We start from the raw sequence: 115,343 nt of genomic DNA, 5'->3' as shown, positions 1-115,343 counted from the left end.
ATCTAGCGGCAGCACTCGGTTAGGATTTTCATTTGCATAAGCCGGATCGTAACCACCATGTGCCGTTTCATAAGTTTCCTCGGTTAATGTTTTGACGTCCGAAATATCATATGAACCATACTTAGACGCACTACTTGATTCAATATGATCAGGATTTCCTTTAGGAACAATACCGCCGGAAGTGACTAAAGCAATTTTTGCCTTAGATAGATCTTTCAGGGCTGGTGCCGGTTCAACATTGTCAAACGCTGGCATCGGGTATTCCGTTTTAAAGTCTTCGCCTTTTAATTTCTTAACGAGCATATCCACAGCCCTTGCGGAGCCGCGTTTTTCTGCAGTAAAGTTTTTACGGTGTCTCACAAAATAGTGATCCGCATCTGGAGAGACCTCTTCGCCATGTAACAGTTTCAACGCTAATTTCGCCATTACCGGAACGGCTTTACGCATTCCGATCGCGCTGTTACGCGTCGCGACGATGTACGCGTCTTTTCTGTACATATCAAGGCCAGGGTTCTCTTCATACATCCCTGTGACAGCCGGAATGTGCAACTGTGCCATCACTTCAGTGGCAACCGCACCGCACGCCATCCCGTACCGTCCTGCATTAAACGCTGGGCCCGCAATGACTAAGTCTGGTTCATATTGTTTGATCATCGCGAGAACTTCTTTTTGAGCTGACTCTAAATTTTCATTAAAGTACGTGTCCCCGCAGACCACGGTCCCGACAATTTCACTGTCGTCGCCTAGGGCATTTTTAAACGCCATACCGGGGCCGACCACGCCGTCCTTGGCAAAAGGCTTAACGTCTGCCTTATCTTCACCGCCAATGCCGGCATAGAATTGGTTAATATAGTGAACCAATCTAAATTTCTTGGTCATATTGCGCCTCCTTACCTTAAATACTTGAAAAAACGATTAGTATTTGGAATATTGATCGCGGATGTCTTTCATTTCGCTAATGATGTCATCCACATCTAAAATCATTTCCATCATACCAATTTGTTCTTCGTACACCTTCTCATCGACGAGCGCTTTAAATTCTGGCTCTACTGCATGGTATACAGCTAAACCTAGCTGTACATTGGTCAATGGACCCGCGTAGGTTGGGTCACCATTGGTAACAGTTTCGGCAGCTAATCCAGCTGCTTCACCTTCTGCTGCACCAATTAGTACCACAACATTTTCTGGACCGTAATTATCGGCCGCTTCTTTTACTCTACGTTGGTTTTCTAAGTCCATTGCCCCTGCGGCCGTTCAAACGAAGCATTCGGTTGAAGAAAAGATCACTTCAGCTCCTGTATTCTCTAGACAAGTTTCAATGGCTTGTCCAGGAATACCATCGCGGTCGCCGATGACTAAGACTTTTTTGCCTTTAACATCTAACGCCATTAGGAATTCCTCCTTATTAAAATTTTATTTGGGGTTTAAACTTCTTGAGCAGACATTTTATTAAACCCTAATTCATTTGTTGCTCCGGTAATGGCTTGAATTTCAACTTTAATCGTGCCATCTTCACGGAGACTGCCGTCAAAACCACCCGCAATATCATCTACATAATCTAATTGCCCGATGACTTTGTCTAACTTCGGCAAGGTAATCACTTCGTTGGCATTACCACCAGTAACTGCAGCATCAGCGCGCTTGTCCGCGTCGGCTAATGACTGGCTGGCACCATCGCGGCCAGCGTACTCGTCGGTAACCACCACGGTTTTGATGCCCTTTTCTTCGATTTTCTTACAGTTCATAATCAAATCGGTGTCTGGGTTACCAAAACCTTCTTGCGAAATAATGACGCCATCTAAGCCCATATATTCCGCTAATTTTGCGACAAAATCACTGGAACGCACTTTATCTTGCAAGTAAACCGTTTCGTTTGTAATGATGACGCCGACAAAATTAATTTCTTTACCGTGTTGCTTATACAAATCCGAAATTACCGGATTATTCAAATGATGGTAAGTGGTGTTTTTATCACAAGCAGAAACACAATTCCCACTGATAATCGCACCATCCATCATTTCCGTTGGGTACATGGTCGTCGGCACAAGGTGCTTGGCATCAGCCCCATAAACATAGGAATCATGCAACAATCCTTGTGACTGCAACATATAAACGTAACCAACTTTTGGCAGGTGTGGATACTTACCAATTTGTTCTAATAACGGTAACGTTTCAAAAGTTTCGACTTCGTCTGGTTCCACCTTTTCGCCAAGTTTGCCGATATAATCAGCGGACTTCAATCCGGCTAAGCGGGCCGCTTCTTCATATTGGTGGGGATCTAAACCATCTTTTGGCTTTAGTTTCAAGCAGATTTCAATCAATTTCGAAAACGGTGTTAGCTCGGCACCTGGGCCTTGCATATCCACAATTCCTTCTTGGAAACCGACAATTTTACCCACAGTCATCACGCCACAGCCTTTTAAAACGTGGGTCCGACCGCTGCCGACAAGGTTAACTTTATTAATCACACCGGGGAAAATCCCGCTTTCAGAATCCACCTTGCACCGCGGTTCAATCACGTCTTTAACCGGCGTAATTCGGGTACTGTCACCTGGTTTAGCAATTTCAATATCACAATCCGCCAAACGATCATCGGCTAAAACCAAGTCAATAATGTTTTGTTTGTTGATGTGAAGGGTTGATCCTTCAATCTTTTCTTCATCATCCAAAACAACAGCTTTAATATTGATTTTTCCAACTACCAGCTTCATTGGCTCACCTCAATTCAATGCTAATTTGAAAACTGTTGACACACAGCTTGTCAGCGATTTATAAACCAACAGCTGCGCTGATACACCGGAGCTTCTGCGCTACTGTCATGAACCACCTCCTTTAGTGAGTCTGGTTGCATCTTGCCCCATCCGTTGTAGGGTGCTTTGGGCAATGTCAAAGTCGATAAACGCAAAATCAGCTAACACTTTGGCTGGCCATTGCGGACGGGGTTTATCACGCATGAATTTATCATAAACGCGGATGGCCGCCTCAATGTATTCTAAACTTTGCATATCGATGTACTGCAAGTGGGTGTTATCTAAGAAAACTGTGCGGTAGTAAGTTTCATTAGGCTTTAAACTACCGCTTAATGGGTGAGTCAATAAAGTCCAGTGCTTATCGATAACTGCCTTTTTCACGCTAGCTAGCACATCTGCATAAGCACCATCAATAAACAACGTGTCGAATTTGTCCCTGACCATCGGATTATTCGTTATAATCACCATCAAAATGGCCTTCCTTCAGAGCTTATTTGTTCAAATATTCACAAGAAAGTGACGCTAGGCAGCAATTTTTTATGCGTCATACACTTGTTAGGCTGAGTGCAAACAAAAAAGAGGATACCAAATAATCATTACAGTATCCTCTGTCACACTAACCTGAGAGATTCCCCTTAAATAAGAGTTGCTCCTTCGGTGCTTACTGCTCTCCAGAGTTTTGTCAGACTGCGGTATTGGACCTGAGATCTTCGTTACCAGCCGTCTGCACAACTGGCACTTATTCCTTCGGTGGTGAATTTTTCACACTCTCCCACAGTCATCATCCAGTATTCAATTAACTTAATTTCCTTACGGTATAGCTAGTATACAATAAAATTTGCGCTAAAGAAAGCGGTTGCGGTAATAATTTAGTTAAAATTTTTTCATTTAAGTTGCCGCTTTTTATTGAATTGAAAGAGCGCTAATAACCCTAAAAACCACACTGGCGCAAACAATAGCGCATCCCGAGTTGTCTTAGAAAACGCTAAGATCACAATCACCATGGTGAAAAACAAGACAACAAAATATGAGGAATAAGGGTAAAACGGCATTTTGAAATTACTTGCAGCCGCTTTTTGTGGATTTAATTGGCGGTAACGCCAGTGGGTAATCACAATAATCACCCAAACGAACACAAAACAGATCGTCGCTAACGATGACGCAATGGTAAACACTTTACTAGGAATAAAGTAATTCATAATCACCGTAATAAAAATCACTAACGTAGAAAAAATTAGCGCGTTACCCGGTACTTTATGTGAGGTTAACTTTTTAAACGAATGCGGCGCATTGCCTTCTTGCGCTAGTGAACGCACCATCCGGCTAGTACTGTAAATCGCACTGTTACAAGCTGAAACTGCCGCACTGAGCACCACGAAGTTGACAATCGATGCTGCAGCGACAATGCCCACATCGGCAAACACCGACACAAATGGGCTTTCGTTAGCCGACACACTGGTCCACGGGTAAATGCACATAATGGCAAATAAGGAACCGATGTAAAACAGGACCACCCGCAATGGAATACTATTAATCGCCTTTGGAATCACTTTTTTCGGATTTGACGTTTCGCCGCCGACTAAACCGACAACCTCAACCCCGGTAAATGCAAAAGTCGCCATTTGAAATGACATGATGAACCCTAATGCACCATTGGGGAAAAAGCCGCCGTGCCGCCAAAGATTGCTGACGGACACCCGACCAGCATCGGTTTTAAATCCAACGATAATCATAAAAATCCCGACTGCGATCAATGCGATAATCGCCACCACTTTAATCAACGCAAGCCAGAATTCCAATTCCCCGTACAAACTGACTGCCACTAAATTTAAACCTAACAAAATGCACAGCGCGATGACTTCTGGTAGCCATTGGGGAAGATTTGGAAACCAATAACAAATGTACATCCCGGTCGCCGTCAAGTCCGCCATGGCTAACGAAATCCAGCAAAACCAATAGGTCCAACCGGTGACAAATGCCATTCTAACGCCTAAGTAATCTGCCACAAAATCTAAAAAAGAATGATAATTCAAGTTCGATAACATTAATTCGCCTAACGCACGCATCATCAACATGATGACCATGCCCGTAATGGCATAAGTTAATAATATTGACGGGCCGGCTAATTGAATTGCTTTGCCGGCACCTAAAAAGAGCCCGGTACCAATGGCGCCGCCGATGGCAATCAGCTGAACGTGGCGGTTATTCAAACCACGGGCCAATTCCTGCGGTTTTTGCTTCTTTTTTGTTTTATCCATGCTTTAGCCTCCACCTTAATGGGCTACCCTAAAATAGCCCCGGTATTATTCGTTTTTATAACGCCTAGGCCAGTTTGCTCATTCGACTTTATCAGTAGAATGCTGCCGGCAAAGCTAGCCCAAAGCTGTTTTAGTTTAAAAACAAAGTGATCCATAAATCAAGCCAGCGCTACTGCCTAATTGGCAAAATCACCGTTTTCCCCGTCCGCTAAAGCATTGTTCATCTGCCTACGCTGTTTACCGCTCGATTTAATGGTACTGCATTCCGGCAAAAATAAAGCCGGATGCTTGTTTATTTATTCACAATAAATTATCGCCCCCTTTAATTCGTTTTTCACTAACAGCTTACAAGAAGTTATTTATTTAGGCAAGCGCTTTCAATACTGCCTGCAAACAAAAACCGGGACTAAAATCCTAAAATAGCCCAACGTTAAAGGATTTTGTCCCGGATAAAAAAATGTTTTAATTCAGTTAATTTGTGAAATCATTTTCAATCAAAATTTAATCTGTTGAAGATTATCAATCACCGAATCAAGTTCAGCAGTAGCCACCGTCCGCATATCTAACAACACTTGATCATGGTTCACCCGTGGAATTAGCGGAAAAGGCGCGTAATTTAACGCACGGGTCAACGCTGCAGTCGATAGCGGTGCCTGCAACCCCACTAACATGGTGGGCAACGCGACGTCTGGCAGTGAACCGCCGCCAACCGCGGTGGTCCCTGACTGCACAGTGGCAGTAAACGTCGTTTTCGCTTCAATTTGCGCTTTGAGCTGCTGCGCTTTTTGGCTAAGGTCGGCTTGACTGGCTGTCAGCGCCCGCAAAACGGGGATTTTTTCTAGCGGATTGCCCTGCTGATACAGTTTTAACGTTGCTGTTAAAGCTGCTAGCGTCGCTTTATCCACCCGTAATGCGCGCAACAATTGATTGTGTTTAAGCTGCTGAATTAACTTGCGTTTACCAGCAATAATGCCGGCTTGCGGGCCGCCCAGTAGTTTATCACCCGAAAACATCACCAAATCAGAGGCTTTTAGTTCCTGCATCACGGTGGGCTCAGCTAAACCATAAGCGCTTAAATCTACTAATAAGCCACTACCTAAATCATTCACCAATGGCAGTTGGTGCTGTTTTGCCAATTGCGCTAAATTTTTAGCCGCTGGTGTTTCGGTAAACCCAATTAACTTGTAGTTACTGGTATGCACCAGTAAAATCCCACCAGTATTTTCGTTAATGGCTTGCTGGTAGTCTTTGACGTGAGTTTTATTGGTGGTGCCCACTTCTTTTAAAATCCCGCCAGTGGCCGTGATAATTTCAGGAATCCGAAAAGATCCACCAATTTCTACCATCTGACCGCGGGAAATAATCACTTCTTTATTTTGGAACAAGGTGCTTAAAACCAGCATTACCGCCGCAGCATTATTATTCACCACCAACGCATCTTCTGCACCGGTTAAATCACTGATGACTTGGCTGATTGCCCGGTAGCGATCTCCCCGCTGTTCTTGGGGGATGTCGTATTCCAAATTAGTTGCGTGCTGGTTCACTGCCAATAAGGCTTGCTGGGCTTCTGGTGCAAGCTTTGCCCGGCCTAAATTAGTGTGCAAAATCACACCGGTTGCGTTAATGACCGGCTGCAACGCGCGCACACGATTATCCGCAATTTGCTGGTCAATTTGCGCGGTAAAATACGCTAGATCCGGCACTTGCTGTAACTGACCGCGAATAATCTTTTGCCGCGTCGCTGCCAGCACGTGATTGATAATCCGCTTAAGCGCAGTACTGCCTAGTGCTTGTTCCCACACTGCAGCTTTATCCAAGTGCAATAAATCATTCATTGCTGGCAAATTTTTTAATTGCTGTTTTGGCTCCATCAAAATCCCCCTCCGTCAGCCTGTGGCATCAACGTTCCTGACGATAAGCTGCAATAAGTTGCGCAATCGCCGTTAAAAAGGTAGCCACTTGCTCAGCCGTATTAAAGCTAGACAAAGAAACCCGCACAATTCCTTGTTGTTTAACGCCATAACCAATTAAAACGCGCGGGGCACAGTGAGCCCCCGTCCGCGTGGCAATTTGGGCAGTATCCCACAACCACTGGCCGACTTCAGCAGAGTTGATGGTACCCACATTAAAGGCCACTGCACCAGTTTTCATTGCTGCTTTCGGTGTGTAAATGGTAATTTCTGGATACTGCGCTAAACCGGTTAATAGCTGATCAACTAAAGTTAAAACATGTTTGCGTAAGGGCTGTAATCCTGTTTGCGTTAAATAATCAATGCCGGCACCCAACCCGGCAATACCAGGAACGTTCAATGTTCCTGCTTCTAGGCGGGTAGGCAACTCAGCTGGCATCGCCGGATTGAAAGAGTCGACACCAGTCCCCCCACTTTTTAGCGGCGTAACAGGTAAATCTGTTTTAAGGCAAATTCCGCCGATACCTTGGGGACCGTACAGTGATTTGTGCCCCGTGAAACATAACGCATCAATTCCTTGTTGCTGCACATCAATGTCTAAAAAGCCTGCGGTCTGGGCAGCGTCTACAATCAACCACAAGCCCTGTTCCTGGCAAAATTGGCTGATTGCTGCTAATGGCAAGACATAGCCCGTCACATTAGAGGCGTGGGTACAGACCACCGCTTTGGTCGCTGGTGTCAGCATTTGCGGCAGTTGCTTAATTTGTAGTTGTCCAGTTTCCGGTGCAAACGGTAAGTAAGACACTTGCACTCCCTGCTGCTTTAATTGGGCTAGCGGTCGTAAAACTGAATTATGCTCATAATCTGTGGTAATCACGTGGTCGCCAGCGTGCAATAGTCCCTTTAACACCACGTTAAGACTGTCAGTCGCATTATTGGTGAACATCACATTATCGCTAGAAGGGATGTGAAATAAGCGGGCCACCTTTTCCCGGGTCTGTTGTACCAATAACCCGCTATTTAGGCTGTATTTAGACGCATCCCGGCCTGGATTACCGTACTGACCGCTAGTCAGCACTTTGGCCACCGCTTGACCGACACCGGCCGGCTTTACCGCCGTAGTAGCGGCATTATCAAAGTAAATCATGGTTATCCCTTCTTTTTAACGTTTTAACACGCGCTGATTTTGCTGGCGCTGAGTGATGCCTTGTTTATCCATGTATTCTAAAATCAGCACACCATATTTACGGCTAGCGCCAGTTAAGTCCCGAAATTGGGCTAGCGTCATGGTCTGATGTGCCTGCAAATACGTCGTCACTTGCTCAACCACAGCTTGATAAGCAGTTGCCAGCATCACATTTTGCTCACTTAAACGAATGACTTCACTACCTTCTAACGCTTTTAATACCGCTGCTTTAGTGTTGTCATGGTCAATTAAATCCGCTTGGTTAGGCGGCATCAACGGTTTAGCTTTCAAAGCCGCTATCAGTTGCTGGTAAGCCTGCTTTTGCTGGGAATTATACTGCACTTTAAAGTCACCTGCCGCCACCACTGCACCAGCTAACCGGATTTTCCCCGCAGCTTGCATGTGCTGGAAAATCGCTTCCAGCACTTTCAGCGGCACTAAGTTTTGGTAATGGCCGCTGATTTCACTTTTAGGCATTCCCGGTTGCAGCGGATTTTGCTGGTGGTATTGATTCAGCAGTTGCAACAGTGCCATTTCAAACTGTTCAAGGCGCTGCTGTTCAATGGCTGTTCCTGCACTTAAACTGATTTTTTGCTGTTGCTGCAGTTGTTGCAACAACTGTTTAACCTTAGCAGGCGCTAAATTAAGCTGATCGGCAATGGTAGCCGGCGGCGCGCCTAACTGCGGATAGTTGGCCAAAAAGTTGACCACCATCGCGGCTGGATCCCCTGATGCCTGCACCGTTAGCTGCTTTAAAACTGTTTCATCAAACCGCCGGTGCTTAGCTGGATTGGGATTCAATACTTTGCCGCCGCCTAACAGTGGCATCGGCGAATAAGCGCGCAAAATGTAGCGGTCATTTTTCTTCACCGCCACCGGTTCTTCCAACCGTAGTTGCAAATAATTTTTCTGGCCCACTTGCGGTTGCGATTCTCCTAATGGCACCACCCGGGCAATGATTTCCCGCGCGCCTAAATACACCCGCACCCGGCGCCATAATTTAACTAAATCTGTATCGGCTTGTGGTAGTAAATCAAACGCCACGTCTAGCATCCAAGTAGGCTGGATGTTATCTGGTACCGTCAGCACGTCACCGCGCTTGATTTCATTAGGTTTTAAATTGGCCAAATTCAGCGCGGTCCGCGTGCCAGGCAATGCTTCAGCCATATTTTCATCATGGACTTGAATGTTGCGGATTTTGGTTTTTTTACCGCTGGGAAAGACTTCCAGCGTCATCCCGTTGGTAACTTTGCCTTCTAAAAGCGTTCCGGTCACAATGGTGCCGAAACCTTTAATCGAAAAGGCACGGTCCACATTTAGCCGTGGCTGACCGCGATCTGGCGCCTTTTTAAGCGCGCTGACTTTTTCATCCATCACCTGAATCAATTGCGGCAAACCTTTGCCGCTAACCGCGTCGACGCCGATAATCGGTGCGCTAACGTGATGCTCCGCTAAAAAGCTGCGTACATCGTCTTCAGCTAAAGCACGGAATTCCGCGTCCACTGTATCAATTTTGCTGAGGACCACAATGTAATTATCAATTCCCAGTAACGACATAATCGCCAAATGCTCCCGCGTTTGCGGCATTACGCCTTCTGCTGCGTCGATCACCAGCAACACTAAATCAACGCCGCTTAAACCGGCGATCATATTTTTTAAGAACTTTGCGTGTCCGGGCACGTCGACAATGCCCACTTGTTGGTGGTGGGGCAGGTCAAAAAAAGCGAAGCCTAAATTAATGGTTAGCCCGCGCTTCTTTTCCAAGGCGGTGGTGTCAGTTTCAATTCCCGTCAACGCTTTAATCAATGTGGTTTTACCGTGATCCACATGGCCGGCTGTGGCAATGATAATTTGATCTTGTCCGACTTTTTCCATCCTATCACCTAATCATCTACTTGATAGCTGCTTTGTACCCCAATTGAGCGCTGACCGTGGTAAATGTGCTGGTAGTCATATTCTTTTGCCGCCAACAATTTTTTTAATGCTGCCTTTTGCTCGTACTTAAAACGCACACTCATGCCACAACCTGCAGAAATCTGGCCGGGCGTGGCGATAATGTCCGCGTTGTAGTCAGGATAATGTTCCAGCAGCTCATGAGTTTTAATCGCTTGGTGCGTATTCTTAAAGGTCATCAACCCAAATTCACTTGTCATGCTAATCCCTCTAATCTGGCCGCACAATCCGGTTTTGCTGCGTCATTACTTGCACAATTTCATAGATATTGGTAATGGACCCGACGGCTAATTTATCTTTGATGCCGAAGTAGTCTAAGCAAGCACCACAACCCATAATTTCAACGCCAGCATCCTGCAGCGCACGTAAATCGTCTAAATAGTCAGAGCCTTCAACTAATAATTTGACCCCACCGTTGTAGCACATAATTTTATCTGGTAAAACATCTTGTTCGGCTAATGAAGCGACAAACATGTGTAAAAGGTTGCGCCCTAATTTTTCGTCACCGTGGCCCATAGTATCTGTATTGATGATCACCACATAGTCGTCTCCTTGGTCGTTGACGCTGCCCAGCTGTTTTTGTGGATTTTGGTTTGGATTATTCTTTAAATAAACGTCAAACGTGCCATCATGGTGGTCATCGACTTTATAATCATAGCCTTTTTGGTCCGCTAATTTTTTTAAGTTTTGCGGTGCCATGTCGTCATCGACTTTAATCATGACTTCATCTGTGGTTTTCAACGCTTTGCGAGACATAATAATCGGTGTTGGACAAACTTTACCAATTGCATCTAATTTTTTCATGGTTAAAACTCCCTTTTTTAAATTTAATTTCCATTAATTAATGATGATTTCAGCAGTTTCTTGGGGCATTACCCGGCCAATTTTGGCGCTAGGCAAGGTCAGCTGGTTTAATTGCGCCAGCATTTTTTCCGTATATTGCGGCGGCACACTAAATAACAGGCCCCCGGACGTTTGCGGATCATAGAGTACTTCCGCCAAAGCTTCATCTTCAAAGGTGAAATGGACTTTATCCGCTAAAAAGTTCCGGTTGCGCTGACCGCCAGCCGTAACCAGCAAATCAGCCGCACAATCATAAGCTGCCGGTAAAATCGGAATCGCCGCTGCATCCAATTCAGCAGCCAAGCCGTGCGGTAAAAATTCGTTTAAATGCCCTAACAACCCAAAACCGGTCACATCCGTGCAAGCCGTCACCGGATACTGGCGAATAATTTCCGAAGCGTACTTATTCAAAGTGGTCATGGCCTTAACTGCTGCGTCAAAAGGTTCTTTGCCAATTTGCTGAGTGCTGTACGCACCGGTGATGATGCCCACACCTAAAGGCTTGGTTAAAATCAAATCATCACCGGGTTGGCAAGTGTTGTTGCGTAAAATCTTTTGGGGATTCACAATCCCATTGACAGATAACCCGTATTTAGGTTTTTGATCTTGAATCGAATGCCCACCGGCCAAAAAACCGCCGGCTTCAACCACTTTATCCAAACCGCCTTGCAAAATTTTCTGTAAAATATGTTGGTCTAACTCTTGTGGGAAACATACGATGTTCAGCGCGGAAACCACGGTGCCGCCCATGGCCCAAACGTCACTTAATGCATTGGTTGCCGCAATTTGGCCGAATAAATACGGGTCGTTGACCATTGACGGGAAAAAATCAATGGTCTGAATGATCGCCGTGTCATCGTTGATTTTTAAGATTGCTGCATCATCTGTGGTTTCAAAATCAACCATCACATTGGGCTGTTTTTCCTGATGTAAATCTTTTAAAATATTTTCTAACTTGCCTGGGCCTAGCTTCGCATTGCAGCCGCCACAGACAATTAAACTTTCAGTTGCATCCATAATGCCTTCCCTCTTTACGTTGAATTGAGTCACCGCAAATTTAGTTAGTCACTGTGCTGCCAATCACAATTAATAATAGCGCTTCCATTTTAAGGTGCATAAACTGATTTAATCAGTTCAAAGTGACAAGATTGAAAGCGATTGCGCTAACTACTGAAATAGTGACATGATTTCCTGTCACTGTCAACTATCGGTTATGTGCCACCAGTGCCAGTTTTAACAGCCACTTGAAACTTTAACAACGTCCTTGGTTTCCTCTTTAAAAATATTACTGCCTACAAGTGAATTTAATCACAAAAAGCGACAAAAATCAATCCGTCATGCTAGTTAGCAAATTCACATGTTGACTTCTTTTTTAAATTATGCTACTTTATTTTGTGGGAGTGGATAGGTTCTGGTGTTCCTTCTAGTCTTCAAAACTAGTATGAGGAGTTAATAGCTTCTTGGGTGGGTTCGATTCCCACACATTCCCGCCAGCAAATAACCTTGAATTGTAATTCAAGCTGAAATAGTACGAAAAAAGCCAGCAGCTATGCCGCTGGCTTTTTCTTTGGCTAACTTTTTCAATGGCTTAAGCAGGTCGTTTTTTAAATCGCAGCTGCATCACTAATAGCGCCAAAATAATCAGTGCGCCACCGATGAGCAAGTGGGCTGTCAACGGTTCAAACCCTAACAACACGGAAAACAAACTGCCAAATAAAGACTCTGTCATCAAAATCAAGCCAGCTGGCGTCGGTGCGGTAAAACGCTGACCCACTATCTGCATGGTTTGCGCGCCAAAGGAAGCCAGTACGCCTAACGTAATTACCGGCCCGATAGCAGCAGGCCAGTTAATCGCCGCGTAAGTCTGGTGCTCAAATAATAAGGACCACACCAACCCGCCGACACCTTGGCAAACGCCTAACATAAACGCGATGATCCACGGATTAGCGCTGGTGGCTGTATAACTGAAGTAAACAATCCCCAGCGCAAAGAAAAAGGCGGAAATCGTGGTCAACAGATCGCCTAAATGCAGTTGAAACCCATTGCCGAAAACATTGGTGAGAAACATCATCCCTAAAATGCACAATCCAATTGCCGGATAACTTTTAGCTGCGGGTTTACGTTTAGACAACGCCCACGCAATAAAGGGCACTAAGGCTACATAAATGGCGGTTAAAAAGGCATTATTGGCTGGCGTGGTGTATTTCAGCCCCACCGTTTGAATTTGATAGGCAATAAAATTGATGATGCCAGCCGTTAACCCGATTCGTAAATCCAGCTTGTTCATTTTATTGATGGCCCGGTGAAAAAATAAATAAGCCAGCCCCGCAAAAATCAGCCCGCGCAGCGCATTGATCAACCCAGCAGGTAGCTGCGCATTCGTCGCCATTTTAACAATCGGGTAACTGAAGCCCCATAAAATTGCGGTGGCTAACAACACCAAATTGGCTTGTCCTTTTGATAACTTCATGCCTCCACCTCGCTTGTCTTTTATTAGCTCAATCATACTCTGTTTTAAGGGAAAAGCGAAGTCAAGAAGCGTATACGAAGTTTTTAAAATGACCATTTCATGACAAAAGTCAGCACAACGTTTCTGTGCTTAATCATAAACTAAATTAAGGCAAATTAAGTTGATGAAGGAGAAGCAAGATGTCTGAAAAAATTAATCCCCAAACACGTTTGATCGTCTCAATTATTTTATTTATCGCGACATTTATTAGTCTAACCAGTCAAACGATGATGACCACCGCAATTCCGGTGATTCAAACCACCATGCACCAGCCGTTGGCTTTAGTTCAGTGGCTAACCACGGGTTACACATTGATTATTGGTATTATCACGCCTTTAACGTCAAACTTATACGAAAAATACAGTAATCGCTCACTTTTTCTAAGTACCATCGGTATTTTTATTATCGGAACTGCCATTGGCAGCTTAGCACCTAATTTTTGGTTGTTATTGCTAGGACGTTTGATTCAAGCTTGTGCCGGCGGTATTTTAATGTCATTTCAAATGACAGCGATGATTACCATCTACCCAGCAGAAAAACGGGGAACCATCATTGGTCTCTCCAGTTTAATCTTAGCTTTTGGCCCAGCAATTGGACCAACATTGGCCGGCTTCATTTTGGCCACTTTAGGCTGGCGCTACTTATTTATTTTAGTGTTGCCATTTATGATCGTGGTTTGGCTAATTGGCTACCGCACCTTCCCGAATTTCACTACGCCAAAAGCCATTAAAATTGAAACGATCTCTGTGATTTTATCCTTACTCGGCACCGGATTGGCGTTATCTAGCCTATCTTTCATCCAAACACAACCGCTGGAAGGCTCCGCAATGTTGATAGTAGGGTTAATTCTGATTTATTTATTTGCCAAACGTCAGCTGCGGCTCAAACAACCGATGTTAAAAATCACCATCTTCAAAAGCCGGGCGTTTCGGATGATGACCATTATTGGTATTTTAGCGTTTATGATTTTATTAGGAACTGAACAGATGGTGTCCATTTATGTACAAGATGCCATGCACATGAGCAGTATGACCGCCGGGTTAGTCTTACTGCCCGGTGCGGCATCAAATGCGATCACCGCCGCATTTGTCGGTCGCGCTTATGATAATTACGGTCCTAAATGGCTGATTACTTCTGGTGCCATTTTAATGCTCATCGCCACCATCCCACTAGTTACGATGACGGCCCACACGGCATTATGGGTGGTGACGCTAGCCTATGCACTCCGGATGATCGGCAACGCCTTGGTCTTTTCACCTGCCATGTCCGAAGCGTTCATTGAACTTAAACCCGATGAAATCGACCATGCAACGGCGCTTTTCAATGCTATCCGTCAAATGTTTGCGGCAGTTTCCATCACCATGTTGGTATTGATCAGTTCAGTACCAGCCTCACTAGTCCGTGGCATGCACTGGGCAATGTGGTTAACCGCAATTTTTATCATCAGTTTGTTAATTGTTTTTCTCCTTTACATCACCAAAGGCCGCTCAGCAAAAGTTTAGCGCGCTAGAAAATGATTGGTCTAGGTTATTGGATTGCTTTTGGCACCGAATTTGCGTAAGATGAATAGTATATTGGTCTTGTTAACTAATCAACAGGACAAATAAACTCATTCAATAAGGAGAAACAACTCGATAACATTGAAAATTCATTTAACTAGTAAACAACGAATTATGCTGGTTCTTGTGATGGGGACTTTTCTGGCCTTTTTGAATCAAACATTGATGAACGTCGCGTTGCCTAGTATTATGCGCTCGTTTAACATCACCGCTGCACAAGGGCAGTGGCTGTCAAACGGGTACATGCTAGTCAACGGCATTATGGTGCCGCTCACTGCTTTTTTAATTCAGCGGTTTACCACTCGCCAGTTATACTTAACGGCGATGTCCGTGTTTGCTGGTGGTACACTGTTAGCTGGAATCGCACCAAATTATTTAACGCTGATTACGGGCCGGATGATTCAAGCTGGCGGTGCTGGGGTAATCGCGCCACTGATGAACGTGTCCATCATGAACATGTACGCCGCCAACAAACGGGGCAGCGCCATGGGCTGGGTCGGCTTGGCACTTAACTTTGCCCCGGCACTAGGCCCCACCATCTCAGGTTACCTAGTGGAACAGTATAGTTGGCGCTGGCTATTTTTCATGGTGGCCCCGTTAATTATTTTAGACATTATCTTTGCCTCTTTTATGCTGCACAACTTAGGCACCAATAAAAAGTTGAAGCTGAACTGGCAAGGTGTCATCCTCTCCAGCATCGGTTTAGGCGCATTGCTACTAGGTTTTAGCAACGCTGGGGACGCGCCGTTATTTTCTATTAAAGTGTTAGGTTTTTGCCTATTAGGGTTTATCGTAGTGACAATTTTCATTTACCAACAGACTCACACCAAAGTAAAGTTGCTCAATTTTAACGTTTTTCAAAGTCACAACTTTATCGTCGCGGTCACCGTCAACGTTTTCCTGATGCTGGCGCTGTATGGTGGGATGTTGCTATTACCGTTATACATGCAAAACATCATGCATTATAGCGCGCTATACTCTGGATTAGCGATGCTGCCAGGAGCGGTGGTCATCGCGTTGATGTCGCCGATTAGCGGGCGGATGTACGATCGTTGGGGCGTGAAGTACCTTGCATTTAGCGGCCTAGGGATTTTATTAATCGGCACGTTGATGCTCAGTGCCGTCAGTTTAAATTCCAGCTTTGCTTGGATCGCCACTGCTCAAGCCGTCCGGCAATTAGGATTGTCGGTGGTCACCGTGCCGATTCAAACCGAAGCGCTAAATTCACTGCCAAAACCCATCATTCCCGATGGTTCAGCCATGTTTACCACCATCCGTCAAGTAGCTGGCTCCTTTGGGACCGCCCTATTGATTGGGATTATGAGCATTCTAGAAAAAAATAACATTGCCCAACTTGCCACCAGTCATTCCGCAAAAGTAGCGACTCAACTAGGCTCACTACAGGCGATTAAAAGTACCTATTTAGTGGCGGCTGTCTGCGTAGTTATCAGTGGCTTGATTACGTTGAAATTTCACCAGCGCAAAGAAGCATTAGTTTAAAGATTTAAACACCAACAAGCCACCAAAAATAACCAGTAGCAAATAAATGTATTTAACTAAGGTGGCTTGCGGAATCCGGGAACTAAGCCAGTTACCAAAAGGAATCACAACGGCTAACAGTGGGATGATGATCAATAATAACTGCACGACCTCCCCATTCCAAAAACCGGCAGCGACTTGACTGCTCACCACAATGACACCCACACAAACAAAGTGTGCTTGTAAAATGCCGCGCAGTTGGTTAACCGGCCACCGCTTCAACGTCCCGTAAATCACCACCGGCACACCATGGCTGTTATACGCACTGCCTAGTGCACCAGAAATCAATCCGGCCAAATAATCCCAGCGCGCTGCTTGCAAGCGCGCTTTTTTTGGTTTTCCCCGCCAAAGCTGCCACAACTGATAACTGCCGTAACTGATTAAAAATAACCCAAATAACTGTAGAATCAAGCGGGTCGGAACCAATTTCAACAATAAAATGCCAATTGGTACACCGATCAATGAACCCAGCACCAAGCGCCGCACCACGGCAAAATCAATGTGCGCCCGGGAGCGAATAGTTGCTGGCAGCGCCACCAACAACCCTAACGCGCCAATTAAAGCAGTAGCGCTGGAAAGCTTAAACCCCACTAAAGCTAGTAGCGGCATCGTAACCAGCGCTTCACCAAATCCGAATACCGTTCGGACAAAAGCCCCAAATAACGCAATTAAAATAATTACAACAACTAACATCTTTTTCCCCGTTTCTAACGTTTAACGTCCATTGTAACAAAGAAGCTGAACATGTAACATCGAATACATCGCGGCGCAAAGTATTTAGCTAGCGACGCGAAACGCCTAGTAGCACATTGTCACCTAAAAGCGGAACGTTTGCATATTTCTTTTGCAGCGGCTAACCTTCCCTTAAACTAGAATTACTAACTTTAAAGGAGGCCTGCCTATGCCTTGGAACATGCGAGATTATCCCCGCTCAATGAAAAATTTACCGGAACTAGAACGAAAAAAAGCCATCGAGATTGGTAATGCGCTGCTGGCGGACGGTTACCCGGATCACCGGGCCATCCCCATCGCGTTGAGCCAAGCAAAAAAGTGGTTCCAAGATGCCACGGCTAAAGAAAAACAACACTTACGCCAAGACGCTAACCCCAGTAAGCGCGACCGCCACCCACAAAAAAGCAACCCCCAACTCATTGACGCCAATGAATGCGTCAAATGGCAAGCGGATGGCTGGGCCGTATTAGCGGAAGGCAGTAAGCGCGCTAGCCATGTCTTTGCGAAAAAAGCGGATGCCATCGCCCGCGCGCGGCAAATTGTGCAGCATAAAAATTCCCACGTGAAAATTTACCGGAAAGATGGCCAGCTGCAAAAGGAGCTGCGACCGCGGGGGTAAGGTGAAAAGCGGCAGTGTCATGATACTTGGTCCTGCCGCTTTTTAAATGTGCCATAAATTAGTTAAGTTGTGCTTAGCAACATTTAGTGAATGCTTGACGTAGCAAAACACTCACTGGTTTAAACTACCGTATACTCATTAAAAGCCTGCTACCTGCTTACTTTTATAAGTCTAATTTAATTCAACTGCCGTAGCCAGCGAAGCAATATGGTCGCCGTGCGCTGTTGCTGCGCCTGCGAACTGATAGTAGCCACATGGTCACCCTTTTGCGCACCGTAACTGCCAAAACCAGCGTGGTTGCCACCTTTAATTTGCTGATAACTGGTGTGATGAGGCAAATATTGTTTGGCTTGTCGGTAAGCCGACCAATCCAAAACGCCATCCCGACTAGCCGTGACAGATAGCACCGGCTGGTCCAGCTGACGCAAACTCCCTTTTTTATCCGGATAGCTCGCCAAAAAGAAAACACCTTTCAAGCGCGCTTGATGTTGCTGTGCAAAGCGGCTAGCCATCACGCCACCTAATGAATGCCCACCGATCACATAGGCACGCTGATGTTTTGCTAAGACTTGATGTGCCCGTTGCGGTGCCAAAACAGCTAAATCCAGTGGAAAGCGGACAATGGATACTTGGTAACCTGCGGCAGCCAATTTTTCTGCCCAAACGCTATAACTTTCTGGCGCCACTAGCGCTCCCGGGTAAAAGATGATTTGCGGCCCCTTTACTAAATCGGCTTTAAAAGAAAGTACCGGTTGTGTTGTCTGTGCACGAGTGGCAGCCTGTCGGGCTTGCTCACTTGGTTGGTGGATTTGACTACGCAGATAAAGCCACCCACCAGCACTGAACACTATTAAAATCGTTAGTGTTACCAACATGCCCTTAACAATTTTTTTCATCGTTCCATCCCTTAAATTAAAAATTAATTGCCCACTAAGTTTACCATAATCATTGTTAACTAAAAGTTAAGCGCGCTATCAAGCGCGCTTAACTTTTTTACTACCTATATAACAGTCTGCCAGCTAGTTAGACAAAAAAATAAAATAGTAAGAAAATCCATAATGGACATTCGAAGTCATTGACAAATTGCTGAAAATGAGTAAAATGTTTTCATATAACCCTTGGTAAAGGTGAGCTTTCAGTGCTTTATTTTCATAATTAAATGAGGAAAAGAGGAATTCACTTGAGACACTTTTTAGAGCGGCACGTGGGCGCACTTGTGGCTTGGTTAGTGGTGATTATCGTGGCAATCATTGCCATGCCTAACACAACCCGGCTAGTGCGTGAATACGGCCAAACTAAAATTCCTGCATCTGCGCAAAGCCAAGTTGCCAACGTGATGCAGAATCAATGGGGCCGTGGTCAGGGGAATACCCGGCAAGTTGTCGTGGTCTTTAACAACGGCAAACAACCACTGTCCAGCACACAAAAAGATAATATTGCGCAAACCGTGCGCAATTTCCGTGATAATAAAAAACATTACCACATTAAATCGGTCACTGCTGCTAAAGATAACGCGGCAACCCGCAAACAGCTGGTTTCAAAAGACAAATCAACTCAGTTAGTTCAGCTAATGGTGGGCAAAAAAGATACCGCTCGCAAAATGAACAAAGATATCAGCCACGCCGCCAAAACAGTGGGGGTTAAAACCTACGTCACTGGCAGTGACATTTTAAATGATGATTTCAGTCAAGCTACTGAAGAAGGGATTAAAAAAACTGAAGTGATCGCGGCGATTTTCATTTTTATTGTGTTAATCATCGTCTTCCGTTCGCCGATTGTCCCGCTGATTTCATTATTTACTGTCGGCGTTTCAGTTCTAACTTCGTTAAGCGTTGTGATGAACTTAGTGGATTACTTTAATTTTCCACTGTCGTCGTTTACCCAAGTGTTCATGGTGGTGGTACTGTTTGGCATTGGGACCGACTACAACATTTTACTGTATGATCAGTTCAAAAATGAGCTGAGCAACACAGATGATGCGGTGGCGGCCACGCGAACCGCCCGTAAAATTGCTGGACGCACCATTTTATATAGTGGTTCCTCAATTTTAATCGGGTTTACGGCCTTAGCACTAGCTAAATTCTCCATTTACCGTTCTGCTGTGGGTGTCGCTGTTGGCGTTGCCATTTTGTTATTAGTGTTACTCACATTAAACCCATTTTTCATGGCAACTTTAGGCCGGCGGATGTTTTGGCCGATTAAAACCTTTGAAACTAAAAGTGACAGTAAGTTATGGCACGGTTTATCCAAAAATTCTGTCCTACACCCATTTATCGCTTTAGGCTTAGTTTTGTTGGTCACCATTCCGTTCCTATTCACCTATAGTAGCCAACTTAACTATGATACAGTTGATGAACTCAGCGACAGCCTACCTGCTAAGCAAGGATTTCAAGTGGTTCAGCGCCACTTTTCTAAAGGCACTGCGGAGCCATCAACGTTGTACATTCAAAACAATAAGAAACTCAATCATGAAAAATATTTGAAAGTTATCGATCAAGTTACTCGGAAACTGCAAAAAGAAAACGGCGTTAAGACTGTCGCTTCCGTCACCCAGCCTGGGGGTAGCAAAGTCAACGAACTTTACGTTAACCGGCAGTTAGGCACGGTTACCGGCGGTATGAAATCTGCTGGTAAAGGCCTGAAAACCATCAATAAAGGGTTGAACAAAGCCAGCACCAAGTTAGACCAAAGTAACATGCAAGGCGGTCTCAGCAGCGTCCAACAATTAATCGATGGCACTGGTCAATTAGTCGACGGTAGTCAGCAACTAACCAGTGGTACCGGTCAATTAGCTGATGGTGCAAACACGTTGAGCAACGGTTTAGGTACGCTAAATAGTTCAACAGGTACATTAGCTAGTGGCGTTAACCAACTGACTAGCGGCGCGTACGTGCTGCAAAATGGCGTGGGCCAATATACAACCGGTGTGGGCCAACTTAACACCGGCTTGTCCCAATTAGCTGGTAATTCTGGTCAAGTCACTAGCGGCGTCCAACAATTAGTCAGTCAAAGCAGTCAATTGCCTTTAGCAGTAGCCGGGTTAACCGCCTATAACAATGGTATTGCTAGCGGCGTTAATCAGATTAATAGCGCGTTGAGTGCTAATCAATCGAAGTTAGCTCAGTTAAGCCAAGCGCAATCACAATTACAAGGTCTCAGCAGTCAAAGTGCCGCTTTGAAAAAACAGGTTAAACAAGCGAAAGCTATGCAGCCACAGTTAACCAAAATGTTAACCTTACTGAATAGTTTGCAAACTGCTAAAACACAAATTGATCAACTGCAATCTAAAGCAGACGCATTAGCAACAACGCAAAAAACCTTACAGTCTGCGTTAAAACAAATCGGTGCGCATGACAGCGCTGCTGCAGACGCAGATAAAGCCGTCATCGCCGCCGCAGAAAAGATTGTTGCTGACGATAATGCCAGTGAAGCGTCTAAAGCACAAGCACAAACCATTATTAAAACGGCTTCTGCCAGCTTGAAGAACAATTTACAAGCTAACGGCAATACGCTAACGCAATTGCAAAAACAAGCTGAACAAACACAGTTACCTGATTTATCTGGTTTGACCGCTTTGGCTGATAAATTGCCAAGCGACAATGAGATCAGCAGTTTGAAGTCACAATTGAGCAACATGAACGCAATGTTAGACAATGCAGACAAATTGTTAGGTCAAACGGATCAATTGGCTGCTGCAACTAGTGGCTTAAGTGATTTACAAAATCAAATGGGCACCTTAACCCAATCCTTAGCACAATTACAGACTGCTTCTAACCAAGCAGCTGGTGTGGCACAACAACTTAACGCTGGTGTCAATGGTAGTGGCGTTAACGTGACTAACCAAAACACCATCCAAGCAACCATTGGTCAATCACAGCTATTAAGCCAGGTTAACCAATTAGCTGCTGGCTTACAGCAATATACTGGTGGTGTCGATCAAGCCGCAAATGGTGCGCAACAATTAACGGCTAACTCCGCTGCTTTAAATGGTGGTGCAGGTCAATTAGCTAATGGGTTAGGCACCTTAAATGGTCAAGTCCCTGCCTTAACTAGCGGCGTCAGTCAACTTGCTACTGGTGCTAACCAATTAGCAAGTGGCGCTAACCAATTAAACGCCAAAGCACCGCAATTAACAGCTGGCTTGATTCAAGTCAACAATGGGCAAAAGACCATGTACACCACATTGCAAGGTTTAGTTGGTCAAATGCAAACTTTGAAGAATGGTTTAGTCGATGCACAAGGTGGCATTACCAAAATCAATAAAGGTGTTGCCAGCGCAGATGATTATCTTGGCGGTTTGAAAGGTTCTGCTGCTGCTAAGAACTTCTACATTCCAAGCAGCGTCTTACATGGTAAGACCTTTGGCACTGCAATTAAGACTTACATGTCTGCGAATAAGAAGATCACCAAGATGACCATTGTCTTAGACTCCAACCCAAGTTCTGCAAAATCCATGGCGCAGATTGATGCCTTACAATCAGAAGTTCAAAACGAACTCAAAGGTACGCCGTTGTCTGGTGCAAAAGTTGCCATCGGTGGTCAGACTGCAACAATCTCTGACACACACCACATCGCCAGTGGGGACTTCTTGCGGACCGCTGCGATTATGTTAGTCGGCATCCTGTTTGCATTAATGTTCATCACCCGGTCAGTTCTACAGCCGTTCTACATTTTAGGAACCTTGTTGCTAGCTTACATCACGTCACTCAGCTTGACGCGTTGGCTCAGCACTGCTGTATTAGACCAAAATATGTTAACTTGGAACACACCGTTCTTCTCTTTTGTCATGTTAGTGGCATTAGGCGTTGACTACAGTATTTTCCTAATGATGAAGTACCGTGAATTCGGTCTGAGCGATGGTACACCAAGTACACGAATCATCGCCGCTTCAGGTGTTATCGGTGCCGTGGTCATCTCTGCCGCAATTATCTTGAGTGGAACTTTTGCCGCATTGATTCCATCAGGCGTCTTAACCTTGATTCAAGTTGCACTGGCCGTGATCATCGGCTTAGTAATCTTAGTCTTCATTTTGCCAGTGGTCATTTCCAGTTTAATCCGCCTGACCTACCCGATCGACGATACACTCAATGACAACATTAAAAAACGGAAGCACTAAGCTTTAACAAACTAAAAGCACCAACGCTGAAAAAAGCGTTGGTGCTTTTTTTATTTTAACGTCAATCTGTCAGTAATTGTCGCACTTGCTTTTGTAAATCAGGCACGACATCAGCTTCAAACCAAGGATTACGGTGCAGCCAACCATAATTTAGCGGTGAGGGGTGGACTAACGGGAAATAACGGGGTAAGTATGTTCGGTAATGCTGTACAGTGGCAGTGAGCGTTTTTTCCCGCGCAGCACCTAAATAGTAGCGCTGTGCGTACTGACCGATAAGCAAGGTCAATTGAATGTGGGGCATCAACGCTAATAAAGGCGGGTGCCACTTTTGCGCAAAACCTTTCCGCGGCGGTAAATCACCGTGTTTCCCTTTACCTGGATAATAAAAATCTAACGGTAAAACGGCAATCTTACCAGCATGGTAAAATTCAGCCGCACTGACACCCATCCAGCGCCGTAAACGGTCACCACTAGGATCATGCCAGAAAATCATCGCTTGCTGAGCCTTTTTACTAGGTGCTTGACTGACAATTAAAATCCGCGCTTGCGGCAGCACCTGATAAAGTGGCTGAATCCCTTGCCGTGTAAACACGCTATTTTGTTGGTCGCGTTGAATTGCATTAAAAACAGCTTGTGCACGTTGCATGGCTGGTCTGCACCTCCTTTATTTATGGTAAGGCCGCCCCGCATTGATCATAAACCCGCGGTAAATTTGTTCAATCAACACTAAACGCATCAATTGGTGGGGCAAAGTTAATTTGCCAAAGCTTAGCTGGGTGTCGCTGCGTTGCAACACTGCTGGTGACAGCCCTAAAGAGCCACCGATAACAAAGGTGATGACCGAATGCCCATAAGTCGGTAATTGATCTAACTCGGCCGCAAAAGCTTCTGAACTACGCTGCTGCCCTTCAATAGCCAGTGCATAAACGTAATCCCGGGGGCCAATTTTAGCTAATACCCGCTGGCCTTCTTTTGCCTTAACGTCAGTCATTTCAGCGGCGCTTAAGTTCTCTGGCGCCTTTTCGTCCGCCACTTGGATGACTTTTAATTTACAAAAAGTGTCTAAGCGCTTGGCGTACTCCGCCATTCCTTGGCGTAAGTACTTTTCTTTTAATTTTCCAACACCGATAATTTTTACCGTCAGCATGTGTTCCTCCTACTCAGCGCGCTAAAAATTGCGCAAGCTAAATTTATTTTATTCACGTCTATACACAAGTTGTCCACAAGAGTTATCAACATGTTAACAACCTGCAGCCTAAATATAGGGGCAAACCTTTTTTCGCGTACTAAATCCAGTAAGCCAAAAAAAGCTACTTTTTTTATTTTAAATGTTATCCACAGTTGATTTAACGTTCGGTATAGCGCGCTTTGTTGTCCATAAATGCTATTATATCAGACTTTTTAACATAAAAACAGGTAGCTACGTTTTTAGTTATCCACAAGCGGTCAGCTTACCTGTTGAAAACTTTTAATCCTAAATTTGCTTGTTTATCGCCTTTTTGAGTTATCCACAGTTGTGCAAAAACCTGTTCACAACTTTTATTCACATTGACATTGACATTTCTTAACATTCCCAAATTGAATTGGTCAGGCGTTTAGTTTAGCTAATCCTAATAAATTCACAGGTTATCCGGTTACTTAAAATAAACCAGTTTTTAAATTACCGAACATTATGCCGCTTGTAGCGCGCTACTCACTTTTTTTCAAGTCAATCGCGCTAACCTAGGTTTGGTAATCATTAACAAAAAAGCACGTAACCAACAGACAGTTGCTGTAGTACATCGTTTGGTGAACGGCTGCTTTATTTATATCTAGGTCAGGGTAAGTCAAAAAAAGCGGCTGTAACAGAAAGAAACGAGCTTTCTGCCACAGCCACTTTTTGATTGCATAAATTATCCTAAACCTGTGCCAGCTGCCCAAACGATCCGTTCCACGAACCATTCGTTCAGCTAGGCTACTACATGGCGGTTAACCGTCTGATGCTACACGCGCAACTATTCTGTAATGTTTAATTGGGAAGAAGATTTACTTAGCTTAATGGTACCTGTTTTTTCTTGACCATTATGGTAGTACTTCACAGAGACCTTGTCACCCACGGCATGGTTGTAAAGCTCTGTTCGTAAATCAACGCTGCTGGTAACTTTTTTACCACCGATAGCCGTGATCACATCGTACTTTTGTAAACCAGCATTGCTTGCTGGCGCACCGCTTTTAACGGACATCAGCACAACCCCGCCAGTGACATCGCTAGGTAATTTCAAAATTGATTTTTGTTGATTAGCTGAAATGTTCGCCAAATCTGTCATGGTAACCCCTAAGGCAGGCCGGGTAATTTTACCATTCGTCACTAACTGGTCAATAATTTTAACCACTTCGTTACTAGGAATCGCAAAGCCCATCCCTTCAATCGAGGTATCACTACCTGATGAGCTGCCTGTACTACTTAACTTCATGGAATTAATTCCAATAATCTGTCCTTGAATGTTCAATAGTGGTCCGCCAGAATTACCGGGGTTGATGGCGGCATCGGTTTGAATAACCGTTGCTTCACCAGTTGCCTGGCCACTTTCATTAGAAACCGTCACATTCCGCTTTTTAGCGGAGATAATCCCTTGGGTAACTGACGTGGCATATTCCGAGCCTAATGGTGAGCCAATGGCAATGGCCGGTTCACCGACTTTGATGTTATCCGAATTGCCAAAACTAGCGACTTGGGTAACTTTATCCGGATCAATGCTCAATACCGCTAGGTCGGTAACCGAATCAGCACCCACTTTTTTTGCGGTTAATTTTGTCCCATCACTTAAAATGACTTCAATTTTTTGTGAGCCGGAAACCACGTGGTTGTTGGTGACAATGTAGGCTTTATCGTTGGCCTTTTTATAGATCACCCCTGAACCTTCGCTGTATTCCTGTAATTCATCACTATTGGATTTATCATTTGTTGAACTAGAACCCCCAAAAAATTCACTTAAACCTGTCTCAGACTGGTTTTGTTTTTGTAGGTTCACCACGGAAACGACTGCATTTTTAGTGTGGTTGAATACTTTTGATACTTGTGAGTTAGTGGTTACTTTAACGTTACTGACTTTAGTGGAACCCGATTTATTACTAGTGTTAACGACACTGCCATTGGGACTGCTGCCACTATTTAACCAGTTGGTACCGCCATAAACGACACCCCCACCCACAACGGCTGCGACAAGCGCTACTATTGCCGTTTTCACTAAACCATTTTGCTTCATGACAAACCTCCATTTTTAGTAACGTGATTTAATATCATTAGCATAACGTAATTTTTTGAAAAAATAATGAATAAGTTGCGACAATTTTACAATTTTTACAGTGCCAAAAGTGCAGAGGCATCGTCTGGCTCTGTATCATAGAGCTTAAAATCATGATCCACACCAAAATCATGCTGCTTTAACGTGGAAGCCACGGTTAAATGACAGATTTCTTTCATATTATTATTTAAACTCCGGTGCCCTAAAAAAATGTCCTTAGTTTTGTTGCCAATAACATCCATTAGCCCGTCGGCCCCGTCTTCGTTGCTCAAATGTCCCTTATCACTTAAAATCCGCTGCTTTAACGGCCAAGGGTACTTGCCCATCCGCAACATTTCCACATCGTGGTTGCATTCAAATAAGTATGCGGTCGCGTCACTGATTTGCGCACTTAACCGTTCTGAAACGTAGCCAGTATCCGTTAAAATGACAAAAGTTTTGTCATGGTGTTGAAATTGGTAAAATTGGGGCGCGATGGCATCGTGGGACACGCCAAAGCTTTGAACATCTAAATCCGCAAAACTTTTCAACGCACCGGTTTCAAAAATATGTTGCTGCGCCAGTGGTACTTTACCAATTTTTGGCAACATTGCCTGCCATGTTAGCTGGTTCGCGTAAACATTTAACTGTGGGTAACGCCGCGCCAAAATACCTACGCTTTTAACGTGGTCGGTATGTTCATGCGTCACAAATAAATCGTTGACAGTACTGAGATCGCGGCCAATTGATTGCATGAGCCGCTCAATTTTACGGCCGCTTAACCCGGCATCAACTAGGACTTGGCGCCGCGGTGTTTCGATATACGTGACGTTGCCTGTACTACCGCTGCTTAACACACTGATCTTCATTTGATCGTCCTTTTGTTCCATGGTTGATCTCCATTCCTGACTAAACTTTCATTAAATTCCATTATACCGACTTTCCACAACAATGCACGCTAATTTAACTGCTGGTGCTGGTCGCATTAGCCAAATTCTCATCGTCGCTAGTCTTCATCAACACGCTGGAAAAGCCGTTAATCCGCTTGATTTGAATATTGCCACTATTTTTATTTTCCACTGCGATGAACCAAGTGGGGATGTAAACCGAACTATTATTGGCGTCCAATAAACGCGAATAACCTAATTTAGTCCACTTAATAGTGGCCCCATTTGCGATGGCATTATTACTATACAATGCTAAAACTGCTTGTTTTTCACTGATAGTCGGTTCTTTTTCTCGTAAAGTCGTTACGTGATCGACATAAGTCTGTTGATAACCGACAATTTGTTTATTGGAAATGTGAAAAATAATTTCGCCCCGCTCATCGTACAAGGCGCCTTCCGCTAATTTTTGCGTGTAAACAAGTCGATCCTTGCTAGAAAAACGTTTTGAATATTGATAGTGCTTGCCAAACGTAATCATATGTGCATCAGCCAAAAGTGGCTTTAACGCAGCAGTATAACTACCATCCTTAGGATTTAATGGTCGGTTAAAACTGCTGTACAACCGGTTATCGTCAAAATTGGTCCGCTGACTTTGCAAATGTTTGCTGGCTGCTTGGAGCGCGTTAGTCGGGCGGCTGGATAAATAATAGCCCATTTTTGCTTTAGTAGCCAGTTTCGGCGTACTGATTTGATCTTCGTGCATCTCACGCAAAATCAATGTTTCTTGGCTGACACTTTCATTTTTTACCGTTTCAACATGCTGGTTTTGTTTGTATGCATTAAACAAGAAAATATTCAAGCACGTAAACACCACTAAAAAGATGATTTCGATGCGTTTAAAATCCATTATTCAGCACGCTCCTCACTGGTCGTTGCCGCGTCACTAGTGGGATTTAACAACTGGTCAAAGCTGACCCATTTACCATTATAGTGATAATAATAAGTTGGCGTTAAATCGATCACCGAAGACGAACTGGCGTTGACGCCCCAATGGTAGCCCAGCTTGATGCCAGTAATTTTAGTTAAGTCATAGCCAGCTGCTGATAGTCGATCCAACGCAGTTTGTGTGGTGGGCAGCGGGGTTGCCGCTTTATCCGCTGGTAACGGAACTTGCAACGCATAAAGGGAAAAGTTCAGTTTAACGCCATTTTTCAGCAACTGTACTTTAACGGCGCCAAAATCAGTTTGATTAAAAACCGGTAGTCCTTCAACATAACTGCGATAAACCATGGTATGTGTTTTAGTCTCATAATCAAAGTAGCGCATGTTTCCGGGTGTATTACCGATTTTATTCAACATTTGGTGCCCGTTTGTCAAAGCGACAGTAGGTGTTTTCCGCGCAATATCTTTTGAATAGTCTTCAAAGTCAACGGTACCTTTACGATGATCGACGGCCAAATTTTTATAAGTGCCATCACTATAGGTAGTTAAATCTTTTTGCTCTTTAGTTTCAAGCGCGCTAGGATCGCCGCCTAACAATGAAGTCACAAAGGTGGTGGGACTTTGCTTAGTCACTAGATAACTGTATTGCGTCACTTTAACATTGCGTAAAAAGTACATCTGCAACCGATTATTAAACCATTTTTCCGTCACTGGTAAACGCATGGTGGTTTTTTTCAAGCGCGCTTGAATTGCCGCTTGATCCGCATGGCGTAAGGTGACCTTAAACCCAGTTTTATGTTGGTCATTTAAAAAGTAGGCCGTATCCGCATGAGCTGCCGGTAAAATAATCCGGTTAAACAGACGCTGCTGGTTCACCCGAGCTACTTTTTGCTTAAAAGCTTTGCCAAATACGCCATAACTGATGTTGTGCGGGTAAACCAAACTGACTGCATCAGCTTGGTTTACTGCTGCTAAGTAGCTTTTACTGGTAAAATTCATTTTTTGCGGCCGAGCAAAACGCCACTTAGTCATTTTCTTATGCAAAGCATCAATTAAATTTTCTTTATTGTTATAAACTAAATATTTAGCGCCAGTTTCATTGCTGGTTAGCAACTGCGTCGGTAAGTACACTTCATTAACGTTTTTAGACGTGGTCTGCGTTTTTGGTGTGGCAACATCAGTGGTATCCCGTTGAAACCGCGCATTATTGGTCCAAATCAGCCAAGACAGCACTAAACTGATGATCACCATGATCACCAAACTGAGTTTGAGTAATAGATGTCTAATTTTCATCCCAAAGATCATCCTCCTCGTAGGTGCCTTGGTACGGTAAGGAAATATAGAAGGTGGACCCTTTGCCTTCCTTACTGTCAACCCAGATCCGCCCGTTGAGTTTTTCAATGACTTCTTTAGAAATCGCCAAGCCTAATCCGGTGCCACCTTGTGCCCGAGAACGTGCTTTATCCACCCGGTAGAAGCGGTCAAAGACGTGACTTAGTGCTTTCTTGGGAATACCTAAACCTTGGTCGGAAATACTGAGAATCACGTGATTATTAGTTTCCAGCAGCCGGCAAGTGATGGTCCCCCCATCAGGCGAGTACTTAATCGCATTATTGATGATGTTGTCGATCACTTCCATAAATTTATCTGTGTCAATTTCCACCCACAAATCTTGTTTCGTGATCTCGCGCTTAATTTTATACTGTTTTCGCGGCTTGCTGGCAGTTCGATTATTTTCTTGGCCACTAGGTGAATCTGACTTAATCATCATGTCAAAGCGGTCCAAAATATAATTGAACAATTCGTTGATGTTCACCAGTTCCATTTCAATTTTAGCCGTACCCGAATCCATCCGCGACAAGCTGAGCAAATCGTTGATCATCCGAATCATCCGCTCAGTCTCTTCTTGAGTAACGTGCAAGAAGTTCGGCGCCACGTCGGGATCTTTCCACGCACCGTCTTCCAAAGCCTCTAAATAGCTGTGCATGGACGTCAGCGGTGTCCGTAATTCATGGGAAACGTTGGAAACAAATTGCCGCCGCTCGCGCTCATTTTTCTGCTGTTCCGTCACATCGTGCAGTACGCAGACAATCCCACTGATAAAGCCTGTTTCCCGTTGAATTAGCGAAAATTCGACGTGTAAGATTAGACTGTGTCCGGGAACGGAAAAGTCCAGCATCAGTTCTGACTGTTTTTTCAATAAATCGCGAATGGTGTATTGGTCATCAACTTTTAACAATTTTAAAAGTGATTGCCCAATCACTTGATCTGCATCTAAATTCAATAATTCTGCAGCGGCTTCGTTAATAATCATTACGTTGCCCCGCCGGTCTGATGAAATCACACCGTCTGTCATGTGGGACAGCACGCTATCCAACCGCCGCCGTTCTGCTTCGGAAGCTTCCTGAGCTTCTTCAACCCGCACCGACAAATTATTTACGGCAATGGCCAATTGACCTAATTCATCTTGGCCGTAAACCCGGACCTGCCCAGAATAATCGCCGCGGGACATCCGAATGGCTTGTTTTTTCATCTCATCGATGGGCCGGGTAATCGCTCGGGAAATTACCACTGCGATGATTGAAGAAAACAACGCTGCCACTAGGGATGCCGTTAAGAAAATCAGCGTAATGTTGTTGATGTTACGGTAAACGCTTTGCATATTAGCTCGTACGTAAATGACACCCACCACGCTGCTGTTACTATCACTGTTAGGATTAACTAGTGGCACAATGCTGACGTAATAGCTAGCGTGAGTCTTCTCATCATAAGAGAGTGTTTCGTAAGAACGGTTGTTATACAGCACATTTTTCACGTTATCGTCCGTGGTTTTTTGCCCGATAATCCGTTGATCGTTGACGTCACTAGTGCCGCGAACCACACCTTTGCTATCCACTACCCGAATATCCGCGGAATTATCCAAATCAGTTAAGATGTTAGCAATCGCCTTATCTGCCGCTGTAGCATCACTTTTCAACAACTGACTGCTCAACTGATTATTGACGTAAACCGGGGTTTGGACTTGCTGTTTAAATGTTTCAATGTTTTGTTCTTCCAATTGTTTAACAAAATAAGCTCCGATAATCTCCAGCGTAATCATTAACAATAAAATGAAGACAATCGCGATTTTAAAATTAATCGATTGGAAAAAGCGGATCTTTTTATTCATACCCAGCGCCTCAACTCAAAGCAAACTTAATCGCATATGTAACGCGGCGCCATAAACGGCTGCCGTGTCCTACCATCAAAAGAAGGGACACAAAGTTTTGCCACCTTATGTCCCTTTTTTATCCTGCTTAACGCGTCACTTATTTTATTCACGTGACGTTAATCTTGATCTGGATTGCGTAAATAATACCCCACACCACGGCGGGTGACCAACCATTCCGGATGGCTCGGGTTATCTTCAATTTTTTCCCGTAGCCGCCGCACCGTTACGTCCACGGTCCGGACATCACCAAAGTAATCATAACCCCAAACGGTCTGCAATAAATGCTCTCGGGTCATGACTTGACCGATGTGTTGAGCTAAATAATGCAACAATTCAAACTCACGGTGGGTCAATTCAATCTTTTCCCCACGCTTTGACACGATGTACGCGTCAGGGTGAATGGTTAAATCACCAATTTCGATTTCACTATTTTCGTCTTCCTCATTTTGCGCATTGTTGATGGTTCCTTGCCGACGTAAATTAGCTTTCACCCGGGCAACCAACTCCCGGTTAGAAAATGGCTTAGTCACATAGTCGTCAGCTCCCATTTCCAAGCCCAAAACCTTATCAATTTCAGAATCCTTGGCAGTCAACATGATAATCGGCATGTCGTGACTTTTGCGCACTTCACGCGCTACCTCCAAGCCATCAATTTTAGGCAGCATTAAATCTAGCAAAATCAAATCTGGATTAACCTCATTGACTTTTGCCAGTGCCTCCTCACCATCATAGGCGGTGATGACATCGTAACCTTCTTTAGCTAGATTAAATTTTACAATATCAGATATTGGTTTTTCATCATCCACAACTAAAATCTTTTTTGCCATAAATTGGTCGTCCTCCCTCATGAAGTCATTGGGCAACTTCACTAATTCGTCCACATTAGCATATGAACGTTCGTACAGCTTGAACGCTTCCGCAGTGCTCTTTGAAACGGATCACTAGCACGCTGACTGGAGTAAAAGGATTCCTTTACTGCAGTCAGCCTGTGGCGATCCGTTGACGTTAAACTTACTTATTCATCATTGAATTTCAAAATGCGGTATGACGTTAATTGCTGCGCCAATAGCGCTGATCAATTTTGAAGCCGTTCTCAGGCATGATGCATCTCGCTTTAATTATACTCATTCTAATCAAAATTGGCAAAGACCAGTTTATGTTTCCTTGTCACTGTGCGCTTTTGCCGCAAACGATTCAATTTGAGACTCACACCACCACAAATCAATCCACATTCACTTACCGCTAAATTTTTCTCAGAAAAACATTGCACGCCTACCTGATTTTTGCTATACTATTATTCGTTGATGGCATGGAACGTTAGCTCAGCTGGCAGAGCAACGGACTCTTAATCCGTGGGTCCAGGGTTCGATCCCCTGACGTTCCATCAGATAAATGGCGTTATGACATCATTTGATGTGATAACGCCTTTTTTACACCCATCAAAGAGACAATTGTAACACAAAGACATCAAAATGTAACGAAAATGATAATCAACAGGTAATCTGATTAACTACCAAAGTCAATCTTGTTGAAGAACGAACAATTAAAAGCCAGTATCAATCATAAAAAACATAACCAATCATCATCTTGCGCAAAGATGGGCAAAAAGACATATCATCAACCTTCATGTTACAATCCTGTCGATTAAAACCAATTCGTCGTTAAACGAAATGATTTTCTTAATTATCTCTATCCACACTCGTTGACAGAGAACCCTTTTATTCTTGACTTTGCAGAGAACCCAAAAATGTGCTTCTATGGCAGTGACGAAATTTCAATTTGAGTTCTTGACATAGAAATCATATTAACGTTAAGGATTCGCATTATCATTTACTCTCTATAAAATAGCTTTTTAATACATTCCTGACAGTAAACAATTGAGTTTTCCTCTAGAAATTTTCTTATCTCTGTAAATGAACATGGTGGCAGGCTCATCTTAAAAAAGCTTTATCCCATGTTTTTATTTCTTTTCCACAAACATTGCACTTTATAATCCGCTTACTTTCTAAATATCACGAATGCACATACGAAAGCTATCAGTGAGCCAGCAGCTAATAATATAGCAAAAAGGGCAACTCCTGGCTTATGGATATTTAACAAAATAAAAATTAATCCAAACATATCAACTGAAATAATACCGATGCTAGCACTAAGTAATCCATGTTTAGTATAATCTTTTGCAATAATCATGCTCCTAATGCCAGAAAGAAACAATGTAAAAAATAATACACCAAGAGCGGGGTGTTGCATTACATAATTAGTGCCATGAGTTATATAATCGAAAATTACAATTAAAATTAAAATTGTAGTTTGAATATAAAAAAGATAAGAATTGTAACGGAATCTTGCGGCTTTTAATCTTTCATCAGTGAGTTTTTTCATTAATACCATCTCCCTTTATTAATTCGAAAAAAGCGAATTCAAATCCGATATTAAATGACGGCCCGATTAACCTAAAATATCATGATTTCCAGTGGTCACTAATAGTAAAATCAACTCATCTTGGTTTATTTTATAAACCACAATCCAATTATCAAAAGCTTTACCGTAATTGCCATATCTGGCTGGATGAAATTCACGGTAATCAGACCAAGAACCAGTTAAGGCATGATCTTTAATTTTAATTAAACTAGGCTTGTCTTGTTCAATAATCGCCTTCAAACAAGGAATTAAAACCTTAACAGGGAAATGCTTTTTGGCAAGCTTTTTTAGTTCGCGCTTAAATTTTTTTGTTTGTTTAATCTTCATTTATATGATTAAGCCATTTTTTAAAATCATTTAACGTGCCAATTGTTTCCACTTGACCAGTTTCAGCTTCGTGTTTAGCCACTTTAGCTTCAGGGGTGTCCAGAAAATTAACTAGCGACACTTCATTATTAGCTGCTTTGATTAAAGCTAAACGAACATATTCAGATATCGTGATGCCTTGTTTGGCAAGATTTGCTTTGGCCCGTTTACTAATATCCGGCGTAACGCGAGTTGTGATCGTTTTGTTTTTAATAACAGAATTAGCCATACTTTAATCACCTCATTGATTTTGTCATACACACGTGTTACATCTAACATATGATATTTTCCCGTAAATTGCAAGGCAATGCACTATTAAAATAGGGACCGCTTACTAATGTAAGTGGTCCCTGCGCTTATCATTCAATTTTTTGCTTAAGCTTCTTGCCAAATTGATTTCAAAACGTTGGTTTGCTTCCGGTCAGGTCCCACTGAGAAAGTGGCAATGTCTACGCCGACCAAAGCGGCTACCCGTTCAACGTAATGACGGGCATTTTCTGGTAAATCTGCCAACTTTTTGATGCCGGTAATGTCTTCTTGCCAGCCTGGCATTTCTTCATAAACTGGTTTGCACCGGGATAACTTAGCTAAGCTCGCTGGATAATGATAAATGGTTTGGCCATCCAATTCATATGCCGTGCAAATTTTAACCGTTTCTAAGCCAGTTAAAACGTCTAAGCAGTTCAGGCACAGATCCGTTAAACCAGAAACCCGTTTAGCATGGCGCATAACAACTGCGTCAAACCAGCCAATTCGCCGGGGCCGTTTAGTAACGGTGCCATATTCGTGACCCGCTTCCCGTAAAAAGTTGCCGGTTTCGTTAAACAGTTCCGTTGGGAATGGGCCGTCGCCGACACGGGATGTGTAAGCTTTCGCAACGCCAACCACCCGGTTAATCCGCGTTGGACCAACGCCACTACCTACAGTCACGCCACCAGCCACTGGGTTTGAAGACGTGACAAAAGGATAGGTTCCTTGGTCAATGTCTAACATAATCCCTTGTGCCCCTTCAAAAAGGACCTTTTTACCTTGATCCAGTGCTTGGTTCAAAATTACCGATGTATCAGTCACGTAGTCCTTTAACCGTTGGCCGTACTGGTAATATTTGTCAAAAATGTCATCGAAGGCCAATGCTTTACCGCCGTAAACTTGGGTGAATAATTTGTTCTTAAACGCTAAGTTCCGGCGTAATTTAGCCGCAAACGTGTCTTTATCGAGTAAATCAATCATCCGAATACCAGTCCGCGCCGCTTTATCCATGTAAGCTGGCCCGATACCCCGGTTAGTTGTCCCAATCTTCTGGTCGCCTTTACTAGCTTCTTCCAGCTGATCAAGTTCGATATGGTAGGGTAAGATAACATGGGCGCGGTCGGAAATCCGCAGATTGTCCGCCGTTACCCCTTGCTCAGCCAAGTAGTCTAATTCTGCTACCAATGACGCTGGATTGACCACCACACCATTTCCGATGATCGACAGCTTGTCAGGGTAGAGAATTCCGGATGGAATCAAGCGTAGCTTCAAGACTTTATTTTGCGCGTGGATGGTGTGCCCCGCGTTGTCCCCGCCTTGTGACCGGGCAATAATGTCTGCTTGCTCGCCAAGAAAATCAGTGATTTTCCCTTTTCCTTCATCGCCCCATTGGGATCCTACTACAACAACTGATGCCATATAATAACACCTCATTGAATTAGTGTATGTCCTGTTGCCTTGCAACAACACACCATGGCCTATTCTACCAGCAAAACCAGCCCACCACAACAAAAAATCCGAATGAAAATAATTATTTCATTTAATTTTGCAGTAAAATCCGAACATTAATTTCTAGTAACAAGTTTATTAAAACTAAACTATATTTTTAGGTAAAGCAAACTATTTTATTTATTTAAAATTAATATCCTGTATAATAGAGTTAGAGGCGGTATTTATTTAAATGCAGTGAGTTGACCTGACTGTGTTTAACTGAATACCAAATTAAATATGGAGGTATTCGATGCTCAAAGTAACTAATCTTACGGTCGTGTACGATGACTTACCTGTTTTCAAGCAACTGGCAGTGACATTTGCACCAGGTAAGATTACTGGCATCATTGGTCCCAATGGTGCAGGCAAATCCACCCTAATCAAAGGCATGCTCGGCTTAGTCAAACCGCAAAGCGGCAGTGCTAGCATTGCTGGTCAGCCGTTAAACAAACAATTAACGCGGGTGGCTTACGTTGAACAACGTAAGGATTTAGACCTTACTTTCCCCATCAATGTTTTCGACGTGGTGCTTTCTGGCACTTACGGTAAGCTAGGCTTGTTCCGCAGTCCCGGCAAAAACGAAAAAAAACAGGCTGCGGCTGCTTTAGAACAAGTTGGCTTATCTGACTATGCCAGCCGGCAAATCGGTAATCTTTCCGGCGGTCAGCTGCAACGCGTTTTTGTGGCTCGAGCTATCGCCCAAAAAGCGGACATCATCATTTTAGATGAGCCATTTGTGGGTATTGATTTGAAAAGTGAACACGAAATCATGCAGATTCTCAAGCAATGGCGCAGTGCTGGTAAAATTATCATTGTGATTCACCATGATTTAAACAAAGTCACCGCTTATTTTGATGATTTGGTGATTATGGATCATGGCATTGAAGCCGCTGGTCCTGTGGCCCAAGTGTACACGCCAGAAAACATCCGCCAAGTTTTCAGTGACGACCTTTCTTCGGTTTTATTTACCAGTCAGGCAGGTGAGCGCGGATGACCAGCATAGCGAATTTTATCACCGCCCTCAGCCGTTACGACTTTTTACAAAGTGCATTGGTCACCGCGATTATGGTGGGTGTAATGTCCGGTATTATTGGTAGTTTCATTATTTTACGCGGCATGTCGCTGATGGGCGATGCGATTTCCCACGCCGTGTTACCTGGCGTTGCCATCGCTTATATGCTAGGCATTAACATGCTATTTGGCGCGGCGGTCTTCGGTATTTTAGCCGCTGTTTTAATCGGCTACATCGCCACACGCAGTAAATTAAAAACCGACACATCCATTGGCGTGGTGTTCAGTGCTTTTTACGCCTTAGGGTTCATCTTAATTTCATTGGCGGAAAGCTCAACTAACTTACACCACATTTTATTTGGTAACGTTTTGGCCGTGAGCGATAACGATATGATTAGTACGGCTGTTGTATTAGCCTTAGTGATTATCTTTGTGATTTTTATGTACAAAGAACTGCTAATCACGTCGTTTGACCCTGTATTTGCCCAAAGTTACGGCTTAAATACACTGGTGATTCACTACAGTTTAATGCTAGTCCTCACCTTGGTCACCGTTTCTGCTTTACAGACAGTCGGAATTATTTTAGTGGTTGCTATGCTGATTACACCAGCAGCCACCGCCTTTTTATGGACCAACAAAATGCACGTGATGCTGATTCTCGCTGCGATTTTAGGCGTGTTAGCGTCAGTGATTGGCTTGTACTTCAGTTACACCTTTAACTGGGCATCTGGCCCTGCCATCGTGGTGGTCGCCGCTGTTGGCTTCGTCTTTTCCTTCCTGTTTTCGCCAAAACAAGGCCTGCTTTTCCAACACAGAAAGGAGCCTGCTAAACGCGATGCTTAAAAAGTTATTCGGTGCCTTAGCCAGTTTACTGCTCATCGGCGGCGGCCTTGCTGGCTTCATGTACCAGCGGGATCACCGGCAGCCGTCTGCACCAACGCGAACGCACCAACAAAAATTGCAGGTGGTCACTACCAACTCGATCTTAGCGGATATGGTGGCCAACGTCGGCGGAAATAAAGTGCAAGTGTACAGTATTGTTAACCGCGGCGTGGACCCCCATGAATACGACCCGCAACCTCAAGACATTCGTAAAACCGCTGAATCCGATCTGGTTTTTCATAACGGGTTAAATTTAGAAACCGGCGGCAACGGCTGGTTCAAAAAGCTGTTGCAAACCACGCATAAAGATCCGCAAGAAGACGTGTTTGCTGCCAGTAAAGGGGTCACACCCATGCATTTAACCACTAACAAAAACGAGCCGGACCCCCACGCTTGGTTAGATTTAAATAACGGCATTAAGTACGTGGAAACCATGACGGCGGCTTTAATTAAAAAGGATCCGGCAAACGCTAATTATTACCGCAAAAACAGCGCTGCTTACACGGCTAAATTAAGGCAGCTACACCAACGTGCTCAAACTAAATTCAGCCAACTCCCACGGGAAAACCGCTTATTAGTGACTTCAGAAGGTGCCTTTAAATACTTTGCCCAGGCTTACCAAGTCACGCCCACCTACATTTGGGAAGTGAACACAGAAGCCCAAGGAACACCGGAACAAATGCAGCGCGTACTTAAAAAAATTCGCCAGGCCAACGTACGACATTTATTTGTAGAAACTTCAGTCTCACCAAAATCGATGCAGCAAGTAGCCAAAGAAACTGATTTAAGTATTTACGCCACCATTTTCACCGACTCCCTCGCCCAAAAAGGCAAAACCGGCGACACCTACATCGACATGATGCGCTGGAATTTTGAAAAAATATACGGAGGAATGAAATAAAGAGTGCCCCTTCCGGCGCTTAGCTTCTGAGTACTAGCGTAACAAGGTGAATGATTCACGCAGTGAATGGTTTGCCTTGTCTAGCTAGACGGAAGAAGCTGCCGGAAGGGGCACGTTTCCGCCACTAAACCAAGCATCAAAAAACCCAGACAAGCTCACGAAAATGAGTTTGTCTGGGTTTTTGTTAGCCTCCGTTAGGCGCACCGCCATCAGGCATGTACGCAATTGAAGAAAATTTATTGTATTGTTTAACAAATAAGAGTTTCACCGTGCCACGAGCACCACTCCGGTTTTTTTCAATGATGACCTCGACTTCACCCACTTCAGGATCGGCGCCGCGTTCACCGCCGCCACCACCTTGGTTAAAGTCGCCGCCATCATCGTCATCGTCGCCTTCTTCGTCCCGGTAATAATCATCCCGGTACAAAAATGCTACGATATCCGCATCCTGTTCAATAGAACCTGATTCACGAATATCCGACAAAACTGGCCGCTTATCCTGTCGCTGTTCAACACTCCGGGACAGCTGTGACAAGGCAATTACCGGCACATGTAACTCTTTAGCTAATTTTTTTAGTTGGCGGGAAATCCCAGAAACTTCCTGCTGTCGGCTTTCTTTATTGCTGCCTTCGATTAACTGGAGGTAGTCCACCACGATGAGGCCAAGGTTGCCTTTTTCTTTGGCAAGACGCCGGCATTTTGCCCGGATTTCCGCCATTTTATTGCCTGGCGTATCATCAATGTAAATCGACGCTTTGGCTAAACTACCCATCGCCACGATTAAATTGTTCCATTCTTCTTCAGAAAGTTGGCCCGTTCGCAAATGCCCTGCGTCAATGCTGCCTTCTGCACACAACATTCGGTTAACCAAAGATTCTGCACCCATTTCCAAACTAAAAATCGCCACAGTTTTATCCGTTTTGGTACCCACATTTTGGGCAATATTTAACGCAAAGGCCGTTTTACCAACTGCAGGCCGAGCGGCGATAATCACGAGTTCGTCATCTTGCAACCCAGCAGTCATTTTATCTAAATCGCGGTATCCGGTGGGTAAACCGGTGATATCGTCATTGTTTTGGTACAACTGGTCGATTTGCTCGATCGTACTGGTTAGGACATCAGAAATCGATTTGAATCCAGTGGTGCTGCGCTGTTCAGAAACATTCATAATCGCCTGTTCAGCGTCATCTAAAATCGCTGTTACGTCTTCGCTTTGCGTATAACTTTGAGTGACGATCTTGGTGGCTGTTTTAATTAAACGGCGTAAAATTGCCTTTTCTTGAACAATTTTAGCGTAGTGCACCACGTTCGCAGCAGTGGGTACCGCCACTGCTAATTCACCTAAATACGCTAAACCACCGATGTCCTCTAGCTGATTTTGACTAGCTAAGCGATCCTTTAACGTGACCACATCAATTGCTTCTGAAGCATCATTTAAATCCACCATCGCTTGAAAAATCAGCTGGTGCGCCCGCCGGTAAAAATCTGCCGGGGCGACGAATTCCCTGGCTTCAACCACCGCTTCTGGATTCAGGAAAACGGCGCCTAAAACAGCTTGTTCCGCTTCAATATTTTGCGGTGGGGTTTGATCAAACTCATTCACGCCCAAAATCCTCCCTAAAAACGACTACCTCATTTACTGCCATTATTATACGGTGTTGCCTGCTAATCTGCAATTATACCGCCGTGAAAATGAAAAACAGGACAGCCGCTACTGACTGCACGCTTTTGCTGCCAGTCAGCCAAGGTTGCCCTGTTCTTGCCATTAAAATCACGCTTATTGTGCGGTAATGTGTACCCGGATTTTAGCTGCAACATCACCGTACAGCTTAACCGGCACATTCCGGTAACCTAACGCCCGGATAGGTTCTGGCAATTCAATTTTGCGCTTGTCAACGGTAATTTGGTACTGCTTCTCTAAAGCTTGTGCAATTTGCTTGCTAGGAACAGATCCGAATAAACGGCCATCCGTTCCTGCTTTTGATTTGATCGTCACTACCGTATCATCAGCTTCAATTTGCTTTTTAACTTGCTTAGCTTCGGCTAATTCTTCTTCTGCCCGCTTGGCTTCAGCTCGTTGTTGACCCTTTAACTGGCTAATGGCTTGTTTTGTCGCTGCTTTTGCTTTGCCCCGCTTAATTAAAAAATTTTGCGCATAACCTGCGGGTACATTTTTAATTTCGCCACGTTTACCTTTACCACGTACATCTTCTAAGAAAATTACTTTCATGTTTATTTCCTCCTCGCGTTGCGCTTACTCATCTGCGCTTGCTTCCTGTTTGTCCTTCTTGGTGAGGACTTGTGTTAACTGTTCCTTAGCTTCCGCTACTGAAACGTCCTTTAACTGCGTCGCCGCGTTGGATAAATGGCCGCCGCCGCCTAATTGTTCCATAATCACCTGAACGTTGACCTCGCCCAAACTACGGGCGGAAATGCCAATTTCTCCGCTAGGCCGCCGAATGATAACAAATGACGCGTCAATGCCAGACAGTGATAACAACGTATCTGCTGCCTGCGCAGCAATCACTGGATCATACGTTTTGTCTTCTTCACCAGCACATAGTGCCATGTTTGATTGAATGAATTCAATGCTTTCAATTAAATGATTCTTTTGAATGTAGTTGTCCACATTTTCTTTCAATAATCGTTGCACCATGACCGCATCGGCACCAACTGAACGTAAATAACTAGCCGCATCAAAGGTCCGCGTACCCGTCCGCAAAGAAAAGGACTTGGTATCCACGGTAATACCAGCCAGCATCGCCGTTGCTTCCAACTTGTTGATTGCTTCTGTTTCTTTAGGCTGGTACTCCAGCATTTCAGTAATCAACTCACAAGTGGAAGAGGCGTAGGGTTCAATGTAAACTAACATTGGATTTTCAGGAAATTCTTCACCCCGACGGTGATGATCGATGATAATGGTTCGGTTAGCCAGTCGTTGGTAAAGTGCTGCGCTAGTTGAAATCGATGGTTTCGAATGATCCACCATCACCAGCAAACTATGACCGGTGGCTTTTTCCAGTGCTTGATCAGGCGTGATAACGTCTGGCTTAGCCTTGGGATCCGCGTTAATTTCTTTAATTAAGCGCTGAATATCTGTGTGCAAATGTTCTTGATTAATCACTAGCGAACATTTTTTACCGTTCATTGCTGCAATCCGGCGAATCCCTAAACAAGCGCCAACAGAATCCATATCAGGCTGCGCGTGCCCCATCACGAAGACTTGATCCACTTGGTGCATCACTTCTTGCAATGCTTGGCTAATCATCCGAGCCCGTACCCGAGTCCGTTTTTCCATCGGGTTGGTCTTACCTCCGTAAAAGCGGGCCTGTTCATTTTCTGCTTTGACCACAACTTGGTCACCACCACGGCCCAATGCTAAATCGAGGTTGCTTTGAGATAACGTACTTAACTTAGCTAAATCAGTGTTGCCGTACGCAATTCCAACCGATAAGGTCAACGGGTAATTTTGTTTGGACGTTCGTTCCCGAATCCGATCCAAAATTTTAAACTTATCTGCTTCAATTTGTCGCAACGCCTTGGCATAGATTAAAACAAAGAAATGATCATCGTCAACCCGTTTTAAAAACATCCCGTAATGCCGGGCCCAATTACTCAGCTCATTGGTGACGTAATTGCTTAGATTAGAAATGCTTTTATCCGTCATAGTTTGGGTGATTTCATCATAATTATCCAAGAAAATCTGCCCAATGGCAAGTTGCTGGTCCTTATAACGTTGTTCAATTTTAGCATAGCGGGTAATGTCCAATAAATAAACTACCCGAATGCTAGATTGAATGATAATTTCAAACTGGTTGGCCCCCCAGCGAACAATTTTGGGTTCACTGGTCGATTTATTTTCTGAAATCAATTTCGCCAGTTGTGGATCCACTGCTTCAATCGATTCACCTAAAATTTCTTTTTTACCCAAATATTCTTGTAAATAGGGATTGGTCCACTCAATTTCATTATCTTCGCTAAATAGCAAAATCCCAATCGGCATTTTAATCAGCGCTTCTTGTTCACCCCGGTTAATCCGGTAAGATAAATCCGCAATGTAAGCGTTAGTGTCTTTAGTCACCTTTTCTAAGGCGTAAAAAACAGTCCCCACCAACGCGACGAACAAGATTAGCAGGAAAATGCCCAAAATAAAATTAATGAAAAAAGCTAGGATAATCCCAATTGCTGCGAAAACGATGAGCCCTAGTGCTGTCAACCGCAGCCGGCCATTTTGCAGAAACACCGGCAGTTGGTCTTTTGAAAACTTTTTTTTCATAATAACTCCTTTGACCAAATCCTAAAGCGATACTCCTATTTTAGCACACTTGATTTCTGGATACAGCTGATTCCCTGGCATGTTTCATATGGAACATTTTGGTTTTAGCAAAAGATGAATTGGTCTATTATGAATGAAAAATTCTGCACGCCGCGGACTTTTCACTGTAAATAAAAAAATCCGAGGATACACCCCGGATTTTTAATCACAAATTACATCGTATCTTCGGAAACAAATGGCAATAATGCCATGATGCGTGCCCGTTTGATTGCGATAGTTACACGCCGTTGGTTCTTAGCACTTGTGCCAGTTACTCGGCGTGGTAAGATTTTGCCACGTTCTGAAATAAAGCGGCGTAATAAATCAGTATCTTTATAATCAATGTGTTCAATATGATTGGCCGCAATAAAATCAACTTTACGCCGGCGCCGTCCACCTCTACGTTGTTGAGCCATAGCTTATTCCTCCCTCAAATTTTCAGTGTGCTAGAATGGCAGGTCATCATCGGAAATATCAATCGATTCCCCGTTGTTGGCAAAGGGATCATTAGGATTGTTATTTGCGCTGCTTGCTGGTCCATTGCTAGAAGCCGAATTTGTTGTTGATTGAGGAGCTTGGCTAAAGGGTTTATTATTCGCAAAGTTACCAGAATTATTGTTCTGGTAGCTACCACCAGCATTTTGGTTGTTATTTTGCCGCCGTTCATCAGCTGAACGCGGTTCTAACAAGGAAAAGTTTTCAACCACAACTTCAGTGACATAGACCCGCCGGCCCTCAGCGTTTTCATAGTTACGCGTCTGAACTCGGCCATCTAAACCAACTAATGAGCCTTTGTGGGTGAAATTGGTGAAGTTTTCGGCTGCTTTACGCCACATAACGCAGTTGATAAAATCAGCTTCCCGTTCACCATTACGGTTTGTAAACTGCCGGTTAACAGCTAAGGTAAAGGATGCCACTGCGGCGCCACCACTAGTGTAGCGCAATTCTGCATCCCGGGTCAGCCGGCCAGTTAAAACGACTCGATTAATCATCCCTAAGCGCTCCTCCTCTCAAAATTTTTATTGTCTACAGATTCATTCAATCAGCCATTACTAAAATGGCCGTTGCTAATTAGTCATCTTCGCGGGTAATCATGTAACGTAAAATATCGTCACTGTATTTTGCTAACCGGTCAAATTCGTTTAGTGGGGCATCGTTATCGGTGTTTACTTTGATCAAATGATATAAACCTTCGCGATACTTCTTGATTTCATACGCTAAGCGCCGTTTCGACCAGTCCTTTGATTCAACCACTTCTGCACCGTTATCACTTAAGATAGCGTCAAACCGTTTGATCAAAGCATCTTTGCTTGCTTCATCCAAATCAGGACGCACGATGTAAAGAATTTCATATTTTTTTGATTGAGCCATGACTGTTCACCTCCTTATGGACTTTAAGGTTCTTACTGTATGTAAGAACAAGGAGAATCTAAAAACTTAGATACTCACAAAGATGAATTATAGCATGCGCCGCCTGAACTTTCAACTTAATTTTCGGTATCCGCAGCTCCACAATCAACAACAGGTTTAAAAGGCCTTTTTTAACACCCTATAACTAACTTACGCAAAAGTACCAGCCCATTTTTTTATTTTTAAATTTTTTTATTATACTGCGGCTTTTTTTCAAACAAATAATCACAAAATAATTTTTTAAATGCTGGGATTTAACCAATTTATTTTTTTAAGCGAAAAAGATTTAGCTATCGCCCACTGCCTAAAAAGTTAATTGGTTGCTTGGCAGTTTTCTGCCACCGCCCATTTAAACGTGGTTGAACAAGCAGCTTCTTGCGTTTAGCTACGACAGCCAAAACATTTGCTGCGCAAATAACTTGTCTGCCTAGACTAAGACTCAGAAGCTAAGCGCCTTTTTAATCACTCTATCGTAAACGTGGTAACGCAAGCAATTGTTTGCGTTTAGCCACGCCTAGCAATCAATTTGCTGCGCAAATTTCCTGCTAGTCTGCGCTAATCCTCAACAATTACCCGCTTGCGCCACCACTCTCCACTTAAACGTGGTTGAACAAGCAGCTTCTTGCGTTTAGCTACAAAAAGACACAATTTGCTCCGCAAATCATGTCTTTCTTAGGCTAATCCTCAGAAGCTAACCGCTTGTTCAACCACTCTTTAGTCTTTATCTTCTTCTGCTCTGTGGACTAGTTCGTCTACTTGCGCGTTTCGTTTTGTTTCGTCTGTTGTGGGTTCTTTTGGCGTTGTAGTTTCTATTTCGGCTTCGTCAGTTTCGTCGTCTTCGGCTGCCACTTTGGTCATGGTAGCCACTTTAGCGTCATCATCGACTCGGATTAAGCGCACCCCTAAGGTTGCCCGGCCGGTTTGGGAGACGTCTTTGACGTGGAAACGAATGACAATGCCGGTATTGGTGATCAACATTAAATCTTCATCGCCAGCAACGGTGGTTAAGCCTGCCAACGGGCCGTTTTTAGCGGTGACGTTGACGGTTTTAATCCCTTTGCCGCCTCGGCCTTTGATTGGGTACTCAGTGGCTGGCGTTTGTTTGCCGTAGCCATTTTCAGAAATCACTAAGACATTGCTATCTGGTGCCAAAATTGCAGCCCCGACTACGTAATCGTGTTCCCGCAGGCGAATCCCGCGGACACCAGTTGCGGCACGGCCCATCGCTCGAACGGCGGTTTCCGCAAAGCTGACCGCGTAACCTAAATGAGTACCGATAATGATGTTTTGCTTGCCGTCGGTTTGGCAAACATTCATCAGTTCATCGCCGTCTTTTAAGGTGATGGCTTTCAGGCCGTTACTGCGAATATTGCGGAATTCCGCTACGGCTGTCCGTTTAGTGACCCCTTTACGGGTAGTGAACATCAAATAATGCTCAGCGCTATCTTCAGCTACGTTAATCACAGTTTGAATCCGTTCGCCAGCTTTGATTTCCAGCAAATTGATCACTGGAATTCCTTTAGCTGTCCGGCCGTATTCTGGAATCTCGTACCCTTTAGCACGGTAAACTTTTCCGGTGTTAGTGAAGAATAGCAGCATGTCATGGGTGGAGGTGAAGACCAGGTGTTCGATAAAGTCATCATCGTGCACACCCATGCCTTGAATCCCACGACCACCACGGTTTTGCGTCTTGAATTCACTAGCCGGCAAGCGTTTGATGTAGCCATTATGCGTCAGCGTAATCACCACATCTTCTTCTTCGATTAAGTCTTCGTCTTCTAAACTCAGGACTTCACCAACTAGCAATTCGGTCCGCCGTTTGTCGCCAAATTTCTTCTGAATTTCCAGCAATTCTTGATAAATAATCGCGTTAATCCGTTTTGGTTTCGCCAAAATGTCTTGGTAATCCGCAATTTTATGCATTAAATCACTGTATTCAGATTCCACTTTATCTCGCTCTAAACCAGTCAACCGCACTAACCGCATGTCCAAAATTGCCTGCGCTTGTTTGCTGTCTAACTCGTAGCGATCCATTAAAAGTGATTTTGCTACTTCACCAGTCTTTGACCCGCGGATAATTTGAATAATTGCATCAATGTGGTCCAAAGCTGTCCGCAACCCAGCTAAAATGTGAGCCCGGGCTTGGGCTTTCCGTAGTTCAAAAGCCGTCCGCCGCCGAATCACTTCTTCTTGGTGCTTCAAGTAATATTGCAAAATTTCTTTTAACGACAACAGGCGTGGCGTGTGGTCCACAATTGCCAGCATGTTAAAGCCAAAAGACGTCTGCATTGAAGTCAATTTATACAAATTGTTCAAAACAACTGACGCCGACATATCCCGGCGCACGTCGATCACAATCCGCATGCCTTCGCGGTCAGATTCATCGTTTAAATCCGTGATGCCTTCTAGGCGTTTATCCCGAACCAGTTCCGCAATCCGTTCAACTAATTTCGCTTTGTTAACCATGTAAGGAATTTCGGAAACGATAATCCGCTGCTTACCATTTTTTTCTTCCTGAATTTCTGTTTTAGCCCGTAAAATGATGGTGCCTTTCCCAGTCTCGTAAGCTTTACGAATCCCGGATTTGCCCATCACTAAGCCACCAGTAGGAAAATCAGGACCTGGAATAGCTTCCATCAATTCTGCTGTCGTGACATCTGGATTATCCATCAGCATGTGCAAGCCACGGATCACTTCCGCTAAATTGTGGGGCGGAATGTTAGTGGCCATCCCCACTGCAATCCCAGTTGCACCATTGACTAACAAGTTAGGGAAACGCGCTGGCAAGACTTCAGGCTCTTTTTCAGTCCCATCGTAATTATCTTGGTAATCGATGGTGTCTTTATTGATATCCCGCAACATTTCCAGCGCAATTTTGCTCATCCGCGCTTCGGTATACCGCATCGCTGCGGCACTGTCACCGTCTACAGAACCAAAGTTACCGTGGCCATCCACTAGCATGTAGCGATAACTAAAATCTTGTGCCATCCGCACCATAGCTTCATAAATCGCCGAGTCACCGTGAGGATGAAATTTCCCCATTACATCGCCGACGATCCGGGCGGATTTTTTATATGGTTTATCCGGCGTAACCCCTAATTCGCTCATGCCGTAGAGAATCCGCCGGTGCACTGGCTTTAACCCATCGCGGACATCCGGCAACGCCCGGGACACAATCACACTCATCGCATAGTCAAGAAATGAGGTGCGCATGGTTTTGGCCAAGTTGACGTCTTGGATCCGCTGATTTTGTGGTTCATCTGCCATTAACTTCATTACTCCCTTCAAAAAAGACTGCACAGCAAGTGTTTAGCTAAATGGCTAAACATCAAAGCTGGTGCCGATTAAACGTCCAAGTTTTCAACGTAGTGCGCGTTGTCTTCGATAAATTGCCGCCGTGGGTTAACCTTATCCCCCATCAACATGGAAAAGACTTGGTCAGCCTCTTGCGCGTCGGTTAAATCAATCCGCAATAAGCGCCGGTGGTCTGGATCCATGGTGGTTTCCCAAAGCTGAGAAGCATCCATTTCCCCTAACCCTTTGTACCGCTGAATCACTGGTTTTGGACTAGGTTGCAAAGTGCCTAGCAATTGGTCCAACTCTTCATCGGAATCCAAATAGCGCTGCATTTTGCCTTGGCGAACCTGATACAACGGTGGCTGCGCGATGTAAACGTATCCGGCTTCCACAACTGGCCGCATGTACCGGTAAAACAGTGTCAGTAATAATGCCCGAATGTGAGCGCCATCCACATCGGCATCGGTCATGATAATCAATTTGTGGTAACGAGCTTTGGACAAATCAAATTCTTCGCCAAAACCTGTGCCCATGGCCGTAAATAGCGTCCGAATTTCATCATTAGCTAAAATACGGTCCAATGAGGCTTTTTCCACGTTTAAAATTTTACCGCGAATTGGCAAAATCGCTTGGGTGAGCCGAGAGCGTCCTTGCTTAGCGGAACCGCCGGCAGAATCCCCTTCGACGATGAACAATTCGGAAATTTCTGGGTCTTTGCTAGTGTTGTCGGCTAATTTACCTGGCAGGTTGCTAATTTCTAGACCTGATTTCTTCCGCGTGACTTCACGAGCCCGCTTAGCTGCCAACCGTGCTTTTGATGCCAGCATTCCTTTGTCCACCACTTGTTTAGCAATTTTAGGATTTTCCATCAAATACCGGGAGAATGTCCGGGCAAAGGTGTGGTCTGTCACCGTCCGCGCATCCGAGTTCCCTAATTTGGTCTTAGTCTGACCTTCAAACTGAGGATCCGGGTGTTTAATGCTGACTACAGCCGTCATGCCTTCCCGGACATCTTCACCGGAAAGGTTATCGTCATCATCTTTCATCAACCCGTTCTTATGCGCGTAGTCGTTAATCACCCGGGTTAAGGCCGTTTTAAACCCGGCTTCGTGAGTCCCACCTTCATAAGTGTGAATGTTGTTGGTAAAGGTCATCAAATTGGTGTGGTAGTCTTCAGTGTATTGCAACGCCACTTCCACTGTGATTCCCTTTTCGACCCCTTCAACGTAAATCGGTTCTGGGAAAAGGTCTTGCTTACCTTTATCCAAAAATTCCACATAATGCTTAATTCCGCCGGCATAGTGGAATTCTTCGTGAGTTGGTTCTTCTGGGCGCATGTCAGAAATGGTAATCCGCAACCCTTTATTCAAGAAAGCCAGCTCGCGAATCCGGGTGGTTAAAATCTTAATGTCGAATTCGGTGGATTCTTGGAAAATATCTGGATCCGGCCAAAATTGCACGATGGTGCCGTGTTTATGTGCCGGCGCCGTTCCGATTTGTTTCAATGGCGTCGCCACTTTGCCCCGCTTAAAGTCCATGTAAAACCGTTTGCCTTCTTTAATCACTTCAACGGTTAATTTAGACGATAGCGCGTTGACCACAGAAGCGCCCACACCGTGCAGACCACCGGAGACTTTATAACCGCCACCGCCGAATTTACCGCCGGCATGCAAAATGGTAAAAATGGTCTCCACTGCAGGCCGGCCCGTTTTCTTTTGGGTGCCCACTGGAATGCCCCGGCCGTTATCCGTCACTTTAACAGAATTATCTTTTTCCACCGTCACGTTAATTTCGTTGGCAAAACCTGCCAATGCTTCATCAATGCCGTTGTCGACAATTTCCCAGACTAAATGGTGCAAGCCTTGAGAAGTCGTGGTCCCGATGTACATCCCAGGCCGCTTCCGGACGGCTTCTAAACCTTCTAAAACTTGAATTTGACTGGCATCATAAGACTTAGCCAGTTTTTCTAAACGTGCTTCTTTCTTCTCTTCGTTCGTCAAGTTTTTTCCTCCTACATTGATTGCCTTTAACCGTTCACTTTTGTCCGCCGTTTTAGGTGACCTCCCTGAATTTGAAACACCCGCGGCGCTTCAATCATGGTTTTGGCCACCCCGCTTAAACTGGTAGTGGTCAAAAATGTTTGCACTTTATGCTGCAATGCCTTTAGCAAATGCGTTTGCCGCGCGTCATCTAATTCTGACAACACATCATCCAACAATAAAATCGGGTACTCGCCGGTTTGAGCTTTCATCAAATCAATTTCCGCCAATTTAACGGCCAGCGCGGTGGTCCGTTGCTGCCCTTGCGAGCCGAACGTCTGCACATTTTTACCGTTCACTAAAAAGCGCACATCATCCCGGTGGGGCCCCACTAAAGTGGTCCCCAGCTCGATTTCATGGGCCGTATCGACTTGTAAGGCTTGCTTTAACGTTGCTTGCCCTTTTAAATGCTGCACGTAATCAAAGGTTAGCTTTTCTTTGCCTTTACTGATGTCTTGGTGCAACGTTTGCGCCCAGCCTTCCAGCTTAGTTAAAAAATCCAGCCGCTGCGTAATAATCGCGCTACCATACTGGGCCAACTGATCGGACAGCACGCCTAAAAAGGTTTGGTCGTCGGCTTGCCGGTATTTAAGCTGCTTTAAATACTGGTTACGTTGGCGCAGCACCTGTTTATACTGACTAACGTTATATAAATACCGTGGGCTCATCTGCCCAAATTCCATGTCAATGAAACGTCGCCGCACTGCTGGCGCGCCTTTAACCAACGACAAATCTTCTGGGGCAAACAAAATCACATTCAACTGACCAACATACTGAGAGAGTTTTGCCTGTTCTAAATGGTTGATTTTAGCGCTTTTGCCTTTTTTACCAATTAACAATTCTAGCGGTACCCGTCCGCTACTTTTTTGGACCGTACCGCTGATTTTTGCAAACGTTGCTTGCCAATTGATAAAGTCTTTTTCATTGTGGGTGCGGTGGCTTTTGGTCAAGGCCAACACATAAATGGCTTCCAGCAGGTTCGTTTTGCCCTGCGCATTAGCCCCCAACAAAACGTTGACCCCTGGGGAGAAGTCAACGTCTAAATGCTGATAATTCCGGTAATTGGTGAGTTGCAATTGTTCCAAATACATTAGCCATCGGCCTTATGCTGGGACGCAGCCCGTAAAAAGAAACTGCCACTGTCAGGAATTTCAACTTGATCGCCAGCAGTCAATTTACGTCCCCGCCGGTTTTCCGGCATGCCATTGACAAAAACGGTACGCTCCCGCAAAAACCATTTGGCCTGACCACCGGATTCAATCAGTGCCTGCTCTTTCAAAAGCTGACCCAACGTGATGTCGGCAGTTTCTAAATAGACAGTTTGCTTCAACAACATCCCCACACTTTCCTCATCAATTCATCAGCTTAACGTTTACGCCGTACGCGTCATTTTTGTATTCTGATTACTATCTATTATACCGCTTTATGAGCGGAAGTACAATTTTATTAGCCGATTTAAGCCGCTTTCGGCGCTTTCATTTCAATTCGGCAAAAGACACTAAAAAAGCAAAACTAGCTGAAAATAAAAAATAACCCGGGTTAATTCAATCCGGGCATTTTTCAGTTGATGTTTTCACAGTCGTCAATTCAATTGTAAAAAAAGCGCCAAACCTAAAACTGGTCTGGTGCTTTTTAGTGCAGTGAAGTTCGGCGGGTAACTTAGTTAGTCGTCTTTTTGGCAGTTACTTCGCCATCGCCCGCTTAAACGTGATTTAAAAGGTAGCTTCTTGCGGTTAGTCACGCCTAGCAATCAATTTGCTTCACAAATTTTCTGCTAGTCTGCGCTAATCCGCAACAATTACCCGTCTGCTTGACAGTTTTCTACCATCGCCCATTTAAACGTGGTTGAGCAGACAACTATTTCCGTCTAGCTACAAAAAGCAGACAATCCGCTCCGCGAATCATCTGCTTTTTTAGGCTAGTACTCAATAGTTACCCGTCTGCTCAACCACTCTTTAAAATGTTCTCACTGGGGTGATTAGTTGGACGAAGTGGTCTTGGTCTTCTGTTGGCACTAGGGTGAATGGTCTTAGTGCTGAGGTGAAGGCCACTTGGATTTCGGTTTGGCCAAAAGAGCGCAGCGCGTCTTTCATATAATCTGGGTTAAAGGAAATCTCCAATTGTTCACCGTCTAAATTGCTGTGGGTCAAGGTTTCTTGCACATTCCCGACATCTGGTGAATTGCCATAGATGGTAACGTCATCTTTTGCAGGATCCAACGTTAATTTAATTACGTTGTTATGACTGGCGTGTGATAACAGTGACGCCCGTTCGATGGCTGCCAGCAATTGCGGCGCGTTAAATTCAACTTGCGTAGTGGAACTGCTAGGAATTAAGCGGGACGTTTCAGGATAATTGCCTTCTAACAATCGGGAATAAAAGGAAATGGTACCCGCAACAAATAAGACTTGGTTTTCTGCAATCCGCATCTCCACAGTTTCTACATCGTCGCTCAGCGTACGGGATAATTCCAGTAAACTTTTTCCTGGGATAATCACATCATAATGAATGTCTTTGTCGATATCCAAATGTAATTTGCGCTGACTCAGGCGGTGACTGTCCGTTGCCACTGCTAATAATTCTTGATTATCCAACACTAAATGAACCCCGGTTAAAATCGGCCGGCTTTCTTGAGTCGATACCGCGATAACCGTTTGGGCGATCAATTGCTTCAAAACATTAGCATCGATGACCACCTGTTTTTCAGTATCAATTGATGGTAGGTGCGGGTAATTATTAGCATCTAGCCCGTTAATGGTAAAAGATGCAGAACCGGAACGTAATTCTGTTTGAAAATTATCCTTTACTTCCAAAGTCATGGTGTCTTCTGGTAATTTTTTGACAATTTCACTGAAAAAACGTGCTGGTAAAACGATTGCCCCAGTTGAGCCGATTTCTAGTTCGTTTTTTTCATCCGTTGCCGAAATGAACGCCTCAATTGAAATGTCGGCGTCACTACCGGTTAACATTAGTCCAGCATCAGTTAATGCTAGTTTTATCCCGGTTAAAATCGGAATGGTGGTTTTAGAAGAAATAGCACGTTGAACGTCATTAAGTTTTTTTACGAATAACGTTCGTTTAATCGAAAATTGCATGGGGTTAAAGAACCTCCTTTTTATTTTGTGTTTTAACGCGAAGTGTAGTTACATTATATAAAAGATTAGGTAGTAATAGTAGTAGGTCCTGTGGAGTTTGTGGAAAAGTTAGCTATCATCAAGGGCCAGTAGTTATCCACTTGTGGATAAGTTGTGCGTAATTTTGTGGTTATCTGTTGATTTATCCACAGCCTACTTTGTACGTAGATTATTTTTTAGCTCCCGGACATCATTTTGCAACCGCTCATCGGTGTTCATTTCTTGGGCAATTTTTTCATGAGCGTGAATGACAGTGGTATGGTCCTTACCGCCAAAGGATTTCCCAATTTTAGGCAGCGAATTATCGGTCATTTCCCGGGCCAGATACATCGCAATTTGGCGCGGCATCACAATGGTTTTCACCCGTTTTTTCCCTTTTAAATCTGCAATGGAAACTTGGTAATATTTGGCCACTTCATTTTGAATGTCCGCAATGGCTAAGCCACTATTTTTACCCGCTAATTTCAAATTCTTCAGCGCATCTGCTGCCAAGCTGGTGGTAATCGGCCGGTGCTGCATGGTGGCATAAGCCTGAACCCGCACTAAGGCACCTTCTAACTCACGAATGTTAGAGTCGATTTGCCCAGCGATGTAGCTTAGCGTTTCGTCAGGGATTTGTAATTGCTCTGCGTCGGCCTTATTGCGTAAAATCGCAATTCGCGTTTCTAAATCTGGGGGCGTGATGTCCACCGATAAGCCCCATTTAAAACGAGAAACCAGCCGTTCCTGTAATTTAGGAATTTCGTTAGGCAGCCGGTCGGAAGTCAACACAATTTGTTTTTTATTTTCGTATAGGGTATTAAAGGTATGGAAAAATTCTTCCTGAGTCCCTTCTTTATCCGCAAAAAATTGAATATCATCCACTAACAACAGGTCAACCGTGCGGTATTCTTGGCGGAACCGCTCCTGTTGCCGAGTTTGGATCGAGTTGATGAAATCATTGGCAAAAGCCTCAGAAGTCACATATTTTACCTTGGCACTAGGGTGTAAGGCCAGTAATTGATGCCCGATAGCGTGCATTAAATGGGTTTTGCCTAGCCCGACACCACTATAGAAAAATAGTGGATTATACATGGTACCAGGTTCTTCAGACACTACTAAAGCCGCTGCATGTGCCATCTGATTACCCTTTCCCGTGACAAAAGTATCAAAGGTGTAGCGGTCATTTAAATGGGTCGGTCGCATAAAAGTTGGTGTGACCGTTGCCTGATTCCGTTCCCCCACGGATTCTTTCGGCGATGTGGTAGTGGCTGTCGGGGTTTCATCAGCGTCAGCTTGCGCGGTTCGAATCACCGGCGTAATTTCGGTTTCGGTGTGCTGATAAACGTATTCAACCACTTTTGTAGCCAAGTTACGCTCCCAATAATCCTTTTGCAAATTACTGGGAACTTCGATAATGAGCTGATGGTCCGCAAGTGCCACTGGCTTGGCCGTGGACACCCAAGTTTTATACCCTACAGGGGTAAGCGAATCCTTGAATTCACTGCGGATATAAGCCCATAGATCTTTTAATTCAGGCACAAAAACGCCTCCTTTTCTAAAAAAGCATAGTTCCATTTTAGCATTCTCAAAAAAAGTTTTCCACAACTTTTAGCAGATCGTGCATAAGATTAAAATCAGCTAACAACCTGTTTAGAAAGTTTTCCACAAGCAGTTATTTTATGTTGATAACTTCCGGTAAAAAAGTGAGCTCCACAAAGCTATGTGTAAAACAGATGCTGCAGCAACAAGTGTTTCACAACTTATCCACAAGTAGCAAAGCAAATGTGTCCAGCTTTATCCCGCCCTGTTGATCTGTGGATAACTTGTGGAGCACTTTGGGGAAACAATCGGTTAGCACTGGATTTAACTAACAAGCTATCCACAGGAAAATAAGAATTTAAGCTCGGACTGTGGATAACTTTTTATTGGGAAAAGTTTTCTTTGTTGCGAAAATATGCTATTATATTCTGGTAATTGCTATTGACGTCAGTTACTGGCTTTGGTTATACTAAGCAATAACTGATTGAAATAGACTTGCGAGTTTAAATTATCAAGTGCAAGGAGGTTTGGTCCAGATGGCAATGAAGCGCACATACCAACCAAAGAAACGTCATCGTCAACGTGTCCATGGTTTCATGAAACGGATGAACACTAAAAACGGTCGTAATGTGTTACAACGTAGACGTCGTAAAGGTAGAAAAGTATTGTCTGCATAGACCACTGACCTTCAGTGGTCTTTTTTATTGTAAGGCTGTCAATTGATGAAAGTGGCGCTATCAGCTGTCTGATGGCACACGTTTAGGACAACGGTTGTCACAGCTTGGTCAATTGATCGCTTAGCTGCGTCACCACCAGGGATTATCAGCCAAATTTAGTTATTACCACTAAATAGGGTAAACTTGGTGTGGCGCAGCGATTCATTCGGCGGGTTGCCTAGCTGGGAATCCGCGTTACATAAAACTTGGAGCATCAATGCTATGAGAAAATCTTATCGCGTCAAAACAGAAGCGGATTTCCAGAAAGTCTTTCAAACCGGAAATTCTAAGGCTAACCGCAATTATGTGGTCTATCAACTAGAAAAACCGGGGCAAAAGCATTTTCGTGTCGGCATTTCTGTCGGCAAACGCGTGGGTAACGCCGTCCACCGTAATCAGGTTAAACGTCGGATCCGCCAAGGCCTGCAAGACTTAAAGCCGCGGTTACGGCCTGACGTTGATTTTTTAGTGATCGCTCGGCCGCGTGCGGATCGGCTGACCCAAGATCAGGCCAAAGCCAACTTGATTCACGTTTTAACGTTGGCTGGTTTACTAACCGATGAAGTGAGGGAATGAGCGTGCAAAAGAAAAAACGAATGCTGGGTTTGCTGGGATTATTTACCTTATTGGTCGTTTTCCTGTCCGGCTGCAGTACCAAACCTGTGACTGCTAATAGTACTGGTTTTTGGGACCATTACATCGTCTGGAATTTCTCCCGGGCCATTGTTTGGCTTTCTGACCTGTTCAATGGCAGTTATGGGGTCGGGATCATTATCTTTACCATCATCATCCGGGTGATTATTTTACCGTTAATGCAATACCAGATGAATAGTTCTCGCAAAATGATGGATATTCAGCCGCAGATGAAAGCTTTGCAAACAAAGTATTCTTCCCGGGATATCGATACTCAGCAAAAACTACAAGCAGAAATGTCAAAACTTTATAAAGATGCCGGGGTGCACCCGTTTGCTAGCATGTTGCCACTATTAGTGCAGATGCCGGTTCTAATCGCGTTGTACCAAGCGATTCAGAGAACTTCTGTTTTGCGTTCTGGGACGTTTTTGTGGATGGAATTGGGTCATTCAGACCCTTACTTCATCTTGCCAATTTTGGCGGCGCTGTTCACTTTTGCCACTTCAAAACTGACCATGATGGGTCAAGTGCAGCAAAGCGGCTTTCAAAGCGCCTTGATGGTGTGGGGGATGCCGATCATGATTTTATTCATGGCCATCAGCCTACCATCTGCGTTAGCCGTTTACTGGGTGGTTACTAACGCCTTTTCCGTCGGGCAGACGTTATTGCTGATGAATCCGTTCAAATTACGGGCCGAACGGGAAGCTAAGGAACGCAAGAAACGTAAGTTACAGCGGCAATTGGCTAAAGCCCGCCGTGGTAAAAAACGCAAACGTAAATAAAGCCGATTAAAAGCGTCGAAACCCGGTTTACGCCTTGGTTTAGACGCTTTTTTCGTCTGTGGACTGGCATTCTGGCAGTCGCATGTGTAAACTAAATTTGAACGCTTTTTGGCAAAGCTGCAGGTGAATTTTTGCGTTTAAGAACTTGAGAAAAAGGAGCTTTTTTAATTATGCCGACATTTGAAGGAAGTACCATTCAAGCTGCGATTCAAAAAGGCTTAACCCATTTAGATCTACCACGGGATGCGGTGAACGTAGAAGTGGTCGCAGAAGGGCGGAAAGGCTTTTTTGGCATTGGTCGTAAACCAGCGATTGTCTCATTGACGGCACTAGCGCAGCAAACCACTTCTGTTGCAGCGCAATCAGCGGCGCCTGCAAGTGCGCCAGCGGCTTCAGCAGCTGCCAAACCTGCAAAGCCTGCGCAACCGGCGCACCAAACCATGACGCCAGAACATCGGCGCGCTGATGCAGTGGCGCTTAAAACCGTGCAACGTTATTTATTAGCCATGGCTGCTGGGGTGCAGGCACCAGCCACGTTAACCATGAAACGAGCGGCTAAAAATCATCTTACCGTGCAACTACAAACTGCAAAGCCTGGCTTGTTAATCGGTCACCACGGCAAAACTATCAATGCTATGCAATATTTAGGTCAAGTTTATTTAAACCACCATGCGCATTCAAAATTCAATTTGTTATTGAACGTAGGGGAGTACCGCCAGCGGCGCAGTGGCATTCTAGCGCGCTTGGCCGAGCGGACTGCGCGGGAAGCCATCGCCACTGGGCAGCCGGCCATGTTAGAGCCGATGCCAGCTTTTGAACGGAAACAAATCCACGCGCATTTGGCCAATAGTCGCCATGTGGTCACTTATTCAGAAGGTGATGAACCACGGCGCTATGTTGTTGTCGCCCCAAAACCCCGAATAAGCTAAGCGCGCTTAATGTTAGCCAAGCGCAAATTCAAGCGCGCTGAATGTGGTCACGTGGTAGTCAGAAAAGAATTTTCGGTCGTAGCCGTTGACAAATTGCGGCAGACCTTTTATAGTAAGTTTAAATTTAGAATCGATAAAGTAGTCAAAGTGCTTTGTCACGCTGTGAATGTTGCGGCGTGGTGTAGGCACTTTTTTTGTTGTCAAATCAAGAAAGGAAGGGTCAATATGGCAAATACCACATCAGAATTTGACACGATTGCGGCAATTTCCACGCCGCCTGGTGAAGGGGCGATCGCCATTGTTCGTTTGTCTGGCGAGGACGCGCTACCGGTGGCTAACCGAATTTTTAAAGGCCGCGATTTACAAAAAGTGGCCTCCCACACCATCAATTACGGCCACATCGTGGATCCAGATAATGGTGAAGTGGTGGACGAAGTGATGGCGTCGGTAATGCGCGCGCCGAAGACTTACACCCGCGAAGACATTGTGGAAATTAACACCCATGGTGGCATCGTCGCCACTAACCATGTGCTGCAGTTATTGCTCAGTCATGGTGCCCGGTTAGCTGAACCCGGTGAATACACCAAGCGCGCCTTTTTAAACGGCCGGATTGATTTAACCCAAGCGGAATCTGTGATGGACCTCATTCGGGCCAAAACGGATCGGGCGATGCAAGTGGCGGTTAACCAGCTGGATGGTAATTTGTCCCATTTGATTAAAAATATCCGCCAAGAAATTTTAGATGCACTGGCGCAGGTTGAAGTGAACATCGACTACCCAGAATACGACGATGTGGAAACCATGACCAGTAAAATGCTGCGGGAAAAAGCGCTGGCCGTTAAAAATCGGATTGAGCAGTTGCTGGCCACGGCTAATCAAGGCAAAATCTTACGGGAAGGGTTGGCGACAGCGATTGTGGGCCGGCCTAACGTAGGTAAATCCAGCTTGTTGAATTATTTATTGCACGAAGATAAAGCGATCGTCACCGATGTGGCTGGGACTACGCGGGATGTGATTGAAGAATACGTCAATGTCCGCGACGTGCCGCTGAAGTTAATCGATACTGCCGGTATTCGGGAAACCCAAGATAAGGTGGAAAAAATTGGGGTAGAACGGTCCCGCAAAGCCATTCAACAGGCCGATTTGGTATTGTTGTTGCTCAACAATAGTGAACCGTTAACCCAAGAAGATCAGGCGCTGTTAGACGCTACTAAAGGGAAAAAGCGGTTGTTGATTTTAAATAAAACTGATTTGCCCGTGAAATTGGATTTAAGTCAAGTTAAAAAGACAGTGCCCCAGCAAGACATTGTGCCAATTTCGGCATTGACTGCTACCGGGGTGGATCAATTAGAGCAGCGGATCGCTGATTTATTTGCCGGCGGCATCGATAATAGTCAAAGCACCACTTTGGTCAGCAATGCCCGCCAAATTGGCCTGTTAAAGCAAGCTGACCAGGCATTGACAGACGTTTTGAACGGGTTGCAGGCAGACATGCCAGTGGATTTAGTTCAAATCGACATGACCCACTGCTGGGATTTGTTAGGTGAAATCACTGGCGAAGCTTACCAAGATGAGCTGTTAGACCAGTTGTTCAGCCAATTTTGTTTAGGTAAATAAGTTTAAGTCGCAACGTAACGCAATTTAATTTTAGCCGTGGCTTAGGTGACGGTAAATGGAGGCAATGGAATTTTGGAAGTACATGAATATGAAGCGCAAAGCTACGACGTGATCGTGGTGGGCGCGGGCCATGCCGGCTCCGAAGCAGCGTTGGCAGCCGCGCGGATGGGTAACCGCACCTTGTTGTTGACCATTAATTTAGAAATGGTAGCATTTATGCCTTGCAACCCGTCTTTAGGCGGTCCGGCAAAAGGCACTGTCGTGCGGGAAATCGATGCCTTAGGCGGTGAAATGGGCCACAATATTGATAAAACTTACATTCAAATGCGGATGCTCAATACTGGTAAAGGGCCAGCTGTTCGGGCGTTACGGGCACAAGCCGACAAGCATGCGTACCATCAAGCTATGAAAGACACCATGGAGCAACAGCCGAATTTAACCTTGCGCCAAGGAACCGCTGACCGCTTAATCGTGGAAAACGGCGCTTGTGTGGGGATTGTCACGGATACAGGTGCTCGCTACCGCGCTAAAAGTGTGGTCTTAGCAGCAGGGACTGCTTCACGCGGGCAAATTATCATCGGTGAACTTAAATATTCTTCTGGCCCGAATAATTCCAAGCCAGCAACCAAGCTATCTTTGGATTTACTGGCACATGGTTTTAAACTGGCGCGTTTTAAAACAGGGACTTCTCCACGAATCGATGGCACCACCATTGATTACAGTAAAACCCAGGAACAACCCGGCGATAAAGCCGTCCACCATTTTAGTTTTGACACACCTGATTCTCATTACTTAAAGGATCAGATTTCTTGCTGGTTGACTTACACTAATCCGACAACCCATCAGATTATCCGGGATAATTTGGACCGGGCGCCGATGTTTTCCGGTGAAATCAAAGGTGTCGGCCCCCGTTATTGCCCGTCAATTGAAGATAAAATTGTCCGGTTTTCAGATAAAGATCACCACCAACTATTTTTGGAACCTGAAGGCCGGCGTACAGAAGAATGGTACATTTCTGGCCTGTCTACCTCAATGCCAGAAGAAATTCAGCACAAAATGCTGCATTCCGTAGCTGGTTTAGAACACGCCCAGTTAATGCGGCCAGGCTATGCCATTGAATATGATGTGGTGGAGCCTTACCAATTGCGGCCAACGCTAGAAACTAAGCGAATTCGCAACTTGTTTACCGCTGGCCAGATGAACGGTACTTCTGGTTATGAAGAAGCCGCCGGCCAAGGCTTAGTTGCCGGTATTAACGCCAGTTTACGGGCTAAAGGCGACGACACGCCATTTGTTTTGAAGCGTAGCGATGCTTACATCGGCGTGCTAATCGATGATTTGGTCACCAAAGGTACCAATGAACCTTACCGCTTGCTGACTAGCCGTGCGGAATACCGGTTGTTATTGCGCCACGATAACGCCGATTTGCGCTTAACGGAAAAAGGCCACCAGTTAGGCTTGATTTCCGATGAACGCTATGCCCGCTTTTTAGCCAAGAAAGCGGCGCTGAATAAAGAATTAGCGCGCTTGAACAGTGTGCGGGTTAAGCCAAATGCTGAAGTGAATGCCTTTTTAGCTAAAAAGGGTGGTGCACCACTGAAAGACGGCATTTTAGCCAGCGAATTTCTCCGCCGGCCAGAAGTTAGTTACCAAGAATTATTACAATTCATCCCGGTACCGACAGAAAATTTGGACCACAACGTGGTGGAACAAGTAGAAATTCAAGTGAAGTACGCCGGTTACATTAAAAAAGAAGAGAAAAAAGTAGCGCGCTTGAAGCGGATGGAAGCTAAGCACATCCCCGACCGCATCGACTACGATGCCATCGATGGTTTAGCCACTGAAGCGCACCAAAAATTGAAGAAAATTCAGCCAGAAACTTTAGCGCAGGCCACCCGGATCAGCGGGGTCAACCCAGCTGACATCGCCATTTTAAGTGTCTATATCCAACAAGGCAAAATTGCTAAGGTGGATGATTAAGCGCGCTTGAAGCGGCGAATGCTAGGCAATAAACGTGTTTGTGATAAAAGCGGCAGCGACAAAATGATCATTTTTGTCACTGCCGTTTTTTTTAACGTAAGTAAAGTGAGTTTAGAAGTTGTAAAGCGATGATTGCTAGTAATGAGTTTAATTTTACTTTATGATTGACGTAGCAAAACAATTTAGAAAGTAGGGAGTAACTTAGATGAGTATGGGCAGTATTTTAAAAAGCCACCGGCGGCGTCATGGCATTTCCCAGCTACAATTGGCAGATAAGCTTCATATCAGTCGCCAATCGATATCAAGCTGGGAAAATGATCGTGCTTATCCCTCTTTAGATAATTTAATCGCATTATCAGAACTCTATCGGATCTCAATTGATGATTTATTAAAAGATAATGAAGCATTACGCGATAAAATTTTCCGTAACCAAAATCGGATCAAGCAATACCAAAAACAACTAAAGCATTTGGATCACGAATTAGAAAATAAAAAAGAAAAGCATGATGATTTTAATTTCAGCAAAAAAGATGAGTTTTTATTTACCATCACCTTAATTTTTATTGGCATTTTATTATTACCATTGGGGCCGATAATTCCCATCGGTTACTTTATTGTTAAAAAGAAGGACAAAACAAAGCATGCACCATAAAATTAACAGCAATTATATTTATTTAATAATATGTGCCAACATCCTGCTTTTTTACTTTTTATTTGCTAAAACACAGAAGAATATCTTCTTAATTCTTTTTTTAGTTGAATGGATTGGTTTTACGATCTACGGCTATGTTTTAATTCTTTATTATCTGATAAAAAAATAAGGTTATTAAAAAATTATCGCTTTACATAATTGAAGTGTCTGTGATACTTTGTAAAATAGTTACATATCAATCGGAGGGCCGCTAAAACGGTCATGTTTATTTTCTTTTAAATTGGGGGAAGTTTATGATGTTGAAATGGATTAAACAACATAGAGCAAACATCTTTTATGTCTATGCTTGTGTGCAGGCCATTCTCTACATCCTTTTTTGCACTGACCTCATTGGTTGTAACATTCAGTTATATGTATATGCCCATTGGCCACTTTGGACAGTTTTTTTATTGTTGGCCATTGATTTTGTCATTACCGTTTATCTCTGGCCTTCGTGGCCGCGCAAGAAGACCAAAACTAAAAGTTAAGCGCGCTTGAAGCGGTACGATAATCGAAATGAGCGGGTGTCAGCAGGTGGACAGTCATTTTAACCTAAACTTCACCATTAAAAAAAAGCTATGACAAAAGTAATCCTTTTATCACAGCTTCTTTTTGTTGTTAAAGCCACTTGATTGTGTTTTGCTGGCAATGGCAGATTTGACGTACCATTAGTTGTGACGGGCCAAGTCGTAGTTTAGGCAAATGTTTGGCGCTTAAATGCTGTAAGTGGTAGGGTGAACGTAACTTGATGGGAGGTTTTATCATGACAGCAACAATTAAAATCGGTCAATCAGACGTTCAGGCGACCCCGCTAGGCTTAGGTACCAATGCGGTGGGCGGTACGAATTTATTTCCAAATTTAAATGATGACACGGGTAAAGCTGTGGTTCAGGCAGGTTTAGATCATGGGATTAACTTACTGGACACTGCCTTTGCTTATGGGTTAGGCCATTCTGAGGAATTGATCGGCCAGGCAATTAAAGGCTACAACCGGCACAACATTGTGATTGCGTCAAAAGGTGCCCAGGATTTGAGCAGTGGCGAAGAAAAAATCAACAATGCACCACAATTTTTACGCCAAGCGGTGGATGATAGTTTACGGCGTCTGCAAACTGATTATTTGGACATTTTTTACATTCATTTTCCGGATGACAAAACGCCTAAAGACGAAGCGGTCTCGGCGCTGACTGATTTGAAAAAAGCCGGTAAAATCCGGGCGGTAGGCATTTCCAACTTTAGTTTAGCGCAAATCAAAGAGGCTAACCGGGACGGTGGCGTTGACGTGGTGGAAAACCAGTACAACCTTTTGCACCGGGAACCGGAAAAAGATTTATTACCTGCGTTGCAACAAGCACACATCAGTTTTGTGCCGTATTTTCCACTAGCTTCTGGGCTGCTAACTGGGAAATACGATCAGCAAGTGACTTTCCCAGCTGATGATATTCGCCACAGCGACCCGAATTTCCAAGGTGCACGTTTCGCCAGTATTTTGCAAAAAGTCGCGCAAATCCGAAAAATTGCTGCCGCACATCACGTTACTGTGGCGCAAGTGGTTTTGGCGTGGTACATTCAAAATCCGTTGGTCAGCGTGGTAATTCCAGGAGCAAAGCGGCCTGAACAAGTGGCTGCTAACGCGAAGGCGCTGGAATTACCGTTAAGTGCTGCGGAATACCAGCAAATCGATGGGTTGTTTAAGTAAAATTCACTGGCTGTGAGCTTATAGAAAAAGGTGTCGTCATTTAGACGGCACCTTTTTTAAGCGCTGGTTTAGTTTTCATTGCGCCAAAGGCTAATAAAAAACCACCCTGAATCATTTTCAGAGTGGTTTTGAGTTACCCAGCTTTACGGCTGATTTTGCCGTCCATTAGCTGGTAAACGCGGTCAGCGTACTGCCGCAGCCGTAAATCGTGGGTCACCACGATGATGGCTTTGTGTTGCGTTTTGGCTAAGTCAGCGAACAGGCGGCCGATTTCTTTCACCCGGTCACTGTCCAGTGCGGCGGTGGGTTCATCGGCTAAGACGATTTTGGGATCCGTATAAAGTGCCCGGGCGATGGCCACCCGCTGCTTTTGCCCACCGGAAAGTTGGTCGGGGTACTTTTGTTGCAGTTCACGGATACCTAAGCGCTGCAATAAATTTTGCAGCGCATCTGCAGAGAGATTGCCTTGCTTTTTCACCCGATCGGCTAGTTTAAACTGTTCGCGAACGGTCAGGTAAGGCACTAAATTATAAGCTTGTAAAATGAAGCCGATCTGGTTTAACCGCAATGCGTCCCGTTGTTTGGCGGTAAGTGCGGGAAGTGATTTTTGGTTGAGCAGCACCTGACCGCTATTTGGCGTCTGCAAACCGCCGGCAATGGTAAGAAAGGTACTTTTGCCTGAACCAGAAGGACCGATGACCAAACTGAGCTGGCCTGCCTGCGCCGTAAAATTAATGTCGCTGAGCACTTGTACCCGGCTGGTTTGCTGGCCAAAAGATTTATTGATGTGAGAAAGTTGTATTGTTGTCATAATTAACCTCCAATGACGCTGACAGGGTCAACGTGTAAAATCATGCGTGTCGGAATCAAAGCACCTAAAATACCAGTGGCGACTAAGCCTAAGGCAACAGCGCCTAAAATCGGTAGATCAAAACTCATCGGCACGCTGGTTGGAATTAATAAAGCAGTAGCAGCAGTCAACAGCGTACCAATGGCTAAACCACCGACCACTAAAATAATGGCTTGGGAAATTGTCGCGCTGACTAAGGTTTTGGCAGGGATGCCTTGAGCCCGCAAAACGGCGTAATTTTGTAACTTCTGCACGGTTAAAATGTACAAGAACACTGCGATAACAATTAAGGAAATCACCATTAAAAAGCCAATCATAAAAGTAAAGGTGGAATTTTGTGCTGAATAGCCCGGTAATTTATCGATAAATTGTTGGGTGGTGTAGGTTTGCAACTGACTGCCACGACCTTTAAAGTTTGCCCGTTGGGAAACTAGCGCGCTGGCAGCGAACTGCGGACCAACATTTTTAAGCGCGCGCCAAGCGGGTAATGTTCCGTAAAGCACCGGTGCCACGTTTAATTTAGCGTTTTTGGTGAAGCCGACAATTTTGTAGGGCGTTTTGCCGGAATTTAGCGTCACTTTATCGCCTAAATGGTAACCGGCATCCTGGAAAGCGGTGTCTGCGACGACTTCATGTTTGGCGTTTGCTTGCCGACCAGCGCTTAGTTTTAAATTTTGGGCGATGAATTGGTCAGCAGCCAAGCCTAAAAATTGGGCGGATGTTTTTTCTTGTCCTTTGGCTGTAGCAACCACTGGCGCTTGCCCTAAGTAGGCATCTTTAGCGCCTAAATCGGTCTTTTTCACTTGGTCTTTGGTAAGCAGTGATTGCGTTAAATTGGTGTTGGCGTCTTTGTTCAGCACCACTTGTTGCGTGTCCCAAGAGTCGATTGCTGCTGTGTTTTGTTGCGCTAACCCTAGTGCTAAACTAGTTAAGACAAAAATTAAATAACTGATTAAAACAATCATGGCAATGATTAAAGTGTAGCGTAGTTTTTCGCGCTTAATTTCTTTTAAAGCTAAAAACATCTAATCCCTCGTTTCTTTCAAGGCGTCAAGCGCGCTAGCTAGCCGCTTAAGCGCTGCTTTTTCAGTGTGTGGTGCGCAAAGTATTTGCTTGATCGTTTCGTGACTTAAAAGCGCCGCTGCCCAAATATTACTGGGTAATTTGTCATTTAACGTGGTTGCCGGTGGTGTCAGCAGCGCTTCGTTTTGCGTTAAATGATACTTAATAAGCTGATAATACGGACCATTGTTGGCTTGGTCAACAAATAAGCGTACTTCCTTTAAATAAATGTCCGGCGTGAATTCAGTAGTAGCAGTTTTTGCAAAATCCGCGTGGACTGCCGCCATCGCCTGGCGGTAAAGGTAGCGGTAAGCATCGGTTAAATCCGTGAAATATTTATAAAAGGCGCCCCGGGCAATTTGCGCCTGGGCTACAATCCGGGAAACTTGCGCTTCCGCCAAAGGATGGTGGGAAAATTCATGCAGTAAAGCCGCTTGAATTCGCGCTTGCTTAGCCGGGGTTAAATTCAAAAATGTTTTAGAAACCATAAGAACCTCCTTCAAAAGTGACATCGTGTCAACAAAAAAGAGTCTACCAGAAAAGTGACACAGTGTCAACAAAAAAAGAGTGCAACAGAAGCCGGTTAACTGTTGAGCATTAGTCTAGCCTAGTTGGTGATTCGCGCAGCGGATTGCCAACTAGGCGTAACTAAGCGGAAACAGTTGGCTTCTGTTGCACGTTTAAAAGGGCGATGGTAGTTGATTATAGAAAAGCCGGGAGCTTCTGAGTACTAGCCTAAGCAGGCAAGTTATTTGCGTAGCAAATGTTTTGACTGCTGTAGCTAGACGGAAGAAGCTGTTTTTTGTTGCACGTTTACTGCAGTGATGATGGACAAAAAATTGATGAGCCGGTTAACTGTTGCACGTTTAAAAGGGCGATGGTAGCTGATTACAGAAGAGCCGGGACTAGCCTAAGCAGGCAAGTTATTTGCGCAGCAAATGTTTTGACTGCTGTAGCTACTATTCCACAATTAAGGAAGATTTTCGTACCGAAAATCTCTGATGTTCCAGGCGTTGGCCATTCAACTACGGCGCAAACCGCCGAGTTGAAACATGGCAAGCGGAAACAGTTGGCTTCTGTTGCACGTTTACCGTGGCGATGGTAGTTGATTATAGAAGAGCCGGGAGCTTCTGAGTACTAGCCTAAGCAGGCAAGTTATTTGCGCAGCAAATGTTTTGACTGCTGTAGCTACTATTCCACAATCAAGGAAGATTTTCGTACCGAAAATCTCTGATGTTACAGGCGTTGGCCATTCAACTACGGCGCAAACCGCCGAGTTGAAACATGGCAGCCGGAAGAAGCTGTTTTCTGTTGCACGTTTAATTCAAGAGTGAGCCGGCAAACGGGTAGTTTTTGAGCATTAGCTCAGCTTAGCAGAAAATTTGCAAAGTAAATTGACAGCTAAGCGTGGCTACTATTCCACAATCAAGGAAGATTTTCGTACCGAAAATCTCTGATGTTCCAGGCGTTGACCATTCAACTATGGCAAAAACCGCCGAGTTGAAACATGGCAAGCGGAAACAACTGTTTGCTGGCTCGCGTTTACCGCAGTGATGGTGTAACGAGGACAAAAGGGCAGTTGCCTAAAAATAAAAAAACAGCGCACCGAAGCAAATTCGGTGCGCTACTTTAAAACTAAAACGTCTATTATTTCAATGATGCTTGTTGCAATTTTTGCAGTAACTGTTGTTGTGCTTGTGCTTTAGCGGCTGCGGTGAATTGTTTTTGCAGTGCTTGTTGTTGCGCGGCAGTTAACTGCGGATTCTGTTTTAATGCGGCTTGCATTTTGGCTTTAACCGCACTAGCTAATTGCTGTTTTAGCTGTGCTTGGCTGGCTTTTGCCGCCTTTTGCATTTTCTTAGCTTGCTTAGTGCTTAGCACAATCCAGTTTTGGCCGACTTTAAAATTGTGCTGCCGGGATTTAAAGGCGTTGTTATTGCCTAAACCGGCGTACAAAAAGCGGTAAAAGCCGTTGCGATAAACGTAACGCTGGGTTTTGGTCACTAACTGTGCTTGTTTTTCCTTGGTGCGGGTGACGTTGCTAGTGGTCCGCACATCCGCGCTAGTGGTTAACGATTTCTTTTGTTGCGTGCTAGTTTTGTAGATGAAAATCTTTTCGTGACCGTTGCCTAAAGGTTGGTACAACAACAAATTTGCACCAGGCAGGTCAGCGGTTGTGGTCAACGTTTGATGAGTTGTTGTGGTGCGAGTGGCCATGCCCCAATGGCCTTTGTCGTTACCGATTAGCAGGCCCACAGAACCGATCAAAAGCACTAGAAAAAGCAGATCTAACCAAGGCCGCAACCGGGCTTTGTGAAATTCGATGTTGACGATGGCAAACCCAAGCGCGCTTAAAATGATAAGTGTCAGTAACATTATTTGGCACCTCCTGTCATTTTAGCGCCAGCCGCATTTTTATCCTTTAATAGGAAGGTAATGGCTAAACCGACGACACAAAAGCCTGCAGCGACGATGAAAGCGGCGTGGTAGCCGGACACAACGGCGTCCATGGCTTGTGATTTGTACTGTAATGGTGAGTGGTGCAGCAAACTTTTAGCTGGCATGGTGTTGTTGGTGACATTGGTTAAAATACTGATTAAAATCGCCGTGCCGACGGAGCTGGCAACCTGACGCAATGTGTTGTTAACGGCAGTACCATGGCTGATTAAGTGCAGCGGCAACGCGTTCATGCCGGCAGTGGTGACCGGCATCATCACCATGGCAATCCCAAACATTCGAATCGCGTACAAAATTACCACGTTAATCATCGGCGTCGTTTTGGTCAAAAACGCAAATGGAATGGTGCCTAGCGTTAACAAAGTCATACCCGTAATCGCCAAGTGTTTAGCGCCTAAGCGGTCAAAAATCCGGCCTGTGATCGGACTCATAATCCCCATCATCACCGCGCCACCTAATAAGGTGAGCCCGGAATGAAAGGCAGATTCGCCGCGGACCGTTTGAATGTACAGCGGCAAAACCATTTCTGCGCCCACCATGGCCATGTTGACCACGGCACTTAAAATTGACGAAATGGTAAACGCTGGCGTTTGGAAAACGTGCAGTTCCAAAAATGGTTTTTCCAATTTTAATTGGCGCCAAGTGAACAGTGTGATAAAAATAACGCCGACGACGATGCCGACAATGACTGTCCGGTTGCTCCAGCCTTCACTGCCGACTTCGGAAAAGCCGTACAGCAAGCTGCCAAAACCGATGGTGGATAAAATCGCAGATAGCACATCTAAAGTGGGTTTAGACGTTTTCAACACTTTCCGCATGGTGAAAAAGGAAGCCAGGATGACTAACCCCGCAATGGGTAAAATCATACTGAACAACACCCGCCAAGAGTAGTTATCAATGACCCAGCCGGATAGTGTTGGGCCAATTGCAGGGGCTAAACCGATGGCTAACCCGGCAGCGCCCATGGCAGTGCCCCGCCGCTCCGGTGGAAAAATCGATAGAGTAATGGTCTGCATTAATGGCATGGACAAGCCAACACCGACGGCCTCTACTAACCGTCCTACCAGTAACATGGTAAAACTGGATGCTTGCCAACAGATCCAAGTTCCAATGAAAAAAGTGGTCATGGCTGTGATGTATAAGTACTTTGAATTATAGCGGTTGATCAGCCAAGCACTAATTGGGATCATAATCCCGTTAACCAGCAAAAAGCCGGTTGTCAGCCACTGAACGGTGGCAGTGGAGATATTAAACGTGTCCATCAAGGTCGGGTAAGCCGTAGCTAACAAAGTCTGTGTCAGCACAGTGGCGAACGTCCCAATGATGACCGTTGCTAACAGTAAACCACGATTATACGGTTTGCCGTAAGCATCTAAAGATTGCGTTTCAGCCATATAGTTGTCCTTCTTTCATGAAAATACTGTTGAAGACTATAGACCTGATCAGTATCATTGTCAAGCTATTTGACAACATTGGTCGTTAAGTTGACAATAAGGCGAATTGTGTAATAATAACGGGTAGTTAAACTGACACCAACAGGGGAGCTGCAGGGATTTATGCCTAGTAAGGGGTTGCGTTTAGTGAAACGACGTCACTTTTTACTGAAAGCAGCGTTGGTTTCAGTTGCTAGATGGAGGGGTTCGTCATGAGTTTTAAAGAACAATCAGGAATCGATATTGATCAATTAATTTTTGGTATTAGCCAAATTAGTCAGATGCTAAATGTGTCTCCGCGCCAGTTGCGGTATTGGGAAAAACGTGGCTATATCCGTTCGTTAGCGCAAAAAGATGGCCAAACGCGGCAGTATAATGCTAAAGCAGTTGTCCGGATTGTGGGGATCAAGCACTTCTTAGACGAAGGCTATACTTTGGCAGCAGCTGCGGATAAAGTCACAAAATTTGCCCAGCAACAAAAAATGCTGCACGATTTTGTCGGGCAACGTTTTCAAGGTGTGACTGAAATTGCTGGGCAGCCAGCGTTGGATTTTGGTCATTTGGCTGATCAGCACCTTTATGGCGTGATGCAACAGGGTCGCGCAGAATTTAAGTTGCGTCAAGACTAACTGGCGCCTGTTTCCCCAGTGCTTTTTTGGTATAATGGACTGATCGAGATAAAAGGGGATGACCGGCTTGGCCCAGCGAATTGGCATCCGGCAGTTAGTTGAATTTGTGCTGCGTTCAGGTGATTTAAACCAGCGTCAAGGTAGTCAGAACACTGCTTTAGATGGTGCACGAATTCATCGCCGGCTGCAAAAGCAGCGGGATGACGCGTACCAAAAAGAAGTCTATTTAAAACAGCCAGTAACCATGAACGGCCATGACTACGTGATTGACGGCCGGGCCGATGGCATCGAGCAAACAACAACCGGCTATTTAATTGAAGAAATTAAAACGTCGGATGTGCCATTTGACCAGTTAAGCGCAAATACCTTGCAGTTGTACTGGGGCCAAGTGCAAGTTTACGGCTACATTTTAGCGCAACAACAGGATTTAGCGCAGGTGACGTTAAAGCTAACTTATTTTCAGCGCACCACTAAAGTTGAAACACCCACGCAAAAGTCATTTACCCGCGAACAACTCACCGCCTTTTTTACTGATTTGATTCAGCAATACGAAGAATGGCTGGTATTACGGGATCAATGGCGTGCGGAGCGCAACCGTACCGTCAAACAGACTGATTTTCCGTTTCCGGCTTACCGGCAAGGCCAGCGGGAACTGGCAGTGGCGGTGTACAAAACGATTTTACTGCATAAACGGCTATTTGTTGAAGCGCCGACCGGAACCGGCAAAACGATTTCCACGTTATTTCCAGCGATTAAAGCGCTGGGTGAAGATCAGATTCAGCGGGTGTTTTATTTAACTGCCAAGCAAAGTACCCGCCAAGTTGCGGAACAAGCGGTCGCTTTACTCAGCCAGCAAGGATTACGTTTAAAAAGTATCACGCTGACTGCCAAAGATAAGCTGATGTTTGCAGAAGAAGTGGATGTGCCACCGGAGCAAAATCCTTACATGATCGGTTACTATGATCGGATTAAGCCGGCGCTAAAGGATATGCTCAGTCATGAATACCAACTGACACGTCCGGTGATTGAGCGCTATGCACGACGGCACCAGGTGGATCCGTTTGAATTTTCGTTGGATGCTAGTTTATTCGCGGATGTGATCATTTGCGATTATAATTATTTGTTCGATCCGCAAGTTTATCTGCAACGTTTTTTTAGTCAGGCTGATCCAGATAATTTCTTTTTAGTTGATGAGGCGCATAATTTAGTCAGCCGCTCGCGAGCAATGTATTCCGCAGAAATTGGCACGCAAACGTTTCAACCATTGAGTCAAGCGTTAAAAGGTGAGTCAAGCGCCACTATCAGCGCGCTTAAAACACCGCTGAACAAAGTCAAGCGTGCGCTGACTAAAATGAGCAAGCCATTGCGGGAACAGCAAGTAGCCGAGTTGACCAACCAAGCGCCGTTGACAACTTTGAATCAAGCGCTGGCGGATTGGGTATTGAAAGTCCACGATTGGCTAGGCGAAAATCCGGATGACCCGCAAACAGAGTTAGTACTGGATGCTTATTTTAGTAGTTTAAGCTATTTGAAAATTTCTGAATTGTACGATGCCACTTATCAAACCTTAGTGCGTTACCAAGCTAAAACGCACCAAACCCAGGTGTCGCAACTTTGTTTAGATCCCAGCGCTTTTTTAGACCGCGCACTCGCGTTAGGCAGCGGGGCGGTGTTGTTTTCTGCCACGTTATCGCCGTTAACTTATTATCAGCAAGTGCTGGGCAGCAGTCCTGATAGCCTGCCGTTTCAATTGGCGACGCCGTTTTCCCAGCAACATCAAGCGTTGTTAGTGACGACTTACATTCAAACCACTTACCGCCAGCGGCAACGGAATTTGACTAAAATTGTGGCCAGCTTAGGTGCTTTGGTGCAGGGGAAGCCGGGTAATTATCTGGTGTTTTTGCCGTCTTATCAGTATTTAGAAACGGTTGCCGCCGCTTTTCAACAAGCTTATCCAGACATTGAAACGGTGAGTCAGGCGAGTCAGATGACTGAAGAACAGCGGCAAGCCTTTTTAGCCCGTTTTAAGCCGCAGACAGCGCACACACTAGTCGGTTTTTGCGTACTAGGCGGGATTTTCGCGGAAGGCATCGATTTAAAAGGGGAACGTTTAATTGGTGTGGCAATCGTCGGTGTCGGGTTACCCGGATTGTCAACGGCGCGCAATTTAGTCCGGGATTATTTTGATGGCCAGCAGGGAACTGGTTTCCAGTATGCTTACCAATTACCCGGGATGAATCATGTGCTGCAAGCCGCAGGGCGCTTGATTCGTGGTAGTCAGGATGTTGGTGTCATTTTACTGTTAGATCAGCGTTTTGCTAGTTCTCGCTACACTAAATTATTTCCGGCGCACTGGCAACATTTTCAGCGTAGTGCTTCAGTACAGCAATTAACGCAGCAAATTCAACACTTTTGGCGCGCTCATGACGCTTAAGCGCCGCTGAACAAGCTGAAAGCATAGATTTTATAAAAATGTGACGCCAATGGCTTGTTTTTTAGCCTGACATTTGCCAAGATGAACCACAGGAGGTGGCCGTGATGACAACCGTATTTCAACAATTACAACAAGCACGAAAACAGCACGCTTTGGTCAACCTGTATCAGGCAAGTCAAGAAATTATCTATACTGGGTACGTGGTTGCGTTGGACCAAACGGCAGTGGTGTTAGACACTTATGATGATGGCGGCCTCCGGGACGGTGCGGTGCTGGTAACATTACCAGTCATCAGTGCGGTGACGCTATCTGGGCAGGATTTAACCAACATGGCGTTTCGGATTAAAAACGCGCAGTTAGAGCAGTTTATCAAATTAACGCCGCAACCCTTATTTTTTTCACCACAACAGCTGTTATTGCCCCAACTATTACGTCAAGCCTTGCGCCAGCAATATTTTATTTTGCTCAATGTCACCACTGCCGCCGGCTTTTTAGAAGGTGTGGTCCAAAAAATTGAGCAAGAGCAGTTCACTTTTAAAGTGTTTGACAAATTTGATTTCAGCCAGCAACGGGTGGTCACATTGCCGTTTAGTGCGTTGCAGATCGTGGAGTTGCAAGGTAAAGAATTGTCGCTAGCCGGTAAATTTGTCCGGGAGGTGCCTTCCCGACAGCACTGTACAGAAATTGCGTACACTGTACCGGATGCGATTACCCGGCAATTGCAACTGGCACAGCAAAAACAGCAGCTAGTGATGTTTTACACGTTAAATGATCAAGATAGCTTTTATGTCGGTAAGGTTAACACATTGAACAAAACCAGTGTGGTGTTTAATTTGTTGGACATGAACGGGCAGTTTGGCGGCTACATTTTGTTACGCTTAGCGGAAATTCAAACGTTATTCACCCAAGCGGATTATTTGCAAATGATGGCTTATTTTGCCGCAGTAAACCGGGAACGTCACTTTACCAAGCAGCCAGTTTTAAATGATGAACGTTTGTTCGATGGCAGCACTGATTTGTTTGCAGCGTTGATTCAGCAAGCACGGGTGTTGGCACGGGTGCTGCGGGTGCGTTTACGCCAGTCAACGGACACGTTTATCGGGATTCCGCTACAATTTGACGGCAACTTGGTCACTTTACAGGATTTGACCATTCCAGAAGCAGCGGAAGATCTGAGTGCCCAAGAACCAGTTAGCTTCAGCGTGGCGGACGTCGGTGAATTGGCCTTTGACTATTTGGATGCCTACTTAACTGAACGGCAGCTAAAAGAAAATGGTGCGCTGTAAGTCGCTGTGGTATAATGTTTTATTGCATTGTGCTGGCGAACTGGGTTGCACCTGGTTTGCCAACGTAGCGGCGCTTGCACCAAACAGCGCGACATTTTTTGAAATGAGGTATTGCGGTTGTTAAATATGATTAAAGCGGTGATTCTTGGGATTGTTGAAGGCATCACCGAATTTCTGCCGATCAGTTCCACCGGCCACATTGTGCTAGTGAATGAATTTATCAAGCTGAATGAAACCAAAGCGTTTACAGATATGTTTAACGTGGTGATTCAGTTAGGCGCGATTTTGGCAGTGGTGGTGCTGTATTTTCACAAACTGAATCCTTTTTCACCACGAAAATCCCATCGGGAACGTAGCCATACTTGGACGCTATGGTGGAAAGTCTTGCTGGCCATCGTGCCGTCTGTGATTGTGGGGCTGCCGTTAAATGATTGGATGGATGCCCATTTAATGAATTGGGCGGTGGTTTCCGCAACGTTAATTATTTACGGGATTTTGTTCATCGTCATCGAAAATCACAATCGCGGGCTGACACCAAAATTTAGCGATTTGAACACCTTACCTTACCAAACGGCGCTGTTTATTGGGCTTTTCCAACTATTATCGTTAGTGCCTGGGACATCTCGTTCTGGCGCAACGATTTTAGGGGCCATCATTATCGGCGCTTCGCGTTATGTGGCGACAGAATTTTCCTTTTTCATGGCGATTCCCACTATGCTAGGGGCGTCACTATTAAAAATTGTGAAATTCTATGCCCACGGTAACGCCTTTAACGCTGAACAAGGCTGGGTGTTATTCATCGGCGTGGTGGTTTCGTTTATCGTCGCGTACTTATCGATTCGTTTCTTGTTGAATTACATTAAGAAAAATGACTTTAAAGCCTTTGGTTGGTACCGAATTATTTTAGGGGCACTGGTAATCGGCTACTTTGTCCTGTTTGCATAAAATTAGCCATGGGGCTGCGGTGTTGCCGCGGCCTTTTTTAATGCATTAGTCAAAGTTAAGCGCGCTTGAAGCGGCGCTTAACTGTTGTTTGTTCAGCTGCTGACTGATGTGTGCTAAACTAAAAGGGATTGCAATTTGCGGTAAAAGGAGGGGACAACATGGCCAAAATGCGTGATTTTCGGCAACGGATGGATTTTTTAGTGATTTCAATTTTCATGAATGCGGCAGGTAATGGGATTACCATCGCCACGCATTTAGGCAGTGCCGTCTGGACCGGCTCATCGGTGAATTTAGCGGATTGGCTGCACATTCCGCTGGGAACCACGTTGTTTTTATACGGGATTGTGGTCACTTTAGCTAACCAGCTGTTACTAGGCCATTTTGACCGTCGGCGTTTTGTCTCCAACCTGCTGTACACCTTGCCGTTTAGCTACCTGGTGTCGTTTTTCACGTTTGTCTGGACTTGGTTAGGCGTTGCGGAAATGAACTTGTTTTGGCGCTTAGTGCTGGACACATTGGGCATTTTAACGGTGTCCGCTGCTGTTTCGATTTACCAGCGCGCCAATATTTTGATGCACCCTAATGACGATCTTTCTTACATTTTGCGGTTTAAATATTTACATGGCTCAGCGATCTTAGGCCAGTGGGTCAGCTACCTGCCCCCATTGGCCATCACGCTGGTGGCGTTTTTGATGACTGGCAAATTAGAAGCAATCGGCTACGGCACCATTTTGGCGTTAGTGGCCCAAGGCGCCCTAATGAAATGGTCAGATACCCACGTCTTCCCAAAATTGAAGCATCATGTAGATGTATAGAGAGTGCTTTAACAGGCGGGAATTGTTGAGCATTAGTCTAAAATCAGGGTTATTTGCAAAGCAAATGGCCCTGATTTGTAGCTAAGCGGAAACAATTGCCTGTTAAAGCACGTTTACAGCAGCGACGGTAAAGAATCAAATACAAGCGCTTAGCTGTTGAGCATTAGCCTAAGACAGGTAATTATTTGCGCAGCAAATGGTTGCCTGTCTGTAGCTACTCTTCCACAATTAAGGTAGATTTTCGTGCCGAAAATCTCTGATGTTCCAGGCGTTGACCATTCAACTAAGGCGAAAACTGCCAAGTTGAAACATGGCAAGCGGAAACAGCTGCTTGTTAAAGCACGTTTATTTTTCCCCACCAGTATTTTTACGACTGGTGCAAGCGTCAGTGGCGTAACCGGATAGCCGGAGTCCGGGTATCCGGGGGGTCTGGGTATCCGGAGTCCGGCTACCCGGGGTAGCTGCTAACGATAAAAAGGTTTTAAAAACACTTCTATAACAACGCTTTCAAGCAAAAAATTGCTTTATTTAATTGGTCAGTAATGGTCAAAGTGGGCTACCCGACATTCTCAATTAGCACCAATTTTAAAGTAAAAAATTTAAGGCCATTAAGCCGATGAAATCAACGTTTAGCCAATGACGTTGATTTTTTTATAAAAAAAAGTGGCACAAAACGGGTTGCTCAAACGGCATATATATATGAGCACTTAAAAAAGTAAAAGATGTTGGTTTTAAACATAAGATTAAAAACCTAACACCTCCATAAACTATAAAGTCATAAACACTGACCGCTACTTTAATTGGCTGGCGTACGCATCGACTGCCATCAGCGCGTCAGCAACATCAGCCGCAGTAACATTAAATGGCATTTGAGTCATGGTTTCACTTGGAATTATAGCTTGTTTACCAACTTTTAGCAGTTGCTCATACGTCACGTCTTTTAGCTGTAAATCAGCGAGGGTAGTTGGTAAGCCTAGTGAGCGATTGAATTGAATGAACCGATTTAATTTTTCCGTTGGTGCGTTATCCAGCATCAATTCACATAAATAACCGTAAGCGACTTTTTCACCGTGCATCATAGTTTCACTAGCGCCGCTTAAAGCAGTAAAACCATCATAAATTGCGTGTGCTGCTGCTAAGCCAGAGCTTTCAAAGCCTAAACCGCTGAGTAAGGTGTTGGATTCAACCACGGTTTCTAAGGCAGGCGTCACCACGTGTTTGCGTGCGGCAGCAACGGCAGCGTGTGCGTACTTAAATAAATTATCGGCACAAGTTTGGGCAATGGCTAAAGAAGCAGTGGTGGGCGCGTTTCCTAGCATGGAATGGTTATAACCGCGTGCAACATCTTGCGCTTCAATGTTAGTTGCCATGGCATCGCCAATTCCTGAAATCAGCATTCTGACCGGTGCTTGGCTAACTACTTGGGTATCAATTAAAACTAAGTCAGGATTTTTCTGATAGAAGGCGTATTTAAGAAATTGGTGATCTGGTGTGTACAAAACGGATAAAGCAGAACAAGGTGCATCTGTAGACGCCACTGTGGGTAAAATCGCAACTGGCAAGCTAAGTTTATCGGCGATATTTTTCGCAGTGTCCAGCGTTTTGCCACCGCCTAAACCGATGATAAAATCACATTGTTGTGTTGTGGCTGTCTGACTGGCCGCATTAATTGCTTTTTCTGATGCTTCGCCACCAAAAACAGCTCGCACTGGTATTAAGTGATTTTTAGTCAATGTTTGACTGAGTTGCTGTCCCACAATTTTCCAGACAACATTATCGCAAAGCAGCAAAGGCCGGGATCCTAGCGGTGCTAAAAAGTCTTGTGGGTGTTGAAAAACATTTTTTCCTTGAACGTAATGAGCGGGACTAGCAAATTCTCGAATCATGATAAGACCTCCTAAAGTCATTAACAACTATAAAAGCGCTTTCCAATTTCAGTGTAGTCCAATATGGCTAATTTTAGCAAGAAAATTGGTGCGGTAAAAAAGTTATCATAATACTTTTGCAGGTAGTGGTTACATCAGTTCTTTCATTATAAAAAAAGCAGGATGCGGTTATTTTTCTCCAAAAACAGCTTGTAAGCGATTGCCAGCATGTGCTATACTATTTTCTAGAAATGTTTAGTAAAACGTTTTACCTAACCAATAGCCCACGCCTTTAATCAAGCTCATCATTTAGGGTACTGAGCGGTAATTCATTTTTGTTGTAGCCGCACCTTACCCGACATTTGGCACTAGTTAATCGCTGTTTTTCTAGCGGTTCCAGGTTAACGGTTACAGGGAAAACTTAGTTGATAAAACGTTTTACTTAGGATTTAAATCAGCTAGATGACTTCAGGAGGTTGCAGTTAATGTTAATGATATTAGTGGCATTGGTACCTGCTTTTATGTGGGGTAACCAAGGCATCATTTCCGGTAAATTAGGTGGGACACCGGCTAAACAAACGCTAGGAATCACTTATGGTGCCGTGATTTTTTCCGTGGTGTTGGCGCTGGTCAACCCGATTAAAATTCCCATGGCAGTTTGGTGGGTCGGCATCGCTGCCGGTGCTTGCTGGACTTGGGGGAACTTCCAACAATTTACTGCATTACGGGATATGGGGGTTTCAAAAGCCTACCCGATGTCCTGTGCGATGCAATTAATCGTCAATGCGGCGGTTGCGGCTTTATTTTTCCATGAATGGGATACTGGCCAAAAAGTGATTTTTGGCGTTGTTGCAGTTGTTTTAGTTGGCGCTGGCGGGTTGTTAGTGTCCTTCCGGGATGCGAAAGTTCGTGGTCCTGAAAAAAGTGGCAGCACGGCAGCAGGTTGGCGGGCACTGATTTTGTCCACCATTGGTTTTGGGATTTACTCCACCATTCCTAAGTTTTACCAGCATGCGCAACTTGGCCACGTCAATGCAGATACCTTGCAAACACAGATGAGCTGGGGCGTTGTATTACCTGAAGCGATCGGCATGGTCATCGCTGGTTTGTTGTGCGTCCGTTTTGTCGCTAAAGAAACTGGCGGTTACAAAGATAAATATACGCTGAAAAACATTTTAACCGGGTTAGCTTGGGCGTTAGGTAATTTGTGCATGTTGATTGCGTCCATGTCGGCCTTAGGCTTGGCGACGGCGTACACCCTTTCCCAAATGAGTTCCGCGGTTGCGGCCGTTGGTGGCGTTTGGTTGATGCACGAAAGCAAAACTCACCGCGAGAAATGGGGCATGGTTGTCGGCGTGATTCTCGTGATTTTTGGTGGTTATTTGATTTCACAAGTTTAAACCGTAAACCAAGCATTGTGTCTGGCTGTTAAATCGCTTAAGCTTAAGGTAACCAGACAATGATTGGATGACAGGTGAAGATGAGTCAACTTAATAAAAAAACCACGATTAAAGACGTCGCCGCTAAAGCCGGCGTGTCGGTGACCACGGTGTCACAAATTTTAAACCACAAAGGCGCTCGCTTTCCAGCAGCCACCCACAAGCAGGTGCGGCAGGCGGTAGCTGACCTAGGGTATGTGGCCAATTTTTCCGCGCGCAATACCCGCTTAACGGTGCGGCGGCGGACCATTGGCGTGTTAGTGCCGCAAATTCAAAATCCATTTTTTGCAAATTTGTTCCGCGGCATTCAGGATTACCTTTATGATCAAGCGGCGGACACTTTTTTGGTCAGCACGGACGGCGACAATGTTAAGGCGCAACAATACATGAAGCAGCTGATCCACCGGTCAGTGGATGGGTTCATCATCGCTTCCCAGCTGGATGGCCAGGACCCACTGCTGAAAAAATTGCGGCGGCTGCGGATTCCTTACGTTTTGCTAGACCAAAACGAAGGGGACCAAGCAGGCGATCAAATCATCGTCAATGAGCGCCAAGGTGGTCAGCTGGTGGCGGCCCATTTAGCGGCAGTGAAACAAGGGCCAATAATTTTAGTGGTACCGCGGCAACAGTCTGCTAACATTCATTTGCGGATTGCTGCGGTGAAAGCAGAATTAGCACGGCGCCAAGTTGAAATCGCGGCTATTTACCAAACTAGCGCGCTTGAAAAATCAGCTGGCGCGCTGACTGGCCGCCAGATCATGCAGGATTTTGCTACAGCGCCGCACTTGACCATTTGGGCGGTAGCTGACGAAGTGGCGCTGGGTATCATTAAAGCGGTGCGCCAAGCGCGCAAACAAATCCCCGAAAACGTTAAATTAATGGGCTACGACGACACAGACTACGCAGATTATTTAAATTTAACCACCATTCACCAGCCAGTGGTGACGATTGGCCGTGAAGCAGCGGCGCTATTGCAAGCGCGCTTAGCTGACCCGGTCCGGCCACGGCAGGTGATTGTCAAGCCGGTTACTTTAGTCCGGCGCGATTCAACCAGTGACGACTAAATCAGATTTTAACTTGCAGGAGGAATAATCATGGCAAAACACATTACAGTATTAGGTAGTTTAAACTTAGACATTCACATTCCGTTAGAACACATGCCAGTTCAAGGCGAAACCATCGCGCTGTCCAAAGCCAGCTCCCAAGCTGCTGGCGGTAAAGGCGCTAACCAAGCTGTTGCAGCGCAACGTTTAGGCGCGCAGGTGCATTTTATCGGCGCAACGGGTGCAGATGCAGCCGGCGAAATGTTGCGGGATAAATGCAAAGCTGAAGGCATCGACATCGACATGGTGAAAGTTTTGCGTAACGCCAACACCGGCGAAGCGTTTATCGTCTTGGAACCAGACGGCCACAACACCATCATGGTCGAAGGCGGTGCTAACAAACAAGTCAGCAAGCTGGCTGTTCGGGAAGCAACTGAACAAATCAAAAACACGGACATTTTGATCGCCCAGTTGGAAACCAACGTTGAACCAATCGTAGAAGCCTTCAAAATTGCCAAAGCAGCTGGGGTTTTGACCATTTTGAATCCAGCGCCAGCTAGCACTGATTTACCAGCAGAACTCTGGCCGTTAGTTGATGTGGTCACGCCAAATGAAACCGAAGCATGGCGCTTAACCGGCCATAAAGCAGAAAATCGCGCGGATTACGATGCAGTTGCTGCCGCTTTTGCCAAAAAAGGCGTTAAAAACACCATCATCACATTAGGTGAAAAAGGCGTTTACTATAATGTTGCCGGCCAAAGCGACGTAGTCAAAGCACATAAAGTGGAACACCCAGTGGATACCACCGCAGCCGGCGACACCTTTATCGGTGCTATGGCAGCGCAGTTAGAACCAGATTTAAGCAACTTAACTGCCGCAATTCAATTTGCTAATGCGGCGTCATCATTAACCGTACAACGGGCCGGCGCAATGGATTCCATTCCGATGAAAGCCGAAGTCGGCACCGTTTTAGATTAAGTTTAAGGAGGAAAAATTATGAAAAAATCAGGCGTATTTAATTCAGAAATTGCCAGTGTCATCGCAGATATGGGCCATTTTGACACCTTAGCCATCGGCGATGCTGGGATGCCAGTACCACCAGATTGCAAGAAAATTGACTTGTGCGTCACCATGGGCCAACCAAAATTTATCGACGTATTAAAAAACGTGTTGACCGAATTAAAAGTGCAACGCATCTACTTAGCAGAAGAAATTAAAACAGATAACCCCCAGCAAGAAGCAGCGATCAAAGCCTTGCTGCCAGGGATTGCTGTCACTTACATTCCCCACGCAGAAATGAAAAAACGCCTAGGCAACGCCAACAACAAAGCGTTCATCCGCACCGGCGAAAACACCCCATTCAGCAACATCATGCTAGAAAGTGGCGTAATATTTTAAAGAGTGGTTGAGCAGACGGGTAACTATTGAGTACTAGCCTAAAAAAGCAGATGATTCGCGGAGCGGATTGTCTGCTTTTTGTAGCTAGACGGAAATAGTTGTCTGCTCAACCACGTTTATAACAGAGTGATTAAAAAGGCGCTTAGCTGCTGAGTCTCAGCCTAAAAAAGACATGATTCGCAAAGCAAATGTGTTTCTTTGTAGCTCAGCTTATCTGTTTTGCTTGTGGCTAACTTGATTAACCACCCCAAAAAATACTATCACCTCCACAAACAAACGCAGCTAAGCCACGTGCTTAGCTGCGTTTTGGCGCTACTACCCTACACACCTTCTCGCATCTGTCTGCACATCCTAAGAAAACAGCTTTTTTGCTTGCTATTTAAGCGCTAGCAACAGTATACTATTAAGAATACGAAAAAAATTGGGTAGGGGGGGGCGTATTGCCATGTCAACTAAGAAAAGACGCGCAATTTTTATTTTAATTTTTAGTGAGTTTTTAGTGTGTTTAGGCATTGGGCTTGTGATTCCAGTGATGCCGTTCATTAAAAATGAGCTGCATTTAACTGCGACAGATATGGGGATTATGAGTGCGCTGTTCGCCTTTGCGCAATTTGTGGCGTCACCGATTGTGGGGCGCTTGTCTGATCGGATCGGCCGCAAGCCAGTATTGGCAGTCGGGCTTTTTTTATTCATGTTTTCAGAAGTCTTGTTTGCGCTGACCAACAAACTGTACATGTTTAACATTTCCCGGACAGTGGGTGGTTTGTCTGCAGCGATGGTGGCGCCCACGGCGATGGCGATGGCCGCTGACATCACCTCCCGCCAGCAGCGGGCCCGGGTGATCGGCTGGCTGTCGGCGGCGTTTAGCGGTGGCTTGATTTTAGGCCCCGGGCTCGGTGGACTGTTAGCCAACATCGATTACAAAGCGCCGTTTTGGAGCGCTGCGTTATTAGGGCTATTGAGCATGGTGGCGCTAATTTTACTGTTGCCGCAGGAAAAGGAGCTGCTGGCTAGCGACGTGGTGCCCACGTCAGAAAAAGCGCAAGCCCCTAGCGACATTAAAGGGTTTTTGACCAAATCGGTGGTGCTGCTGTTCATCATGATTTTAGTCTCTTCCTTTGGTTTGCAAGGCTTTGAAAGCATCTACAGCATTTATGTCAACGAAGTGTTCCACTTTACGTTAGGCAACATTGCGTTGGTGCTGACGTTAAACGGGTTAATTTCGCTGTTCATGCAGGTGGCGCTGTTCGATCGCCTGGTCAATCGCTTTAATGAAACTCGCTTGATTCGTTATTGTTTCTTCTTTAGTTTTGTGGGCACGGTTTGGATTATTTTAGCCCATGCCAAATGGGCGGTAGTGGTGGCAACTTTGTTAGTTTTCACCGCCTTTGACTTGCTGCGCCCGGCGATTACCACGTTGCTGACCAAAGCCAGTTCTGCCAACCAAGGCTTGATTAACGGATTGAACATGTCTTTAACCAGTGTGGGTAACGTGATTGGGCCGATTATGTCCGGCGCCTTGCTAGATATGAACTACCATTATCCTTACTTAGTGGTCACCGCCTTTTTAGTGGCGTCATTTTTATTGACCTATGAAATTAAAATGAATCCGCGGAGTAAAATCATCGTGAAAAAATAGTGGCCAGCAAAAAACGGGGGAAATTAGGTCTTTGTCAACGCGTGTTGCTGAAAGTTTTGGAGACTGATTCGTTATTGACGAATGGGTCTTTTTTTGACTCGAATTTTAGGAAATAATGATTAAGTCGTGATTAAAATAAGTTGCAATGTTTTTTCATTAGCTTATAGTGGGCTGTGATTAACTGGATCAGACAAGGAGGGTCAACTATGTCGCTGTTTGCAAAAATATTGATTGTTTTAGTTGCTTTAGAATTTTGCTATATCATGTATCTGGAAACATTTGTCACAACTTCGGCTGCCACTAGTCGCGTATTTAAGCTGTCAAGCGCTGATTTGAAGGCGAAACACGTTAACACGTTGCTTAAGAATCAAGGGATTTATAATGGCCTAATTGCGGTGGGATTATTATATAGTGTCTTTTTTGCAACTGCAGCAATGGAAATAAGTCGTTTATTATTGATTTATATTATTTTAGTGGCCTTATATGGTAGCATCACCAGCGATAAGAAAATTATTCTAACCCAAGGCGGGCTAGCCATTGTTGCTTTGTTAACAACATTTTTGTAAAACAAAAGCGCGTCATACTGACGCGCTTTTTAGCTATTTATTTCCAAATATTGTCGCTCCGGGAAATTACCAGTTATTGAGTGACTTTCCCGTTTTGTTTTGCGTTATTTTTATTGCATGGCTGCTTTGATGTTTGCCAGCGTTACGTCTTCGGTGTCGGCGAAGTTAATGTCTGCTTCGTGAAGCAAGTCTTTACTGCCGATGCCCACCGACACTTCGTTAGCAGCGTTAATGGCGGTGATGCCCGCCGCAGCGTCTTCTAAACCGATGCACTGTTCTGGTTTTAAATCTAGTAACTGCGCGCCTTTGACGAAGATTTCTGGGTCCGGTTTACCATGGCTCAGCGTGGCTGGATCCACAATTTTAGTGAACACGTCCTTTAAGCCGATTTTGTCCAAAATGGTGGGCGCGTTTTTAGATGCGGAAGCTAAGGCAATGCCGTAATCGTTGGCTTGCAATTCTTTTAAAAACGCAGCCATTCCGGGCAAAATGTCGTTTGGTGTCATGTGTTGAATCAGTTGCACGTAGTTATCATTTTTTTCGGTGGCTAATTTTTCTTTTTCAGCGGCACTGTAGTTATTTTCCAGGCCACCTTTTTTCAAAATCATTTCCAACGCGTCCATCCGGCTGATGCCTTTGACCGCGTCGCCTAAATTGGGGTAGTTCACCCCCAGCTTGTCAGCCAGCTGGCCCCAAGCTTTAGCGTGGTAGCGGGATGTATCCGTTACAACACCGTCTAAGTCAAAAACGAATCCTTTAATTGCGTCAAAGTTTACCATGTTAACGTCCTCCTCTAATTGTCATTGTCCATTATCGTTAGGCTGTTGAGATTATTTCAGTGCACGCAAGGGTTTGCCTTGGTAGTTCACCGTCAGTGGCTGTGCGGCTTTTAGTGGCAATGATTGGTCCGCCACGTTGATTTTAGTTGGTTTGTCCGCCGTGACTGTGATAGCGTGTTGGGTGATTTCAAAGTGGTAACGCACGCCGCGGAAGTGCTGGCTAAAGGTAATCCGGCGCCAGTGCTTCGGTAAGTGGGGCGTGATGGTAATCACGTCGGTCAGCGCGTTGATGCCGGCGTAGTTGCGAGTTTCCAGCATCAGTGTGGCCGCCATAACGCCTAAGTGAATTCCTTCGGCAGTGGTGCCGCCTTGAATGTCGTAGTAATCGGAAAACAGCGCTTGGGAAAAGAGTTGCCAAGATTGATCCATGTTGTTGTCCACTAAGGTCAGCACGGCGTAGACGATCCGCGATAATGTGGAACCGTGGGTGGTGCGGGCCAAGTAGTATTCAATGTTATGGGTTAGGAATTCGTGGGGTAAATTGTAACCCATTTGTTTCAGGATTTGGTTGACATGGCTGAAGTCGAAGTTGTAAAAGGCCATCAGCGCGTCGGCTTGTTTAGCCACTTGATAGGAATCTGGTGTGTGGCCTTCTGCCTTTAATATCCGATCCATCCGAGAAATGTCACCGTATTTCTTGCGGTAGTTTTCAAAGTTTAATGTTGGTAAGTCAAAGTAGCCTTGGAACTGGCCGATAATGCCGCTGTCGTTAACATCTAGCGTTAGCCGGTGGCCGATTTCGGTCATCTTTTGGTATAACTTGCCGTCAATACCGGCGTCTTTTAAAGCTTGTTTAAAGGTGTTTTCAGCCACCACGTTACCACGCAGGTAAGTAACGGTTTCAAACAGCCAGCTGACCATAATGTTGGTGTAGGCGTTGTTGGTCAGGCCTTCTTCATCGCTATTCGGGTAGCCTTCGTGGAATTCGTCTGGCCCCATGACTTTTTTAATGTCATAGCGCTTGGTTTGTGGGTTGTAGACGGCTTTGCTAATCCAGAAGCGGGCAATATCCAGTAACATCTGAATCCCATATTGGCGCATGAAGTCTTTATCGTTAGCGTAGTGATAGTAAACCCAAACGTTATACGCCACTGCCAAGGAAACATGGCGCTGTAGGCGACTGTTGTCCGGGTCCCATTTTTGCGTCAACGGGTTTAAGTGGACAAACTGCGATTGCTCGTCACCGTACATCCCCGATTGCCACGGGAACATCGCACCTTTGTAGCCTTCGCTAACCGCGTACTTTTTCGCGGCTTCTAACCGGCGGTAACGGTACATCAACAGTTGGCGCGCTAATTTTGGATAATGGAGCGCGTAAAACGGGATGATGAACATTTCGTCCCAGAACACGTGGCCCCGGTAAGCTTCGCCGTGCAAGCCCCGCGCGCCGACAGACGCATCCAGGTGTGGATTAGCCGTTGGTGTCGCAGAAACAAAGGTGTGGAAAATGTTCACCCGGGTTAGTTTCTGACTGGTTAAGTCGCCTTCGATTTGAATATCCGCGTTGTGCCAAATGTCTTGCCAAAAGTCGTCGCTATGTTTTTCACTTTGGCTAAAGCTGGCTTGGTGCAATTCATCGGCAGTGGCCGTCATTAAATCGCTAGCTTTAGTTTCCAAACTGGTAAATAACGCCACGCTTTTTTCAAAGGTGTAAGATTGATTTTGGGTCACGTCTAAAGAAAGTTCTTGGCGGACAATGTTTGGTTGGCTAGGCGTGGAAAGTTTGGCTGGGGTGTTGTCGTTGCCGTTGGTCAGCTTACTGCCGATGACAAATTTGACTTGCGACGTTTTGGTTTGGCCAGCTAAGTAAGCTTCGTTGCCAGAAGTGCTCATTTCGGTGACGTCAAAGTGGCGGGAGTTGAAATTGCGGTACCGTTCCACGTTGCTGTTGATGACGCTGCCGTCAATTTCGGAGTAAACTTGTAAACTGCCAGAAAAGTTCAGCGGGGTTAACTGGTAGCGAATCGCGTATTGATGCCAGTTGTGCATGTCCGCCACTTTAGTGGTGACCACTTTTAACGCATGGCCGGTTGCCAGCTGAATCATCATGGTGGTGCGCAGTTCGCCGGTTTGTAGGTCTAAACTGCGGTAGATGTCTTGAATGTTTTCTTCTTTAATGGTAAATGGCGTTTGGTGATCCACGCTAAAGGTTAAAAATTGCGCGTTTGGCATGTTGACCAAATCTTCGTTCACCACGTCGCGGTCGTTGATTTTAGTGGTCAGCTGGTTGTACAAGCCGGCAATGTAAGTCCCAGGATAATTATCCTGATCTGCCCGAGCTTCAACGTAGCTGCCCCGCAGGCCGAAAAAGCCGTTACCAATGGTGAGCATGGATTCTTGGCCGTAATTGCGTTTGCCGTTATATTGGCCGTAGTAATCTAAATGCCATTGGTTATAAGCTTGCTTGCGCGCAGCCGCTTTTTCCAAGCCTAATACTTTAACCGTTTGCTGGCTGACCACCGGCACGTTGAGCATGTTAGTCAAAGCTAAACCAATGTCGATCCGTTGGTGGTTGATGCCCACAATGGTATCGGAAAATTCATAGGCCAATGGATTCTCGATTACCGCGACATCAAAGGTGATGCCGACCAAGCGCTCGCGAATTTTTTCCAGATTGGCACCAATGCTTTGCTGCGGGTCATAAGTAATGACGCTTTGCTGTTCTTGCCGGTTTGCGCGGCGGTAAGTCAGCACGATTGCATCATCAGTGACGCGTAATGAAATAACTTTCATCATATCCTATCCACTGCCTTTCCCAATTCATTTCACTGGCACTGCGATTGTGAGTCAGTACACACATTCTATTACTAATAGTAGAACGGATAACTTTTTTTAGCAACTATTAGACTCATATAATCGTTAAGCTGTCTAGCTGAGCTTGTATCAGTGCTTGGCGTAACTTGCAGCGTGCTTAAAGCCAAATAAGCGGCGGTGGTTTGCGTGGCTAGGCAGCATTAAAAAAAGAAGCCGTGATAAAAGGGTTACTTTTATCACGACCGCTTTTTGTTAGTCGTTATTAACCAACTGTCAGGCAGTGCGTACTTGCACGTTTGTTTGTCAGCGCTGCTTTTAAAAGCTAACGCGCGTTTAGTTGGTGCTGTCCGTTAATGACACTTGCTTACTCGGATTTTTCAAAGTTAATTCACAAGGTTCTTGCTGGCAATAAACCGTGAGCGGTTTGCCGTGTAATAACGTAAACGTGATGGCGGCTTGTTGCAGATCCACAGCGATTTGGCGGCCGCGGTACTTGATCTTGAATTTCAGCCGCTGCCAGCTAGTCGGTAAGTGCGGTGCAAACGTGAGCCCGGACTTGCCATAGTGCATGCCGGCGAAACCGTAAACCAAGGACAGCCAGCTGCCGCCCATGTTTGCGGCGTGGATGCCGTCTTCGGAGTTGCCTTGCAAATCAGTTAAATCAGTTAAACTGGAATCCATGAAGTAATCCGCCGCTTTTTGCGGTTGGTGGATTCGATTGGCTAAAATGCTGAACACCGCCCGGGATAACGAGGAATCGTGGGTGGTGATTTTTTCATAATAGTCGTAATCCCGTTTTAACTGGGCTTCATCCTGATCCAGCGGGAACAATAGCGCGCTCATTAGCGTATCCGCTTGCTTGTTCAATTGGTAACGGTACAAAACTAGTGGGTGGTAGTGTAATAGCAGCGGGAAGTTAGTGGCTGGTTCGTGAGCGATGTCAAACTGCGGCCGGTTGGGCGCATTGTCATCTTGCAGCTTAATTTTATGTTTGGCGTCGTAAGGCAAATACATTTTGTCCGCCGCTTCTGCAAAGGCTGCCCGTTCATCTTGTGTGACGGCTAAATCCGTCAGTTTTTCTGGTGCGATTTTCGCCATTTTGTCTGCGTATTTCACCGCCAATGCCAAGTTATTTTTGGCCATTCGGTTGGTGTAATAATTATTATCAACCATGGCGGTATATTCGTCTGGACCGGTGACACGGTTGAGTACAAAATGTCCGCGCTGCGGGCCATAAGTGGCATAATTGCCGTACGCTAGCCAAAAACGGGCGGTGTTTAAAATCAGTTCAAAGCCGGCACTTTTCAGAAAATCGGTGTCACCAGTGGCCCGTAAATACAAATCCGTGGCGTAGGCGATGTCCGCGTTGATGTGAATTTGCGCGGTGCCTGCCGGGTAGTAGGCGCTGGCTTCTTCGCCATTAATGGTGCGCCAAGGGAACAAAACACCGGCACTAATGGCCATCTCCCGCGCCCGGCGCCCAGCAGCTGGCAACGTTGTGTAGCGGTAGCCTAACAATGCTTTGGCGATTTCTGGTTGCGTATAGATGAAAAACGGCAGCATGTACATTTCTGTATCCCAGAAATAATGCCCTTCATAGCCGGTGCCAGTTAAGCCTTTGGCGGGGATGGCCGTCAAGTGATCCCGGCCAGCAGCTTGGAACAGGTGGTACAAGTTAAAGCGGATGCCTTTTTGCAAACTGGAGTCGCCTTCGATGACGATGTCGCTGTCTTGCCAAAATTGTTGGGTGCGGGCAGCAGAGGCCGCAAACGCCTCTTCAAACGTCTGTTCTTTTAACAACGCCACAGTGGCTTCCACATTGCTTTGCTGGTGCAGCTTAAACGCCAATAAATCGTGAACGTCGCCGATGGCATAGCCAAAAGTGAACTGGGCGCTGCGCTCAGGGGTTAAATCTAAATTGATTTGGTAGCAGGGCACATCATTTTGCGTGGTCAGCGTGACCCGGGGATCGTCGCCTAAAAAGCGCAACGCGACTAACAGGCCCAACTGACTTTTTTGGGTGCTCAGCTCCATAATTGGCGCGGTGGCTGGCAGGTAAGTCTGCATTAACGTGTTGCTCCGCTGCGCCCGGCGGATGTCTGCGGTAGCCCGAGGAATCTGCTGGTTAACGTAATCGTGGCGCTTGAAAATTTTAATGCCGCCGCTGAAGTTCAGCGCGCGAATATCATAGCGCACCACGTATAAATGGCGTTCTGCCTGGGAGACAAAAGAGTCCAACGTTAACGTAAACGTTTTGCCGGTTGGCGTCGTGATCTGAAACGTTTCGTCCAGTAAGCCGCTGGCCATATCCCAAGTTTTATCAATGGTTTCCACGTTGTACGGCGTTTTGTCCGAACGCACGCCGTCGACTTCAAAAATCAAATAGCGCGGATCCGGCAGCTCGCAGATGGTCTGGTTGTTGTGCGCGTACCCATAGTATGGTTCGCCGTAGTGAATCGGACTCAAGTCATAAAAGCCGTTGACAAATAGCCCTGGTTTGCCTGAATAAGCCGGGGAGTTGCCTTGCAGCGGGTTGCTGGCGCGCACACCAATGTGGCCATTGCCCAATGCGTAAATGGTTTCCAGAAAACCAGGTGATTTTTGCTTTAATTGTTGTAAATGAATTTGAAATGCTTCATCTGCCATCAAAATTCCTCCTCACCGGTAAATGTCCAGTTTATTCTAGCATGAAATCACCGCCGGTGCGCCAAATTTGCCTAGGCCGGCCCCCCCCTTTTTCAGAAAAAATTAAAATCACCTAAGGATTACCTGAAAAAGACGTTAAAAAATACAACAAATAGCTTGAAAAGCTGGCAGAAAATAGCGATAATATTTTTTATCCTGTTTTGCTGTGGGGTTAGCGCACCTGCCAAAATTGGTAGCTTTGCGTGTTCAAACGCGGTAAAACAAGCTAGAGGCTATCTAAAAAAATATTTTTCCAGCCTCAATTTATCTAGGAGGTTTTAGCATGACCGTCACATATTTAAGAAAAACAACACCAGCAGATTTAGCTGCGGTAATGACCATTATAAATGGTGCCAAAGCCTATTTACACCAGCAACACGTCGACCAGTGGCAGCACGGCTACCCAGCGGAAAGTGATTTTAAAGCGGATATTGCCGCCGGTTTAAACTATGTGCTGGTCCGTGACGGCGAAATTGTGGGCACGGCCACGTTGTTGCAAGGCACCGACCCGAACTATCAAGTGATTGAACGCGGTAATTGGCGGGGCACGCCAGATGCCAAGTACACGTCGGTGCACCGGATTGCCATGGCCAGCGGGTACCGCGGCCAGCACCTTTCAAACGTGTTGCTGACTAACTTGTTGACGTTATCCCGCCAACTGGGCTATGCGGACGTGCGGATCGACACGCACCCGCAAAATTTAGGGATGCAACATGTGATTAAACAAAACGGTTTTCAGTATCAAGGCATTATTTACATGCACGAACCTAAAGAAGAACGGTACGCCTACCAATTATTATTGGAAAAATAATCAAGCCGGCGCTAACGTTTTTAAGTCAATAAATTCAGGCGACACCAACAGGTTGTGGTGCCGCCTTTTTTATTTTAGTTGCCTAGTGTAGGTGTGCAGTGGCGGATTAAAAAAACAGATTTTCTGGTTGGGGGAACTGCATTGTCTCACCGTTTTTTGTGCTACACTAAGGAAAATAGATTCGTGGTGATAAAATGCGCTGGAAACGTTATTGGCAGTGGGGATTGCTGCTGTTAGGGTTGGTGGTCGTTGTGGCAACCAGGTACAACGCGCCGCTTTATCAGCAACCGTTGATACAAGTCACCGCCACCCAAACGTTACATCAGACAACAACTCAAGATGAATTCCACAATCGTGACCGGCAAAGTACGCAGCAGGTGTCCGGCCGCTTGTTAAACGGTTCCCGGCGGGGCCAAACTGTGCAGGCACGCAACACTTACACCGCTTCGAGCGCGCTTGATCAGCGTTACCGCAAAGGCCAACAAGTGTTTGTCAGCTTAACCAATCACGGCGTGCAGTTAAAAGATTTGAAGCGGGACACAGTGGTGCTAGGACTGCTTTATTTAGTGGTGGCCGTTGTGCTGTTATTATTACGTTGGCCAGGTCTATTGGCATTAGTCAGCGTGGTGGCTAATTTTGCGTTGTTTTTTTGTGCGATTGAACTGGATTTAATGTGGCACAGCACGGGGTTCCTCACTTTATTCGGCGTTTTAGCGCTGCTATTTACTGGGATAACGCTCCGGTTAGTGTTAGGCCGCACCCGGCAAATGCTGGTGGTCTTTTTGGCAACGGTGAGCGGTACTGGCTTAGCCATGGGGTTAAGCGCGCTAACATTAGCGCTGACCCAGCACCAAGGCTTGTATTTTGAGTCTGTAGCGTACGTAACACAAGTTGCCCCGCAACCGTTATTTTTAGCTGCAACCTTGTTAGGTTCTTTAGGGGCCGTGATGGATCAAGCCACCGATATTGTGGCAGCGCTGTTCACCTTGAAAACAGATCAGCCGACTATCAGTGCCGCAGCCTTATTTCAAGCTGGCCGCCAGGTGGGCCGCACCATTATGGGACCGCTGATTAACGTGTTGTTGCTAATTTTTGTGGCGGAAGCTTTTCCGTTAGCCGTTTTGTTACTGCGCAATGGCAACAGTTGGGGGTACACCTTTGACATGACCATGTCGCTGGGGTTAGCCCAAAGTTTAATCAGCGGGATCGGCATTGTGTTAACAGTGCCACTCACCAGCTTTTTTGCCAGCCGGTTATTCGTCCGCCAACCAAAGCATTAAGCGCGCTTGAAGCGGCGCTTAATGCGTGCTGATGTGGCAGTTGTGGTGATTTGTTGTTAAGGCCAAGGAGGCGGTTAGCTGTGAACACGTTGTTAGTCTTAAGTGGTTTATTGTTATTCGTGATGGTGCTAGTGGGTGGCCGGCAAGGCGCCGCTGCATTTTTAAGTTTGTGGTTAAATTTTGGCTGCCTATTTTTGGCCATTTTATTGGTGGCGTTGCAGTTTTCACCGTTACTAGTTGCCTTAGTGCTAGGCATTTTGATGCTAGCGCTGATCATTTTTGTGGGCCAAGATGATTTGTTAGTCACTCAAACAGCATTTTTTGCGGCGGTCTTGGTGTTAGTGGTCCTGTTGGTGCTGATGGTACCAGTGGAATACTGGGCTGCCGTTCAAGGCTTTGGTTTAGAAGATAGTGACACGCTGGAAGGCTTGTCGTTGTTAGTGGGAATTGATTTTGTGAAAGTATCAATTGCAACCGCCGTGCTCAGCACACTAGGTGCGATTGCGGAAGCAGCGATGGCAGTTGCAGCTGGTCTGAGTGCCTTATTGCGCCAGCACCCGGCGATTAGCACGCGCCGCTTATTCCACGCGGGGCTTACCACTGGACAGCGGATTATCGGCACCACGTTCAACACGTTATTTTTTGGCTTTTTCGGTGGTTTTTTAGGACTGTTTATTTGGTTTGTTAATTTGCAGTACACCTTAGGCGAACTGCTCAACAATAAAGTGCTGATCGCTGAGGTTTTGCTGGTTTTGTTCGCACTGTTAGGAGTCGTTTTAACGGTGCCGCTAACCGCGCTGGTGATGGCAAAACGTGTCGGATATCAACGAAAAAAGGCGGCGTAAGCCCTTTTCTTGTTGGTTCAAAATTGTGGTCGGGATAACGTCCAGTGAGTTGGGACTTGGTTAGGCAATGTGATAATATGGGCACAAAGCGTGATGTGAAGGCAGGCGATAGCATGGAACAAGTTCAGGTGCTCAGCGGTGTGATTGCCATTGGGCTACTACTATTATTTGGTGTGAGTTACTTCCGCGAGCGACGACAATTGCGCAATGGGGTGTGGCTCAACGGTTTTTTCATCGCAGGCGGTATTTGGTTGCTAACCAGTGCTTGGGGCAGCGGTAATCCTTGGCTATTAGTGCCGGTTTTATTGGTGGATGGTTTGTTAGTGTTGGCGTTATTGCTAGGTATTTACGGCGTGATTATTTTCTTGCTGTACAACGCGCACCAAGTTTGGCGGCGCGAAGCCCACTCGCTGACCAATTTGCTCGGATTGCTGCTGGCCATTGGCTTAAGCGGCTTGGTGGTCTGGCAGGCGTTAATTTTTGGCGATGTGCTGCCGCCGCCATTGATGCTGTTGTTTAGCTTTGTTCCCGTTTTAGTGGGCTACGCTTTTTTAAATTTTTGGAATTATTTGACCATTTCGTTAGTTTACCAATTGCATCGGCCGCGCTACCGACAACAAGCCATCGTGGTGTTAGGCGCAGGTTTACTCAATGGTACGGAAATTTCCGGGCTTTTAGCCAGCCGGATCAAACGGGGCGTGACCTTTTACCAGAAACAAATTGAAAAAGGGCGCCCAGCACCACTTTTAGTGTTTAGTGGCGGTCAAGGTCCAGATGAAAAACTGCCGGAAGCCCTAGCGATGCAGCGCTACGCCGTTGAACAGTTGCAGGTGCCGGAAAAGGATACTGCGGTGGAACTGCAGTCCACCAATACCCGGCAAAACATGGCGTTTTCGGCGCGCTTGATTCAGCAGCGCTTTGGGCCGCGTTACCGGGCGATTTTCGTCTCCAATGGTTACCACATTTTTCGTGCAGGCCTATTGGCGCGGCAAGTCGGCTTTAACGCCCAAGGCATCGGTGCGCACACAGCGGGCTACTTTTTACCCAATGCGTTTTTGCGGGAATTTGCTGCGATCATGGTGCTGCACAAACGCCTGCACTTACGGGTAGCTGCGGTGGTCGTTAGTTTGGCGATTATTCAATGTTTATTGGCTTTAGCTTAGAGGAGGTCGTGTTTTGACTACGCAAAAACGGTATTATCAGCCGCAAAACAGTAAGGATGCCATGCGGCAGATTGAAAAGTTATTTAACCAATATAAAAACGCGCCGTTAACCGACGCGTTATTGCAGTATCATCAAAAATTAGTCACTTATTTGCAAACTAGTGTGGTGCAAGCGGCAAAAAAAGAAGGTCAGCCACAACGCGCCCAGACTGCGCAGACTATGGCTGCCGGGATGACGGAATGGCTGCGCATTAGAGCGCTAGGCAAACCGTTTACTGGTGAAATGCGCCACTTTAAAATCATGAACGCAAAACAGCACCGGCGGGTGAAAAACCGGCGGGTCAAAGGCCACCGGCGCCAACCGACCATGCGCAAAATCATGCGTTAACGTTTACCGTGCAAGGCGGGGGAGTCTGGTTAACCAGGCGTTTCACTGGCCTTTAGCAGTCCGCTGCTTTTTACGCTGTAGCGCGCGGCGCACCGTTTTAACATCGCTGATCGACGGAGAAAAACCAGCACGAATGTAAACTAGCAACAAATCCCGGGCTTTTTCGTACAATTCCTTATTAGCAAAAGGCACGTCCATAATGGTCAAGTGATCTAAATCGGTACGCAGCACAACCGTGTGTTGCAATTCCAATTTAAGGATATCGGCTAAAATTTGTTCTGGCGAACGTTCCGTTGCAGCTGCCAATGCCTTTAAAAAATAAATCGGCCACTGGTTTAAGGACTTGCGGCACATTTTTTTTAAAACCGCGAGCTCAAGGTGCCCACGCCGCGCGACATCGCTTAGTGAAATGTGATTTTCAAGTAAGTAAGCCTGTAAAACTGGATTCATTAAGCGATCCCTCCTTTAAACGTTGAATTGTCCGGCGTTTTAGCAACTAAAATTGGCACTAAGTTGCCAGTCGAATTTAGTTGACGCCGGACACACCCATTTTAAAATGTAACTGCTTACATTATGCCAAAATTAACGGGTGTTGGCAACTATTTGAGGTTGATTTAGTAAATTATTAAGTTTTCAGTGGCCAAAAGTGGTGCCACTTTAAGCACGGTGACAATCCCATCAGTACGCGTTATCAAATGATAATATTGCCGTGCATTTTCTTTAACATTTCTTAAACCATTATTGAGAAAAATTCACACTTTCTTCACATTTATTCGGTATGATGTAATCATAGTCAATGAGGAGCCCACCTTATTGATTTCCCAAACAACCTAACAACCCTAACATGTTTTAAGTGTGAGCTTGAAACTAACATTTTTTCATTTTACTCCTCCAAAGTAAAAGAAAAGCAGCCTTAAGATTTTGGGTTAAGACTGCACCCTTACTCCTTTTTAGCCCGTAGCACGTACGGTTATGCTACGGGTTTTTGTTTACCCAAAATCAGTGTTCCACATGAAACTTATTGGTGTTTAAATGGGATAGCAACGGGGTACTTAATCATGTTGGTAGGGGGCGATTCTGGTGGCCTTTTTTGCTGGGACATGCTATAATGATGATAGAAAAAAGGAAGCTTTGTTGGACCAAAGCTCCCCCTTGTAGAGCCGTATAAGACGGTGTATGACTATTGGTTAAATAACCGCTAGCTCTCCAAAGTCTAGGCGGTTATTTTTTCGCTGATTTTATTGCACATATAGCAGCAATCCCCTGCGTGACGCCACGCAGGGGATTTTTTATGCTTCTTTCAAGAAAACTAGTTTATTTGTAGTTGAAAGCGCCGCGTGATAGCGATAACCGCGGGAAGCAAAGTGTTTAATACCAGTGGGGGATTGGATTTGGTTTTCCGCCAAATAGCGCACCATGTCACCGCGAGCCATTTTAGCAAGTGTGGCGCGGGTGACCACTTTTTCACGTTGCCAGTGGCCAAAAATGATGGTAATCATCTGGTTAGGTGTGGCTAAATAGGGAGTGATCGCTTTGGCGTATTCTTGGGAAGCAAGGTTGATGATGGGTTTTGCCGGTTGTGCCAGCGCTTGGTAAAGGCGGTCGCCCCAAAATTGGTATAAATTACGGTGGCCCGCCACGGCCAGTTTAGCCTGCATTTCTAGCCGGTAGGGTTCGATGCCGTCAAAAGGGCGCAAAATTCCATAAAGTCCGGACAAAATCCGCAAGTGTGCTTGTAAATAATCCAGCGCTGGCTGGGTGAGTACGTCAGGAGCCATGTATTGATACTGGATGCCGGAAAAGGCAAACAGTGCCGCTGTCTGCGGGAAATGACTGTGAAGTAAGCGATAATTTTCCCGAGCCAATTTGGCGCTGCAGTGCCAGAGCTTTTGAACCTGCGCCAAGCTGAGTTGTTTGAGTTGACGCAGTAAAGTTTGTGCCGCGGCAGCGTAAACTGGCTGGCTTTTCACCGGAAACGAGTCGGTGTCCACCACGATTTTTTTGGCTGGGGAGATAATAACTTGCATAATATTCCTTCCTATTATATGGCTGTTGGGTTCAGTATACCAAAACCTTGTCAGCCTTGCAGGTGCGGCAGCAGGCCCTTTTTTCCGTGGATCGCTTTCTTTGCGGTAAAATTGCAATCGCTTTTTTCAACCCATATAATGAATGTAATGTTAAAAAAAGGCGGGACAACGATGGCGTACATTGAAGTGCAACATGAAACAAAACGGTACCAAATGGGGGAAACGCCGATTTTGGCCAACCACGATGTCAGTTTTACAGCGGAAAAAGGGGAGCTGACCATCATTTTAGGGCCTAGCGGCGCAGGCAAGTCCACGGTGTTGAACATGTTAGGCGGTATGGATACGCCTACCGCAGGTCAAATTTTAATTGACGGCGTGGACATTGCCCAGTTTAGTGCTAAGCAGTTGACGGCGTACCGGCGCACGGATGTGGGGTTTGTGTTTCAATTTTACAATTTGGTGCCTAATTTAACCGCGTTGGAAAACGTGGAATTGGCAACAGCAGTGGCACCGGCTGCACTGGATCCGGCTACTGTGTTGCGCGATGTTGGTTTAGGGGCACGTTTGGCTAATTTTCCGGCACAGCTTTCCGGCGGGGAACAGCAGCGGGTGGCGATTGCGCGGGCGCTGGCCAAAAATCCCAAGCTACTGCTGGCAGACGAGCCTACCGGTGCCTTAGATTACAAAACGGGTAAACAGGTGTTGCAATTATTACAGGATGTTTGTCGGAAACAAGGCAAAACGGTGCTGATTATCACGCATAACGCCGCATTAGCCCCGATGGCGGACCGGGTGATTCAGCTTAACGACGCACGTGTTCGCGACGTCAAATTGAATCACCACCCCCAGCCAGTTGCTGAGATTGCGTGGTGAGCGCCATGACGCAAAAACAATTACGTAAAGCCATGTGGCGCGCGGTGAAACAGGCAAAAGGACGCTTTGTGGCGATTGTCTTAATTATTTTGCTCGGGGTGTTGTTGTTTGTCGGTTTAAAGGCCGTCAGCCCGGATTTGTACAGCAGTGCGGAACAGTACATTCAGCAACAACGGCTCAGTGATTTGCGGGTGGTGTCCACCAGTGGCTTCACCCAAAAAGACGTTGAGCAGGTCAAAAAGGTGCCTGGCGCACAAGTACAGCCGGAACGCTCAACTTACATTTTAGATAGCAAACGCCGAGATGTGGCGCAGCTTTTTGCCTATCAATCTGGCGCGAAGCAAAATCAACTGAAACTAAAAAGTGGCCGTTTACCCCGGCACCAGCATGAAATCGTACTGGATCAGCTAGCTAAGCAAAAAGGCTACCGGTTAGGCGATACTTACCGAGTACATACCAGCGCGCTGACCACTCAGCGTTATCGGGTAGTGGGCTTTGTGACGTCACCACTGTTTGTGGACAATGAAGAGCGGGGCAGCGCCAACATCGGCTCCGGGACGGTGGCTTACTTTGCCTATTTACCGGCGGCTAATTTTAAGCAAAATGTCTATACGGGCTTAGCGGTCCGTTTTCCTAAATTGCAGCACCATAGCAGCTTTAGCGCCGCTTATAAAAAGCAAGCGCGCCAAAAAACTGCCCAGGTGAAAAGAGTGCTGGCAAAACGAGCACCTGCGCGCCAGCGGGAATTAAAGCAGCAAGCCCGCGCTAAATTACAGCCGCAACAGGCTAAATTAGCGCAACAACAAGCACAGCTGGCCGCAATTGGCGGTGGCACGCCCGCCTTACAGGCACAATTACGCGCTGCTCAGCAAAAATTAACCCAAGCGCAGCAACAAATTCGCCAGCTACCCCAACCGGAATATACCTATACCAAACGCGCTGGCAATCCCGGTTTTCAAGGCTATGCTGATATGACCAAACGGATCGCCGCCATCGCCAACGTCTTTCCCTTATTTTTCTTCTTGATTGCCGGTTTGGTCACTTTTACCACCATGACGCGAATGGTGGAAGAAGATCGCAGTCAAATCGGGACGTTAAAAGCGTTAGGCTACACTAAAGGTGAAATCGCCCGGCCGTATTTAGATTACGGGTTGGCAGCTGCGTTACTGGGAATTGGCTTGGGCGTGTTGATCGGCGTGAACACATTGCCACGCATCGTCTTTACCGCCATGGACCAGTACGTTTACACGGCGGTGGTGCTCTGTTATCCGTTGGCGGCGATTGCCCAGGCAGCAGGCTTCAGCTTATTCGCAACTTTAGGAGCTGCTTTGTTTGTCCTCCTAAAAGAATTGCGGGAAAAACCAGCGGCGTTGATGCTGCCAAAAGCGCCGAAAGCCGGCAAACGCATTTTGTTAGAACGGTTAACTTGGTTGTGGCGCCGGCTGTCCTTTAACCAAAAGGTCAGTTACCGCAACCTGTTTCGCTTTAAAGCGCGGATGTGGATGGCAATTATCGGCATTGCCGGTGGGACTGGATTGCTGCTAACCGGTTTTGGTATCCGTGATTCTATCAGCCAATCAGGTGTCAACCAGTTTCAGCACGTGCTGCACTACCAAGCCGTGGTGCGGTTGGCGCCGCAGGCCACTCACGCGCGGCAGACACTGGCGCAAAACCCGCGCTACCAAAAGTCGCTAGGGGTGTACAACGACGTGGTCAGCGTCGGTACGGCGCACAATAAAGTCAGCCAAGTCAATTTAAACGCCACCCAGCAGCCCCGCGCCTTTAAACGCTACGTACATTTAAGCGCACCGTTGCCCCGCTCTGGCGTGGTACTCAGCCAAAAATTAGCGCGCTTGCTCAAAGTCAAACCAGGCGACACCGTGACGTTGACTAATTCTGACCAAAAACGTGCACAAGTAAAAATCAGTGGTGTGACGACTAATTATGCCGGCCACTTTGTCTATTTACGCAAAAACGTCCTCAACCAGGCTTTTAACGGACGTTATCAAACTAATACCCGGTTGGTCAAAACCAAACCGCAAACTCAGGCACAAGAAACGGCCTACGCGAAAAAATTACTCGCTAGCAACCAAATTTTGCATACCGAATATTTATCGAAACAAAAACACACGATCGACCAACAGGCGGCAAAGTTGGACCCAATTTTGTGGATTTTCATTTTACTGTCAGGCTTACTGACTTTTGTGGTGCTGTATAACTTAACTAACATTAACATTTCTGAACGGGTCCGCGAATTGGCAACCATTAAAGTCTTAGGCTTTTTCGACAACGAAGTTACCGACTACATCGTTCGGGAAAATCTGGTGCTGACGCTATTTGGCATCATTGCCGGCTACGGCTTAGGTAACTTGTTAACCGCGTTTATCTTGCACCAAGCTGCCACCAGTACCGTTATTTTCCCGCTGACCATCCACTGGCCAGGCTATCTGATCGCGGCACTACTCACCATTATGTTCACGATCATTGTGATGGTAGCCACCCACTACCGCCTCAAACGCATCGACATGATAACGGCCCTAGCGGCAAAAGAATAGGAGAGTGCTGGCTGAAGCGGGAGCTTTTGAGCATTAGCATAGTATCGCGGTAATTCACGGAGTGGGTTACCGCGATGCGTCGCTAAGCACAGAAAGCTGCTTCAGCCAGCACGTTTACATGGGCGGTGCTGTAGCACTGCCAAAGTAGCGCTTAGCTTCTGAGTACTAGCCTAGGCGGCCAAGTTATTTGCGTAGCAAATGTTTTGGCTGACGTAGCTAGACGTAGCTAGACGGAAGAAGCTGCCTTTCAGGCCACGTTTATACAGGCGATGGTGCGTAAAATTAAAAAGTTGCGCATTAGCCTAAGGTAGGTGATTATTCGCAAAGCGAATGATTACCTACCTGTAGCTACTATTCCATAATTAAGGATGATTTTCGTTCCGAAAATCTTTTATGTTCCAGACGTTGACCATTCAACTACGGCGCAAACCACCTAGTTGAAACATGGCAAGCGGAGACAATTGCCTGTGCCAGCACGTTTATACAGGCGATGGTGCGTAAAATTAAAAAGTTGCACATTAACCTAGTATCGCGGTAATTCACGGAGTGAGTTACCGCGATGCGTCGCTAAGCGGAGAAAGTTACCACAGTACTTAACTTATTTAATAAGTTGTGAAGTGTGACTATTTGTGTGTAGTTGTGTATTAGATTAATAAAAGAAGACTCAGACTAAATAAAAATGCTATTTAAATGTATACTAAGCATGTTTTGTTACATAAAGTTAACAATTATTTGATTAATGTTGTTTGGCATGTACCGTTATGATATAGTTTTGCAAGTGGTACATACTTTTTATCTTAAATATAATCGCTAATGGAGGCTTTTATGCAAGGAAAAGTAAGATGGCTAATTGTCATTGTACTATTAATATGCGTCATCATTGGCGGTGGTACAACAGCTGCGATTTTTCAAAAAAGTAGCTTAGCTCATGTTTACTGGAAAAATTTAAACAGACAACAAACGACTAAAGTTCGGCAAGCATCAATGACAAAGGGACTAGCAACAGTTGATACAGCAAAACTAACAACGTATCTAAAGAAGACAGGCTTTGTTGGTAATCTTGCGGTTATGAATGCTGGTCGATTAGTTTATCAACAAACATATGATAAAGATTCACAAAAAATAAAAAGAACAAAGCAGACTAAATATCAAATTGGCACTTTACAGAATGTAGTAATTGCAGCAGCAACAATGAAACTAGTTCAAGCTGGTAGGTTAAAGCTGTCGACCCCTGTTAATCAATATTACTTATTAAATGATGCTACAGATGAGTTAACTGTGGGTAGTTTATTAACAATGACTTCTGGCTTAGCTAATGCAACAAAGCCAATGCATAAGCTATCTAACAATGTTATTAATTGGAATTTAGTCAATACTACGGTGGGGGCTCCCGGTAATTATAATTTTCAAACTGTGAATTATGTATTATTGGCTGGTATTATTGCACAAGTATCTGGTACTTCTTACCAAGAATACATTAGGAACTCGATTTTGCAACCAGCGGGGCTTAAACATACGGGATTTGTAAAAAGTGCGGCAGTACAGAAAAAATTAGCACCACCATTTATTATTAATAATGCTAATGGACAGGTCACTCCTGTTGATCAAGCAGCATTATTTCAAGCAATGAATGGGCAATTAGGCACAAAACAGTTTTACACTACAGCTGGAGATTTAGCATACCTGATTCGTTATTTAACTAATGATGAATTTTTACCAGAAAAATACCGACAGAAGTGTATATTTACTAGCCAGAGGACAAATTATACTGGGCGCTTAGTGTTAGAAAATCGGCAAATCACTGGGCAAGCTACTATGATAGGGTACCAAAGTGCACTAGCTTTTACTAAATCAGGAAATACTGGCATAGTTTTGCTAAGTAATTATCAAAAGCATGATGATCTACTGGTTACAGCTAAGAAGTTATTAAAGATAATTAAGAAATCTCACTAGGCAGATTATTACTAATTTGATTTTCACACCAGCAACTAAAGATGTGTTTTATTGCTGTAGTTATCTATCAAATTTTTTAAATTGTAAGAATGTGGAAGGGGCTGCTTTAATGACTGAAACTGATCAAGAAGTGGTTATTAGTGTTGCTGACATATTAACGGCGTTACGGAAACATCTAAATTTAATTATTGGAATGACTTTGATTGCAACAATGTTTGCATTTATTGTCACGTTTTTTGTGATGACCCCCAAATATGAATCATCTTCAGAAATATTAATTGATCACAGAGTAGGAGAACCCCAAGATATACAGACAATAAATACTTATAAAGAATTAATCACAAGTTCCACTGTACTACGTAAAGTAGTGAAAACTATGAATGGTTCACAGACTATTAGTAAATTGAAATCAGAAATTTCTGTTAGTAATCAACAAGGCTCACAAATCTTGACGATTAAAGTTCGGACAAATAATCCCAACCGAGCAGCTCAAACTGCTAATGTTACTGCTGCAGTTTTTCGCCAGCGTATTAAAAAAATTACGCATATAGATAATATTTCTGTAGTTTCAAAAGCAGCAGCGAGACATACTCCGGTATCGCCCCAGGTTTCCCGTAATCTATTATTTGGTGCCGGTTTTGGCTTAGTTCTAGGGATTATTTCAGCTTTTATGGTTAGTTTTTTTGATAAGACTGTCCGTAGTGAAAAATTTTTACGAGAAATCAAACTAACTTGTTTAGGTACAATTCCTGAGATTCCAAATAAGTTACAAACTACGCATAAATTGTCATCACGTCGACGGAGGTTAGACTAATATGGTATTATTTAGAAGTAAACAGAAAGCTAATTCACGTCGTACTCAGCAGCAAGTTGGGTTAATTACCGTTAATCAACCAACTTCGCAGTTGACGGAGCGTTTTCGTACGCTACGTGCCAATATTCAATTTGCATCAGCAAATCAACCATTGAAAACACTAGTCTTTACTTCTGCAAAACCAGCTGCAGGAAAATCAACGATCAGTGCTAATATTGCAGTTACTTGGGCAGATCAGGGTGAGAAAGTACTGCTGATTGATGCTAATTTGCGCCAAGCTAATATTCATCGAATGTTTAATATTGCAAATGATAGCGGGCTGACAACAATTTTAACTGCCCAAAAAGCGAATTTAAATGACTATATTCAAAAAACTAGCGTTGATAATCTATATGTGTTGCCTAGTGGCCCATTGCCGATTAATCCATCAGAATTATTGGGCTCTACAAGATTGAATCAGTTATTGCAAGTTCTTGAAAGAAAATTCGATATGATTATTTTTGATACGACCTCTGTCAAATTGATCGCCGATGCACGTATCTTGGCGAGTAAAGCAGATGGTGTTATTCTGGTGGTATCTCAGAACTATGCTTCAAAAGAGGCTGTCATTCAAGCGCGAAATGCTTTAAACCGTGCACACGCTAAATTGTTGGGTGCAGTTATGAATCGAGTTAGTGTCGAAGAAGCGGGAAATTAATTGTTTTTCAAAAATTAAGGGTGTAGAATTCATTTAATTCAAGTTTTGATAGGAGAATAATTAATGGTGATCGATAAGACAGGGGGACAAGGTGTCATGACTAAAACGCGCACTTATAATAGTACAGTTTTAGATCAGGCTGCCATTGAAAAGCGCTATTTTTATCGCGGTGGTAAGCGGGTGTTTGATATAATTGCAAGTGCCGCTGCGTTAGTGTTGTTAAGTCCTTTATTTTTAATCGTTGCACTGTTGATTAAATTTGATGATCCTCGCGGTCCAGTATTCTATTCACAAATCCGTCTTGGAAAACATTTAAAGCCATTTAAAATGTATAAGTTTCGTTCAATGATAGTAGATGCAGATAAAAAATTAGATCAATTATTGAAATATAATGATGTTGATGGTGCAATGTTTAAAATGAAAGATGATCCACGAATTACCAGAATTGGTAAGTTTATTAGAAAATATAGTATTGATGAATTACCTCAACTTTTAAATGTGTTACAGGGACATATGTCATTAGTCGGACCACGACCGCCACTGCAACGCGAAATTAAACGATATACTGCATATGATAAACAACGGTTATATGTTAAGCCCGGCTGTACAGGGCTGTGGCAGGTGACTGGCCGCAGTAATGTTGGCTTTAAAGATATGGTTGAATTGGATTTAAAATATATCCGTAAACGTGGTTTCTGGTTTGATCTAAAAGTGATATTTTTAACCATTAAAGTAATGATTCATCCAAATAGTGCGTATTAAGGGGTAAGTCAAGTGGAAAAACATGTATTCATTTTGGGTTCGAAAGGTATTCCCGCGAAATATGGTGGCTATGAAACATTTGTGGAATACTTAACTAAAAGACAACAAACGTCCACAATTAAATACCATGTAGCTTGTAAAGTTAACGATATCAAGGCTGCTAAACAAAAGCATTTTACGCACAATAATGCGGATTGTTTTAATGTTTTTGTGCCTAATATTGGTCCAGCTCAAGCCATTTACTATGATTTAAAAGCTTTAAACCAAGCAATCCATTATGCTCGATATTATCGCTTAAGTAAGCCTATTTTTTATATTCTGGCTTGTCGGATCGGACCGTTTATGTGGGATATTGTTCGTCGAGTACATGCTATTGGCGGTGTTGTTTATGTGAATCCGGATGGTCATGAGTGGTTACGAGCTAAATGGAGTAAGCCAGTTCGGCGGTATTGGAAGCATTCAGAACAATTGATGGTAAAGCATGCTGATTTGTTAATTTGTGATAGTAAGAACATTGAAAGTTATATCCAGACAACATACGCTAAGTATCAGCCTAAAACTAAGTTTATTGCTTATGGTGCAGACATCAAGTCTTCGCCGCTGGCAGATGATGCGCCTAAATTAGTTCACTGGTTTAAGCAATTTAATATCAAACCATGCAATTATTATTTAATTGTCGGTCGCTTTGTTCCAGAAAATAATTATGCAACTATGATCCAAGAATTTATGGACTCAGATTCTCCTAGGGACTTAGTTATCATCACTAATGTTGAGCAAAATAAATTTTATGAAGCATTAAAAGCCAAGACTCATTTTGACCAAGATAAACGAATCAAATTTGTAGGAACAGTTTATGATGCCGATTTATTAAAAAAAATTCGTGAACAAGCATTTGCTTATTTTCATGGTCACGCGGTAGGTGGCACTAATCCTTCGCTGTTGGAGGCATTAGCCAATACTCAATTAAATTTACTGTATGATGTTGGGTTTAATCGAGAAGTAGCAGAAGATAGTGCTCTTTATTGGACTAAGCAACCAGGAAACTTAGCACAGCTAATTACTCGAGCAGATCAGTTATCAACAGAAAAGATTACGGAATTGAATCAAAAATCTACGCAGCGAATATTAATGGCTTATAGTTGGCAGCGCATTGTTGCAGAATATGAGAAAGTATTTATAGGTTAGAAAAATGACAAGTAATATCAGAAGATTACAATTAATTGATACCGATATTTTAAAAAAAGTTGTGGCAGTATTAGAGCAGCATCAATTGAATTATTACATGATTGGTGGCACTTTATTAGGGGCAATTCGGCATAAGGGTTTTATTCCTTGGGATGATGATATGGATATTGCCATGCCACGTAAAGATTATGAGCTATTTTTAAATCAATTTGCACAAGAATTACCTGATAATTTTAAAGTAGTTAACTTTAAAACGGATAAAAATTATAAATACTACATAACAAGAATTGAAAATATGGATTATAAGGTGCGTGAGATCCGTAATCAAAACTTTTATGAATCCTTCGCACATGTTTCAATTGATATATTTCCGATTGATGGGACACCAGATAACAAATTCCTGCGTAAGATGTATTATTTTCGAGTGTTATTTTATCGTGCGTTAGTTTCGCTGGTTCAAAAAAATAATATCGACCGTGCACGTAAGCGTGGGTTATTAGAAAAATTAATTATTTTTATTGGAACGCATTTGCCATTGCAAAAGTTTTTTAATGCAAATAAATTACAGTACAAAATCGATAAATTGTTGCGCCAACAACGTCCAGGCAGTCAATTTGCAGGTACAATAATGGGAGCTTATCGTGTCAAAGAAATTGTACCCCGTTATTATTTTGGCCAAGGGAAGTATTATGAATTTGAAGGCTATCGCTTTAAGGGCCCGTCAGAATACGATGCATATTTAAAACATATGTATGGGGACTACATGAAGCTACCTTCAAAGGAACAGCGCGAACGAAAACGGCATTTTGAAATCATATCATAATTTATGAGGAGGATTAAGCGATTGAATGCTTCACATAAAAAAATTATGTCCACTTTGAAATCGTATGTTCGTGCAGGAAAATTACCGCTTATGCTGGTTTTATTTCCTTTTTCATTAGGTAAAGATAGAATCGGCTTAGAGCTTTTTCGTGAAAGAATTAACTTAAGTATTCAAAGAACACTGACTAGAAGATACTATGGCAAGAAAATTTCATATGATTATAATTCTAGGCAATATAAAAACGTTCCGGATAATCAAGTAATTTGGTTTATGTGGTTACAAGGAATTAAACAAGCACCTAAGCTTTGTCAAGCAAACTTTAATTACCTAAAGCGTAATTTTTCTAGCCAAGTTAAACTTATTACTGCTAAAAATTTGTTTGATTATGTTAGTCTACCAAATTTTATTATAGATAAATGGCAAAAGGGTTTCATCTCTAACACCCATTTTTCTGATATTATTCGTATTCAATTATTGTGTACCTATGGTGGCACTTGGATTGATTCAACGGTTATTGCAAAAAAGGAATTTGTTCTTAATTTACCTGAATTTTCGATACCACAAACTTATGGTCCTGGAAAAAATGGTCATTCAATTCCGGTTTCTAATTGGTTCATTCATGCAAAAAAAGGAAACCCGTTTCTAATGCGAGTACGGGAATTACTTTTCTATTATTGGCAAGGGAATAATCATGCACTCGATTATTTTATATTTCACCATTTTTTAGTAATTGCCTCTAGAGAAATGTCAGGTTATTTGAATCGTGTTGCTCCTTTAGATAATACTTTGCCGCATTTTTTGATGTTGAAAATGCGGCAAACTGAAATAAGCATTCAAGAATTGAAATGTTATCTAGAAAAATTTCAACTAATGAAATTTACCAACAAGTTAGAAAATGATACAGAACGTAAGAATTATCAAAAATTAGTGAAATTACTGGAAGAAATGAGATAGAGCGCTGGGGAGGAAACTATGATTTTTGACTTTTCTGGGCTGCCAGCAAGTGGAAAAAGCTATTTTACAGAAAAACTTTGTTTAGTGTGTGTTAAAAATCATCAAAAAACATATCTAGATTTTATTAAATGGGATCGTACAACGTTTTGGGGCCGCACATGGCACACATTAATGTATCGCTTATTGCGTTTAACACCGAATTATAGAAAAAATAAATGTAAACTAAAACCATTAATAAAAACCAGGGCGATATATAATTCCGCACATAATTTACGCTTTTTTACTGATCGAATTACTTTTTTACAATTTAATTATCAGTTAGCTTCTTTATTTAAAATAAATTTGTTAGTCAATGAAGGTATTTCCCAGATTTTAGTTGTTCTGGCAGTTGAATTTAATTTAGATAAAACAGAATTTATCATGATTACTCGCTTTTTTTTAACGCAGGATTTTATACAATTAGTTTTTTACAATTATTCTGTTGATGAAACGATGTTATCGTTTGTTAATCGTAAACGCCACGCGACGAAGATCGATGAGCTTAATGGTAATGGGTTAAGGCTTTTTTTAATTTCCTTTGATAAGTATTTACATATTCTATCTGATTCGCTGAATTCGATTCGACTTGAACGAACGGATTCTTTTGAGTGTAACTATCACAGATTGATGAAATAAAATGAGGTTATTTTATGATATGTTTTGTAATACTGCATTATATGGCTGTTGAAGAAACAATAAAAACAGTGGACTGCGTTCTAAAATTAGAAGGGTCAAAGCAGGTTATTGTTGTTGATAATGCTTCGCCAAATAATACGATTGAGGAATTAACTGTTAGATATAAAAATAATCCGGTCGTGACGTTACTTTCCAGTAAAAGCAATGTCGGTTTTGCGAAGGGAAATAATATCGGGTACCACTATGCAAAACAAAAATTTGATCCTGATTTTATTGTTGTAATGAATAGCGATATTACAATTTTGCAAAATAATTTTATTAGTTTGGTAAAGAAGAGCTATCAGCAGACTAATTTTGATATTATGGGGCCAGATATTATAACCTGTGCCGGTCAGCTGCATCAAAATCCGTTAAAAAAGTCAGTGCCAACTTTAGCAAGTTTAAAAAAGGCACGCCGTGTGTTACTATTAAAAAATTGTTTGCGCCCAGTCTATTGGATCAAATGGAAATTGATTTCACGTCATCCAGCAAAGAAAGGGATCATAGCCAATTCGACTAAAACTAATAAAATGGCTTTTGATGTGCCACTCCATGGTTCTTTTTATGTTTTTTCGAAACGTTATCTTAAGGAAAACGCAGATTGTTTTTATGCTAAGACATTTATGTATATGGAAGCACAAATTCTTTACTATCTTGCGATGAAAAAAAATTATACAATGATCTATGATCCAAGTATTGAGGTGCTTCATGCTGATGATGCTTCTACTGATCTAACGTTTAAGGATCGCTACAAAAAGGCAGTTTTTTCAAACAAAGCGTTGTTGCAAGCAACAAATGCTTTTATTGAACTGATGAAAAAAGGTTAATATTTGTGGATCTACTAAGCTATTAAATTGAGGTTAATTATGATTAAGCATCTAGTTTCGATAATTATTCCAGCACATAATTCAGAAGAAACAATTAGTCGTGCGGTCAAGTCGTGTCTTACGCAAACTTATCAAAAAATTGAAGTTATTATTATTAACAATGGCACGACAGACCAAACTAAAACAAAAATTAAAAAATTCGCTGATCCCAGAATTAAGTATTTTGAAATTAAGCAAGCAAATAGAAGTTTGGCACGCAATTTGGGAATTAAAGAAAGTAGTGGCGAGTTTTTACAGTTCTTAGATGCTGATGATTATCTAGAATCAAGTGCCTTAGAAAATAGTATAGCATTTTTAAATGATTACCCAGATTATTTTGCTGTTGCTGGGTCTATCATGCGTATTAATGAATTTCTTAAAACTCAGCGAACAATTATTCCAAGCGGCTTTCCCAAACAATTGCTAGACCATAATTTATTTGTGATAAATGCTGTTTTGTTTAGGAACCATGGTGTTATTTTATTTGATGAAAATCTTTCATATTGTGAGGACTGGCTTTTTTGGGCTGATAATCTATTAAATAAAAAAATTCAGATTATTGATGAGGTTAAGGGCAGCGTTTGTGTAACCGGTAAAAATACTATGAGTAATACACTTTTGATGGACATTTATCGAGTCTATGTACGTGCACTGATACACCGTAACCATTTACTGAAAACAAGCACTTTTTTCTTAAAGGATTTGAAAGCCATATTAAGGTTTTTAGTTGAAATTAAGAAAATTGACTTACCAGTTGTTGAGAAGAAAAAGGTGCAATATACTGTAAAGCGAAACCTTTTCTGGGCTTATTTTTTTGCTAGTATTATCATTTATTTACCATTCATGGAAAAAATAATTTTGAAAAGAAGAGCACGCCGCCTGAAGCGTAGTGAGTATCGTTTAAATAACAGATAGTTTCTAAAAAATTAGATAGCTATGTAACTATTTACTATAAAAAGAAATTAAACTAACCTAGCAGCGTTTGGGTTAGACATTAACAGTAGGCTACATTGGATTAGTTTGGTTATTAAACTTAAAGATATAGAAATGGGACTCAATATTGGTAGGCTCTTTTTTAAATTTAATTATTTACGGATCTAATGGTGTGACCTTTTATTATTTTTCAAATTTTATGGATTAGTACCCAAGCAGTGTATGATTTGGATGAACCGAGGGGATTAGTTATGATATATATAGTTGTTGGGTTAGTTACTAGTGCTATTGCGTTAGTAGCTAATCAATTTATTGGAAAAACAGTTATAATTGATCAAGGTGATCGGCTGGTTAGAAGCTATTCAGCTAAACCAGTTCAAATACTGCTTTTTGCTTTTATTTCGGCTATCTATATTGTACTTGCAGGTATTCGTTATCAGGTTGGTACTGACTATACAACTTATCTTAAATTTCAAATTCCTAAAGCTCTGGGGCTCGTTCATCGAAGCGGTTATAATGTTGAATTTTTATATCAAAAATTGATTGAAATTGGTGGGTACTTTGGTTCGTATCAATTAATTTTTCTCCTCACACATATCTTAATTATTGTGTTTTGTTTTATGTATATCTGGACACGCTCGACTAATTACGCTTTGAGTTTATACATATTTATGTTTAGTACCTTCTTTAATTTTTCTCTGAATGGTATGCGTCAAGCAATTGCAACTACGATTTTTTTATTTGCAACGCAATACATTGTTCAAAGAGCGCCTTTAAAATATTTTTTCTGGATTTTTATAGCGATTCTTTTTCATAAAAGTGGCGTATTGTATTTATTATTTTATTTTTTGAGATTTGTTCGGTTAAAATATTTACGATTTTATTTCTTACCATTACTAGTTGCAGCACCAGTTGTTATCGTCAATTCAGATTGGATCAATTCTATTTTATATTGGCTTAGCTTAAAATTAGGCTTTTATAGTCGGTTTTTTGGCAGTACTTATGATGGCAATAATTTATTTAATAGTTTTAATTTGATCTGGATTATGGTTAATTTATTTTTACTATTTCTAATTATCTTTTTTAATCAGCGCTCATATTGGACACACACACCAAATGGCGACAATTTTGATAATTCTTTTAATCTTGATATCAATATCCAAGTCATTGCAACGTTATTTTCTCTATTGTCATTTGCGATTCCAGGATCATTTCGGGTTATTTATCTATTTATTCCAATTCAGATGACTCTAGTGCCTAATTTAGTAACTAAAATACGTGAACGTGAAATGCGTCTAGTTGTGACTTGCGGAATTTTGTTTATGTATGCATTGTTATTTTTTATTATTATTATTGTTTGGCATTATAATGTCACGTTACCTTATCAGACAATTTTTTCTCATTAATATTTAGAGGGCAGTTAACTTATATGATAGACTAATGTTTGTCTTAATTAGGAGGGAAAAGCTTGAAAAAAATTGGTATTGTCACATTACAAGGTAACTTTAATTATGGCAATCGATTGCAGAATTTTGCACTTGAACAAATTATGCTGTCATTAGATAATGATGTACATACTTTAATTCTTCCAGCAAAAAAAACTAAGAAGAAACGATCCTTGATGTATATTATGTCCAGAATAGCTTATCGATTTACAAAAAAGAGATGGCGTTATTTAAAAATGCTGCGTGCAAAAACACCAATTTTACTACCTTTCACTAATAAATATTTACATTCACGACCTTTTGATAAAGTGAATTTAGATACTTATGATGCATTTTTTGTAGGTTCAGATCAGGTATGGAATCCCGCTTATACTGGAAATGACCCACGCTATTTTTTGGATTTTGCCCCTGAGGAAAAACGTTTTGCCTACGCTGCTAGTTTTGGTGTTTCAACTATCCCAGAAAAATTTTCCCGTCAATACGGCCAATATTTAAATCAAATGCATAAAATTTCCGTTCGGGAAATGCAAGGAATAAAGATCGTTGAAACTTTAAGTAAAGCATCTGCAGTTGCGGTAGCAGATCCAACATTGTTATTGACACAGAAAAAATGGCATGAGCTTGCTGATACAGCAAAAATCGCGCTTCCTTCAAAATACATTTTAGTATATATGTTAAGTGAGCTATCTACGGATAATTTTCAAAAAATTAATGAGTATGCCAAGCATCAAGGTGCAAAAGTCGTTACGATTATGGGTGATAAATACGATCCGGATTATTGGATTCCGACGCCACTGGAGTTTATTGCCGCAATTCGTGGGGCTACTGCTGTTTTTACAGACTCTTTCCACTGTACTGTTTTTTCAATTCTTTTTGAAACGCCATTTATCACATTCAATCGTGCTAATGCGCAGATGATTTCCCGCATTGATACCTTGCTGTCGTATTTTAATTTTCAAAAGAATAAATTTTCAAAGACCACTGATATTAATGCCGTGTTTTCTGAAATGACTTTTGGTGGCGTAAAATCTGTTTTAGATGTAGAGAGAAATAAAGGATTGCATTTTATTGAAGAATGTCTAGCAAGTATTGATAAATAATTTTAGATGGTGTGATAATTGAATTCAGAGCTTTAGTAATGGTGTACTAACCTGTTTAGATGAAAAGAGGGATTACCGTGAAAAGAGTCATTACTTATGGAACATTTGATTTGTTGCATTGGGGACATGTTCGTTTACTACAAAGAGCAAAAGCTTTTGGGGATTATTTAATTGTTGCGATTTCTACTGATGAATTTAATGCGCAAAAACATAAAGAAGCTTATCATAGTTATGAGCATAGGAAATATATTTTGGAATCGATCCGTTATGTTGATAAGGTTATTCCAGAAGTATCTTGGGAACAAAAAATTAGTGATGTAAAAAAATATCATATTGATACGTTTGTGATGGGCGATGATTGGAAAGGTCAATTTGATTTTCTGAAAGATTACTGCCAAGTCATTTATTTACCCCGAACAAAAGGTATTTCAACGACTCAGATTAAGCACGACCTAAAGTAATGCCTCTTGGTTATTGGGACTTGTATATGAATAGATCAATGTGGCCATTTAATAAACAACAGATTTGAAGGTATAGATAATGGATAAAGTTAAACAACGAAAAGTTGGTGCTGCGCTTTCGTACATTAATATTATTGCTAAAAACTTAGTTAATTTTATGTACGTACCGTTTTTATTACATTTTGTCGGTCAAGCAGACTATGGGCTTTTCCAAATGACCAATTCAGTTATGACTAGTTTAACCTTACTTTCAATGGGATTTTCTAGCGCTTATGTTCGTTTTTATATGGTCTATAAAGTAAAAAAACAAAGTCAAGCAGGTATTAAAAAATTAAATGCACTTTATCTCCTTATCTTTTCGGTAATCAGTATTTTGGCTTTATTGGTTGGTGCGTTGCTAGTGCTAAACGTTAATGGCTTGTTTAGTCGAAGCTTAACGGCTAGTCAATTAAATTTAACTAGATCACTGATGGTTATCATGGTGCTAAATATTGCTTTAGCATTCATCTCTTCTGTCTTTGATGCCAACATTACAGTTAATCAACAATTTACCTTTCAGCAAACGCGGCAATTGATGCAGACTTTCTTAGTGCCTTTAATTGTTGTTCCTTTAATTTTATTTGGCGTTGGTGTTATTTCAATTGTGATTACGCAATTGATTGTGACGTTTAGTTTTTTACTGATTAATATTAATTATTGTTTGCGTAAATTGAATATGCGCTTTGATTTTCATCAACTACCAGTACACTTGTTAAAAGAACTAACCTTATTTTCGTTTTTTATCTTTTTGAATCAGGTTGTTGACCTAGTGAATAACAACATGCCTAACTTCATTTTAGGGATGTTTCAGGGGGCTAAAATGGTAGCAACTTTTGCCATTGCAGTACAAGTAAAAAACATGTTTTTTATGTTATCCACCTCACTTTCTAATGTGTTTATTCCCCGAGTGAATGAATTAGTTAGCTCTGGAAGTGAGAAGGGCGTCTTAACTGATTTAATGATTAAAGTTGGCCGAGTCCAAATGTCATTGTTATTATTTGTCATGGGTGGTTTTATTGTTGTGGGTCGTTATTTTATCAATATTTGGGCAGGCCCACAAAACCGTGAAGCCTACACACTGATTATTTTAATGACTTTGCCGGTAATTATTCCGCTCTCACAAAATGTAGGGATTGAAATTCAAAAAGCAATGAACAAGCATGTTTTTCGGTCAATTTTTTATGTTATTTTTGCCGTAATTAATATTGTGATTACGGTGCTCGGCTCAATTAACTTCGGTCTTATCGGTGCTGCAATGGGCTACGTGGTCAGTATTCTCTGTGCCAATGGTGTGGCAATGAATTGGTATTATCATGCAAAAATGGGTCTAGATATGAAACGCTATTGGCATCAGACACTAGGGGTGACAATACCATTTGTAATTTCAACGTCAATTTTGTTACTAGTTCAGCATTTTATTGTAGTTAATTCGTTGGTTCGCTTTTTGTTATTTGGAATAATTTACGTCGTTTTATACGCACTAATTTACTTAACCGCGGCAACGAATACTTATGAAAAAGAATTGGTCACTGGCATGATTAATCGATTTCGTTAAAAAGGAGACACGGAATTAATGGTAGAAACATTTAGTACAATGTACCATCAGTTAGTAGATAATCACTATGATTTTGGTACTGGGTCATGGGCAGTTGCTAATAATAAAATTCAAATGAAATTAGATCAGTATGGGGAATATCATCCTTATTTGGTTGACCCCAAAAAAAGTGAATTTTCTGAAAGTGAGTTAACAACATTAAAAGAAACTTGCTTATCTTTAAGTAGTAAAAATGAAGCTGATATTTCTAAAGAATTGTATGCTCAAATTCCTCATATTCACTATAATCAGCAGCTCGGCTATTATTCTGATCTTTATGTCGGGCATGTCACTGAAGGAGATTTTCGTGCTAATGGAAGCTCTGGTGGCTTTGGTACTTGGATTTTCAAGGAATTACTAGCTAACCATGAAATTGACGGCGTGTTACATATCAAGCCTTCAAATAAGCCGGATAAACTATTTGAATATGGTATTTCCCGAACTGTCGATGAAATTATCGCTGGTGCCAAAACGAAATATTATCCGGTGGAGTATTCTGAAGTTATTAAAACAGTTAAACAACAACCAGGTAAGTACGCGATCATCGGGTTGCCTAGTTATATTATGGAAATCAGATTATTAGCTGACCAAGATCCAATACTGAAAGAGCGGATTAAATATACGATTGGTTTAGTTTGTGGCCACCAAAAATCAACCAAGTTTGCTGAGTTTTTGGCTTGGCAATGTGGGATTCAGCCAGGAGATCTTAAGACAATTAATTTCCGTAAAAAACTACCGGATGCGCCAGCCAGCCAATATGCAATTGAAGTGACTGGGACCATTAATGGTGAAGAGAAAAGCATTGTTAAGCCAATGAAAGAACTTGTTGGCCGCGACTGGGGCGAGGCATTATTTAAGGTCAGAGCCTCTGATTTTACTGATGACGTAATGAATGAAACAGCTGACGTTACTTTAGGTGACGCGTGGTTGCCAGAATATACCAGTGATAGTAAAGGAAATAACGTTATTATCGTTCGTCATCCCGTGATTAAGGCAATTATTGAAGCGGGCATCAAGGATGGTAAAGTTAAAGTAGATAAAGTTGACGCCGCAACTATTTTCCGGTCACAAAGTTCGCACTATCGGCACACACGAGTTGAATTGGGGTATCGCTTATACAAACAAATTAAGGCTGGCCACTGGGTACCGCAGAAGCGGACACAACCTAGTAAGAATTTTCCCTGGCACCGTAGGAAGATTCAAGATGAACGAGAAGCAATTTGTTTGAAAGTACCGGAAATGTATCTCAAGGCAGTGGCAAAAAATGATTTAAATTATTTTTTACAGGAAATCAAGCCATTACGAAATGCTTATCAAAAGTTGTACCGAAATATTCATCGAGTGAAGCGAGTTACACAATTACTACATCTAAAAAAGTAACGACAGCTTGATTTTAATATAATGTTATATCGTTATTTGTTAGTTTCAACGATTAAATTAATGGCTTAAAATTCCTTGCATTCCAAGGAGAATGTAAAACCACCAGCATTAACGCGGTGGTTTTTTGGCTCTTCGTCAACTGTTGTTGGTGAATTAATTATAAAAGTTCTAATCACTTTGT

The 115,343-nt window shown here is 43.9% G+C and carries 98 protein-coding genes, 2 tRNA genes and 1 riboswitch (1 of these 101 running past the window's edge); of the genes, 51 read left to right on the top strand and 49 right to left on the bottom strand.

Annotated elements, in window-relative coordinates; translation table 11 throughout:
- The 11 genes from grdB to selD form a co-directional block, all read right to left on the bottom strand.
- On the bottom strand, window positions 1–879 hold the 5' portion of the coding sequence (grdB, locus tag FC24_RS09940) for a glycine reductase complex selenoprotein B (protein WP_083485689.1). Its footprint begins 432 nt before the window's first position; 879 of the gene's 1,311 nt are visible here — the first part of the coding sequence; its start codon is at window positions 877–879; its stop codon lies off the left edge, out of view.
- A 36-nt stretch (window positions 880–915) separates the two neighbouring features.
- Window positions 916–1,389: a glycine/sarcosine/betaine reductase complex selenoprotein A gene (gene grdA, locus FC24_RS09935; protein ID WP_083485688.1), complete on the bottom strand. Its 474-nt coding sequence runs from the start codon at window positions 1,387–1,389 to the stop codon at window positions 916–918.
- A gap of 35 nt (window positions 1,390–1,424) precedes the next feature.
- The gene (locus FC24_RS09930; protein WP_057874716.1) at window positions 1,425–2,711 is read right to left on the bottom strand and encodes a glycine/sarcosine/betaine reductase component B subunit; all 1,287 of its coding nucleotides are present in this window, start codon (window positions 2,709–2,711) and stop codon (window positions 1,425–1,427) included.
- 105 nt (window positions 2,712–2,816) lie between these two features.
- Window positions 2,817–3,218, bottom strand: coding sequence for a GrdX family protein (locus tag FC24_RS09925; RefSeq protein ID WP_057874715.1), 402 nt, complete (start codon window positions 3,216–3,218; stop codon window positions 2,817–2,819).
- A 212-nt stretch (window positions 3,219–3,430) separates the two neighbouring features.
- Window positions 3,431–3,535, bottom strand: a riboswitch (glycine riboswitch).
- Window positions 3,536–3,634: 99 nt separating this feature from the next.
- Window positions 3,635–5,008, bottom strand: a complete 1,374-nt coding sequence (locus FC24_RS09920) for an amino acid permease (RefSeq protein WP_057874714.1) — start codon at window positions 5,006–5,008, stop codon at window positions 3,635–3,637.
- A 494-nt stretch (window positions 5,009–5,502) separates the two neighbouring features.
- Window positions 5,503–6,879 carry an L-seryl-tRNA(Sec) selenium transferase gene (selA, locus tag FC24_RS09915; protein ID WP_057874713.1) on the bottom strand — a complete coding sequence of 459 codons (1,377 nt, stop codon included), beginning with the start codon at window positions 6,877–6,879 and terminating at the stop codon, window positions 5,503–5,505.
- Window positions 6,880–6,907: 28 nt separating this feature from the next.
- Window positions 6,908–8,065, bottom strand: coding sequence for an aminotransferase class V-fold PLP-dependent enzyme (locus FC24_RS09910; protein ID WP_057874712.1), 1,158 nt, complete (start codon window positions 8,063–8,065; stop codon window positions 6,908–6,910).
- A gap of 15 nt (window positions 8,066–8,080) precedes the next feature.
- A complete protein-coding gene (selB, locus tag FC24_RS09905; RefSeq protein ID WP_057874711.1) occupies window positions 8,081–9,979 on the bottom strand; it encodes a selenocysteine-specific translation elongation factor in 1,899 nt (632 codons plus the stop codon).
- 8 nt (window positions 9,980–9,987) lie between these two features.
- On the bottom strand, window positions 9,988–10,257 hold the full coding sequence (locus FC24_RS09900; RefSeq protein ID WP_057874710.1) for a putative Se/S carrier protein: 270 nt from the start codon (window positions 10,255–10,257) through the stop codon (window positions 9,988–9,990).
- Between the two features lie 10 nt (window positions 10,258–10,267).
- The gene (yedF, locus tag FC24_RS09895; RefSeq protein ID WP_057874709.1) at window positions 10,268–10,861 is read right to left on the bottom strand and encodes a sulfurtransferase-like selenium metabolism protein YedF; all 594 of its coding nucleotides are present in this window, start codon (window positions 10,859–10,861) and stop codon (window positions 10,268–10,270) included.
- A gap of 33 nt (window positions 10,862–10,894) precedes the next feature.
- Window positions 10,895–11,917, bottom strand: coding sequence for a selenide, water dikinase SelD (selD, locus tag FC24_RS09890; protein WP_057874708.1), 1,023 nt, complete (start codon window positions 11,915–11,917; stop codon window positions 10,895–10,897).
- Between the two features lie 379 nt (window positions 11,918–12,296).
- Between selD and FC24_RS11540 the strand changes: the two genes are divergently transcribed.
- Window positions 12,297–12,393, top strand: a tRNA-Sec gene (locus tag FC24_RS11540).
- A gap of 95 nt (window positions 12,394–12,488) precedes the next feature.
- On the opposite strand, the gene FC24_RS09885 is transcribed toward FC24_RS11540, so the two are convergent.
- On the bottom strand, window positions 12,489–13,370 hold the full coding sequence (locus tag FC24_RS09885) for a DMT family transporter (protein ID WP_057874707.1): 882 nt from the start codon (window positions 13,368–13,370) through the stop codon (window positions 12,489–12,491).
- A gap of 179 nt (window positions 13,371–13,549) precedes the next feature.
- On the opposite strand from FC24_RS09885, the gene FC24_RS09880 reads away from it, so the two are divergent.
- Both FC24_RS09880 and FC24_RS09875 read left to right on the top strand, forming a co-directional pair.
- Complete coding sequence (locus FC24_RS09880; RefSeq protein ID WP_057874706.1) at window positions 13,550–14,911, top strand: MFS transporter; 1,362 nt, start codon at window positions 13,550–13,552, stop codon at window positions 14,909–14,911.
- 171 nt (window positions 14,912–15,082) lie between these two features.
- Window positions 15,083–16,468, top strand: coding sequence for an MDR family MFS transporter (locus tag FC24_RS09875; RefSeq protein WP_057874728.1), 1,386 nt, complete (start codon window positions 15,083–15,085; stop codon window positions 16,466–16,468).
- On the opposite strand, the gene FC24_RS09870 is transcribed toward FC24_RS09875, so the two are convergent.
- On the bottom strand, window positions 16,460–17,200 hold the full coding sequence (locus tag FC24_RS09870; protein ID WP_057874705.1) for a sulfite exporter TauE/SafE family protein: 741 nt from the start codon (window positions 17,198–17,200) through the stop codon (window positions 16,460–16,462). The genes FC24_RS09875 and FC24_RS09870 overlap by 9 nt on opposite strands.
- 208 nt (window positions 17,201–17,408) lie before the next feature.
- Between FC24_RS09870 and FC24_RS09865 the strand changes: the two genes are divergently transcribed.
- Complete coding sequence (locus tag FC24_RS09865) at window positions 17,409–17,858, top strand: DUF2188 domain-containing protein (protein WP_057874704.1); 450 nt, start codon at window positions 17,409–17,411, stop codon at window positions 17,856–17,858.
- A gap of 176 nt (window positions 17,859–18,034) precedes the next feature.
- On the opposite strand, the gene FC24_RS09860 is transcribed toward FC24_RS09865, so the two are convergent.
- Window positions 18,035–18,754, bottom strand: coding sequence for an alpha/beta hydrolase (locus tag FC24_RS09860; RefSeq protein ID WP_057874703.1), 720 nt, complete (start codon window positions 18,752–18,754; stop codon window positions 18,035–18,037).
- A 284-nt stretch (window positions 18,755–19,038) separates the two neighbouring features.
- Here FC24_RS09860 and FC24_RS09855 point away from each other — a divergent pair, with 284 nt between their 5' ends.
- A complete protein-coding gene (locus tag FC24_RS09855) occupies window positions 19,039–22,974 on the top strand; it encodes an MMPL family transporter (RefSeq protein WP_157059122.1) in 3,936 nt (1,311 codons plus the stop codon).
- A gap of 61 nt (window positions 22,975–23,035) precedes the next feature.
- On the opposite strand, the gene FC24_RS09850 is transcribed toward FC24_RS09855, so the two are convergent.
- From FC24_RS09850 to yycF, 8 genes are all read right to left on the bottom strand, one after another.
- A complete protein-coding gene (locus FC24_RS09850; protein WP_057874701.1) occupies window positions 23,036–23,620 on the bottom strand; it encodes a uracil-DNA glycosylase family protein in 585 nt (194 codons plus the stop codon).
- Between the two features lie 18 nt (window positions 23,621–23,638).
- Window positions 23,639–24,118 (bottom strand): 23S rRNA (pseudouridine(1915)-N(3))-methyltransferase RlmH, encoded by a 480-nt coding sequence (rlmH, locus tag FC24_RS09845; protein ID WP_057874727.1) that lies wholly within the window; start codon window positions 24,116–24,118, stop codon window positions 23,639–23,641.
- 850 nt (window positions 24,119–24,968) lie between these two features.
- On the bottom strand, window positions 24,969–26,219 hold the full coding sequence (locus FC24_RS09840; protein ID WP_057874700.1) for a S1C family serine protease: 1,251 nt from the start codon (window positions 26,217–26,219) through the stop codon (window positions 24,969–24,971).
- Between the two features lie 95 nt (window positions 26,220–26,314).
- On the bottom strand, window positions 26,315–27,127 hold the full coding sequence (locus tag FC24_RS09835) for an MBL fold metallo-hydrolase (protein WP_057874699.1): 813 nt from the start codon (window positions 27,125–27,127) through the stop codon (window positions 26,315–26,317).
- A gap of 73 nt (window positions 27,128–27,200) precedes the next feature.
- Entirely contained in the window at window positions 27,201–28,031 is an 831-nt protein-coding gene (locus FC24_RS09830; RefSeq protein WP_057874698.1) for a two-component system regulatory protein YycI, read from the bottom strand.
- Window positions 28,031–29,359: a YycH family regulatory protein gene (locus FC24_RS09825; RefSeq protein ID WP_057874697.1), complete on the bottom strand. Its 1,329-nt coding sequence runs from the start codon at window positions 29,357–29,359 to the stop codon at window positions 28,031–28,033. The genes FC24_RS09830 and FC24_RS09825 overlap by 1 nt, the downstream gene beginning before the upstream one ends.
- Window positions 29,349–31,235 carry a cell wall metabolism sensor histidine kinase WalK gene (gene walK, locus FC24_RS09820; RefSeq protein ID WP_057874696.1) on the bottom strand — a complete coding sequence of 629 codons (1,887 nt, stop codon included), beginning with the start codon at window positions 31,233–31,235 and terminating at the stop codon, window positions 29,349–29,351. Before walK ends, FC24_RS09825 begins: the two co-directional genes overlap by 11 nt.
- Before the next feature lie 158 nt (window positions 31,236–31,393).
- The gene (yycF, locus tag FC24_RS09815) at window positions 31,394–32,104 is read right to left on the bottom strand and encodes a response regulator YycF (protein WP_057874695.1); all 711 of its coding nucleotides are present in this window, start codon (window positions 32,102–32,104) and stop codon (window positions 31,394–31,396) included.
- A 484-nt stretch (window positions 32,105–32,588) separates the two neighbouring features.
- Between yycF and FC24_RS09810 the strand changes: the two genes are divergently transcribed.
- A tRNA-Lys gene (locus FC24_RS09810) sits at window positions 32,589–32,661 on the top strand.
- Between the two features lie 614 nt (window positions 32,662–33,275).
- On the opposite strand, the gene FC24_RS09805 is transcribed toward FC24_RS09810, so the two are convergent.
- The 4 genes from FC24_RS09805 to FC24_RS09790 form a co-directional block, all read right to left on the bottom strand.
- Window positions 33,276–33,659 (bottom strand): hypothetical protein, encoded by a 384-nt coding sequence (locus FC24_RS09805; protein WP_057874694.1) that lies wholly within the window; start codon window positions 33,657–33,659, stop codon window positions 33,276–33,278.
- A gap of 66 nt (window positions 33,660–33,725) precedes the next feature.
- The gene (locus tag FC24_RS09800) at window positions 33,726–34,025 is read right to left on the bottom strand and encodes a type II toxin-antitoxin system YafQ family toxin (RefSeq protein WP_057874693.1); all 300 of its coding nucleotides are present in this window, start codon (window positions 34,023–34,025) and stop codon (window positions 33,726–33,728) included.
- Window positions 34,015–34,293, bottom strand: a complete 279-nt coding sequence (locus FC24_RS09795; protein ID WP_057874692.1) for a plasmid mobilization protein — start codon at window positions 34,291–34,293, stop codon at window positions 34,015–34,017. Before FC24_RS09795 ends, FC24_RS09800 begins: the two co-directional genes overlap by 11 nt.
- A gap of 146 nt (window positions 34,294–34,439) precedes the next feature.
- Window positions 34,440–35,732 carry an adenylosuccinate synthase gene (locus tag FC24_RS09790; protein WP_057874691.1) on the bottom strand — a complete coding sequence of 431 codons (1,293 nt, stop codon included), beginning with the start codon at window positions 35,730–35,732 and terminating at the stop codon, window positions 34,440–34,442.
- A gap of 322 nt (window positions 35,733–36,054) precedes the next feature.
- Here FC24_RS09790 and FC24_RS09785 point away from each other — a divergent pair, with 322 nt between their 5' ends.
- The 3 genes from FC24_RS09785 to FC24_RS09775 are packed head-to-tail and all read left to right on the top strand — an operon-like array spanning window position 36,055 to window position 38,598.
- Window positions 36,055–36,798, top strand: a complete 744-nt coding sequence (locus tag FC24_RS09785; protein WP_057874690.1) for a metal ABC transporter ATP-binding protein — start codon at window positions 36,055–36,057, stop codon at window positions 36,796–36,798.
- A complete protein-coding gene (locus FC24_RS09780) occupies window positions 36,795–37,658 on the top strand; it encodes a metal ABC transporter permease (protein ID WP_057874689.1) in 864 nt (287 codons plus the stop codon). The genes FC24_RS09785 and FC24_RS09780 overlap by 4 nt, the downstream gene beginning before the upstream one ends.
- 58 nt (window positions 37,659–37,716) lie before the next feature.
- Window positions 37,717–38,598: a metal ABC transporter substrate-binding protein gene (locus tag FC24_RS09775; RefSeq protein WP_420805260.1), complete on the top strand. Its 882-nt coding sequence runs from the start codon at window positions 37,717–37,719 to the stop codon at window positions 38,596–38,598.
- Between the two features lie 184 nt (window positions 38,599–38,782).
- Here the strand turns inward: FC24_RS09775 and dnaB are convergent, their stop codons facing one another.
- The 12 genes from dnaB to dnaA form a co-directional block, all read right to left on the bottom strand.
- Window positions 38,783–40,207, bottom strand: coding sequence for a replicative DNA helicase (gene dnaB, locus FC24_RS09770; RefSeq protein WP_420805259.1), 1,425 nt, complete (start codon window positions 40,205–40,207; stop codon window positions 38,783–38,785).
- A 168-nt stretch (window positions 40,208–40,375) separates the two neighbouring features.
- Entirely contained in the window at window positions 40,376–40,828 is a 453-nt protein-coding gene (rplI, locus tag FC24_RS09765; protein ID WP_057874686.1) for a 50S ribosomal protein L9, read from the bottom strand.
- Between the two features lie 24 nt (window positions 40,829–40,852).
- Window positions 40,853–42,874: a DHH family phosphoesterase gene (locus tag FC24_RS09760; RefSeq protein WP_057874685.1), complete on the bottom strand. Its 2,022-nt coding sequence runs from the start codon at window positions 42,872–42,874 to the stop codon at window positions 40,853–40,855.
- A gap of 212 nt (window positions 42,875–43,086) precedes the next feature.
- Window positions 43,087–43,329 (bottom strand): 30S ribosomal protein S18, encoded by a 243-nt coding sequence (gene rpsR, locus FC24_RS09755; protein ID WP_057874684.1) that lies wholly within the window; start codon window positions 43,327–43,329, stop codon window positions 43,087–43,089.
- Between the two features lie 30 nt (window positions 43,330–43,359).
- On the bottom strand, window positions 43,360–43,905 hold the full coding sequence (gene ssb / locus FC24_RS09750; RefSeq protein ID WP_057874683.1) for a single-stranded DNA-binding protein: 546 nt from the start codon (window positions 43,903–43,905) through the stop codon (window positions 43,360–43,362).
- A 79-nt stretch (window positions 43,906–43,984) separates the two neighbouring features.
- Window positions 43,985–44,284 (bottom strand): 30S ribosomal protein S6, encoded by a 300-nt coding sequence (gene rpsF, locus FC24_RS09745; RefSeq protein WP_057874682.1) that lies wholly within the window; start codon window positions 44,282–44,284, stop codon window positions 43,985–43,987.
- 753 nt (window positions 44,285–45,037) lie between these two features.
- Window positions 45,038–47,590 (bottom strand): DNA gyrase subunit A, encoded by a 2,553-nt coding sequence (gene gyrA, locus FC24_RS09740; RefSeq protein WP_057874681.1) that lies wholly within the window; start codon window positions 47,588–47,590, stop codon window positions 45,038–45,040.
- 77 nt (window positions 47,591–47,667) lie between these two features.
- On the bottom strand, window positions 47,668–49,620 hold the full coding sequence (gene gyrB / locus FC24_RS09735) for a DNA topoisomerase (ATP-hydrolyzing) subunit B (protein WP_057874680.1): 1,953 nt from the start codon (window positions 49,618–49,620) through the stop codon (window positions 47,668–47,670).
- 26 nt (window positions 49,621–49,646) lie between these two features.
- Window positions 49,647–50,750, bottom strand: a complete 1,104-nt coding sequence (gene recF, locus FC24_RS09730) for a DNA replication/repair protein RecF (protein WP_057874679.1) — start codon at window positions 50,748–50,750, stop codon at window positions 49,647–49,649.
- Window positions 50,750–50,989 (bottom strand): S4 domain-containing protein YaaA, encoded by a 240-nt coding sequence (yaaA, locus tag FC24_RS09725; protein WP_057874726.1) that lies wholly within the window; start codon window positions 50,987–50,989, stop codon window positions 50,750–50,752. The genes recF and yaaA (FC24_RS09725) overlap by 1 nt, the downstream gene beginning before the upstream one ends.
- Before the next feature lie 625 nt (window positions 50,990–51,614).
- The gene (gene dnaN, locus FC24_RS09720) at window positions 51,615–52,754 is read right to left on the bottom strand and encodes a DNA polymerase III subunit beta (RefSeq protein WP_057874678.1); all 1,140 of its coding nucleotides are present in this window, start codon (window positions 52,752–52,754) and stop codon (window positions 51,615–51,617) included.
- Window positions 52,755–52,946: 192 nt separating this feature from the next.
- Window positions 52,947–54,314 carry a chromosomal replication initiator protein DnaA gene (dnaA, locus tag FC24_RS09715; RefSeq protein WP_057874677.1) on the bottom strand — a complete coding sequence of 456 codons (1,368 nt, stop codon included), beginning with the start codon at window positions 54,312–54,314 and terminating at the stop codon, window positions 52,947–52,949.
- A 536-nt stretch (window positions 54,315–54,850) separates the two neighbouring features.
- On the opposite strand from dnaA, the gene rpmH reads away from it, so the two are divergent.
- The 8 genes from rpmH to FC24_RS09665 all read left to right on the top strand — a co-directional run bounded on the left by rpmH (window position 54,851) and on the right by FC24_RS09665 (window position 63,361).
- Window positions 54,851–54,991 (top strand): 50S ribosomal protein L34, encoded by a 141-nt coding sequence (gene rpmH / locus FC24_RS09710; RefSeq protein ID WP_057874676.1) that lies wholly within the window; start codon window positions 54,851–54,853, stop codon window positions 54,989–54,991.
- A 261-nt stretch (window positions 54,992–55,252) separates the two neighbouring features.
- A complete protein-coding gene (rnpA, locus tag FC24_RS09705; protein ID WP_057874675.1) occupies window positions 55,253–55,606 on the top strand; it encodes a ribonuclease P protein component in 354 nt (117 codons plus the stop codon).
- A gap of 2 nt (window positions 55,607–55,608) precedes the next feature.
- On the top strand, window positions 55,609–56,445 hold the full coding sequence (gene yidC / locus FC24_RS09700) for a membrane protein insertase YidC (protein WP_057874725.1): 837 nt from the start codon (window positions 55,609–55,611) through the stop codon (window positions 56,443–56,445).
- Window positions 56,446–56,615: 170 nt separating this feature from the next.
- The gene (jag, locus tag FC24_RS09695) at window positions 56,616–57,374 is read left to right on the top strand and encodes an RNA-binding cell elongation regulator Jag/EloR (RefSeq protein WP_057874674.1); all 759 of its coding nucleotides are present in this window, start codon (window positions 56,616–56,618) and stop codon (window positions 57,372–57,374) included.
- Between the two features lie 225 nt (window positions 57,375–57,599).
- A complete protein-coding gene (gene mnmE, locus FC24_RS09690) occupies window positions 57,600–58,991 on the top strand; it encodes a tRNA uridine-5-carboxymethylaminomethyl(34) synthesis GTPase MnmE (RefSeq protein WP_057874673.1) in 1,392 nt (463 codons plus the stop codon).
- Between the two features lie 69 nt (window positions 58,992–59,060).
- Complete coding sequence (mnmG, locus tag FC24_RS09685) at window positions 59,061–60,971, top strand: tRNA uridine-5-carboxymethylaminomethyl(34) synthesis enzyme MnmG (RefSeq protein WP_157059123.1); 1,911 nt, start codon at window positions 59,061–59,063, stop codon at window positions 60,969–60,971.
- A 205-nt stretch (window positions 60,972–61,176) separates the two neighbouring features.
- The gene (locus tag FC24_RS09680; protein WP_057874671.1) at window positions 61,177–61,623 is read left to right on the top strand and encodes a helix-turn-helix domain-containing protein; all 447 of its coding nucleotides are present in this window, start codon (window positions 61,177–61,179) and stop codon (window positions 61,621–61,623) included.
- A gap of 802 nt (window positions 61,624–62,425) precedes the next feature.
- A complete protein-coding gene (locus FC24_RS09665; protein WP_057874668.1) occupies window positions 62,426–63,361 on the top strand; it encodes an aldo/keto reductase in 936 nt (311 codons plus the stop codon).
- A 133-nt stretch (window positions 63,362–63,494) separates the two neighbouring features.
- Here the strand turns inward: FC24_RS09665 and FC24_RS09660 are convergent, their stop codons facing one another.
- The 5 genes from FC24_RS09660 to FC24_RS09635 all read right to left on the bottom strand — a co-directional run bounded on the left by FC24_RS09660 (window position 63,495) and on the right by FC24_RS09635 (window position 69,124).
- Window positions 63,495–64,172 (bottom strand): ABC transporter ATP-binding protein, encoded by a 678-nt coding sequence (locus FC24_RS09660; RefSeq protein ID WP_057874667.1) that lies wholly within the window; start codon window positions 64,170–64,172, stop codon window positions 63,495–63,497.
- Between the two features lie 2 nt (window positions 64,173–64,174).
- A complete protein-coding gene (locus FC24_RS09655) occupies window positions 64,175–65,236 on the bottom strand; it encodes an ABC transporter permease (protein ID WP_057874666.1) in 1,062 nt (353 codons plus the stop codon).
- On the bottom strand, window positions 65,237–65,761 hold the full coding sequence (locus tag FC24_RS09650) for a TetR/AcrR family transcriptional regulator (protein ID WP_057874665.1): 525 nt from the start codon (window positions 65,759–65,761) through the stop codon (window positions 65,237–65,239). It abuts the gene before it with no gap.
- 1,159 nt (window positions 65,762–66,920) lie between these two features.
- Complete coding sequence (locus FC24_RS09640) at window positions 66,921–67,649, bottom strand: DUF4811 domain-containing protein (protein WP_057874663.1); 729 nt, start codon at window positions 67,647–67,649, stop codon at window positions 66,921–66,923.
- On the bottom strand, window positions 67,649–69,124 hold the full coding sequence (locus FC24_RS09635; RefSeq protein ID WP_057874662.1) for an MDR family MFS transporter: 1,476 nt from the start codon (window positions 69,122–69,124) through the stop codon (window positions 67,649–67,651). The genes FC24_RS09640 and FC24_RS09635 overlap by 1 nt, the downstream gene beginning before the upstream one ends.
- A 251-nt stretch (window positions 69,125–69,375) precedes the next feature.
- On the opposite strand from FC24_RS09635, the gene FC24_RS09630 reads away from it, so the two are divergent.
- The 6 genes from FC24_RS09630 (at window position 69,376) to FC24_RS11535 (ending at window position 75,677) form a co-directional block, all read left to right on the top strand.
- On the top strand, window positions 69,376–69,792 hold the full coding sequence (locus FC24_RS09630; protein WP_057874661.1) for a MerR family transcriptional regulator: 417 nt from the start codon (window positions 69,376–69,378) through the stop codon (window positions 69,790–69,792).
- Between the two features lie 67 nt (window positions 69,793–69,859).
- Window positions 69,860–72,226 (top strand): ATP-dependent DNA helicase, encoded by a 2,367-nt coding sequence (locus FC24_RS09625; RefSeq protein WP_191980386.1) that lies wholly within the window; start codon window positions 69,860–69,862, stop codon window positions 72,224–72,226.
- A 104-nt stretch (window positions 72,227–72,330) separates the two neighbouring features.
- Window positions 72,331–73,512 carry a hypothetical protein gene (locus tag FC24_RS09620; protein ID WP_057874659.1) on the top strand — a complete coding sequence of 394 codons (1,182 nt, stop codon included), beginning with the start codon at window positions 72,331–72,333 and terminating at the stop codon, window positions 73,510–73,512.
- Between the two features lie 117 nt (window positions 73,513–73,629).
- Window positions 73,630–74,457, top strand: coding sequence for an undecaprenyl-diphosphate phosphatase (locus FC24_RS09615; RefSeq protein ID WP_057874658.1), 828 nt, complete (start codon window positions 73,630–73,632; stop codon window positions 74,455–74,457).
- A gap of 158 nt (window positions 74,458–74,615) precedes the next feature.
- The gene (locus FC24_RS09610; protein ID WP_057874657.1) at window positions 74,616–75,272 is read left to right on the top strand and encodes a YczE/YyaS/YitT family protein; all 657 of its coding nucleotides are present in this window, start codon (window positions 74,616–74,618) and stop codon (window positions 75,270–75,272) included.
- Window positions 75,273–75,515: 243 nt separating this feature from the next.
- Window positions 75,516–75,677: a hypothetical protein gene (locus FC24_RS11535; RefSeq protein ID WP_157059120.1), complete on the top strand. Its 162-nt coding sequence runs from the start codon at window positions 75,516–75,518 to the stop codon at window positions 75,675–75,677.
- Window positions 75,678–76,063: 386 nt separating this feature from the next.
- Here FC24_RS11535 and FC24_RS09605 read toward each other — a convergent pair whose 3' ends face one another.
- The gene (locus FC24_RS09605) at window positions 76,064–77,158 is read right to left on the bottom strand and encodes a glycerol dehydrogenase (protein ID WP_057874656.1); all 1,095 of its coding nucleotides are present in this window, start codon (window positions 77,156–77,158) and stop codon (window positions 76,064–76,066) included.
- A gap of 464 nt (window positions 77,159–77,622) precedes the next feature.
- On the opposite strand from FC24_RS09605, the gene FC24_RS09600 reads away from it, so the two are divergent.
- The 6 genes from FC24_RS09600 (at window position 77,623) to FC24_RS09575 (ending at window position 83,222) form a co-directional block, all read left to right on the top strand.
- Window positions 77,623–78,537 (top strand): GRP family sugar transporter, encoded by a 915-nt coding sequence (locus FC24_RS09600; RefSeq protein ID WP_057874655.1) that lies wholly within the window; start codon window positions 77,623–77,625, stop codon window positions 78,535–78,537.
- A gap of 80 nt (window positions 78,538–78,617) precedes the next feature.
- Entirely contained in the window at window positions 78,618–79,640 is a 1,023-nt protein-coding gene (locus FC24_RS09595; RefSeq protein WP_057874654.1) for a LacI family DNA-binding transcriptional regulator, read from the top strand.
- Between the two features lie 30 nt (window positions 79,641–79,670).
- Window positions 79,671–80,597, top strand: coding sequence for a ribokinase (gene rbsK / locus FC24_RS09590; protein ID WP_057874653.1), 927 nt, complete (start codon window positions 79,671–79,673; stop codon window positions 80,595–80,597).
- A gap of 18 nt (window positions 80,598–80,615) precedes the next feature.
- On the top strand, window positions 80,616–81,017 hold the full coding sequence (rbsD, locus tag FC24_RS09585; protein ID WP_057874652.1) for a D-ribose pyranase: 402 nt from the start codon (window positions 80,616–80,618) through the stop codon (window positions 81,015–81,017).
- A gap of 445 nt (window positions 81,018–81,462) precedes the next feature.
- Window positions 81,463–82,656 carry an MFS transporter gene (locus FC24_RS09580; protein WP_057874651.1) on the top strand — a complete coding sequence of 398 codons (1,194 nt, stop codon included), beginning with the start codon at window positions 81,463–81,465 and terminating at the stop codon, window positions 82,654–82,656.
- Between the two features lie 206 nt (window positions 82,657–82,862).
- A complete protein-coding gene (locus tag FC24_RS09575; RefSeq protein WP_057874650.1) occupies window positions 82,863–83,222 on the top strand; it encodes a DUF1304 domain-containing protein in 360 nt (119 codons plus the stop codon).
- Window positions 83,223–83,332: 110 nt separating this feature from the next.
- Here FC24_RS09575 and pgmB read toward each other — a convergent pair whose 3' ends face one another.
- From pgmB to FC24_RS09560, 3 genes are all read right to left on the bottom strand, one after another.
- The gene (gene pgmB, locus FC24_RS09570) at window positions 83,333–84,001 is read right to left on the bottom strand and encodes a beta-phosphoglucomutase (protein WP_057874649.1); all 669 of its coding nucleotides are present in this window, start codon (window positions 83,999–84,001) and stop codon (window positions 83,333–83,335) included.
- Between the two features lie 51 nt (window positions 84,002–84,052).
- Complete coding sequence (locus tag FC24_RS09565; RefSeq protein ID WP_057874724.1) at window positions 84,053–86,794, bottom strand: glycoside hydrolase family 65 protein; 2,742 nt, start codon at window positions 86,792–86,794, stop codon at window positions 84,053–84,055.
- A 354-nt stretch (window positions 86,795–87,148) separates the two neighbouring features.
- Window positions 87,149–89,461: a glycoside hydrolase family 65 protein gene (locus FC24_RS09560; protein ID WP_057874648.1), complete on the bottom strand. Its 2,313-nt coding sequence runs from the start codon at window positions 89,459–89,461 to the stop codon at window positions 87,149–87,151.
- A gap of 322 nt (window positions 89,462–89,783) precedes the next feature.
- On the opposite strand from FC24_RS09560, the gene FC24_RS09555 reads away from it, so the two are divergent.
- The 5 genes from FC24_RS09555 to FC24_RS09535 all read left to right on the top strand — a co-directional run bounded on the left by FC24_RS09555 (window position 89,784) and on the right by FC24_RS09535 (window position 93,987).
- Complete coding sequence (locus tag FC24_RS09555; protein WP_057874647.1) at window positions 89,784–90,311, top strand: GNAT family N-acetyltransferase; 528 nt, start codon at window positions 89,784–89,786, stop codon at window positions 90,309–90,311.
- A gap of 194 nt (window positions 90,312–90,505) precedes the next feature.
- Window positions 90,506–91,591 carry a YibE/F family protein gene (locus FC24_RS09550; RefSeq protein WP_057874646.1) on the top strand — a complete coding sequence of 362 codons (1,086 nt, stop codon included), beginning with the start codon at window positions 90,506–90,508 and terminating at the stop codon, window positions 91,589–91,591.
- A gap of 80 nt (window positions 91,592–91,671) precedes the next feature.
- Entirely contained in the window at window positions 91,672–92,436 is a 765-nt protein-coding gene (locus tag FC24_RS09545) for a YibE/F family protein (protein WP_057874645.1), read from the top strand.
- A 113-nt stretch (window positions 92,437–92,549) separates the two neighbouring features.
- The gene (locus FC24_RS09540) at window positions 92,550–93,599 is read left to right on the top strand and encodes a YdcF family protein (protein WP_162257016.1); all 1,050 of its coding nucleotides are present in this window, start codon (window positions 92,550–92,552) and stop codon (window positions 93,597–93,599) included.
- Window positions 93,600–93,612: 13 nt separating this feature from the next.
- Window positions 93,613–93,987 (top strand): hypothetical protein, encoded by a 375-nt coding sequence (locus FC24_RS09535; RefSeq protein ID WP_157059118.1) that lies wholly within the window; start codon window positions 93,613–93,615, stop codon window positions 93,985–93,987.
- Window positions 93,988–94,029: 42 nt separating this feature from the next.
- Here FC24_RS09535 and FC24_RS09530 read toward each other — a convergent pair whose 3' ends face one another.
- The gene (locus FC24_RS09530) at window positions 94,030–94,437 is read right to left on the bottom strand and encodes a hypothetical protein (protein WP_057874643.1); all 408 of its coding nucleotides are present in this window, start codon (window positions 94,435–94,437) and stop codon (window positions 94,030–94,032) included.
- 839 nt (window positions 94,438–95,276) lie between these two features.
- Window positions 95,277–96,014 (bottom strand): peroxide stress protein YaaA, encoded by a 738-nt coding sequence (gene yaaA, locus FC24_RS09525; RefSeq protein ID WP_057874642.1) that lies wholly within the window; start codon window positions 96,012–96,014, stop codon window positions 95,277–95,279.
- Window positions 96,015–96,185: 171 nt separating this feature from the next.
- On the opposite strand from yaaA (FC24_RS09525), the gene FC24_RS09520 reads away from it, so the two are divergent.
- From FC24_RS09520 to FC24_RS09440, 17 genes are all read left to right on the top strand, one after another.
- A complete protein-coding gene (locus FC24_RS09520; protein WP_057874641.1) occupies window positions 96,186–96,887 on the top strand; it encodes an ABC transporter ATP-binding protein in 702 nt (233 codons plus the stop codon).
- Between the two features lie 5 nt (window positions 96,888–96,892).
- On the top strand, window positions 96,893–99,442 hold the full coding sequence (locus tag FC24_RS09515) for an ABC transporter permease (RefSeq protein ID WP_057874640.1): 2,550 nt from the start codon (window positions 96,893–96,895) through the stop codon (window positions 99,440–99,442).
- Window positions 99,443–100,267: 825 nt separating this feature from the next.
- The gene (locus tag FC24_RS09510; RefSeq protein WP_057874639.1) at window positions 100,268–101,395 is read left to right on the top strand and encodes a serine hydrolase domain-containing protein; all 1,128 of its coding nucleotides are present in this window, start codon (window positions 100,268–100,270) and stop codon (window positions 101,393–101,395) included.
- A 109-nt stretch (window positions 101,396–101,504) separates the two neighbouring features.
- Window positions 101,505–102,209: a YveK family protein gene (locus tag FC24_RS09505; protein ID WP_057874638.1), complete on the top strand. Its 705-nt coding sequence runs from the start codon at window positions 101,505–101,507 to the stop codon at window positions 102,207–102,209.
- A gap of 1 nt (window position 102,210) precedes the next feature.
- Window positions 102,211–102,906 (top strand): CpsD/CapB family tyrosine-protein kinase, encoded by a 696-nt coding sequence (locus FC24_RS09500; protein WP_057874637.1) that lies wholly within the window; start codon window positions 102,211–102,213, stop codon window positions 102,904–102,906.
- A 96-nt stretch (window positions 102,907–103,002) separates the two neighbouring features.
- Window positions 103,003–103,668 (top strand): sugar transferase, encoded by a 666-nt coding sequence (locus FC24_RS09495; protein WP_235807393.1) that lies wholly within the window; start codon window positions 103,003–103,005, stop codon window positions 103,666–103,668.
- Window positions 103,669–103,680: 12 nt separating this feature from the next.
- Complete coding sequence (gene cps2T, locus FC24_RS09490) at window positions 103,681–104,853, top strand: beta 1-4 rhamnosyltransferase Cps2T (protein ID WP_057874635.1); 1,173 nt, start codon at window positions 103,681–103,683, stop codon at window positions 104,851–104,853.
- Between the two features lie 4 nt (window positions 104,854–104,857).
- Window positions 104,858–105,676 carry a LicD family protein gene (locus FC24_RS09485; protein ID WP_057874634.1) on the top strand — a complete coding sequence of 273 codons (819 nt, stop codon included), beginning with the start codon at window positions 104,858–104,860 and terminating at the stop codon, window positions 105,674–105,676.
- Window positions 105,677–105,697: 21 nt separating this feature from the next.
- Window positions 105,698–106,630 carry a capsular polysaccharide synthesis protein gene (locus tag FC24_RS09480; protein WP_083485687.1) on the top strand — a complete coding sequence of 311 codons (933 nt, stop codon included), beginning with the start codon at window positions 105,698–105,700 and terminating at the stop codon, window positions 106,628–106,630.
- 18 nt (window positions 106,631–106,648) lie between these two features.
- Window positions 106,649–107,305, top strand: coding sequence for a hypothetical protein (locus tag FC24_RS09475; RefSeq protein ID WP_057874632.1), 657 nt, complete (start codon window positions 106,649–106,651; stop codon window positions 107,303–107,305).
- A gap of 14 nt (window positions 107,306–107,319) precedes the next feature.
- Complete coding sequence (locus tag FC24_RS09470; RefSeq protein ID WP_083485686.1) at window positions 107,320–108,171, top strand: glycosyltransferase family 2 protein; 852 nt, start codon at window positions 107,320–107,322, stop codon at window positions 108,169–108,171.
- 39 nt (window positions 108,172–108,210) lie between these two features.
- Complete coding sequence (locus FC24_RS09465; protein ID WP_057874630.1) at window positions 108,211–109,125, top strand: glycosyltransferase family 2 protein; 915 nt, start codon at window positions 108,211–108,213, stop codon at window positions 109,123–109,125.
- A 269-nt stretch (window positions 109,126–109,394) separates the two neighbouring features.
- A complete protein-coding gene (locus tag FC24_RS09460) occupies window positions 109,395–110,549 on the top strand; it encodes an EpsG family protein (RefSeq protein WP_057874629.1) in 1,155 nt (384 codons plus the stop codon).
- A 62-nt stretch (window positions 110,550–110,611) separates the two neighbouring features.
- Entirely contained in the window at window positions 110,612–111,688 is a 1,077-nt protein-coding gene (locus FC24_RS09455) for a polysaccharide pyruvyl transferase family protein (protein ID WP_057874628.1), read from the top strand.
- A 77-nt stretch (window positions 111,689–111,765) separates the two neighbouring features.
- Window positions 111,766–112,149, top strand: a complete 384-nt coding sequence (gene tagD, locus FC24_RS09450; RefSeq protein WP_057874627.1) for a glycerol-3-phosphate cytidylyltransferase — start codon at window positions 111,766–111,768, stop codon at window positions 112,147–112,149.
- A 79-nt stretch (window positions 112,150–112,228) separates the two neighbouring features.
- On the top strand, window positions 112,229–113,743 hold the full coding sequence (locus tag FC24_RS09445; RefSeq protein ID WP_057874626.1) for a lipopolysaccharide biosynthesis protein: 1,515 nt from the start codon (window positions 112,229–112,231) through the stop codon (window positions 113,741–113,743).
- Window positions 113,744–113,761: 18 nt separating this feature from the next.
- A complete protein-coding gene (locus FC24_RS09440) occupies window positions 113,762–115,162 on the top strand; it encodes a Coenzyme F420 hydrogenase/dehydrogenase, beta subunit C-terminal domain (protein WP_057874625.1) in 1,401 nt (466 codons plus the stop codon).
- The last annotated feature ends 181 nt before the right edge of the window (window positions 115,163–115,343 follow it).

The organism is Loigolactobacillus rennini DSM 20253, from assembly GCF_001436505.1.
Lineage (GTDB): Bacteria > Bacillota > Bacilli > Lactobacillales > Lactobacillaceae > Loigolactobacillus > Loigolactobacillus rennini.
This window is presented reverse-complemented; position numbering and strand designations above follow the sequence as displayed.

What these genes read in the sequence shown, in the direction of transcription:
- FC24_RS09930 (WP_057874716.1), bottom strand. Translation starts at nt 2,711, where the DNA reads ATGAAGCTGGTAGTTGGAAAAATCAATATTAAAGCTGTTGTTTTGGAT.
- FC24_RS09925 (WP_057874715.1), bottom strand. Translation starts at nt 3,218, where the DNA reads ATGGTGATTATAACGAATAATCCGATGGTCAGGGACAAATTCGACACG.
- FC24_RS09920 (WP_057874714.1), bottom strand. Translation starts at nt 5,008, where the DNA reads ATGGATAAAACAAAAAAGAAGCAAAAACCGCAGGAATTGGCCCGTGGT.
- selA (WP_057874713.1), bottom strand. Translation starts at nt 6,879, where the DNA reads ATGGAGCCAAAACAGCAATTAAAAAATTTGCCAGCAATGAATGATTTA.
- FC24_RS09910 (WP_057874712.1), bottom strand. Translation starts at nt 8,065, where the DNA reads ATGATTTACTTTGATAATGCCGCTACTACGGCGGTAAAGCCGGCCGGT.
- selB (WP_057874711.1), bottom strand. Translation starts at nt 9,979, where the DNA reads ATGGAAAAAGTCGGACAAGATCAAATTATCATTGCCACAGCCGGCCAT.
- FC24_RS09900 (WP_057874710.1), bottom strand. Translation starts at nt 10,257, where the DNA reads ATGACAAGTGAATTTGGGTTGATGACCTTTAAGAATACGCACCAAGCG.
- yedF (WP_057874709.1), bottom strand. Translation starts at nt 10,861, where the DNA reads ATGAAAAAATTAGATGCAATTGGTAAAGTTTGTCCAACACCGATTATT.
- selD (WP_057874708.1), bottom strand. Translation starts at nt 11,917, where the DNA reads ATGGATGCAACTGAAAGTTTAATTGTCTGTGGCGGCTGCAATGCGAAG.
- FC24_RS09885 (WP_057874707.1), bottom strand. Translation starts at nt 13,370, where the DNA reads ATGAAGTTATCAAAAGGACAAGCCAATTTGGTGTTGTTAGCCACCGCA.
- FC24_RS09880 (WP_057874706.1), top strand. Translation starts at nt 13,550, where the DNA reads ATGTCTGAAAAAATTAATCCCCAAACACGTTTGATCGTCTCAATTATT.
- FC24_RS09875 (WP_057874728.1), top strand. Translation starts at nt 15,083, where the DNA reads ATGCTGGTTCTTGTGATGGGGACTTTTCTGGCCTTTTTGAATCAAACA.
- FC24_RS09870 (WP_057874705.1), bottom strand. Translation starts at nt 17,200, where the DNA reads ATGTTAGTTGTTGTAATTATTTTAATTGCGTTATTTGGGGCTTTTGTC.
- FC24_RS09865 (WP_057874704.1), top strand. Translation starts at nt 17,409, where the DNA reads ATGCCTTGGAACATGCGAGATTATCCCCGCTCAATGAAAAATTTACCG.
- FC24_RS09860 (WP_057874703.1), bottom strand. Translation starts at nt 18,754, where the DNA reads ATGAAAAAAATTGTTAAGGGCATGTTGGTAACACTAACGATTTTAATA.
- FC24_RS09850 (WP_057874701.1), bottom strand. Translation starts at nt 23,620, where the DNA reads ATGCAACGTGCACAAGCTGTTTTTAATGCAATTCAACGCGACCAACAA.
- FC24_RS09840 (WP_057874700.1), bottom strand. Translation starts at nt 26,219, where the DNA reads ATGAAGCAAAATGGTTTAGTGAAAACGGCAATAGTAGCGCTTGTCGCA.
- FC24_RS09835 (WP_057874699.1), bottom strand. Translation starts at nt 27,127, where the DNA reads ATGGAACAAAAGGACGATCAAATGAAGATCAGTGTGTTAAGCAGCGGT.
- FC24_RS09830 (WP_057874698.1), bottom strand. Translation starts at nt 28,031, where the DNA reads ATGGATTTTAAACGCATCGAAATCATCTTTTTAGTGGTGTTTACGTGC.
- FC24_RS09825 (WP_057874697.1), bottom strand. Translation starts at nt 29,359, where the DNA reads ATGAAAATTAGACATCTATTACTCAAACTCAGTTTGGTGATCATGGTG.
- walK (WP_057874696.1), bottom strand. Translation starts at nt 31,235, where the DNA reads ATGAATAAAAAGATCCGCTTTTTCCAATCGATTAATTTTAAAATCGCG.
- yycF (WP_057874695.1), bottom strand. Translation starts at nt 32,104, where the DNA reads ATGGCAAAAAAGATTTTAGTTGTGGATGATGAAAAACCAATATCTGAT.
- FC24_RS09805 (WP_057874694.1), bottom strand. Translation starts at nt 33,659, where the DNA reads ATGAAAAAACTCACTGATGAAAGATTAAAAGCCGCAAGATTCCGTTAC.
- FC24_RS09800 (WP_057874693.1), bottom strand. Translation starts at nt 34,025, where the DNA reads ATGAAGATTAAACAAACAAAAAAATTTAAGCGCGAACTAAAAAAGCTT.
- FC24_RS09795 (WP_057874692.1), bottom strand. Translation starts at nt 34,293, where the DNA reads ATGGCTAATTCTGTTATTAAAAACAAAACGATCACAACTCGCGTTACG.
- FC24_RS09790 (WP_057874691.1), bottom strand. Translation starts at nt 35,732, where the DNA reads ATGGCATCAGTTGTTGTAGTAGGATCCCAATGGGGCGATGAAGGAAAA.
- FC24_RS09785 (WP_057874690.1), top strand. Translation starts at nt 36,055, where the DNA reads ATGCTCAAAGTAACTAATCTTACGGTCGTGTACGATGACTTACCTGTT.
- FC24_RS09780 (WP_057874689.1), top strand. Translation starts at nt 36,795, where the DNA reads ATGACCAGCATAGCGAATTTTATCACCGCCCTCAGCCGTTACGACTTT.
- FC24_RS09775 (WP_420805260.1), top strand. Translation starts at nt 37,717, where the DNA reads ATGTACCAGCGGGATCACCGGCAGCCGTCTGCACCAACGCGAACGCAC.
- rplI (WP_057874686.1), bottom strand. Translation starts at nt 40,828, where the DNA reads ATGAAAGTAATTTTCTTAGAAGATGTACGTGGTAAAGGTAAACGTGGC.
- FC24_RS09760 (WP_057874685.1), bottom strand. Translation starts at nt 42,874, where the DNA reads ATGAAAAAAAAGTTTTCAAAAGACCAACTGCCGGTGTTTCTGCAAAAT.
- rpsR (WP_057874684.1), bottom strand. Translation starts at nt 43,329, where the DNA reads ATGGCTCAACAACGTAGAGGTGGACGGCGCCGGCGTAAAGTTGATTTT.
- ssb (WP_057874683.1), bottom strand. Translation starts at nt 43,905, where the DNA reads ATGATTAATCGAGTCGTTTTAACTGGCCGGCTGACCCGGGATGCAGAA.
- rpsF (WP_057874682.1), bottom strand. Translation starts at nt 44,284, where the DNA reads ATGGCTCAATCAAAAAAATATGAAATTCTTTACATCGTGCGTCCTGAT.
- gyrA (WP_057874681.1), bottom strand. Translation starts at nt 47,590, where the DNA reads ATGGCAGATGAACCACAAAATCAGCGGATCCAAGACGTCAACTTGGCC.
- recF (WP_057874679.1), bottom strand. Translation starts at nt 50,750, where the DNA reads ATGTATTTGGAACAATTGCAACTCACCAATTACCGGAATTATCAGCAT.
- dnaN (WP_057874678.1), bottom strand. Translation starts at nt 52,754, where the DNA reads ATGCAATTTTCGATTAAACGAACGTTATTCGTAAAAAAACTTAATGAC.
- rpmH (WP_057874676.1), top strand. Translation starts at nt 54,851, where the DNA reads ATGGCAATGAAGCGCACATACCAACCAAAGAAACGTCATCGTCAACGT.
- rnpA (WP_057874675.1), top strand. Translation starts at nt 55,253, where the DNA reads ATGAGAAAATCTTATCGCGTCAAAACAGAAGCGGATTTCCAGAAAGTC.
- jag (WP_057874674.1), top strand. Translation starts at nt 56,616, where the DNA reads ATGCCGACATTTGAAGGAAGTACCATTCAAGCTGCGATTCAAAAAGGC.
- mnmE (WP_057874673.1), top strand. Translation starts at nt 57,600, where the DNA reads ATGGCAAATACCACATCAGAATTTGACACGATTGCGGCAATTTCCACG.
- FC24_RS09680 (WP_057874671.1), top strand. Translation starts at nt 61,177, where the DNA reads ATGAGTATGGGCAGTATTTTAAAAAGCCACCGGCGGCGTCATGGCATT.
- FC24_RS09665 (WP_057874668.1), top strand. Translation starts at nt 62,426, where the DNA reads ATGACAGCAACAATTAAAATCGGTCAATCAGACGTTCAGGCGACCCCG.
- FC24_RS09660 (WP_057874667.1), bottom strand. Translation starts at nt 64,172, where the DNA reads ATGACAACAATACAACTTTCTCACATCAATAAATCTTTTGGCCAGCAA.
- FC24_RS09655 (WP_057874666.1), bottom strand. Translation starts at nt 65,236, where the DNA reads ATGTTTTTAGCTTTAAAAGAAATTAAGCGCGAAAAACTACGCTACACT.
- FC24_RS09650 (WP_057874665.1), bottom strand. Translation starts at nt 65,761, where the DNA reads ATGGTTTCTAAAACATTTTTGAATTTAACCCCGGCTAAGCAAGCGCGA.
- FC24_RS09640 (WP_057874663.1), bottom strand. Translation starts at nt 67,649, where the DNA reads ATGTTACTGACACTTATCATTTTAAGCGCGCTTGGGTTTGCCATCGTC.
- FC24_RS09635 (WP_057874662.1), bottom strand. Translation starts at nt 69,124, where the DNA reads ATGGCTGAAACGCAATCTTTAGATGCTTACGGCAAACCGTATAATCGT.
- FC24_RS09630 (WP_057874661.1), top strand. Translation starts at nt 69,376, where the DNA reads ATGAGTTTTAAAGAACAATCAGGAATCGATATTGATCAATTAATTTTT.
- FC24_RS09620 (WP_057874659.1), top strand. Translation starts at nt 72,331, where the DNA reads ATGACAACCGTATTTCAACAATTACAACAAGCACGAAAACAGCACGCT.
- FC24_RS09610 (WP_057874657.1), top strand. Translation starts at nt 74,616, where the DNA reads ATGGCCAAAATGCGTGATTTTCGGCAACGGATGGATTTTTTAGTGATT.
- FC24_RS09605 (WP_057874656.1), bottom strand. Translation starts at nt 77,158, where the DNA reads ATGATTCGAGAATTTGCTAGTCCCGCTCATTACGTTCAAGGAAAAAAT.
- FC24_RS09600 (WP_057874655.1), top strand. Translation starts at nt 77,623, where the DNA reads ATGTTAATGATATTAGTGGCATTGGTACCTGCTTTTATGTGGGGTAAC.
- FC24_RS09595 (WP_057874654.1), top strand. Translation starts at nt 78,618, where the DNA reads ATGAGTCAACTTAATAAAAAAACCACGATTAAAGACGTCGCCGCTAAA.
- rbsK (WP_057874653.1), top strand. Translation starts at nt 79,671, where the DNA reads ATGGCAAAACACATTACAGTATTAGGTAGTTTAAACTTAGACATTCAC.
- rbsD (WP_057874652.1), top strand. Translation starts at nt 80,616, where the DNA reads ATGAAAAAATCAGGCGTATTTAATTCAGAAATTGCCAGTGTCATCGCA.
- FC24_RS09580 (WP_057874651.1), top strand. Translation starts at nt 81,463, where the DNA reads ATGTCAACTAAGAAAAGACGCGCAATTTTTATTTTAATTTTTAGTGAG.
- FC24_RS09575 (WP_057874650.1), top strand. Translation starts at nt 82,863, where the DNA reads ATGTCGCTGTTTGCAAAAATATTGATTGTTTTAGTTGCTTTAGAATTT.
- pgmB (WP_057874649.1), bottom strand. Translation starts at nt 84,001, where the DNA reads ATGGTAAACTTTGACGCAATTAAAGGATTCGTTTTTGACTTAGACGGT.
- FC24_RS09565 (WP_057874724.1), bottom strand. Translation starts at nt 86,794, where the DNA reads ATGAAAGTTATTTCATTACGCGTCACTGATGATGCAATCGTGCTGACT.
- FC24_RS09560 (WP_057874648.1), bottom strand. Translation starts at nt 89,461, where the DNA reads ATGGCAGATGAAGCATTTCAAATTCATTTACAACAATTAAAGCAAAAA.
- FC24_RS09555 (WP_057874647.1), top strand. Translation starts at nt 89,784, where the DNA reads ATGACCGTCACATATTTAAGAAAAACAACACCAGCAGATTTAGCTGCG.
- FC24_RS09550 (WP_057874646.1), top strand. Translation starts at nt 90,506, where the DNA reads ATGCGCTGGAAACGTTATTGGCAGTGGGGATTGCTGCTGTTAGGGTTG.
- FC24_RS09540 (WP_162257016.1), top strand. Translation starts at nt 92,550, where the DNA reads ATGGAACAAGTTCAGGTGCTCAGCGGTGTGATTGCCATTGGGCTACTA.
- FC24_RS09530 (WP_057874643.1), bottom strand. Translation starts at nt 94,437, where the DNA reads ATGAATCCAGTTTTACAGGCTTACTTACTTGAAAATCACATTTCACTA.
- yaaA (WP_057874642.1), bottom strand. Translation starts at nt 96,014, where the DNA reads ATGCAAGTTATTATCTCCCCAGCCAAAAAAATCGTGGTGGACACCGAC.
- FC24_RS09520 (WP_057874641.1), top strand. Translation starts at nt 96,186, where the DNA reads ATGGCGTACATTGAAGTGCAACATGAAACAAAACGGTACCAAATGGGG.
- FC24_RS09515 (WP_057874640.1), top strand. Translation starts at nt 96,893, where the DNA reads ATGACGCAAAAACAATTACGTAAAGCCATGTGGCGCGCGGTGAAACAG.
- FC24_RS09510 (WP_057874639.1), top strand. Translation starts at nt 100,268, where the DNA reads ATGCAAGGAAAAGTAAGATGGCTAATTGTCATTGTACTATTAATATGC.
- FC24_RS09505 (WP_057874638.1), top strand. Translation starts at nt 101,505, where the DNA reads ATGACTGAAACTGATCAAGAAGTGGTTATTAGTGTTGCTGACATATTA.
- FC24_RS09500 (WP_057874637.1), top strand. Translation starts at nt 102,211, where the DNA reads ATGGTATTATTTAGAAGTAAACAGAAAGCTAATTCACGTCGTACTCAG.
- FC24_RS09495 (WP_235807393.1), top strand. Translation starts at nt 103,003, where the DNA reads ATGACTAAAACGCGCACTTATAATAGTACAGTTTTAGATCAGGCTGCC.
- FC24_RS09485 (WP_057874634.1), top strand. Translation starts at nt 104,858, where the DNA reads ATGACAAGTAATATCAGAAGATTACAATTAATTGATACCGATATTTTA.
- FC24_RS09475 (WP_057874632.1), top strand. Translation starts at nt 106,649, where the DNA reads ATGATTTTTGACTTTTCTGGGCTGCCAGCAAGTGGAAAAAGCTATTTT.
- FC24_RS09470 (WP_083485686.1), top strand. Translation starts at nt 107,320, where the DNA reads ATGATATGTTTTGTAATACTGCATTATATGGCTGTTGAAGAAACAATA.
- FC24_RS09465 (WP_057874630.1), top strand. Translation starts at nt 108,211, where the DNA reads ATGATTAAGCATCTAGTTTCGATAATTATTCCAGCACATAATTCAGAA.
- FC24_RS09460 (WP_057874629.1), top strand. Translation starts at nt 109,395, where the DNA reads ATGATATATATAGTTGTTGGGTTAGTTACTAGTGCTATTGCGTTAGTA.
- FC24_RS09445 (WP_057874626.1), top strand. Translation starts at nt 112,229, where the DNA reads ATGGATAAAGTTAAACAACGAAAAGTTGGTGCTGCGCTTTCGTACATT.
- FC24_RS09440 (WP_057874625.1), top strand. Translation starts at nt 113,762, where the DNA reads ATGGTAGAAACATTTAGTACAATGTACCATCAGTTAGTAGATAATCAC.